The organism is Pseudomonas sp. VS40, from assembly GCF_018587885.1.
GTDB lineage: Bacteria > Pseudomonadota > Gammaproteobacteria > Pseudomonadales > Pseudomonadaceae > Aquipseudomonas > Aquipseudomonas pergaminensis.
The window spans coordinates 1-115,343 of sequence record NZ_JAGYWD010000010.1 but is presented as its reverse complement, the minus strand read 5'-3'; the positions used below and the strand labels follow the sequence as shown (position 1 = coordinate 115,343).

Below are 115,343 nucleotides of genomic sequence, written 5' to 3'. Positions count from 1 at the left end.
GCCATTTACACGCGAGTCGGCCATCGAAAAAGTCCGCTTGGCCGAAGACGGCTGGAACTCCCGCGACCCCGAGCGGGTGTCCCTGGCCTATACCCTGGATACAAAATGGCGTAACCGCGCCGAATTCGCCTACAACCGTGAAGACGCCAAGGGCTTTCTTACCCGCAAATGGGCCAAGGAGCTGGATTATCGGTTGATCAAAGAGTTGTGGGCATTTACCGATAACCGCATCGCGGTGCGTTATGCCTACGAGTGGCACGACGACTCGGGCAACTGGTTCCGTTCCTATGGCAACGAGAACTGGGAGTTCGACGAGAACGGCCTGATGGCCAATCGGTTTGCCTGCATCAACGATCTGCCGATCAAAGCGAGTGAACGCAAGTTCCATTGGCCGCTGGGGCGACGCCCGGATGATCATCCGGGGCTGTCTGAACTGGGCCTGTAAACCTTGGCGGCGATGGCGCTGATGAAATCGCCATCGCCGCCAAGCCGGTTGCCTACGGCGTGCATGGACCTTCAGTCCTGGTTCAGGCCGACCCGATACAGCACGCCATTGTCCTCGTCCGTCAGCACGTACAAGAAGCCATCCGGCCCCTGCCGCACGTCGCGAATCCGCGCTTTCAAACCACCGAGTAAACGCTCTTCGTGGATCACCTTGTCACCGTCGAACTGCAACCGGATCAGCTCCTGGTTGACCAGCGCGCCGATGAACACGTTGTGCTGCCAAGGCTTGAAGCGGTCTGCATCGTAAAACGCCATGCCGCTGATACCCGGTGATTTTTCCCAGACGTGATGCGGCGGCACCGTACCTTCTGCCGTCTTGCCCTTGGCTTCGGGAATCGGCGTCAGGGAATAGTTGATACCGTGGGTTGCCAGCGGCCAACCGTAGTTCTTGCCGCGCTCGATGATGTTGATCTCGTCACCGCCGCGCGGGCCGTGTTCGTTTTCCCAGATCGTGCCGCTCCAGGGATTCAACGCCAGGCCTTGGGGATTGCGCTGGCCGTAGGACCAGATTTCCGGGCGCACCCCTGGTTGGCCGACGAAGGGGTTGTCATCCGGCACGCGGCCATCCGGGTAGATGCGCACGACCTTGCCTTGCAACTTGTCCAGGTCCTGGGCCGTCGGGCGGTCGTTGTTTTCTCCCAGGGTCACGAACAGGTAGCCATCACGGTCGAAGGCCAGGCGTGAGCCGAAGTGATTGCCGGTAGACAGCTTGGGCTCCTGGCGCAGGATCACCTTGAAGTCGGTCAGGCCACTGAGGTCAGCGGCCAGACGGCCACGCCCCACGGCAGTACCGGCCTTGCCGCCCTCGCCACCGCCTTCGGCGTAGGACAGGTAGACCAGGCGGTCCTGCTTGAAGTCCGGCGACAGCACCACATCCAGCAGACCGCCCTGCCCTTTGGCCCACACCTCAGGCACGCCCTTCAGTGGCGCCGAAAGCTTGCCGTCCGGGCTGACAAAACGCAGGTGGCCAGGGCGTTCGGTGACCAGGAAGCCTTGCTTGTCCGGCAGAAAAGCCACCGCCCAAGGGTGGTCAAGCCCTTTGGCGATCGGGGTCGCGGTGATGCTGCCTTGTTCACTGGGGAACTGCTGGGCGTCGGCAGCGAAAGCGGCCGTCATCGGCAGCAGCGTGGTTGCACAAAAGGCGGCGAGAAGGGTTTTGCGTAGCAACATAGGGCGGGATCCTTACCGGCGATTGCCGTTGGCATCATAGGTGGGGGATTTGGTTTGAGTCGCTGGGCGACTGGGGGCGGCATCGCGCTTGGGGTAACTATTGCCAATGCCACCGTTCTCCAGGGTTGGGGTGCGTGTGGTCGGCCCGGTCTGAATACCGCGAACGGCGGGCGCATTGGGCTGCGTGCCCTGCATGCTGTTCGGGTTGGCCCGGTGAATCGGGCTGTTATTGGAGTTGTTGTTGCCGGGCAGGTTTTGCGCAAGGGCCAAAGGCGCAAGGGCCAGACCCAACACCAGCGCAGCAACGTGACGCACACAGCTATTCATGACAAAGCCTCTCTGGGGGCCAAGGAGTACGTGCTTTCGATAACACGCTACGCCTTGGGTTCGGCTTTCGACACTAAATACTTTCTCATCAGGTGTAACACGATCTGTCCGCGCATCTGCCTGGGGAAACTTTTCACGCGGCGTCCGAGTCACCAGAACACAGCCTCTACTTAAGGAATCGCACATATGCCACGGTCAATCTGGAAAGGCGCCATCAGTTTTGGCCTGGTGCATATCCCGGTGTCGCTGGTCTCGGCCACGTCATCACAGGGCGTAGACTTCGACTGGCTGGACAAGCGCAGCATGGACCCGGTGGGCTACAAGCGCATCAACAAGACCACCGGCAAGGAAGTCACCAAAGAAAACATCGTCAAGGGCGTGGCTTTCGAGAAAGGTCGCTATGTGGTGCTCAGCGAAGAAGAAATCCGCTCAGCCCACCCCAAGTCGACCCAGACCATCGAGATCATCGCGTTTGTCGCCAGCGACCAGATCCCATTGCAGAATATCGACACCCCCTACTTTCTCGCCCCGGACAAGCGTGGGGGTAAGGTCTATGCATTGCTAAGGGAAACCCTTAAAAAAACCGGCAAGGTTGCGCTGGCCAACGTGGTGCTGCACACCAAGCAGCACTTGGCGGCCTTGATGCCCCTGGACTCGGCGTTGGTACTGGTGATGCTGCGCTGGCCCGCCGAAGTGCGCAGCCTGGATGAACTGGAACTGGGCAGCGACGTGACCAAACCCACCCTCGCCAAGGGTGAGTTGGACATGGCCAAGCGTCTGGTGGAAGACATGAGCGCCGATTGGCAGCCCGATGATTACCGCGACAGCTTCCAGGAAAAAATCATGGCGCTGGTGGCCAAGAAGGCCAAGGCTGGCAAGATCGAAGACGTGGAAACCAGCAAAGACACTGAAGAGCGCAAGTCCGCCGACGTGATCGACCTGACGGAACTGCTTAAGCGCAGCCTTGCCGGCAAACCCGCCAAGAAGCCCGCGGCGAAGAAATCCACCAAGGCCTCTTAAGTCATGCCAAAGCCCCTTAGCGAGTACAACCGCAAGCGCGACTTCGGCGTTACCGGCGAGCCGGCAGGCAGTGCGCCCGCCGGCAAGCGCAAAGCATCGGCGCTGTCCTTTGTGATCCAGAAACATGACGCGCGCAACCTGCACTATGACTTTCGCCTGGAACTCGATGGCGTGTTGCTCAGTTGGGCGGTGCCCAAAGGCCCGAGCCTGGACCCGACGCAGAAGCGCCTGGCCGTACACGTGGAGGATCACCCCCTCAGCTACGGCAGCTTCGAAGGCAGTATTCCGGCCGGCCAATATGGCGCGGGCGATGTCATCGTGTGGGACCGTGGCGTATGGCAACCCCATGACGACCCGCGCAAGGCCTACGCCGCTGGAAAACTCAAATTCACCTTGGTCGGTGAGAAACTTTCCGGCGACTGGACACTGGTGCGCACCCGCCTTAAAGGCAGCGCCGACAAGGAGCAGTGGCTGCTGATCAAGGAGAAAGACCCGCAGGCACGCCCGGCCGACGACTACGATATTGTCCAGGCCCAGCCGAACAGCGTGGTCAGCAACGCGTCGGTCGGCGCGCCCAAAGCCAAGCCCCCGGCGAAAACCAAGGCCAAGCCCAAAAAAGCCGCGACGTCCGCCCTCCCTGAGCAATTCGCACCGCAATTGGCCACGTTGGTGGACCGCGCCCCCGAAGGCGACTGGCACTACGAGATCAAGTTCGACGGCTACCGCATGCTCGCACGCATACGCGATGGCGACGTGCGCCTGTTCACCCGCAACGGCCATGACTGGACCGAACGCCTGCCGCGCCAGGCCAAGGCCCTGCAAGCCCTGAAGCTCAAGGACAGTTGGCTCGACGGCGAGGTGGTCAGCCTCAACGGCGACGGCCTGCCGGACTTCCAGGCGCTGCAAAATGCTTTTGATATCGGCCGCAGCCTGGACATTGTCTATTACCTGTTCGATGCGCCCTTCCTCAATGGCCAGGATCAGCGCCAGGCACCGGTCGAAGATCGCCGTGCGGCACTCAAGGCAGCGTTGGCGGGCAGCAGAAGCAAGCTATTGCGGTTCTCGGAAGCGTTCACCGCCCACCATCGCGATATTTTTGAAAGTGCCTGTGACCTATCCCTGGAAGGCGTGATTGGCAAGCGCCTGGGCAGCCCTTACGTGTCCAGTCGCAGCGCCGATTGGATCAAGCTCAAATGCCGCCTGCGCCAGGAGTTCGTGATCGTCGGCTACACGCGGCCGCAGGGTTCGCGCAGTGGTTTCGGGGCGCTATTACTGGCGGTGAACGACAAGACAGGGCTGGTGTATGCCGGGCGTGTGGGCACAGGCTTTGATCAAGCGGCGCTGAAAGCCATCTATGCGCAACTCACGCCGCTGGAGCGCAAGGCATCGCCCCTGGAAAAACCATTGACCAGCGCCCAGGCCCGCGGTGTGCACTGGGTGGAGCCGACCTTGGTCGGCGAGGTGCAATTTGCCGAATGGACCCGCGAAGGCGTGGTGCGCCAGGCGGCATTCGTGGCGATGCGTACCGACAAACCCGCAGCCCAGATCATTCATGAGCAACCGCGTACGGCCAAATCCATGAAACCCGCAAAAAAACCCAGCGCCGGGGTGAACATCACACACCCCGATCGTGTGATCGACTCGCAAAGCGGCACGCAGAAGCAGCAACTGGCGCAGTTCTACGCGGGGATCAGCCGATGGATCCTGCCCTTCCTGCACCACCGCCCGGTTTCACTGCTCAGGGCGCCTGAAGGCATCGACGGCGAGCAGTTCTTCCAGAAACACTCGGAGCGCCTGGCCATTCCCAATATCAAGCAACTGGATCAGGCCCTCGACCCAGGGCATGCGCGCCTGATGGAAATCGACAGCGTCAAGGCGTTGATCGGCGCCGTGCAGATGGGCTCCGTGGAGTTTCACACCTGGGGCGCCACCTCGGACAAGATCGAAACCCCTGACTTGTTTGTGCTCGATCTCGACCCGGACCCGGCGCTGCCGTGGAAAGCCATGCTCGAAGCGGCGCAATTGACCCTCTCGGTATTGGATGAAATAGGCCTGCAAGCCTTCGTCAAGACCAGCGGCGGCAAGGGCTTGCACCTGGTCGTGCCACTGGCGCGCCGAGACAGCTGGGACACCGTCAAGGCCTTCGCCAAGGCCATCGCCCAGTTCATGACTGCACAATTGCCGGAGCGTTTTACCGCGACCTCAGGCCCCAAGAACCGGGTCGGCAAGATATTCATCGACTATTTGCGTAATGCGCGGGGTGCCAGCACGGTGGCCGCGTATTCGGTACGGGCGCGGCCGGGCTTGCCGGTCTCGGTGCCGATCAGTCGTGATGAATTAAAGGGGTTACGCAGTGCACAGCAGTGGACAGTCGCCAATCTGCAGCAGCGGTTGGACGGCCTGAAGGCTGATCCTTGGGACGGCTATGCCAATCGACAGAAAATCGGCAAGAAGATGTGGGAAAAACTGGGCGCCCATTCACCGGAGTGAAGGCGCCCGAAGCGGTCAGATCAGCAGGAAGATGGCCGCCAACACGGCGAAGATCGCCCACTTTTCCAGGTAGTAACGCGTGCGGTTGCGCTTTTTCAGCTCCTTGCCCCGCAAGCGGATCTTGTACAGGCGGGTAAAGGCACGATTGAGCCCGCCGGTCTTGTCGCCGGCATCGTTGGGCGAGCCGGCAGCTGCCATCACATTACGGCTGAACCAGCGATTGAAGGCCGCAGCCCAGCGGTACTTCATCGGGCGCTCGATGTCGCAGAACAGGATGATGCGGTTGTGCTGCGTGGTGTTCTCGGCGTAGTGGATGTAGGTCTCGTCGAACATCACCGGTTCGCCGTCACGCCAGTAATAGTTTTCGCCGTCCACGTTGATATAGCAGCCAGGATCGTTCGGGGTATCCAGGCCCAGGTGATAGCGGTATGAACCGGCATACGGGTCACGGTGGCGCACCAGCTTGGAGCCCGGTGGCAGCTCGGCAAACATCGCGGCCTTGATCGAACCGATGCCCTGCACCAGCTCCGTGGTGCGCGGGCACAGCTTCATCGCCGACGGGTGGCTGTCGCCGTACCATTTCAGGTAGAAGCGTTTCCAGCCCGACTTGAAGAACGAGTTGAAACCCACATCGTTGTATTGGTCCGAGCGTTTGATCTCGCCCGCACGCATCAGGTTCTGGCCTTCCTGGCGGATTTCTTCCCAGTGTTCTTGCAGCGGGCTGAGGTCGGGGAATTCGCTGGGCGACAGGTACGGTCGGCTGGGCAGCTTGGAGAAGAGGTAGAGAAAGCAGTTGACCGGTGCCAGGAAGGTGGAATGGTCACTGAGCTGGCGGCCCAGCTTGTGTCGCACCCGGCCACGCAGGTGTACATACGCAATCGAGGCAACGTAGAGAACAACAATGATGAGTTTCAAGGGATTTCGTCACACGTCAGAAGAGAACAGGCTGCTCCTGCGTGCCCACGACGGCCGAGGTTGGATAGCAGCACCTGAAATCACAATTCACACAGTCGGCACTACCCGTTAAGTCACTACGGGTTCATGGCCATTGGCAGTTATTTAGCCACAGGTTGTAACCAAAAGTTAACTAAGAATTGTGAAAAGCTGTCTTCTGAATGTGCTGAGCGGGCTTGCCTTGGGGCAGGCCCGCTAGGGGTTATTGCGGACTATCGGGCTGGCAACCGACGTTCATCAAGCACAGAAAAGGGTCCGTTTTGCCTACGCACTTGCACAAAATGTCGCGCCAGTGCCAGCAAAATACCGAACATCAGCCCTGCCACCAGGCTTAACGCGATGATCAGGGATTTTCTTGGTTTGATCGGACCCAGGGGTTCCTGCGCCTGCCGGTCGACGGTCACCAGTTTGAGCATGCTCATATCGATATTGAGGCCGCGCAGCCGGGCTTCCTCCGCCCAGAGTGGCTCAACGTCTTGCAGGAACATGTCCTCATCCTTGCGACCGTTGAGCACCTCCACCTCACGATTGACGTCAAGCATGCGCAATTCCTTGCCAATCTCCGCGATGCGGTCGCTGGTGAAGTCGTCGTTGGTGCGGCGTACCAGAGCCGCTCGCTCGGCCTCCAATGCCTGGGTGCCCAAGAAGTACAAGGGGATTTTCTGGTTGGTGACCTCAGTGCGCATCACCGGGCTGGAACCACTGAACGCATCAGCCCCCATGGCCGAAGGCGTAGTGGGATTCTTGATGCCGATCGACTTGGCGATCGAGATCGCCTCATCCAATTCTGCCAGACGGCTGCCGCGCTGCAATTTCATCTGCAGGCGCAAGGCGGTGAGTTCGTCCTGCAACTGTGCACGCTTAACCTTGTCCGCCTCCAGCAACCGGGCAATTTTCGACGCCTTGCCTGTTTCATAATTGGCACGCGCCGCATCGATCTTACCCTTGAGCTCGTTCAGGCGGTTATTGACGATTACCTCGAGGTCCGCCCCCACCTGCTTGCGTTGCCGCGCGATAGCGTAGGCTACGAACCCATTGAGAATTGCCACTCCGTCAATGCCCTCGGGGTACTGCATCTCCAGGCGCAAGTAGCTGTTGGGCGAATCGGATTTCTTGGGATCCGGGAGCACCAGGTTGATGGCGGAGCCATTAAACGCCTCGAAGCTCTGCTCCAGGCTGCGTCCGGGCTGCTGAAAGGCCTCGAACAGCGCAGGATTAGCCCTGAAGAAATCCATGCGGGCCTCATACGATTCGAGCTGAGAGCCAACTTTGGCCAGTGCATCGGCCGGTGGCAGCTTGTAGACTTCAGACCGGTTGAGGGCATCCAGCTCATTGATCGCCGCAGGCCGCAACACACTGCTGACTTGGTAAACCTTCGGCGACAGGTACGCGTAGCCTACTCCCAGAAGGCCCGCCAGAATCGTGCAACCGATGATCCATTTTTTTTGCTTCCAGATTGCATGAAACAGCTCAAAAAGATCGACTTCATCCGACGGTGAATATTGATGTAGCTGGGGAGTGTTATTCAAAGTTCATACACCCTGATGAATTGAAATTCAGCGCCCAAACAACTCAGACCTGAATAACAACCAAATAGACAGGGGGCAACGTGCGGACGCTCGAAATAAGCGGCCCTCTGTCGGCAAAGGGACCACCCAAATCACTGAAGCCTCATACCTAAGCAGCCAAAGGTTTCATTTCAGTTACACGGGAGCCCTTATTGACAGGCACCCACAGCATAGACGGTCCGTTACAAGACGTTACCCAGCGGCCAGGCAAAGTGACGCTAATTGCCTGTTGTTATAACGAAGAATCGCATAAAAAATTAAAAAATAACTTTTTTCCTACGCTTAATTAAGCATTAGGCGGACAACCCTTCAGCAAAAAGGAATTTGTATGCCCTCCATTTCCGACCCGGATCTTCAAACCCTTCAGGGCGTTTGGGAACAAACCTCACTCGAAGACAGCAGCGTGCTCAACCCCATCGATGCCCACAGTGCCCCTGGGGCACTTACCACTATTACCGGTGACCGCTTCGAAGTGAAGACCGTCAGCGGTGACGTGTTGCTGGCTGGCCGGTTTTTCCTGGACAGCAGCACCGTTCCCAAGAGCATCACCTGGATCGACGCCATAGGGGATGACGCAGGCAAGCAACTGCCCGCCAGTTATCACTTGGAAGGGGATGAATTTGTGTTCATTGCCGCAGATGAAAGTATGCCCAGGCCAATCGAGTTCAGTACTGGCCCAGGTCAAACCATGCGCACTTTCGTGCGGCGTACCTGATCGACGGCCCATCCGAATTTGCGACCGCATTTTCACAAACTCTTCACTTTCAGGTCTATAGGGTGAAGCCTACCTACTCCGGTGAATCCCTTAGCCCGCCTCTGCTCGCGGGCTTTTTTTGCCTTCAAGAAAGCCCTCAACACCGGCCCCTGAACCCAGTACCAGGCTCGTAGGAGCCGGCTTGCCGGCACTGGTCTCAACGACGACGCGCACTATCAGGAAAACGGCGGCGCTCCTGAGTTTTTTCGCCGGCAAGTCGGCGCCTACACAATCAGCGCGTCACTCTGCACGCTTGATGGCGGTCAAGGTAAAGCACATCGGCAATTGCGCCGACTGATGCTCGTACTGGTCGTACAGCTCTTCGCGGTTCGAATGGGCATATTCCTGTAGATGGCTGATCTGCAAGTGCGCGCAGATCGCAGCACTGACAACATCGCCCAAGGTGTGCACGTACCAATAGGAGGTCGGCCCGGCCACCTCGCCCTGGCCCTCGTAGACAATCGATTCCTGCAGCACAAAGGGCTCGCGCTGGAAGTACGAACTGGCCGGCAGGAAGGGGTTTTGCGCACGAGGATCGAACACTTCCAGGAACGGGTGGGTTTCATACATCACCAGCGTACCGCCGGGCTTCAAGGTGCTGGCCACGTGGCGCATGAACAACCCCACGTCCGGCATCCAGCCCAGCACGCCGATGGTCACCAGCGCGATGTCAAAGCGCTCATGCAACTGCGGCGGCAGGTGGTGGATATCACTTTCAATGAATTCAGGGCTGTGGGGCGAGACAGCCGCCAATTCGCGGGCCTGTTGGAGAAAAGCCCGGGATTGGTCCACCCCCACCACCGAGCGTGCGCCCAGGGCAAATAACGAGAGGCTTTCACGGCCATTGTTGCAACACAGTTGCACCACATCTTTACCGGCCACACCCACATCCTGCAGCAAGCCGGTCAGGGTCGGGTCCAGGCAGGAAAAATCAGCCGCACCCACGCCGTTGAGCAGCGCGTTCCAGGTGTCGGTGGTTTTGTGCAGGTTGGCGGATTGGTCCCAGGCGTCCTTGTTGCTGGCAACTGCCTGTTGAGCTGAGGGCATGTCCATTGCGTGTCCAGATATTCAATACAGCGGGGCTGAGAAAATAAGCCAAGTGTTCACGGATTAAAACCCCACAAGGCAGGCGAAACTTAACACAGGCCGCGTAGGTCATTAACGCATGCGTGTCCAGCCCTTGGACGCCGCCTGCGAAGCCTTTGCCGTGGCCAATCATTCCGACTTGCGCACTACCCTGTCCCTGGACAGCCTGAATTTCTTCCTGGCGGATGTGCGCGATGGCCTCGGCCCCTACCTCGCCATTTATTTGCTGGCCGTGCACAAATGGGACCCGGCCAGCATCGGCGTGGTCATGACGCTGGCCGGTATCGCCGCCTTGGTTACCCAGGGCCCGGCGGGCGCACTGATCGACCGCACTCGCAGCAAGCGCGCCGTGATCGCGCTGGCCGCCATCGTAGTGACCGGCAGTTGCCTGCTGCTGCCCTTTGTCAGCTCATTCAGCCTGGTGGCATTGACCCAGGCCGCCAGCGCCGTCGCCGCCTCGGTGTTTGCACCGGCGATCAGCGCAATCTCCCTGGGGATTACCGGACCGCGTGCGTTCACGCGCCGCACCGGACGCAACGAAACCTTCAACCACGCCGGCAATGCCGTGGCGGCGCTGTTGGCCGGTGGCCTGGCCTACCTGTTCGGGCCAGTGGTGGTGTTCTACCTGATGGCCTTCATGGCGGCGGCCAGTATCATCGCGGTCAGTTGCGTGTCGGCCTCCGCGATCGACCATGACGTCGCACGCGGGTTCGACCCGGCGCATCACAGCGATCAGGAACAACCTTCCGGCATGCGGCTACTGCTGGCCAACCGCCCGCTGCTGCTGTTCGCGATCTGCTGCGCCCTGTTCCACCTGGCCAATGCGGCGATGCTGCCGTTGGTCAGCCAGAAGCTGTCGCAGATCAACCTGCAGATGGCCACGCCACTGACCTCGGCGTGCATCGTCGCCGCGCAGTTGGTGATGGTGCCGATGGCATGGCTGGTCGGGCTGAAAGCCGACATCTGGGGGCGCAAGCCCCTGCTGATGGCGGGCTTCATGATCCTGCCGCTGCGCGGGGTGCTCTATACCTTGTCCAGCGACCCTTACTGGCTGGTGGCCGTGCAAATGCTCGACGGCGTCGGCGCAGGGATCTTTGGCGCGCTGTTCCCGGTGATCGTCAAGGACCTGACCCAAGGCACCGGACGCTTCAACGTCAGCCTGGGCGCCCTCTCTACCGTCTTTGGCCTGGGCGCGGCGCTGAGCAGCAGCCTGGCGGGGTTCGTGGTGCAACAGGCCGGCTACAACGCCGCCTTCCTGACCCTGGCCGGCGTGGCTGCCCTGGCCCTGGCACTGTTGTGGCTGGCGATGCCGGAGACCTTGGAGAAACCTTCCTTCGCTCGACATACAACTGTCGCCTGACATATGCGACAATGCGCGCCAAATTCCAACACACATCCCCAATTTTCTGCTCAGCGACCGGGTTTCGCGCCTTGATGTCGCTGTTGACGCATGCCTGATGGCTCCTGCCGTCACGCTCGCAACCCATTGATAGGTAAAGTAATTGATCTCCACAGCTAACATCACCATGCAGTTCGGCGCCAAGCCGCTCTTCGAGAATGTCTCGGTCAAGTTCGGCGCCGGCAACCGTTATGGTTTGATCGGTGCCAACGGTTGCGGCAAGTCGACCTTCATGAAAATCCTCGGCGGTGACCTCGACCCGTCCGGCGGCCAGGTCATGCTGGAGCCGAACGTGCGCCTGGGTAAACTGCGCCAGGACCAGTTCGCCTACGAAGAATTCACCGTGCTCGACACCGTGATCATGGGCCACGAAGAACTGTGGAAGGTCAAGGCCGAGCGCGACCGCATCTACTCGCTGCCGGAAATGAGCGAAGAAGACGGTATGGCCGTGGCCGAGCTGGAAACCGAATTCGCCGAAATGGACGGCTACACCGCTGAATCCCGTGCCGGTGAACTGCTGCTGGGCCTGGGCATTCCCCTGGAACAGCATTTCGGCCCGATGAGCGAAGTGTCCCCAGGCTGGAAACTGCGCGTGCTGCTGGCCCAGGCGCTGTTCTCCGATCCTGAAGTGCTGTTGCTCGACGAACCGACCAACCACTTGGACATCAACACCATTCGCTGGCTGGAAAACATCCTGACCCAGCGTTCCAGCCTGATGATCATCATCTCTCACGACCGTCACTTCCTGAACAGCGTGTGCACCCACATGGCTGACCTGGACTACGGCGAGCTGCGCCTGTTCCCGGGCAACTACGACGAGTACATGACCGTAGCGACCCAGTCCCGCGAGCAACTGCTGTCGGACAACGCCAAGAAGAAGGCACAGATCTCCGAACTGCAATCCTTCGTCAGCCGCTTCTCGGCCAACGCCTCCAAAGCCAAGCAGGCCACTTCCCGTGCCAAGGCGATCGACAAGATCCAGTTGGCCGAAGTCAAGCCATCGAGCCGCGTGAGCCCGTTCATCCGTTTCGAGCAGAACAAAAAGCTGCACCGTCAGGCAGTCATGGTCGAAAAAATGGCCAAAGGCTTCGACGGCAAGCCGCTGTTCAAAGACTTCAGCTTCCAGGTTGAAGCCGGCGAGCGCGTGGCGATCATCGGCCCGAACGGTATCGGCAAGACCACCCTGTTGCGCACCCTGGTCAACGAACTGACCCCGGACGCCGGCAGCATCAAGTGGACCGACGCGGCGGAACTGGGCTACTACGCCCAGGACCATGCGCACGACTTCGAAGACGACGTCACCCTGTTCGACTGGATGGGCCAGTGGACCCAAGGCGAGCAAATGATCCGTGGCACCCTGGGTCGCATGCTGTTCTCCAACGACGAGATCCAGAAGTCGGTCAAGGTGATTTCCGGTGGTGAGCAAGGCCGCATGCTGTTCGGCAAGCTGATCCTGCAAAAGCCGAACGTGCTGATCATGGACGAACCGACCAACCACTTGGACATGGAATCCATCGAAGCGCTGAACCTGGCGCTGGAGAACTACCCAGGCACGCTGATCTTCGTCAGCCACGACCGTGAGTTCGTATCGTCTTTGGCCACCCGCATCATCGAGTTGAGCGCTACTGGCGTGATCGACTTCAGCGGCACCTATGACGACTACCTGCGCAGCCAGGGCGTGGTGTTCTAAGCACCGCGCGCCGAATAAAAAACCCCGTCCTACGACGGGGTTTTTTATTGGGAATGCATGCCCTGTAGGAGCCCGCTTGCGGGCGATGGCGTCGTTGAAATCGCCATCGCCCGCAAGCGGGCTCCTACAGTTTCAGGTCCATCCGGGTTTATCGTTAGGCAGCTTCCTTTTCTCTCCTCCCCTTGCCATGATGCCCTCACCGCCCGCCCGCGAACGAGTGCCCATGTCTGCCGCCGCCCCCAGTTCACTGTCGATCACCCTGCAGATCGTCTCCATCGTCTTCTATACCTTCATCGCGTTTATCTGCATCGGCCTGCCGATTGCGGTCATCCCAGGCTATGTGCATGAGCAACTGGGTTTCAGCGCCGTGGTAGCCGGGCTCACGATCGGGTCGCAATACCTCGCCACCCTGCTCAGCCGTCCCATGGCCGGGCGCATGTCCGACACGGTGGGTACCAAGCGCGCGATCGTGCTGGGGTTGGCCGGGATTCTGCTGAGTGGCGTGCTGACGTTTATCGCCACGCTGATGGACAGCCTGCCGTCGTTGAGCCTTGGCATCCTGATCGTCGCCCGACTGTTGCTGGGCGTCGCCCAGGGGTTAATCGGCGTGGGCACCATCAGTTGGTGCATGGGCGCGGTCGGTGCCGAGCACACGGCGCGCTCGATTTCGTGGAACGGCATCGCCTCCTACGGCGCCATCGCCATTGGTGCGCCGCTGGGCGTGGTGATGGTGGCCGACTATGGCTACAACAGCCTGGGCATTGCGCTGTCGGTGTTGTCGGCATTGGGCCTGCTGCTGATCCGCAACAAGCCTTCGGTGCCGGTGGTGCGCGGGGAGCGCTTGCCGTTCTGGGCGGTGTTCGGGCGTATCGCGCCGTTCGGCGCCAGCCTATGCCTGGCGTCGATTGGCTACGGCACGCTCACCACCTTTATCACCCTGTACTACCTCAATCGCGGCTGGACCGGCGCGGCGTATTGCCTGACGGTGTTCGGCGTGTGCTTTATTCTGTCGCGGTTGGTGTTCATCTCCGCTATCAGCCGTTTCGGCGGCTTTCGCGCAGCGATTGCCTGCATGACCATCGAAACCCTGGGCCTGACCCTGCTGTGGCTGGCACCCTCGACGGGCGTGGCATTGATTGGCGCCGGGCTGACCGGCTTTGGCTTGTCGCTGGTGTACCCGGCCCTGGGTGTGGAGGCCATCAAGCAGGTGCCCAACAGCAGCCGTGGCGCAGGGCTCAGTGCGTATGCGGTGTTCTTTGACCTGGCCCTGGCGATTGCGGGACCTTTGATGGGCGCCGTGGCCCTGAACCTCGGCTACGGGTGGATCTTCTTCTGCGCAGCGCTGCTGTCGGTCACCGCCCTGGCCTTGACCCTGTCGCTCAAGCGTCGCGCTTACTGATCAGCCGTCTGCATACCGGCGCGGGTGGATTGGCCCAGGGTGTGGCTGAAAAAACGCCCCGCCTCGGAAATCAGATCACGGTGAATGCCTTCGCGGTCGACACCGTCAGCGTCGGTGCAGATCGCCGGCATCGCCGCCAACTGATCGCTGTCGCACGGCGCCATGAACACGAAGTGCCCTGCTCCGGCCAGCAGCTTGAAGTCCGGCGGTTCCGGCAGCTTGCGCGCCAGGGCCGCTGCGTTCTTGTCCACCGCCACCAGCTTGTCGCCGTCGCCGCTGTAGAGCAGCACCGGCACATGCACGTCGGCCAGGGTGTGGCGACCGAACATCAGGCTCAGTGGCGCCATCAACATCAAGGCATGAATACGCGGGTCGGATTGCGGTTGCAGGTCGTCACGGTCCACCACCAGTTCGCCCTTGGTGGTGCAGGCGTCGCGGTCTTCCGGGCGCTCCTGGCAGTAACGGCGCAAGCGGTCGAAATCCGGCTTGGCACCGGCCAGGATCAATGCTGTCTCGCCGCCGGCTGAATAGCCGATAACCCCCACCTGGTCGACATTGACGAACGGCGATAGCATCGGATCGCCCAACGTGGCGGTGATTGCTTCGGAAATCTGGATCGGCCGGCCATACAGGTTGCTCACCGTGCCCAGTCGGCTGTGGTCCTTATAGTTGTCGCCAGGGTGCAGCACCGCCACCACGACGAAACCCTTGCGCGCCAGCGATGTGGCCAAGTCGTGCAGGGCCAGGGGCGTGCCGGTGTTGCCGTGGGACAACATCAGCATTGGGAAGCGGCCGATGGCGATCTTCGAATCTTCGGTGGCGGCGACGTGGTACGCGCCCAGTTGTGTGGTGTGCTCAAGGCCGGTGGACGGGTAAAAGGCCACGGCTTTCATCGGCTGCAGGTCCAGCGGATCAAGAAACGTCATGCGATGGAAGCCCACACTCCAATGCGGGTGCGGCGCGGGTGCAGCGTGCACTGAAATCAGGCTGCCGAGCAGGGAAAGAACCATAACAGCACAAAGACGCATCATGGGGATGTCCACCTTTGCTGCGTGAGAACCGACATATCGAAGAAACGTCCAGGTTGTTAAACCCATGCTTGCACAACCTGGGCCAAAGTAATGACAGCGGGCAAACGAAAAAACTCCGCACTCCGGTCGTTTTGAGGCGAGCAGAATACAGAGTTTAGGCGCCCGGCTTCAGATTGAAACCGAGGAAAGGCGAAATTTACACAAGCCTTACGCGGCGGCGAACAATTGTTCGTTGATCAGTACGTTGGCGTCGTTCAGGGCCTTGCTGCGCACTTCGTCACCGTAGGCCAGGCCTTCGGCACGCACGATTTCAATGTCGGTGATACCGAGGAAGCCGAACAGCAGCTTCAGGTAGCCTTCATGGGCGGCACCGGACGCTTGACCGGCATGCAGGCCACCGGCCGTGGACACGATGATGACTTTCTTGTTGCCGCACAGGCCTTCGGGGCCGGCTTCGCTGTAGCGGAAGGTCTGGCCGGCGACGGCGATGCGATCGATCCAGGCTTTCAACTGGGTTGGAATAGTGAAGTTGTACATCGGCGCACCGACCACGACGGCATCGGCGGCGAGGAATTCAGCCAGCGACGATGCACTCAGTTCGGCTTCGTGTTTCTGCGCGGCATCACGCAGTTCGGCAGCGGTGCCCAGGGCGCCCAGGGTCGCGCCGGAGAAGTGGTTGATGCCTTCGCTGGCCAGGTCGCGGTAAGTCACTTCAAGGCCCGGCTCTGCCGCTTGCCAGGCCTTGACCACAGCTGCGCTGAGCTGACGGGAGGCCGAGTTGTCGCCGAGGATGCTGGAATCGATATGCAACAGTTTCATGGGTGAACTCCAAGTGAGGATCGCGACGTGGCGATCAAGTGGAGTTGATCCTACAGATGATCCGAATAAACGATTAGAGGGCTCAAATGCGACTGTTTGTCCCGCTGATGAGACAATCCAACCAGCTCTGGCTTTCAGTCGGCACCCGCTACTACAACAAGGCCAGGCTGGCGCTGAATGCGAGCACCTTCGGCGTTTCTACCGCCCATGTCGGGCACCCTGCTCAGTGGGACGACACGTAAATCGACGCCGACGTAGGCGCCGGCAATGCATAGGTGCGCTTCATCCACTGGATCTCCTCCTGGGGCGTGCGGCCAAAGAAGCGCTTGAACTCGCGACTGAACTGCGAAGCGCTTTCATAGCCGACCTTGGCACAGGCCGAAGCGGCGGTGATATCGCTGCGCAGCATCAGCAACCGTGCCTGGTGCAGGCGCGTGGACTTGAGGTACTGCATCGGCGAGGTGTCGGTGACCGTGCGAAAATGCGCGTGAAAACTCGGCACGCTCATCATCGCTTCCTTGGCCAGTTCCTCTACGTCCAGGTGCTGCTCATAGCACCCATGGATCTTGCGAATCGCCCGCGCCACCTTGCCGAACTGACCTTGGCGATTCAACGCGGCGCGCATCGAACCGCCCTGCTCGCCCGTAATGATTCGGTAGTAGATTTCGCGCATCAGCGCCGGGCCGAGAATGTGCGCATCCATCGGCACGCTCATGGCCTCCAGGAATCGCAACAACGACTCACTGAGCAAGTCATCCATGGGCGACGAATACATGCCCCGAGGCTTGGCTTCGACCAACGCCGGAAAGTCATCCAGCGCCACCATCAACTCTGCCGCAACGGTGAAGTCCAGGCGCAGGTACACCGCCAGCATCGGCTCGGCTTCGCTGGCGTCGGTCTCCATGGTGAAGGGCACCGGCACTGACACCACCAGATAGTGCTGGGCGTCATACAGGTAAATCTCATCCCCCAGGAAACCGCGCTTGCGCCCTTGGCAGACGATCACGATGCCTGGGTCGTACAGCACCGGCACGCGGTGCAGTGGGCGGTTGGACCGCAGGAAGCGCACGTCATCCAATGCGCTCAGGTTATAGCCTTCGACAGGCGCCAGGGTGCCCATCAGCTCGATGATTCTGTCTGTACGGTCCATGGTCGCGGGCCCTTGGGTAAAGCGCCACGGTACCGCGCGACCGGCACCGACGCTACGGACTTATAGGAATAGGCAATCAGCACATTGGAATGGATATTCGCTCGAACACCGCATGCCCGTAGCCTGAAACCGTACTTTCAGCCCTCGGAGATCCCCCATGCTTATCGTCTACAACCCTGCCACCGGTGAAGAAATCGGCCGTATCGCCAAAAACAGCGCAGACGAGGTCAAGGCCGCCGTCGACCGTGCCTGCGCCGCGTTCCCCGAATGGTCCTCCAGGCTCGCCAAGGAGCGCAGTGACCTCCTGCGCCGCTGGCACGACGCGGTGAAGGCTGACAAAGAAGCCTTCGCCGAACTGCTCTGCCGCGAAAACGGCAAATGCCTCAGTGAAGCCCGCGGCGAAATCGACTACGGCCTGGGCTTTATCGAGTGGTACGCCGAGGAAGCCAAGCGCGTCTACGGCGACACAATCCCCACCCACGACCGTAACGCGAATGTGGTGGTGACCAAGGAAGCCATCGGCCCGGTGGCCGCCATCACGCCCTGGAACTTCCCGTTCATGATGATCACCCGCAAGGTCGCCACTGCCCTGGCCGCCGGTTGCACCATGGTGATCAAACCCGCCGAAGACACCCCGCTCACCGCCCTCAAGCTGCTCGAATACGCCCGCCAGGCCGGCATCGCGGAAGGTGTGCTGGAGGTGGTGGTGGGCGATCCCAAGGAGATCGGCCTGATCCTCACGGGCGACCCGCGCATCCGCAAGATCTCGTTCACCGGCTCCACCGGCGTCGGCAAATTGCTGGCTGCACAATGCGCGGCGAGCATCAAGAAGATGACCCTGGAGCTGGGCGGCAACGCGCCGTTTATCGTGTTCCAGGACGCCAACCTGGATGAGGCGGTGAAGGGACTGGTCAGCGCCAAGCTGCGCAACTCCGGCCAAGTGTGCATCTCACCGAACCGGATCTTTGTGCAGCACAGCATCCTTGAAGACTTCATCCAGCGCGTGAAGCAAGCCGTGGCCGAGATCGAAGTGGACCAGGGCCTGCGCGAAGGCTTCGTGGTCGGCCCGCTGGTCAATCAACTGGGTTTTGACAAAGTCGTGCGCCTGGTGGAAAACGCCAAGGCCGCCGGCGCCAAGGTCTTGATGGGGGGCAAGCCTCACGCCAAAGGCGGCCTGTTCTACGAGCCGACGGTGTTGACCGGCTTGCAGGACGATTCTCCGCTCGCGACCGAGGAGATCTTTGGGCCGGTGTTTGCGATCTATTCCTTCAAGGACGAAGACGAAGTGATCGCCCGTGCCAACCAGACCGAATACGGCTTGGTCGCCTATGCCTACACCAGCGCGCTGGGACGGTCGTTGCGCCTGTCGCGTCAATTGGAAGCCGGCATGGTGATTCTCAACTCAGGGTCGGTGGGCACTGCGTCGGTGCCGTTTGGCGGGATCAAGCAATCGGGTTATGGCCGTGAAGGCAGCTATTACGGGATCGAAGAGTACGTGCATGTGAAGTATGTGTTGATGGCGGGCGCGCAGTTCTAGGCCGTCCCGTCGGAAAAAAGCCAGCGCCCACAAGGTGCTGGCTTTTTTTCTGGTGGATTTGCACACGCCAGGCGCGGATAGTTCGTCCCATTGACAGGACAATAGGTTGATCATGCAAGACCTTAACGACCTCTACTATTTCGCCAAAGTCGTCGAAGCCGGTGGCTTCGCTGCAGCCGGGCGCCTGCTGGGGATTCCCAAGTCGCGGCTGTCGCGGCGCATTGCCGAGCTCGAGGAACGTCTCGGTGCACGCCTGCTGCAACGCACCACCCGCCAGTTGACCCTCACCGCCGTCGGCGAGCGCTACCTGCGGCATTGCCAAGCGATGCTGCTGGAAGCGGAAATGGCCGATGAGGCGGTGGCCAGCATGTCCAGTGAACCCCGTGGACGACTGCGGGTGAGCTGCCCGGTGGGCATGGCCCAGCACATCCTGCCGGAGTTGGTCGCAGGTTTTCTCGCCGCCCACCCGCAGGTGCAGTTGGAGATGACCCTGGTCAACCGCCGTGTCGACCTGGTGGCCGAAGGCATTGACGTGGCGTTGCGGGTGCGCGAACTCGGCGATGAAGACCCGCTGCTGGTCACCAAACGCCTGCGTCAGGCACAGACCGTACTGGTGGCCAGCCCCGCGCTGATGCTCGGTCGCCAGGTGGCAACCCTGGACGACCTCAAGCAATTGCCGATCCTCGGCGCGCTGGAGGCGGACCGCTTGGTGCATCAACGCATTCTCGACCCCCAGGGCAACGCTCACGACTTGGCAATGGAGGCCCGGCTGGGGATTGACGACTTTATCGTGCGCAAGGCCAGCGCCATCATGGGCCTGGGCTTTACCGTCTTGCCGATGATGTACTGTGAAGAAGAACTGGCCAGCGGCCGGTTGGTGCAATTGCTGCCGGAATGGTCCTTGCCGGGTGGCTGGCTGCAAGCGGTGTACCCGCATCGCCGTGGCGTGTTGCCGGCCATTCGTGCCTGGATCGATTACCTGGAAGAAGGGTTCAAAGGGTGTGGAGACCGCCTGTTATGAAGATGACTGAAGCCCAAGTCGCGACGTTTTGCCTGAGCCTGCCGGGCGCGCGGGAAGACTACAAGTGGGGTGGTGTGCGGGTGTTTTCGATTGCGGGCAATAAGATGTTTGCCCTGCAGAATCTGCGCGGTGAGTCGTTGGCGTTCAAGGTGGACAAGGAGTTGTTCCTGGGGCATGTGGATCGCCCAGGTATTCACCCGGCGCCGTATCTGGCGCGGGCGCAGTGGGTGATTATGAATACGCCCTATCCATTGGGGGCTGAGGAGTTGCGGGGTTTGTTGCGGCGTTCACATCAGTTGGTGGTGAGTAAGTTGCCCAAGCGCACGCAGGTTGGGTTGTTGCTGGAGGCGTAGGTATTTGGGTATGGCGAGGGGCCTGACAGCCGACCACTCTCTAACTGTCACCCCGCGACTCAAAAATGTGGGAGCTGGCTTGCCTGCGAAGACGGCCTAACAGCCGACCACAATCTAACTGTCATCCCGCGATCCAAATGTGGGAGCTGGCTTGCCTGCGAAGGCGGCCTGATAGCCGACCTAGATGTTGGATTAGACCGAGTACATATCCGTTACTCGGGTAACGGCTGCTAATGGTTCCGCCCTTACGGCGGCTCACTTTGGAAAAGCCCCAAAGTAAGCAAAGGGCTCTTGCCCCAACACTCGGCACCTCGCCTAGGCTCGGTGTGCCCGTAATCCGACAGGTATTTGGGGGGCCGCTTGAGATCAAAAGCAGGATCAAGAGCAACATCAACATCAACATCAACAGCGGCTCGCTTCGCATCGTGGTTAGCGTTGGGTGTTGTTAAAGCGTTGTGTCGGCCTATAGGACTGACCACAGCGTGCCGCCCAGGAACAGTTGGTCCAACCAGAACACTTGATGCAACAGCACGATCACCCAGAACAGCACTTGATAAGACACCTTCCGCGTCTTGTGCCGGAATACTTGCTGGGCGATCAGCGCGCCTGGCCAGCCGCCCGCGAGTTCGACGGCGTGGAGGATGTTTTCAGGGGTGCGCCAGCTGTCGCTGCGTGCCTTGCGTTTGTCGCTCCAGTAGAGGAAAAACGCGATGACGCTGACTACGCCATAGGCCGCCAGTGGGATGACGGTTTCGCCGCGTTGCCACGCCAGTACCGAGCCCAGTAATGGCGCTGCGCATAGCAGCAGAAAGATCGCCGCTTTCAGGCGTGGGTGCTGGAGGGTCATGCCTTGGCGGCCGCCCAGTCGATCCAGCCGAACTGCCAGGTGGCCAGGATCAGCAGGCCGAATGCGATGCGGTACCAGGCAAACGCGGCGTAGCTGTGGCTGGCAATGAATTTGAGCAGGCCCTTGACGGCAATCATCGCGAAGATGAAGGAGGTCACGAAGCCGATGGCGAACACCGGCAGGTCCGCGGGCTGGAACAGGTCACGGTACTTGTAACCCGAATACACCGCCGCACCGACCATGGTCGGCATTGCCAGGAAGAACGAGAACTCGGTGGCGGTCTTGCGGGACAGGCCAAAGAGCAGGCCGCCGATGATGGTCGAGCCGGAGCGCGAGGTGCCCGGGATCATCGCCAGGCACTGGGCCAGGCCGACCTTGAGCGCGTCTTTCCAGGTGATGTCGTCGACGGTTTCGGCGTGTACTTCGTGCTGGCGGCGTTCGGCCCACAACATGATGATGCCGCCCACCACCAACGCCGTGGCCACGGTGATCGGGTTGAACAGGTAGTGGTGAATCAGGTCGGCGAATATCACCCCCAACACCACTGCCGGCAGGAAGGCGATCAACAGGTTGACGGTAAACCGCTGGGCCTTGCGCTGGGTCGGCAGCCCGCTGACCACTTCGAAAATCTTGCCGCGAAACTCCCACACCACCGCCAGGATCGCGCCCAGCTGGATGATGATGTTGAAGGCGTTGAAACGGTCGCCGGTAAAGTCGAGCAAGTCGGCAACGATGATCTGGTGGCCGGTACTGGAAATCGGCAAGAACTCGGTAAGCCCCTCCACAATGCCAAGAATCAATGCCTGAATGGCGGTCCAAAAATCCATGCTTCCCCCAAAGGTCATGCTCAACGGCATGCCTTATTAATCTTTTTTAGTGGTTCACTGACGACAGAGGCCGGTGCTGATTTTCAACGCCGGCCTGCAAAAATTTCGTGAAAAATCAGACGGTACTCAGGTTTTGCGATTACAGGCCGAAAGCCTATCAGACAAGTCGGAAAAGTCGATGCAGCCCCCACAATTATAAAAAGCACGGAGTGACAGGACGATGAACAGTTTGCGCAATATGTCGATCAGCCGGCGCCTGTGGCTGATCCTGATAGTCGCCGTGCTGATGCTGCTGGCCCTGGGTTTGCTGATGCTCAAGCAGATCCATGACGACCTGTACCAGGCCAAGCGCCAGCAGACCCAACACGTGGTCCAGACCGCCAGCGGGATCCTGACGTTTTATCACAGCCTCGAAACCACCGGCGTGATGACCCGCGACGCCGCCCAGAAGCAAGCCTTGAGCGCGGTACGCGGCTTGCGCTACGACCATGACGACTATTTCTGGATCAACGACCTCACGCCCGTGATGATCATGCATCCGGCCAACCCCAAGCTCGATGGCCAGAACCTCTCGGCCATTCGCGACCCGGACGGGTTTGCCGTGTTCAATGAGTTCGTGATCCTGGCCAAGGCCAAGGGCGCCGGCATCGTCAATTATCGCTGGCCCAAGCCCGGGGCCGACGCGCCAGTGGCCAAGACCTCGTATATCCAGCTGTTCGAACCCTGGGGCTGGATTATCGGCTCCGGCGTGTATGTGGATAACGTGCAGGCCGAGTTCAGCGGCCAGGTGTGGAAAGCTTCGTTCATCGGCCTGGGGATCGCGCTGGTCATGGCACTGCTGGTGTCACTGATCGCGCGCAGTATCGTGCGGCCTTTGCAGGATGCGGTGAACGCCATGGGCAACATTGCCAGCGGCGAAAGCGACCTGACCCGCAGCCTCGACACCCATGGCCGGGACGAAGTCACCCAGCTGTCACAACACTTCAACAGCTTCACCGCCAAGCTGCGCCAGGTGGTGAGCCAATTGCAGGTGTGCGCCAACGCCCTGGGCCAGTCCTCGCAGGAGCTGGGCAACAACGCCACCCAGGCTCACGACCGCAGCCAGCAACAATCGCAGCAGATGGAGCTGGTGGCCACCGCCATCAATGAAGTCACCTACGGCGTGCAGGACGTGGCCAAGAACGCCGAACACGCCGCCAGCGAAATGCGCGACGCTCAGGCCCAGGCGCAACAAGGCCAGGTCAATATCGACGGCAGCCTGCAGCAGATCGACCAGCTCTCCGGCACCATCAACCAGGCGGTGGAGGTGATCCGCACCCTGTCCGCCGAAAGCACCCAGATCGGCAGCGTACTCGAAGTGATCCGCTCCATTGCCGACCAAACCAACCTGCTGGCCCTCAACGCCGCGATTGAAGCTGCCCGCGCCGGTGAACAAGGCCGTGGCTTTGCCGTGGTGGCCGATGAAGTGCGGCTTTTGGCCCAGCGCACGCAAAAATCCACTGCCGAGATCCAGGGCATGATCGAACGCCTGCAAGGCCACTCGGAAGCGGCAGTCAAGGTCATCAGCGACAGCCACAGTGCCTCGCAACTGACCATCGAACAGGCCGGCCAGGCCGGTGCCAGCCTGACTGCCATCGGCCAGGCCCTGCGCAACCTCAACGGCCTCAACGCCTCGATTGCCAGCGCCACCCTGCAACAGGCCCATGTGGTCGAAGACATCAACCAGAACGTCACCCAAGCCGCCGGTCTGTCCCACAGCACCGCGTTGGCGGCGGAACAGTCGAGCGTGGCAAGTGCGCATTTGCGCGGCCTGAGCGACCAACTCGACGGGCTCTTGCGCCAATTCAAAGTCTGACACCCCACTTGTAGGAGCCGGCTTGCCGGCGATAAAGCCCTTGAGACCCGCGCAAGACTCAAGGCCGCCATCGCGGGTAAGCCGGCTCCTACAAAGGATCATCTTTGGTTACAATCCCCGCCCTCTCCCACGCTCCCAAGGAACCCTCATGTCCGGGTTTGAACTGTTCGCCGCCGCCCTTGGGGTGATCGCCGTCTGGCTGACGGTCAAGCAGAACCCATGGTGCTGGCCCATCGGGCTGGTGATGGTGTTGCTGTACACCTGGGTGTTCTTTGACGTGAAACTCTACTCCGACATGCTCTTGCAGGTGGTCTATGCCGCGTTGCAGGTCTACGGTTGGTGGCAGTGGACCCGCGCCGGCGCAGTCAAGCAGGGCCGACAGGTGACCAGTCTGGGCGTGCCGGCCATCCTCGCCAGCCTGGCGATGGGTGCCCTCGGCAGCCTGTTGCTTGGCGCCGCCATGGCGCACTGGACCGACGCCGCGCAACCCTGGCTCGACGCCGCCCTCACCGGTTTCAGCCTGGTGGCGCAAATGTGGATGGCGCAAAAGCGCGTTCAGTGCTGGCCGCTGTGGATTGCCGTGGATGTGATCTTCGTCGGGCTGTTCCTCTACAAAGGCCTCTACCTCACCGCCGCGCTCTACGCGCTGTTTACTGTGATTGCCGTGCAAGGTTGGCGTGAATGGCGCACTGACCCGGCGCTGCACGCATGAAGGTGGTGGTACTGGCCGGCCCGGAGTCCAGCGGTAAAAGCTGGCTGGCGGCGCAGCTGCAAGCGCAGTTCGGCGGGCTGATGGTGGGCGAATACGTGCGGTACTTCATTGATCACCATCAACGCGACACCACGCTGGCCGACATCCCGGACATCGCCCGTGGCCAACTGGCCTGGGAAGACGCCGCGCGCGCCAAGCAGCCGCAGTTGCTGATCCTCGACACGCACCTGCTGACCAACAGACTCTGGAGCCAAACCCTGTTCGGTGACTGCCCGGCCTGGCTCGACAGTGAACTGCTGGCACGTCACTACGACCTGCACCTGCTGCTCTCGCCGGAGGATGTGGAGTGGACCGCCGACGGCCAACGCTGCCAACCGGAACTGGCGGACCGCCAGGCGTTTTTCCAGGCCAGCCTGGACTGGATGCGGCAGCACCACCAACCGTTCGTGGTGATCGGTGGAGATTGGGCACAGCGCCGGGTCATGGCCTTCGCCGCCGTGACGAAGTTATTGGCGTAGCGACCGACCATCGGGCCGACGCAGTTCATGGCCCTGCCCGTCAGTCAACCTTCTAAAGGAGACTGACCCATGAATATGCGTATCGTTGCCCGCCTGATCAACCTGCCTGAAAACCGCGGTGTGCGTGTCGAGACCGCGACGCACCCCATGTTGTTGGTCCGCGTCGGCGACCAGGTCCGGGCCTTCCAGGCCGACTGCCCGCACGCGGGTGCACCGCTGGAAAAAGGCGTGATCTGCGCAGGCCGCATCGTGTGTCCCTGGCACAAGGCCGCGTTCGCCGTGGACAGCGGCGCCGTGCAGGAACCACCGGCGCTGGTCGGGCTCAGGCAATACCCGGTGCAGGTTCTCGATGGCGTAGTGAGTGTCGGTGACGAGCCCATCAGCGCCGAGCCCACGCAGCCCCGTGAGGACACGCGCTGTTTTGCCGTGATCGGTGCAGGCGCCGCCGGTGCCGCCGCCGTGGCCACCCTGAAACGCCACGGGTTTGCCGGGCGCTTGCTGTGGATCGACCGCGAACAGCAGCCCGCCTACGATCGCACCGCCCTGAGCAAATTCGTGATTGCCGGTGAAATGGCGGCCGAGGACACCCCGCCCCTGCTGGACGAGAGCGCGAACATTCATGGCGAAGTGCTGCGCCTGGACGCCATCGGCAAGCGCATCGAATTGGCTGATGGCCGCCAGTACGACTACGACGCCGCACTGGTCGCCACCGGTGGCAACGCACAACCCCTGGATATCCCCGGTGCCCAGCTCAATAACGTGTTCGTGCTGCGCAGCCGCGAAGACGCCGCGCGTATCAGCGCGGCGGCAGACCACGCCACCTGCGCGGTGATCATCGGTGACAGTTTTATCGGCCTGGAGGCGGCGTCGGCCCTGCGTCAACGCGGCCTGGTTGTGCAGGTGGTCAGCCGCCACACCATCCCGCTGGCAGCGCAACTGGGCAAGCGCATCGGCGGCGCCCTGCGCCAGTTGCACCAAGACCACGGCGTGATCTTTCACAGCAACACCGAGCCCGAACGCCTGGACGGGCATGGCGCCGTGAGTACGGTGCTGTTGAAAAACGGCAATCGCCTGGCGGCCGACCTGGTGTTGATGGGCGTCGGCGTAACACCCGCCACTGCCTTTATCGACGGCGTTACCAAAGCCGAGGACCAATCACTTGTCGTCGATGATCAACTGCAGGCTGCGCCGGGCCTCTGGGCCGCCGGCGACAACGTGACCTTCCCCTGGCAGCACCAACCCACGCGCATCGAACACTGGCGCCTGGCCCAACAGCTCGGCGTGCTGGCGGCGCGCACTATGCTCGGTGACACCCAGGTGTACGCCGACGTGCCGTTCTTCTGGACCTACCACTTCGACAAGACCTTCGAGGTGCTCGGCCACCCGCAGCACTGGAACCGACTGCACCTGGAGGGCGACCTGCAACGGCATGATTTCATCGCCCTGCTCTGCCATGACGATCAGGTGGAAGCGGTGATTGCCTGCGCACACCCGCAAGCGATGGCGCGCCTGTCACAACGCATGCAGCAGCCCCTGGGCAAGACCGAAGCCCTCGAACTGATCCGCAGCCATTAGCGTTTTTTACGTGTGCCCAGTTGAATCCACGTCGGCGCATGGTCGCTGGCGTGGGGCTCGTTGCGCACCCAGGCATCCACGCCGGCGTCTTTCAGATAAGGCGCGAGCGCCGGGTTGAGCAACAGGTGATCGATGCGCAGGCCTGAATTGGTTTGCCAGTGCTGACGGAAGTAATCCCAGAAGGTGTAGACGCGCGCCTCTGGGTAAAGGTGGCGCACCGAATCGGTCCACCCTTGGTCCAGCAGGCGCTGGTAAGCCTCGCGGCTTTGCGGTTGCAGCAAGGCATCCTTGAGCCAGGAACGCGGGTTGTAGATATCCCGGTCAGTGGGCACCACGTTAAAATCCCCGGCCAGGAGCACCGGATGCTCACTGGCTTGCAGCGCCTTTGCATAGGCAATCAAGCGTTCGAACCACGCCAACTTGTACTCAAACTTCGGCCCGGGTTGCGGGTTGCCGTTAGGCAAATACAGGCAGCCGACCAGTACGCCATGCACGGCAGCCTCGATATAGCGGCTTTGCGTGTCGCTGTCATCACCGGGCAAACCGCGCCGGCTTTCCAGCGGCTGGGCATCCCGCGCCAGGATCGCTACCCCGTTCCAGGACGCTTGCCCCAGGCAGATCCCGCCATAGCCGGCGGCTTCGAAGTCGGCATAGGGGAATAGGCTTTCGGCGGCCTTTAGCTCCTGCAGGCACACCACATCGGGCTGTTCCCGCGCCAGCCATTGCAGCAGGTTCGGCAGCCGGGCACGAATGCCGTTGATATTGAAGGTGGCGATTTTCAGGGCTTTCATGGGGTCCGGTCCTTCCAGGGCTCTTGGGGTAGAGCCCTGGAGAGGAACGGATGTTCAATCCGCACACCACAACTGTTGGAGCGGGCTTGCCCGCTCCCACCGCTTTTTACTGCGTCAGGCCTTAATAGCCGAGCGACAGCCCGGTGTTGCGACGCGGATCATTCGCCCCATAGAAACGGTTGTTACCCACCGGCTTGCCACCCAGGGAAGGTGCGCCGACCAGGATTGCCGCCAAGTGGTTGGCATCCTGTGGACCGGCGAACTTATGGCCCCAGCTTTCGAGGATCTTCTGGGTATCCGGGCTGACCGCGAAGGTCTCCAGGTTGGTGGTTTCCGGCATCCATTGCTGGTGGAAACGTGGCGCGTCCACGGCTTCCTGGATGTTCATCTTGTAGTCGATGACATTCAGGATCGTCAGCAAGGTAGCGGTGATGATGCGGCTGCCACCCGGCGTACCGACCACCATCACGGCCTTGCCGTCCTTGGTCACGATGGTCGGGCTCATCGACGACAGCGGCGCCTTGCCGGGTGCGATGGCATTGGCTTCACCCTGGACCAGGCCGTACATGTTCGGCACACCAACCTTGACGGTGAAGTCATCCATTTCATCGTTGAGGATCACCCCGGTCTTGCTCGCCATCACGCCCGCACCGAACCAGTCGTTGAGGGTGTAGGTGACCGACACCGCGTTGCCCCACTTGTCGACGATGGAATAGTGGGTGGTGTTATTGCCTTCATGGGGCGACACGCCCGGCTTGATCGCCTGGGAGTCACCGGCTTTTTGCGGTTCGATGGCATCGCGCAGTTTTGCCGCGTAGTTTTTATCCAGCAGGTGCTCGATCGGGTTCTTCACGAAGTCCGGGTCGCCGAGGTAGCTGTTGCGGTCCACGTAGGCGTGGCGCATGGCCTCGATCTGGTAGTGCAGGCCCTGGGCCGAGTGATAGCCGAGGTCGGCCATCGGGTAACCTTCGAGGATATTCATGATCTGGCAGATCACTACGCCGCCGGAGCTTGGAGGCGGTGCCGAGACCACGTGGTAGCCACGGTAATCGCACTCGATGGGCGCCAGTTCGCGGGTCTTGTACTTGTCGAGGTCAGCCTGGGTGATGATGCCCTTGCCGGCCTGGCTGGAGTCCACCAGGGCCTTGGCGACCCAGCCTTTATAGAAACCGTCGCTGCCCTTGGCCGAGATTTCCTTGAGGGTCTTGGCCAGGTCTTTCTGCACCAGCTTCTGGCCCACCTGCATTGGCTGGCCGTTGTGCAGGAAGATGCCGCGCATGTCCTTGTCTTTTTCGAACTCGCCGGTAGCGGTGTGCAACAGGTCGATATCGCCCTGCTCCAGGGCAAAGCCGTTTTCGGCCAGTTTGATCGCCGGGGCGATGACCTGGGCGCGCTTGAGGGTCCCGTATTTGCTCAGGGCCAGCTCCATGCCCGAGACGGTGCCCGGTACACCCACGGCCAGGTGGCCTTTGGCGCTGAGGCCTTCGATGACGTTACCGTCTTTATCCAGGTACATATTGGCGGTGGCCGCCAGCGGGGCTTTTTCGCGGAAATCGAGGAAGGTCTTGCGCCCGTCCGCCAGCTGCACGGTCATGAAACCGCCGCCGCCGAGGTTGCCCGCCGCCGGGTACACCACCGCCAGCGCATAGCCCACGGCCACGGCCGCATCGACCGCATTGCCGCCGGCCTTGAGCACATCCACGCCGACATGAGTTGCCAAATGCTGGGCCGTTACCACCATGCCATTTTCACCGGCCACCGGGGCCTGGGAAGCGGCTTGCACACCACTGACCGTCAACACCAGGGCTGTGGCAATCAAGGTACGGCTGAAGGGTTGGTATTTCATCCATGGCTACTCTAGTTATTAAGACGCACCAAAATAGCCCGACGCAGATTGAATCCCCAGCGCAATGGCGTTTTTATTACAGAACTTGTCGGTCACAGAACGGACCCGAAAAAGCCCATGCTATATTTCGCGCCCAGACTGTCTTGCAAGGCCCCTTTGACATGGCGATCAAGAAGACCGGCATCCGCGCCCAACAGGCCGACCAGACCCGCGCGCGAATCCTCCAGGCGGCGGTCAAAGTGTTCACCCGCGACGGTTATTCCGGCGGGCGCGTCGACACCATCTCCAAGGAAGCCGACTCCAACGACCGCATGCTTTATTACTATTTCGGCAGCAAGGAACACCTGTTCGTCTGCGTGCTGGAGCACACCTACGAGCAATTCAACAAAGCCGAAAGCAAGCTCAAGCTCAACCTCGACGCACCGGAGCAGGCCCTGCGTGACCTGGTGGCGTTTATCTGGAACTACTACGTCAAGCACCCGGAATTCGTGGCGATCCTGAGCATCGAGAACCTGCACCAGGGCAAACATGCCCAGCAGTCTGGGGAGATGCGCAGGTTGTCGGGGGAAGCCGTGGGCGTGCTTAAGCCGATCATCGAAGCCGGCCAGGCCCAGGGCGTGTTTCGCCAGGATGTGGACCTCAAGCACGTGTACTTGATGATTGCGTCTCTGTGCTACTTCTATAACTCCAACCGGCACACGCTGAGTTCGTTCCTTGGAGAAGACCTGGCGGACAAGGGGCAGCAGCAGGATTGGCTGGGGTTTATCAGTGATTTGGTGGTGCGTGGGGTATCTCCCATCCCCCTGTAGAAACGCAATCCAAATGTGGGAGCGGGCTTGCTCGCGAACGCGGAGTGTCAGTCGCTGCAGATGTTGACTGGACAACCGCATTCGCGAGCAAGCCCGCTCCCACAGTTTTTATCGCGCAGTGTCAGTGAGTACCGGGGTTGGCGCGCAGGTGGGCGACTTTCTGTTCCAAGCCACTCCACTGTGGCGCATTCGGCGCGAATTGCCCGCGCAGATACGCCGCCAAATCCGCCACCTGGCTATTGGACAAACTGTCCTTGAAGCCCGGCATATACCCCAGGTCCTTGGTCGCCGGGTTGCTGATGCCTTGCAGAATCACCTTGATCAAATTATCCGGCTGATCGCTGTGCACATTGGTATTGGTTGCCAACGACGGGCTTACCCCAAACAATTTCGGCCCCAGGCCGTCGGCATGGCAGGCCTTGCATGAGCCTTCGAATACCCGTCGGCCATTGGGATTTGGCACGGTGACGGCAGCGGCCACCTGAGCCTCGGCCGCCGCTTCGCCGTTAAGCGACGCCAGGTACACCGCCATGGCGCGGATATCCGCCTTGGGCAGTTTCGACAACTCGCTGACCACCGGCCCCATCGGGCCTGCCGCTACGCCGTGGGCATCGGAATAGCCGGTGCTCAGGTAAGTAAACAGTTGATCTTCGGTCCACGGCGTCGGCGCCTTCGACAGCCCCGTCAACGCCGGCGCCTCCCACCCATCGACTCTGCCGCCCGCCAAAAATGCCTTGCCGCCCTTCTCCGCGCCCAGCAGGTTGCGTGGCGAATGGCACGCGGCGCAGTGACCCAGGCCATTGACCAGGTAATTCCCACGGTTCCATTGCTCGCCGCGCTCAGGCTGCGGCGTGATTTCACCGCGCCGAAGATTCAGGGCGTTCCAGCCCGCCATCAACGGCCGGATATTGAACGGAAAGCGCATGGTATTTGGCGTCGGCGCCTGACTCACCGGCGCCTGGGACATCAGGTAGGCATACAGCGCCTGCATGTCCGCCTCATTGATATTGCGAAACGCCGTGTAGGGAAACGCCGGGTACAGGTTGCGCCCGTCACGGCCAATACCGTCGCGCATCGCCCGCTCGAAGGCCGGGTACGACCAGGCGCCGATCCCGGTCTTCACGTCCGGGGTGATGTTGCTGCTGTACAGCGTGCCGAACGGCGTTTCCATGGCCAGCCCACCGGCATTGGTCGCACCACCGGGCGCCGTGTGGCACACCGCGCAGTCCCCCGCCGCCGCCAGTAAACGCCCGCGCTCCAGGGTGGCCTTGGACCAAGTGCCGGCGCTGGGCGGAGCAATTGGAGCGATTTCAGGGTGGAGCGGCCAGGCTGTCGCCAGCACCGCGCCCAAGGTGGCGAACAGCGCGCCGAACCACCACTTCCTGCGTTTTTGCGGCGACTTGGCCGGTTCACCCAGGGTCGCGGCATTCAGTGCCGCCAGCACGCGCTCCGGGGTGATCGGCAATTCGCGAAACCGAATGCCGGTGGCGTCGTAGATGGCATTGGCGATTGCCGCCGCGCTGGGTACCGAGGCTGACTCACCGGCACCCATCGGCGGCTGGTCCTGACGCGGCATCATCATCACGTCGATCTTCGGCACTTCGGGGAAGGTCAGGATCGGATAGCCGCCCCACTCCTTGCTCGCCACCGTCGACTCTTCAAAGGTCACCCGCTCCTTCAGCACCCGGCTGGTGGACTGGATCACGTTGCCGTGGATCTGGTGCTGCACCCCGGCCGGGTTGATCATCATCCCCGAATCGTGGCCGATCACCACGCGCGTCACCGACACATCGCCGGTCTGCTTGTCGATGGCCACATCCGCCACCCACGCAGCCCAGGCCGCGCCGAACCCCGGGAACTTGCTGTGGATGTAGCGCGCGTAGGCAAAGCCACGGCCACGCAACAGATGGTCCTCGTTGGCGGTTTGCATCGGCGCGGTGCGCGGTGCCCAGTTGGCGCGTTCGGCGGTGGATTTCACCAGGTCGATGGCGCGTTCGTCCTTGAGGTAACGCAGGCGGTATTCCACCGGGTCGACGCCGGCGGCGAACGCCAGCTCGTCAATATAGGATTCGTGGGCAAAGGTGTTGGGCAGGGCCGATACGCCACGCATCCACGAGGCACGCACGATGGGTGCCATGTCGTTAATGGTCACGCGCAGGTTGTCGATGTCGTAGGGCGGGATGGACGTGCGGTCGCCCATCTCGAACATCGCCGCCACCGGCTCGACGCGGCCGGTCAGCAACAGCGCCAGGGTCGGCGCGCCGTTGGAAGGGTAACTGGTTTCAAAGTCATAGGCGGCGATGCTGCCGTCGGCGTTGAGGCCGCCGTCCACCTCCATCAATTGCGCGGTGCCCTTGGGCTCCCACAGATGCTCCTGCTCGCGGGTCAGCTGCACACGCACCGGCTTGCCGACCGCACGGGACAACAGCAAGGCATCGGCGCATACATCGTCGGCGCAATTGCGCCCATAACAGCCGGCAGCCTCCATGCGGATCACATCGATCAGGCCTTCTTCGCATTCCAGCAACCACGCCAGGTCGGCGCGCAACAGGTGCGGGTTCTGGCTGCCCGACCACACCCGGCTGCCGGCCGGCGAGTAATCCGCCACGCTGCAGGACGGACCGATCGAGCCATGCATCTGGTAGGGCCACAGGTAACTGCGGGGCATGCGCTGGGTGGCATTGGCCAGGGCTGCATCCACGTCGCCCTGGTCGAGGACGGTGCGGCGCACGCGGGGGTTGTCGCGGATGGCCTGCGCGACATCGCTCATGTCCGGCAAGGCGTTGTTCCAGGGTTTCCACTGCACCTGCAGGTCGGCGGCCGCCTTGATCGCCTGCTCTTCCCGCAACGCCACCACCCCGACGAAATCGCGGATCACCACCACTGCGACCACGCCAGGGATGTGTGCGATGGACGCCTCATCCACACTCAGCAAGCTATTGCCGACAAACTCCCCGCAATCAAGCCCGGCATACGGCGGGCGAACCACCCGGCCATGGAGCATGCCCGGCACACGCATGTCATGTACGTAGGTCAGCTCGCCGGTGGCCTTGCCGGGGATATCCACGCGTGCGGCGCCCTTGCCTACCAGGCGGTAGTCCTCGACGGATTTCAACGGGGCATCGCCGCTGATGCGCAGTTGGTCATGCTGGCCGCTGACCAGTTCGCTGTAGGTGGTGGTGCGCCCGTCAGCGGCCTGGATTACGCCGGCGTCGACCTTGAGACTGCCGGTGCTCACGCCCCAGCGCCCCGCCGCCCGCGCCAGTAGAAACCGCCGCGCCTCGGCTGCCGCATTGCGCAGGGGCACGGCGGATATCTGCAACGTGGCGCTGGCAATAGTCGCGCCCTGGTTGGGTACGCGTTCAGTGTCGCCGAGCGCCATCTTGACCTGGTCCATCGCCAGGTCCAGTTCTTCGGCGACGATCTGCGCCAACGCGGTGCGAATGCCGGTGCCCAGGTCCACATGGCCATTGAACGCATACACCAGGCCGTCGTCGTTCACCGCAATGAACAGCCCCAGTTCCTTGGGTTTCACGGTGGGTGTGCCGCCCTTGGCCACCGGCCCCGAGGGCGGCAGCACGTCATCGACGATCAACAGGACGCCGGCCTTGGCCAGCCACTGGTCACGGGAAAGCGGTGTGTCGGTCATGGTCATCAATCCACAGTCATCAGGCGGGCGGCACGCAGCACGGCGCGCAGGATTTCAATATGGGTGCCGCAGCGGCAGAGGTTGCCCGACAGCGCGTTGCGCACCTCGGCTTCGCTGGGGTTGGGGTTACGGTCGAGCAAGGCCTTGGTGGTCATGATCATGCCGTTGAGGCAGTAGCCACATTGCGCGGCCTGCTCGTCGATAAAGGCTTGTTGCACCAGGTGCGGCGCCTGGCGCGTGCCCAGACCTTCCAGGGTGACAATCTCGCGGCCTGCGGCACCCGACAACGGAAACACACAGGAACGGGCCGCCACCCCATCGATGATCACGGTGCACGCACCGCACTCCCCGAGGCCGCAGCCATATTTGGGGCCATTGAGTTCCAGGTCATTGCGCAGCACCAGCAACAGCGGCGTGTCCGCCATGGCGCTGACTTCGTTTTTTTGCCCGTTGACCTCAAGCGCTACCGTGATGTGCTGGCTGATCATTCGCTTCGCCCGTAACAGTTGGTGAAGTGGTCACTACATGAAACAGTCAAAAAAAAGCGTCGCGGACCTGGGGTCTCACGACACACTTGACGAATGAAGTGACTACTACATGAACTCAAAGCAAAAGCGGTGCCAGAAGGCGGATAGATACCCTGTGGTGAGCGGGCTTGCCCCGCGCTGGGTGGCGCAGCCGCCCCAATAATGCCACCGAGTTCTTCCAGATGAATGGCGGTGTCTGGTTTCAGGGCCGCTTCACGCCCCAGCGCGGGGCAAGCCCGCTCACCACAATTATTCCTGCGGGTCGTCGATCATCTTGCGCAGCAAGAACAGCACTGCCACCCGTTCGGCGGGGTTGAGGTTGCTCATGGTCAATTCGCTGATCTGCGCGGCGCGCGGCGCAGTCTGGGCGACCAGTTCGGCGCCTTCCGGGGACAAGTCCACCACCACTTTGCGCTTGTCCTGCGGGTCCGGTTCCAGGCTGATCAGTTCCTTGGCCTTGAGCCGTTCGACGATGCCGCGAATGGTCGCCTGGTCCACGGCCGTCGCCTTGACCAGCTCGGTCAGCGAACTTGCACCGTGATCGCGCAGCGCGCACAGGGTCACGAACTGCACGGCGGTGAGCTGGGAATCGCCGACATTCTGCTGAAAGATCGCCAAGTGGCGCTGGTAGGCCTTGCGCAGCAGGTGGCCAACTTGTTCAGAAAAGACGTAGGAATCAGGCACGGCGGAGCTCGAAAAATGGCTGGCGATGGGGAGGCATGATAACGGGATGTGCCGCAAACACCTACCGATGTAGGAGCCGGCGTGCCGGCTCCTAGAGGGGCGTTCAGCGGGCCAGGGAGGCTGCCGGGGCGACGACGTCACCGGCGATGACCACGGCTTCGTCATCCAGGTACACATCGCAATTGCGCAGCGGGATGTCCATGTGGCACGGCGTCTTGCGTGTCCCGCCCACTTCGGTATTCGGCCCGGTGGAGAACAGGAAGTTGCCATAGAACGCCCGCGCGTCCATGCACATGCCATCGTTCTTGTCGTGCAGGCCCATCGCCGTCCACTGCGCCCGAGGCTGCAGGCCCCAGCCGATATGGGAGATGCCGTACACCTCGGGGTCGTTGAAGTACTTCATGTAGTCACGCAGGTATTCGGCCTCGAACCCCCCGTGGATCTTGGTGATGAAGCCCTTTTCGATCTCCAGGGTGATCTTCTCGCGGGTGTAGGTCTTGAACGGCAGCAGGATGTCGCCGATGTCCAGCACCAGCACGCCTTCGGCGGTTTCTTCGTTGGGCCAGGAGAACAGGAAGCCGCTCGGCCAATGGTCCCAGCGCCCCGGCTCGTCGGCAAAGCCGTATTCGGTCACCGACGGGTATTGCCCCAGGGCAGCGCGGAAGTCACTGCCGGCGCGGGATTTCACGTGGATTGAGCGTGCCTTTTTCAGCAACTGCTCGGCCGCCAGCACGCGCACTTTGTCTTCTTCGGTGGGCAGCATGCGCGCCAGCACTTCGGGCGGCTCCACGGCCAGCAGGATGCGCGTGCCAGTCTTGAGGATCTGCTCCTGCTCCGGCGAGTGCAGCAGCATCATGGTGTCGACGATCAGGTCGGCGGCTTCCAGTGCGCGTTGCGCCGCGATATTGCCGGTAAGCGCGGTGTCGCCGCAGTAGGCGGTCATGTCGTTGCCCATCGCCCTGGGATGGTTGAACGACGGCAACTCCACCGCATACACCTTGGCCCCCAGGCGCTGCGCAGCATCCATCGCAGCACGCACGGTGCGCGGGTCGGAGTAATGGCTCTTGAGCACGGCAACGCTCTGGGTCGGGTCGACCTTGGACAGCGTCAACACGTGTTCAAACATCTGGGTCAGTTCGCAATCGCTTACCGGCATTTTCCTGTCTCCTGTGGGCCTGCACCAAGTTCAAGCACTGCGCTTCACTCTAGTGCATTTTTATAGCGTACACGCCATTTAATAACGATAAGACCCGAATTGCAGACAGACTGCAAGCGGCGCGCCAAAACGTTACCTATCGAAACAATCCCCGTATTTATTGACTACATCACGTTACACGGGATAACTATGACCAAAAAATAATTTTGCAGAGACAGGCTTCCCATTTCGAAAAATGAGCGTATACACTTTAAAAACCTTGCGGACAGACGCCGCCGAAAATCAAAAAGAGAGAGGAACACGCCCCATGGGAAGCACTCAGAAAATCGCCATCGTCGGCGCCGGCCTTGGCGGTGCCGCCGCTGCCACCCTGTTGCAGCAAGCTGGTTTCGACGTGGATGTGTATGAGCAGGCGCCGGAGTTTTCCCGCTTGGGTGCCGGGATCCACATGGGTCCCAACATCATGAAAATCTTCCGCCGCATGGGCATCGAAAAACAGCTGGACCTGATGGGCTCGCACCCCGAGCACTGGTTCAGCCGTTGCGGCGAAACCGGCGACTACCTCTCGCGCATCCCGCTCACCGGCTACGGCGCGTCCTACATCACCGTGCACCGTGGCGACCTGCATGCGCTGCAGATGTCTACCCTCAAGCCCGGCACCCTGCACTTCAACAAGCGCCTGGAAACTCTCGAGGAAACCGACACCCAGGTGCGCCTGACCTTCGCCGACGGCCAGGTGACCTACGCCGACATCGTGATCGGTGCCGACGGCATCAATTCCAAGATCCGCGAAGAACTGCTCGGCGTGGAAAAACCGCTGTACAGCGGCTGGGTCGCACACCGTGCGCTGATCCGTGGCGACCAGTTGGCCAAGTACGACCTGAAGTTCGAAGACTGCATCAAATGGTGGACCGAAGACCGCCACATGATGGTCTATTACACCACCGGCAAGCGCGACGAGTACTACTACGTGACCGGCGTTCCCCATGCCGAATGGGACTTCCAGGGCGCGTTCGTCGACAGCAGCCGCGAAGAGATGTTCGACGCCTTCAAGGGCTACCACCCCACCGTCCAGGCCCTGATCGAGTCCACCGAAAGCGTGACCACATGGCCGCTGCGCAACCGCAACCCGTTGCCACTGTGGAGCCGTGGGCGCCTGGTGCTGCTCGGCGACGCCTGCCACCCGATGAAGCCCCACATGGCCCAGGGTGCCGGCATGGCCATCGAAGACGCGGCGATGCTCACCCGCTGCCTGCAGGAAACCGGCATCAGCGACTACCGCACCGCGTTCCAGCTCTACGAAGCCAACCGCAAGGAACGTGCATCACGGGTACAAGCAGTGTCCAACGCCAACACCTGGCTGCGCACCCAGGAAGACCCGGCCTGGGTCTACGGTTATGACCTGTACGCCCAAGAACTCAAATCGGGGGTGGCCGCGTGAGCACCTTCCTCTACGGCGGCAACGTGCAGGCCAATGGCATTCGCCAGCACTACCTGCGTTACGGCGGCAAGGGCCCGGCGCTGATCCTGATCCCCGGCATCACCAGCCCGGCGATCACCTGGGGCTTCGTGGCCGAGCGCCTGGGCGCGCAGTTCGACACCTACGTGCTCGATGTGCGTGGTCGCGGCCTCTCGTCCACCGGCCCCGAGCTGGACTACAGCGCGGACACCTGCGCCGCAGACATCGGTGCCTTTGCCGATGCACTCAACCTGCACAGCTACCACTTGATGGGCCACTCCATGGGCGCGCGCTTTGCCGTGCGCAGCGCGGTGCTGCACCCCCAGGGCGTCAACCGCGTGGTGCTGATCGACCCGCCGGTGTCCGGCCCGGGCCGACGCGAATACCCGAGCAAGCTGCCGTGGTATGTCGATTCGATCCGCCAATCCCTGGTGGGCATGCACGCCGAGGCGATGCGCGCCTTCTGCGCCACCTGGACCGACGAACAACTGCAACTGCGCGCCGAATGGCTGCACACCTGCTATGAGCCCGCCATCGTGCGCGCCTTCAATGACTTCCACACGGTGGACTTCCACCACGACCTGCCCCACCTCAAGGTCCCTGCCCTGTTGATGGTGGCCGGGCGCGGCGGCGTGATCCTTGATGAAGACATTGCCGAAATCCAGGACCTGCAACCGGCCATCCAGGTGGCCCGCGTTCCGAATGCCGGGCACATGATTCCGTGGGATGACTTCGACGGTTTCTTCCACGCCCTTGGCGACTTCCTCGAACAATAACCATGGAGACCACCATGCAGAAGCCTTACCGCATCGGCCAGATCGTGCCCAGTTCCAACACCACCATGGAAACCGAGATCCCGGCGATGCTCACCGCACGCCAGGCGATCCGCCCCGAGCGTTTTACCTTTCACTCCAGCCGCATGCGCATGAAGCAAGTGCGCAAGGAAGAACTGGCGGCCATGGACGGCGAGTCCGACCGTTGTGCCGTCGAGCTGTCCGACGCCAAGGTCGATGTGCTGGGTTATGCGTGCCTGGTGGCGATCATGGCAATGGGCTTGGGCTACCACCGCAACTCCGAACAGCGCTTGCGCAAAGCCACCGCCGACAACGACGCCAACGCCCCGGTGATCACCAGCGCCGGCGCCTTGATCGAAGGCCTGAAAGTGATGGGCGCCAAGCGCATCGCGATTGTTGCGCCGTACATGAAACCGCTGACCGAACTGGTGGTGAACTACATCCGCGAAGAAGGCTTCGAGGTGGTGGACTGGCGTGCGCTGGAGATCCCGGACAACCTCGAAGTGGCCCGCCACGACCCGGCCAACCTGCCGGCTATCGTCGCCGGCATGAACCTGGAAGGTGTCGATGTGATCGTGCTGTCCGCCTGCGTGCAGATGCAATCGCTGCCAGTGGTGGCCAAGGTCGAGGCGCAAACCGGCAAACCGGTGCTCACCGCCGCCATCGCCACTACCTACGCGATGCTCAAGGCCCTGGACCTGGAACCCATCGTTCCCGGTGCTGGCGCCCTGCTTTCCGGCGCTTATTAACGGGAGCGGAAAGTTGCTTTGTGGTGAGCGGGCTTGCCACAAAAAAAGCGCGCTCACGTCAGACATGAATGAGGGGTTGAAAGATGAGTGAACAATCCGCCGACGCCAACTACCAAGGCGTATGGGGCAACCGCATCGGCTTCGGCAAGAAAGCCGCACTGCTGATGATCGACTTCATGCAGGGCTACACCACCGAAGGCGCGCCGCTGTTTGCGCCGGGTGTGGTCACGGCTGTAGCTGAAAGCGTCGAGCTGCTGGCCACCGCACGCAAGCACGGGATTGCGGTGGTGCACACCAATATCCGCTACCATCCCGGCCATTTCGTCGATGGCGGGATCTGGGTCAAGAAGGCCCCGGTGATGAAAGACATGGTCGAAGGCAACCCACTGGCGGCGTTCTGCGCCGACGTGTTGCCCCAGGCCGATGAAGTGGTGATCACCAAACAGTACGCCAGTGCGTTCTTCGGCAGCAGCCTGGCGCCGATGCTGCATGCCCAGGGCATCGACACCGTGGTACTGGCCGGTTGCTCCACCAGCGGCTGCATCCGCGCCACGGCGGTGGATGCGGTGCAACACGGGTTTCGCACCATCGTCGTGCGCGAATGCGTCGGCGACCGGCACCCGGCCCCCCATGAAGCCAACCTGTTCGATATCGACAGCAAATATGGCGACGTAGTGAGCAAGCAGGAGGCAATGCGCAAATTCAAGGAGCAATAAGACGGTACTGAGAACCGCGCCATAGAGTGCGGTCTTGAACAAACTGAGGCCCGGCCTTGGAACACATTCAAATGTGGAAACCGATCCCTGTGGGAGCCGGGCTTGCCCGCGATGCAGACGCTGCGGTGTAACAGTGACACCGCGCCGATGCCATCGCAGGCAAGCCAGCTCCCACATATGCCCGGCGTCCATATGGATCGTGTCCAGGCGCCGCCCTCAGTCTTCTGACACTGCCTTTGGAAGTCGCTTCTACAGCACTCCGAAGTGCTGGAACAAAAGCGGCTGTATAAAAACCATAAGTCACCGCCAGGAGACACCCAATGCCCATTGCGAATGCAGCGCCCGCGACCACGGTCGCCGACCCGGTCAACACGCTTTACCACAAGATCACTTGGAAACTGATTCCGTTCCTGTGCTTCTGCTACCTGGCCGCCTACCTCGACCGCATCAACATCGGCTTCGCCAAACTGCAGATGCTCGACCAACTGCAGTTCAGCGAAACCGCGTTCGGCCTCGGTGCCGGCTTGTTTTTTGTCGGCTACATCCTGTTCGAAGTGCCGAGCAACTTGGTGCTGGAACGGGTCGGCGCAAAAATCTGGATTGCGCGCATCATGATCACCTGGGGCCTGCTCTCGGCCTGCACCATGCTGGTCACCTCCACCACCCAGTTCTACATCCTGCGTTTTCTGCTCGGCGCGGCCGAGGCGGGCTTTCTGCCGGGCGTGCTGTACTACCTGACCACCTGGTTCCCCACCCATCGGCGCGGGCGCATCATCGCGCTGTTCATGATCGGCCTGCCGCTGTCCAGCGTGATCGGCGGCCCGCTGTCCGGCTGGATCATGGGCCACTTCGACCACATGGGCGGGCTGCGCGGCTGGCAGTGGCTGTTCCTGATCGAAGCGGTACCCAGCGTATTGCTGGGCGTGCTGACCTTCTGGGCACTGCCCAACACCTACCAGCAAGCCAAATGGTTGTCGGCTGAGGAAAAGGCCTTGCTGGAAACCGAACTGCGCAAGGATGACGCCGACGGCGCCGGCAGCAAGCACAGCTTCCGTGACGGGTTCTTCAACCTCAAAGTGTGGATGCTCGGCGGTATCGACTTCTCGATCCTGCTCAGCGCCTATGCCATGGGCTTCTGGATGCCGACCTTCATCCGCAACGCCGGGGTCACCGACACCTTCCATATCGGCGTGCTGACCGCATTGCCAAGCGTCGCCGCCCTGCTCGGCATGCTGCTGATCGGCGCCAGTTCCGACAAGCACCGCGAACGCCGCTGGCACATCATCGTGCCGTTTTTCATCGGTGCGGCGGCGATGGCCACCAGCACCTTCTTTACCCATAACGTAGCGGCCACCGTGGCGCTGTTCGCGATTGCCTCGGCGGCGATCATCGGCGCGGTGCCGGTGTTCTTCAGCCTGCCGGCGACCTTTCTCAAAGGCACCGCGGCGGCCACCGGCTTTGCCCTGGCCTGCTCGGTGGCGAATATCGCAGGCCTGGTGAGCAACTCGTTGATGGGCGTTGCGATCGACGTCACGGGCAGCAGTGCCGGTGCCTTGTGGTTTTTCGCTGGCTGCCTGATTCTCAGCAGCTTCCTGGTCATCGCCTTGCCGGCGAAACTGGTGAACCGTTGATAACAACAACTTTTTCGGATGAATCACCATGCAAGGCTTCTTGAAACGCTGTGCGTTGCTTGTGGCGGTCGGCCTGTGTGCCAGCACCGCGCAGGCCGCGGAAAAAGTCATCTTCGACACCGACTTCAATGTGCTCAACGATGACGGCCAAGCCTTCATCATGCTCGCCCAGTTGCACGCGCAAAAACGCATCGAGCTGCTGGGCATGACCCTGGTCAGTGGCAACGCCTGGGTCGACCAGGAACAGGTCGATGCCCTCAAGGCCGTGGAACGCATGGGCGTGGAGAAAGAGGTGGGCGTCTATTCCGGCGCCGCCTACCCGCTGCTGCACGACTACGCCACCTATGAGGCGGAAAAGGCCCTGTTCGGTTCCGGTTGGCCAGGGGCGTTCAAGAACCCGCGTCCTACCTCGCCCGCGCAGTTGGTCACGCCACCGGATGGCCTGGCCACGCACACGAAACTGCGCAGCGAGACGGCCGCGCAGTTCATTGTGCAAAGCGTGCGTGCCAATCCGCACCAGGTGACGATCCTTGCCGTCGGCCCGCTGACCAACGTCGCCCTGGCGATTCGCTCGGCGCCGGATATCGTGCCGCTGATCAAGCGCATCGTGTACATGGGCGGCGCGCTGGAGATTCCGGGCAACACCACGCCGGCGGCGGAATTCAATTGGTGGTTCGACCCGGAGGCCGCGAAGATCGTGTTGCGCGCGCCGATCGAACACGTGATTTTCCCCAACGATGTGTGCGAGAAAGTCACCTTCGACAAGGCGGTGTACCAACGCGTGATCGCCCAGAAAGGCCCGATTGCCGACCTGTACACGCATGAGTTCGGGCCGTTGTTCGACAAGGACCCTAGCTACCACAGCTTTACCTGGGACAGCTTGCCGGCGCTGTACCTGGTCAACCCAGAGATTGTCACGCAATCGCGCGATTTGTGGGTGGATGTAGACGCCACCTTCGGCGCCGACTACGGCCGCGCACTGGGCTACCAGAAAGGCGCCCCGGTAGGCACGCAGAAGGCCAAGGTGGTGTTCGGTGTGGACCAGAAGAAATTCTGGGATGGCTACGTCAACCTCGTGACCCTGCCGACGCCGGTCAAGCACTGACCGGCCGCGCGCTCCCACCTTGCGTGGGAGCGCATTCTTTTTCAGTTGCTCAGCGTTGAGTACATATCCGTTATTGGTCAACGGTTATGCACTTATCAATCACATCACGCAAAACCATGGCGACCACAACCGCGTCAGACGCCGAAGCCACATTGGTAAACCCCATCAACACCCCCTGCCCCCGCCCAGCCTCAAGCGTCCAGGAAGACAGTGCCTGCACCGCCAACCCCGCTCTACCAGCGGCCTCGGCCACGACAAGGTCCGGCACATCCACCACCAACCGCGCCAGCAAATTAATCCCCCCCGCCTGCTCATCCACCCGCAGATATCCCGCACAATGCACGCGCAACGCCTCCACCAGATATGCCCTGCGCTGCGCATACAACTGGCGCATCTTCTTCAAATGCCGGGTGAAGTGCCCCTGCTCGAGAAAATCCGCCGCCGTCAATTGCAACAACTGCGCCCCACGCTGCTGCAACGCCTCGGCCGCACGCTCAAACGCCGACACCAACGACACAGGCACCACCAGATACCCCAAGCGCAACCCCGGGAACAGCATCTTGCTGAAGCTTCCGGCATAGATCACTCGGTCATCCGTATCCTGGCTCTTGAGCGCCGCCAACGGCTGCCCGCGATAGCGAAATTCACTGTCATAGTCATCCTCTACCACCCAACTGCCCTGCTCTCGCGCCCATTCCAGCAAGGCCTGCCGCCGCAGCGGGCTCAACGCCACACCCAAGGGGCTCTGGTGCGCCGGGGTGACTATCGCCAGTCGCGCCCCACGCCCCCGTGCAATGCCCTGCGCGACATCCAGCCCATCGCGATCCACCGGCACCGGCACCAGTTCCACACCGCGATGCCTCAACAACTGCCGCGCATGCAAGTACCCGGGGTCTTCGAACCAGCAGCGCTGCCCCGCCATCGCCAGCGTTTCGCAGACCAGGGTGAGGCCGCCCGCATACCCGGCACACACAAACACCTGCTGGGGCGTGCACTCCACGCCGCGATACAACGCCAGGTAGCTGGCAATCGCCACACGCAGCGCCTGGGTGCCGCGCACGTCGCCCATCGCCAGGCTGTCCGCATCGGTGCGGCGCACTTGCTGGGTCACCAGGCGTGCCCACAATTTGCGCGGGAATGCATCCAGGGCGGGCAGGCCCATTTGCAACGGCCGAGGGCCTGAAGTCACCGGCAACGCAACCGGCATGGGTTTCACCGACACCTGCGGCAGCGCCTCGGCAATCACGGTCCCCGCTTGCCCGCGCGCCTCGAAGAAACCTTCGCTGACCAGCAGTTGATACGCCGCCTCCACCGTGCCCCGCGCCACCTTGAGCTCCTGGGCCAGCGCCCGCACCGAGGGCACGCGCTCACCGGCGCGCAATTGGCCCTGGTCGATGGCCTGGCGAAAACGCCGGTAGATTTCCTGGTATTTGGGCAGTGACGACATCGCAAGTGGCTCGGCGGGAACACAGGCCGAAGTCTGATCATGTCCCAACCCACTTGTCCAATCATGCCCCTGTCAGGCCACCCGGCCAGCCACGAAAATGGCGCATCTCTTCACCGCAATAAGGATCGCCCATGAAACACCGTCTCGACTACGCCCTGGCCGCCCCCGCCGGTTATAAAGCCCTGGGCTCGGTGCACAGTTATATCCACGGCTGCGGCCTGGAAAAAGAACTGATCGACCTGGTGTACCTGCGGGTCTCGCAACTCAACGGCTGCGCCTATTGCCTGGACAGCCATTCCCGCGACCTGTTCAAGCTGGGCGTGAGCCTGGAAAAAATTATGTTGCTGGCCGCATGGCGTGAGGGACTGCCACTGTACACCCCGCGTGAGCAGGCCGCCCTGGCCTGGGCCGAGGTGGTAACGCTGGTCGCGCAAACCCAGGTGCCAGATGCGGATTACGCACAGGTCGCGGCGGTGTTCAGCGACAAGGAAGTCGCCGACCTGACCCTGGCCATCGGCTTGATGAACGCCCTCAATCGTGTCGCCATCAGCTTTCGCAAAGTGCCGGCGGCAATCAAGGCTCACCTGGAGAACCACAGCCATGAATGAACACGTCGAGTTCGTCCAGATGGAAACCGAGGCCGATTGCGTCGCCAGCTTTACAGTGATGCAGCAGCTGCGCCCGCACCTCACCGACGCCAAGGCGTTCGCCGAGCAAGTCCAGCGCCAACGGCAAAACGGCTATCGCCTGCTCGCCGCGCGGGAACACGGCCAGGTGATCGGCCTGGCCGGCTACCGGTTGACCGAAAACACCCTGTATGGCCGCTTTATCTACATCGATGACCTGGTGGTAGACGCCACGTTGCAGCGGCGCCGCCTCGGTGAACGACTGCTTGACCACGTGCGTGACGAAACCCGCGCCCACGGCTATCGCTGGCTGGTGCTGGACACCGGCATGCACATGGCCCTGGCCCAACGCTTCTATTTCCGCCAGGGCCTGTTGCCCCTGGGCATGCACTTTTCCCAGGACCTCAGCCAATGACCCGCGCCCTGCTTCTCGGTTTCAGCCCCCACGGTAAAGCCGCGCAGACCTTCAAACTGGCCCGTGCCCTGCTGCGCGACCTTGTTCCGGACGCCGAGGTGACCGAGCGTGACTATGGCGGCCAGGCGCTCCCTCCGCTGACCCGTGAATATGCCAACGCACTCACCACAGCGGGGGGCTTGAGCGGCAAGGCGACGGCACTCTCGGAACAGTTGATCGTGGAACTGGAAGCCTGCGACCTGCTGATCCTGTGCACCCCGGTGCACAATTTCACCGTGCCGGCGGCGCTCAAGGCCTGGATCGACCACGTGGTGCGCATCCAGCGCAGCTTTACGGTGAATGCGCAATTGGCCAAGGTCGGCTTGCTGGAGGACCGGCGCACCTTTGTGCTGGTCAGCTCGGGTAACGCCCGCAAAGGCCATGAACCGGACTTCCTTACCCCGTACATGACCGCGATCCTGGCGACGGTGGGTATTGAGTCGGTAGATTTTGTGTACCTGCCGGCCATGGTGCGCGGTGAAGAAGCGGTGAATCGCGCGCTGGAACAGGCCCATCGGCAACTGTCGCTCGCAATCAGCTCTGGCCTATAAAAATAATGGCGCTAGAATCAGCGCCATTCCTGCGCCTGACGCCCTGATACGAGCCCCCCATGAGCTTTGATTTCGACACGATCCACCCACGCCTCGGCACCGGCAGCACCAAGTGGAACCGCTACCCGCAAGACGTTTTGCCGATGTGGATCGCCGACATGGACATCGCCGCCCCACCCGCCGTGCTGAAGGCCCTGCACGCACGCCTCGACCAACAGGTGCTGGGCTACAGCGTCGCGGGGCCGGATGTGCGCGAGGCGATCATTGCCGACCTGTGGAACAAGTACGCCTGGCGCGTGCAGCCGGATGAGTTGCTGTTCCTGCCGGGCGTAGAACCGGGCTTCAACATGGCGCTGCACGCGTTTGTGCAGCCGGGCCAGCCGGTGGTGTTGCAAACCCCTAACTACCGGCCAATCCGCCTGGCGCCGGCACACTGGAACCTGCCGCGCATCGAAGTGCCCTTCGAGCCGCTCAACGGTGAGTACGTCACGCCGATGCCGGCCCTGCGCCAGGCACTGAACGGCGCCGGCGCGCTGCTGCTGAGCAACCCGCACAACCCCGTGGGCAAAGTCTTCCCCCGTGAAGAACTGCTGGCCGTGGCCAATGCCTGCCTGGAACACGGTGCGTTGATCATTTCCGACGAAATCCACGCCGAGCTGTGCTTCGACGGCCGCCGTCATATCCCCACCGCCAGTCTCAGCCCCGAGATCGCCCAGCGCACCATCACGCTGATGTCGGCGAGCAAGGCCTATAACGTCGCCGGCCTGAAGACCTGCTTCGCCGTGGTGCAGAACGCCGAGATCCGCGAGCGCTTCAACCAGGCCCGGTGCGGCATGGTCGACAGCGTCAGCCCCCTGGGCCTGGAAGCCACCCGCGCCGCCTACAGCGAATGCACTGACTGGCTCGAGGCACTGGTGCAGTACCTGCAAGCCAACCGCGACTACCTGCTCGACGCCGTGCAAACCCGCCTGCCCGGCGTGGTCATGCATGCGCCGCAAGGCACCTACCTGGCTTGGCTGGACTGCAGCGCCCTGGGCCTGGATGACCCGCAGCAGTTTTTCCTCGAGCAGGCCAAGGTCGGCTTGAGCGCGGGTATCGAATTCGGCGACGACAGCCAACAGTTCGTGCGCCTGAACTTCGGCTGCCCACGGGCGATGCTGGAAGAAGGCCTGCAACGCATGGAGCGCAGTCTGCAAAAACGCTGAAATTGACTGGCACTGTGTCCCGGTGCCAGTCAATCCAGGCTGTTGCTACTACCCGGTGACTCAGGCTTGGAACTTGGGACCTTCGACTTTCACACTGCTGACCTGCGCAACACGTGTGCCTGAACCCGGCTGGCGTGGCGCGTTGATTGCCATCATCACACCGTCATTGGTGATAAATGCCAACCGTGCCTTGTCACTCGTTGAATCGTTGGAGAAAGCATTCTGGATCAGCAGTTGACGTTCGCTTCCAGGTTCATCCCCCTTCAAATTTACAGTCAGGTCCCCCGAGGGGGAAACGCGCCACCCCGACACCTGTGCCGCGCTGTAATCAAGCCTGATGATACTGTTGTTCGGGTCCTTGATGGTCACCCCCTTGTCGCCTTTATTGACGATGTAGGTATTGGGGCCACCCTCTCCGACAACGGTAGCGCCGCCATTGATCACGACAACGTTGGAGCCCTTGCCGGTCAGAACTACGTCTTTCTTGCCGTTCAGGGTAAACAGATTGCTATGGTCATCGCCCACGATATAACTTTCGCCATTTTCAACCGTGGCGGCATTTGAAAAATCATGAAAATAGGCGATGGGAGAAGTACCTTCTGTTTTCGAGTCTGGCGTACTGACTGAAATCATTCCGGTCTTGAAGTCAATGACATGCCCTGAATAGCTGGCGGTTTTAGTGTCGTTGCCTTCGGTGTAAGTGGTACTCAAACTGCCGGAAAATACCAATGTGTTACGGCCCCCGCCGCCCCAGAGCTCAGTGGCTTTTTTACTGAAACCTTTATTGTTCTGGGTAGCCCAGACCTGCTCTGCTTGCTGTCGGGTCTGACGGGCATCAGCGTTGAAGAGAAACGTATCATCAACCTCTCCCCCACTGATCAGTTTTTTCCCTCCCCCCAACAAAAAGTAGTTGGGTTTTCTGAATATTCCTGCCACCTCGTCATCGCCATCGCCCAAGTCCCAAAGCGTGGCCTTTCCTGACCCCTGTGCACCTTCCACAGGCTTGATCGACATGCCGTTCCAGGAATCGGCAGGTGCATTAATACGATCATTGCCACCCTTGATGCTGACGGACGGGACCTTCCCATCCACTTTGATCAGGTTCAGCAAATAGGTGATCGGCGCCCACCAGTGCTGGCCTGTCAAGCCCACCTTCCCCGGCACTTGCGTAACGACTACGTCTGCAGAGCCAAATACAACACGTTCAAAATGGTCTTTGCTCGGGCCGTCCAAGAATGCTTGATGGTATTCCCTCTTCTGCGTGTCGTACTCCTTGGCATATTTCGCTTCCAGATAAGGCTTTACGACATCAAATTCCGGGGCAAACCCCAGGAATGCCTTTAGGCCGACTTCGAACTTTTTCGAACCGGGCAACGGCGTGTACTCATTGATGTCCTCCACACTCCGCACGGCCGAGTAAATCGCTTGCACGCTCATCAATATTGCCGCCGCTGCAAGCCCCGCCGGCCCGGCAGCACTGGCGCCGGCCAGAAATGCGGCGCCCAAGCCTATCGAAGTCACCGCATTGGTGACAGCGAGTGCGCCGTTGACATAGTGATCCTGTGCTTCTTTACCGTTACTGCCAGCCGCTTTCTTAAACGATTCGACGGCATTGTAGATATCAAAAGGAACACTGATAGCGGTGCCGGCAATACCCGCGACCTTTCCAATCATCTTGCCTATAGTGGAGGACTGAAAGCCCATTATCGTCGGCGTCATCTTTGTGACTGCAGACTGCGCCATTTTGTTGAGGCCAACCTCGACCCCCATCCCGACATAGTCAGACGCTACAGCGCTCACGGCGATGCCCCCCGCCGTCGTATCGCCGCGTTGGAAACTCTCTATGGAACTGCGCAGCCCCTGAAATGTGCTGAACGCCTGGAAGCCGAGGCCAGCGACTTTGGTTTTACCCCCCGGAGTACTGGACGTTTGTGCCGTGGAGAAAAAATCTGCAGGCAGCGGTTTACCGCCGCGCTCCAATTCACGCATCGCAGCAGCCTGTTGCGATGTGTCACGCAGAGACTTCTGGAACGACTCAGGGACAAGACTGCCGTCGCCGCGGGTCGCCAAAGGCCCAGCGACGGGACTGCGTTGGGCCGCAATTGCACTGATGATCTGTGTCGCGCGCGCCCCGACCTCAGTCGATGAAGATTTCAAAAAAGTCAGGAGACGGTTGTAGTCGATCTCCACGTCGCCGCTGATACTTCCCTGGGCATCCGTGGGCACTGTGTCTATAAGTGCCTTGCCCTTGAGGTGCACGCCCATTTTGTAGAGTTCGACCCGACTGACGCTCATTTCCCCGATTCGCAAGGGGGCGCGGGCGTCATCGAGTGCTTGCAGGCGTTTTACTTCAGACTCGTCAATCGCCCCCACCGCTATGGTCGGTGATGTGCCCGTTTCGACCGGCAGATTCGGCTCGCTCGGTGGCTGCGTGGTGGCGGGGGGTGGGGCGTTACCCGCTGGAGCGAAAAGCCTGTTGAGTGCGGCATCGGTTTCGACATCGAGCTTTCCATCGTATAAGCGCGCAGTGAAAGACTCCTCGATAAAATCTCCTGGACTTCTGGTTGCGCGTGCGCTGACTTTGTCGCCGCCGTCGCGAAAGGGTTCCTTGTTGTTAACCACCTCAAGGAATCCTTGGGAGTCTGCTTTGTAATAGTCCAACATCCCCAGCTTTCCCGCGACCAGCGCAGCTTGTCTGGCTTGAACCTGGCCTTGCTGGCCAATTCGATCAGCAACCGCGTCGTCATTTGCAGAGGCTGGCGCAAAAAAATCATCGCCGATGATCAACGTCGGCGGGGTATTAAAGTACAGCCGTGTTTCCGGTTGGTCGCGAGGGTTGGCAATAATCACCCTGACTTTGTTCCCGATAGCCTGCGCTGTGGCCGGGGCCTTCTGCGAGAGTTTCCTCAACGCCTCGTCCACGGCATCTCTCACCCGTGCAGCCCTGTCTGGGTCCCCACCACCATTGCTCTTTATATCAACGGTCTTACCCTGAATAGTTTCACTTTGAAAATGCGTCGGCTGACCGACTTTATCCTCAGCCAACCAGGCACGGTCTTTTTCCATCCGCTCAAAGACGTAGGGGTACTCAACGGGTGCAGCCGCGTCATTGATCGCATTTGTCAGGCGCTGCGCCAGTGCTTCCATGACCGGTATGAGTTTTGACGTTGGGTGACTGGCGATGAATAGTTTGATCAATTCCAGCACGCTCATTGCCTGGTGATACTGCGGCATACCTTTGCTGGCCTGCATTTTTTCCAGCCCCGCTACCACCCGGTCATAATCTTCCATTGCGGTCTTTTCGGGGATATGAGTCTGAAGATGGGCGTCTTCTAACGTCGGCAACCTTGAAGCATTGAGCACCTTGACAGTGTCCAGCCCACTCAAAGGACGGTCGTACATGAACTTGATATCATTGGATGCGCCGGATATCTGCGGAATGTAATCACGATTAAACACACTGATAAGATATTTCGGCTCACCCGGGAAGCCTTTCAAGGGTTGAATGAAATGTTTCAGAGCGGGGTCGGTAAATATCTTCGCCAGTACATTTTTAAATAGTTGCTCAGACACCGACTCAGTAAAACCCGTATTAGGATCACTGAAGTAATACGTCCGCCCCCCCTTTGGGTCAACGATAACGCCAGCGGTCAGACGATGGCCCTCACTGCTGATCAAGAGCGTTTTTGTGGCAGGAGAATTGAGCAACTGGGGGGCGATATCTGTGTAGGGCGCAACCTTCACGGTGGCGGGATCATGCGCAATCCCACGATTTTTTACACGGGCCTGTACCTCGGTAATTCTCTGGAAAAACGCCTGGGACTCCGGCGTATCCGGATTGGCAACCGCGTAGTAGAGGTTACTCAGAAAAGTCTCGTGTTTCCCTTCTGCCACCGCCAGGGAAAATAAATGTGAAAACCCGGCACACTCTCCTTCCGCCAGCTGGTTGACCATGGACAGATAGTAACTTTGTGGCGCAGGAGTGACCTTTACTCCATGGGTTGAGATTACCTTCGTGAAGGTACTCAACAGGCTTTGAGTACGGTTGATAACCCGCTGCTCAGCCAAGCGCTGCAACGCGCCCATTTGCTCCGGGCTTAGTGTGTTATCCACCGCAAGCCTCATGAGCGCCACATCGCTCATTGATCTGGAATAACCCGGCAATGCCACTGAAGCAGGCGCGTTATAACCTCGCGAGTATTCAGCACGGGTAAACTCATGTTTAGCGAATGTAACTTTTGCTTGAAACAATTCGGGAACATCCGCATCCGGAATGCCGTTGGCGTGGGTATGTCGATCATCCCCGGAAGCACCCGACACATCCCGGCGCATGCGACTGTGGTCGGGTGTTTCTTTGTATAGGGCGCGGGGAACGTCACTATCAGGCAGATTGGCAGGCTGAGTAGTCGGCAAGGCGATGGAGGATGGTATTCGCACGGGAAGTCTCACGGTCGTGTTATGAGGTTTGCCATCCCTGTAGTAAATGTTCCTGACTCTGGCCAACCTATCGACCTGGCAACATTGCGCCCATCAGAATTTTCCGCTCACGCCTTACAGTGGTGTGTACATTTATGTCGCCGGCAGACTCAATTCACAACTTTTCGCAACGAGCGCCGAACCCCTGCTGTTACTGTTTTTGCCGACCGCCGCAATCGGCAACAGCAGGAGTTCCATGGCATGACGACCCAGCCCCTCGATCGCTCGTCCGACCCCAAAGCCCTTCCCCGCACGCCACCCAAGTCCGGCGCGCCGTTTCACGTGCTGCTCAAGAACAGCGCCAATAACAAAAAGGTCGAGGCCCACGACAAGACGCCGTCCGGGCTGGATGCGAGCAAAAAGGACGGCTATGAACTGGCCGCCAAGGATGCCGCCGCACCCCCTGCCCTGGCTGACTACAAGGCCATCGGCCCACCCGATGAGGTCGGCCCCGGGTTGATTCGCTATGAGACCCAGGACGGCAAGAAAGTTATCGTCAGCGAGCAGGACAGCCCCGAGCTGTTCAAGCAGGTCAGCCAGGACTTCAAGTCGCTCTCCGGCGTGGTCGCCAGCCAGAACGCTGGCTACCAGAGCCTCGGTGCCGACGGCAGCGCGCCGGCGAAACTCGCCGATTACAAATCCCTCGGCCCACCGGATGAAACCGGCCCGGGCGTGATCCGCTACGAAACCCAGGACGGCACCAAGGTCGTTATCAGCCAGCGCGACAACCCCGAGGCGTTCCAGAAGGCCAAGGAAGCCTATGAAAGCTTCACCGGCCTGGCGACCAGTGAAGACGCCGGCTACAAGCGCGCCAGTGACAATGAGGTGTGGCCACCCTACGGCGGCACCGCCGTTGGCCCTGTCGATGAAGTCGGCCCAGGCTTGATCCGCTTTGAAAGCAACGGCCAGAAGATGGTCGTGGCCCGCGATGACAACCCCAAGCTATTCGACTACCTGGCGGGCCTGCATGCGGTCTATACCGACCCCGGCAAGAAAGCCGTGGTGGAAGGCGAACTCAATAACGGCGCGGTGCTGGCGGATGCCAACACTCCGGTGCCGGGCCTGAACGACTACAAGAACTTCAGTTGGAACAACGACCAGAAAGACCACATCCTCACCTACGAACTGCATGACGGCACCAAGGTGGTGGTGTCGTCCGACGTCAGCCCCGAGCTGTTCAAACGCGTCGCCACCGCCAACGAAACCTGGGCAAAAATCCACACCAGCGAGGGCGAAGGCTACAAGCTGGCCGGGCCGAACGACTTCCTGAAGAACACCGACATCACCTTCGGCTCCCCGGATGAGCTGGGCGATGGCCTGATTCGCTACGAAACCAGCGAAGGCAAGGTGATCGTCTCCAAGGAACTCAGCCCGCAGCTCTACGACGATGTGGCCGCCAAGTGGGAAGCTTCCAGCGCCAGTTCGGTGGACGACACCCGCGCCAAGCACAACCTGCCCAAGTCCGATGAGCTGGATGTGCTGAACATGGACACCGGCGTGCACGCCGATGAAAAGGATGACAAGTCGCCGACCCTCAGCGTCAGCGAACTGGCCACCACCCAGTTGATCGACACCTACCGTGCGGGCGTGAAGGACGGCTCGATACCCAAGGACGACCCACGGGCCAAGCTGGTACGTGCCCTCGAAGCCCAAGCCGCATACCAGAACGGCCATGGCATCACCGGCTACGAGGAAGCCAAGCGCCCGTTCAACACCACCTGGCGTGAGTTCGATGACAAGCAGACCGAGCTGACCTCGGCCGACATGCACGACATCATCGACGGCAAGGCCGTGCAAAAGCAGATCGGTGAACTGTTCAACGACCCTACCGTGCAGGCCGACTACAAGTCGAAGATGGACGAGGCGATCAACAAACTGCCGAACAAGGACGAGATCAAGCAGAAGCTGCTGGACCTCACCTCCAACCCGGAATACGTGCTGTACCTCAAGGACCTGCAGAGCCAGGGCAAGACCTACGAGGCGCAGAAAGACCTGAGCGACACCCTCACCTCCTTGCAGCTGTTCGACCCGGAGGCGGCGAGCAAGGCGGCGCAGAATATCCAGGCCGACGGCCTGACCACTGACCTCAATGCGATCCTGGCGGACCCGAGCAAGATCTCCGACGAGAACAAGGAGTTGGCCACCAAGGACTTGTTCGGCCTGCTCAAAGGCGTGCTCAAGGGTAACGTCCTGGACTTGCCGCGTCGCACCCAGGAAACCCTGGAAAAATTCCTCAACGAAGGCCTGCAAGGCAAGGAAAAATCCGCCGCCGTCACCAAGGCCCTTGAAGAGCTGGGCGACGTGTACAAGAAAAACGGCGTGATCAGTGAAACCGACCTGAAAACCGCATTGAGCAAACCCTACATCCCCGTGGCGGATCGCGGCATGCTCGGCGAGGTGTTCAACACCCTCAACAGCAAGGGCATCCTCGGCTCGCTGGGTGCCGGTGTAAGCCTGTTTTCCGGGATTTACCAGCTGGTCGGCAAAGGCGGCAAGCTCGGTGAAACGCCAGCCCAGCGCATGACCATTGCCAAGGACTTCCTGAGTTTTGCCGGCGGCTCCAGCCACTTCGTGCGCCTGGGCGACAAAATTGGCGAGAGCCTGGGCAAAGGCGGCCTGGTGGACTTCCTTGGGCTGGACAAGACCCTGCCGGAAATCTGGGGCAAGACCGGCATGCAGGAGCCGAATTTCGAGTTCCGCGTCAGTGAATTGCCGTCTGAAGTCAAATCCAAGATCGCCACCGCGCTCGACGCCGTGCCGGACAGCCAATATGACGGCATCTCAACGCTGTTCGGCGACGGCGACAAGGCCGTCACTGAGGCCACCGAAGGCTTGGCCACGCACCTGGATGACGGCCTCGCTGCTGCGGGTGCGGCCAAGCTGGGCGCGTCCAAATCGGCGAAGATCGCCGGTTCCGTGATCAAGGTGCTCGGCCCGGCCACGGACATTGCCGGGGGGTTTGCCGACATCGTGTTGGGTGCGCTGGCGATCAAGAGCGGCGTGAAAGACAAGGACCCCTTGGCCCAGGCGGCCGGTGGCCTGCAAGTGGCCGGCGGCGCGTTCGGCGCCTCTGCCGGGGTGCTGGGGGCGGCAGCGCTGTTTGGCGCGGGCACGGCGGCGGCACTCACCGGGCCGTTGTTCCTGGTGGGCGTGGTGCTGGCGGTGGTGGGCGGGATCATCGGCTACTTTGTCGACCACAACAAAAAGCAGAAGGCCACCGAGAAGGAAAACGACTGGTACCGCGACCTGGCGGGCGACGGTCTGTTGCAGGACAACTGGGCCGACAAGGTTGAATACGCCCACTACGAGATCCACCATTACGGTGGCCGTGACGCGCCGACCGATGACAGCATCTTCCGCTTCCAGCAATCGGAGTGGGAACACTTTGACGAAACGCCGCAAAAAGGCGGCTCGTCGAGCAATCGCCTGGACGGGGGCTTGCACAAGGACTACAAGGATCCGAACGAGAAACCCAAGAACCTGCCCAGCGATGCCCCGCCGGAAAGACCGCAGCCCCATCCACCCGGCGGTTCAGGCCCGAAAATCGCCTGAGTGTACGCAAAGCAAAATGTGGGAGCGGGCTTGCTCGCGAAAGCGCCATATCAGTGATGAATGTATCGACTGACACTCCGCATTCGCGAGCAAGCCCGCTCCCACATTGGGATTGGGTTCACAGCTTGGCGATGGACACTTCGGTGGACTTCACAAAGGCAATCACTTCACTGCCCACTTTCAATTCCAGGTCACGCACCGAGCGGGTGGTGATCACCGAAGTAACGATGCCGGACGCGGTCTGTACGTCGATTTCCGACACCACTTCCCCCAGTAGGATCTCCTTGATCACGCCCTTGAACTGGTTGCGCACGTTGATCGCTTTAATGGTCATGTCGGCTTTCCTTTTGGCTGTTGGGTCAATCCGCACGAATGCGCAGGCCCTCAAAATGCGCCATCGACAAAGATATTAAAAGGAATATATAACTCTTTATTTATTCGATACAGATATATGCAAGCTGTTGCACCACCGACAGTTGATCAACAATTTGCCCGTTCCCGCTACAGCCTTATCCTCCGCAAGCCCAGCAAACACGCGTCCGATAGAGATGGCACAGAGACTGCATATTCCTGAAAAGCATGATGGAACATGCCGATTCATTTTTCTGAATATAAGAAAAACCTTCTCTCAACGCCTTGCCGGAGCTGTTCCATGAAACCCTTCACCCAACGCTTACTCGGCGCCTGCGCGCTCGCCCTGTGCCTGCAACCCCTGGCCCATGCCGCCGAAACCGATCCCGCCGAAGTCAATCTGGACTATGCCTACTACTCGCCCGTCAGCTTGGTGCTCAAGCATTTTGGCTGGCTGGAACAAGCCTTGCCGCAATCCAAGGTGGGCTGGGTATTGAGCCAGGGCAGCAACCGTTCCCTGGAATACCTCAACAGTGGCGGTGTGGATTTTGCCTCGTCCGCCAGCCTCTCCGCCGTACTGAGCCGCGCCAATGGCAGCCCGATCAAGTCGGTGTATGTCTACAGCCGCGCCGAATGGACCGCCCTGGTGGTGCGCAAGGACTCGCCGTTCAAGAGCGTCACCGACCTGAAAGACAAGAAGATCGCCGCCACCAAAGGCACCGACCCTTACCTGTTCACCCTGCGCAGCCTGCAAAAGGCCGGGCTGAAAAAGGACGATGTGGAACTGGTGCACCTGCAACACCCGGATGGCCGCACTGCCCTGGAGAAAGGTGACGTAGACGCCTGGGCCGGCCTCGACCCGCACATGGCCGCCAGCGAAATCCAGGCCGGTTCGCGCCTGCTGTACCGCAACAAGGATTTCAACAGCTACGGCGTGGTCAGCGTCACCGAGAAGTTCGCCAACGCGCATCCGCAGACCATCACCAAAGTGCTTGGCGCGTATGAAAAGGCTCGGGATTGGGCGGTGAAACACCCGGATGAATTCGCCAAGCTGCTGGCCGACGAGTCTGGCCTGCCGCTGGAAGTGGCCAAGCTGCAACTCTCGCGTACCGACCTGAGCACACCGTTCTTGAGCAGCAAGGATGTAGTGTCGTCCAAAGCGGCGGCACCGATCCTGGTGTCCGAAGAGTTAGTGCGCAAAGGCGTGAATGTGGACCAGGTGATCGACCAGTTGATCGACACCTCGTTCGGCCACTAAGGAGCGCGTGATGACCAGCAAAACCCAAGCATTGCCCCTGGCAACACCCGTGACGATCAACCGCAGTGCCTGGCCGAGGCGGCTCAAGGGCCTGGTGTTGCCGGTGCTGATCCTGCTGGTGCTGGAGGTGGTGGTTCGGGTGGGCTGGCTGCCGTCGTACCAGATGCCGGCGCCCAGTGAGATCGCCGTGACCCTCACGGATCTCGCTGAAGGGGCGTTGTGGAAACACATCAGTGCCAGTCTCGGCCGCGTGCTGCTGGGCTTCTCCATCGGCGCCAGCCTGGCGTTGGTATTTGCCGCCTGGGTCGGCTTGAGCCGTGAGGCCGAAGCCTATCTGGAACCGACCTTCGCCGGGCTGCGCTCGATTCCGAGCCTGGCCTGGGTGCCGCTGTTGCTGCTGTGGCTGGGCATCGACGAGACGTCGAAGATCGTGCTGATTGCCATCGGCGCGTTTTTCCCGGTGTACCTCAATGGTGTCGCCGCCATTCGTGATATCGACCGCAAGCTGGTGGAAGTCGGGCAAATGTACGGCTTCAGTCGCTGGCGCCTGGTGCGGCGCATCCTGTTGCCGGCCGCCCTGCCCGGCCTGTTTACCGGGTTGCGCAGCGGCTTGAGCCTGGCGTGGATGTTTCTGGTGGCGGCGGAGTTGATCGCGGCCACCAAGGGCCTGGGTTACTTGCTCAGCGATGGGCGTGAAACTTCACGACCGGACATCGTGCTGGCGGCGATCATCGTGTTGGCGCTGCTGGGCAAAGTCAGTGATGGCCTGCTCGCCGCGCTGGAGAAACGCTGCCTGGCCTGGCGAGACACGTTCCAGGGAGCAGCACAATGAGCACACGACCGCTGTTGGACATTCACGTCGCACGCAAAAGCTTCGCCAGCACCACCGTGCTGAAAGACGTGCGCCTGGCCTTGCAACCTCGGGAAACCGTGAGCCTGCTGGGCCCCAGTGGTTGTGGCAAAAGCACCTTGCTGCGCATCGTCGCCGGCCTGGAAAAAGACTTCCAGGGCGAACTGCGCAGCCCCGATGGCGAAGTCGCCTTTGTGTTCCAGGAACCCCGGCTGATGCCCTGGCTCACGGTGGAACAGAACATCGGTTTCAGCGATGACAAGCACTACGACAAAGCCTGGGTTACGCAACTGATCGACGAAGTCGGCCTCAAGGGGTTTGCCCAGGCGTTGCCCAAGGCGTTGTCCGGCGGCATGGCGCAACGGGTGGCCATCGCACGGGGCCTGTATTCACGCCCGCAGGTGTTGCTGCTGGATGAACCCTTCAGCGCGGTGGATGCCTTTACCCGCATGAAGCTGCAGGACCTGCTGCTGCAATTGGCCGAACACCATGCCATCGCCCTGCTGTTGGTGACCCATGATGTGGACGAGGCGCTGTACCTGAGTGACCGGGTGCTGGTGATGGACAACCGGCCGAGCAGTATTCGCCAGGCGCTTGCGGTGGATTTGCCCCACCCCAGGGACCGGCGTGATCCGCTGCTGGCGCAGCTCAAGGCACTGTCCTTGACCGAGCTGCAACGCGCCCACGTTATCTGACCCACTCCTTGCAGGAGCCCGGCTTGCCGGCGATGGCGATCTTGAGGACGCCATCGCCGGCAAGCCGGGCTCCTGCGTGGGTGTCAGGTCAGGGATTTGCGCGGTGTGAGGGTGACCCAATAACGCGTGCGTGCATGCAATTCCAGCCCTAGGGTCGAGGCCAGCAGGTTGAGGATGCGGTCAGTGTCGTCCAGGCGAAAACTGCCGGTAACCCGCAGGCTTTCCAGGCTCGGCTCCCAACGCAACACACCCGGCCGATAACGCTCCAGCTCCCGCAGGAAGTCACCCAGCGCCTGGTTCTGCGCGGTCAGCACCCCGTCGCGCCAGCCCAGTTGCAATACATCAAACGGCGCCCAGGCACCCAGGCCATCGGCTTTCAGCGGCGCTTGCTGCCCACCCTGCAGCGTTGCCCTGTGTCCGTTCAGGTCGCGCACCTGGACCGCGCCCTTGAGCACCGACACCAGGCAGCCGCTGGCCTGTTGGCGTACGCACACTTCGGCTTGGCTGACGCTCAACTCGCCATAGCGGGTCTGTACGGTCATGGCCGTGCCACCGGGTAGATTCAGCGCCAACTCACCGTCCACCAGGGTGATGCGCCGCTGCGCCAGGTCCATATCCACCGCTGTCGCCGTGTTGAGTTGCAGGCTACCGCCGTCGGCCAATGGCATGCGTTTGCGCTCGCCGGTGGCGGTGTGCAGGTCGGCGCGCCATGCCTCGATGGGCAATTGACGGCTGACCAGCCAGGCGGTAGGCACCAGTGCCGCGATACCCAAGGCACGCTTGAGCACGGCGCGGCGCCCAGGTTGCGGACGGTCGAGGCTGGCCATCGCCAGGGCCTGGGGCAAGTCGCTGAAACGCTGGCGCAAGGTCTGGGCTTTTTGCCAGGTCTGTTCATGCTGGGGATGGCTGTCGCGCCAGTGCTGCAACGCGGCGTGATCGCGCTCGGTGGCTGCGCCGGACTCCAGCAGCGCCAGCCACTGCGCGGCGGCACGGGCAACGTCGCGACTCACAGGTCCAACAGCAGGCAATGCTCGTAGGCCTGGGCCATGTAGCGTTTGACCGTGCGCTCGGACACGTCCAGGCGTTCGGCGATCTGCCGATAGCCCAGGCCTTCCAGTTGGCTCCACAGGAACGCGCGGCGCACCAGCACCGGCAGGCCATCGAGCAACTCGTCCAGGGCCTGCAGGGTTTCCAGCACCAGCCAGCGCTGCTCGGGCGACGGCACGCAGGCTTCCGGCAGGCTCGCCAAGGCATTCAGGTAGGCCTGCTCAAGGCTACGGCGCTGATGGAAATTCACCAGCAGGCGCTTGCCGACGGTCACCAGATAAGCGCGCGGCTCCTGCATCTGCGCGATCGGCTGGGCGCTGGCGAGCACCCGCAAGAATGTATCCTGGCTCAGGTCCGCAGCATCCCAGGCATTGCCCAGGCGCCGACGCAGCCAGCTCTCCAGCCAGCTACGGTGGTCTCGATACAGGCTCGACAGCGTGAGTTCGGGGGCGTGGGTCGGAACAACAGCATCATTCATGGCTAGCGACCTGCGCGGCGCGAGTGAGTCTCAAATGAGATTCATTCTATTTAATATCGTGCCGACACACCATGCCCTTTTCAACATTGCGTTTATACGCAGGCTTCTCCATCAAACACCTGCCCGCGTCCCACCACACTCCCCGGCTTGAGCACCGCCCCCGGCGCCAGTACCGCATTGGCGCCGATACGGCACTGGTCACCGAGCAACGCGCCAAATTTGTCGCAACCGGTGCGCTGCACGGTGCCGTCGACCCGCACTCGCACTTCCTTGTCATCGCGCTCATTGCGGTAGTTGGCGACGATGCTCCCCGCCTCCAGATTGATCCCGTGCCCCAGCACGGAATCACCGACAAAATTGAAGTGCGCCAGCTTGCTGCCGCTGAACATGAAGGAGGTTTTCAATTCGGCACCGGGGCCGATGATGCAATGCTCATCCAGCCAGCATCCGCCCCGCAACAGCGAACCGCTGGCGATAAAGCAATGCGCACCGATGATCAGGGGCGGCTTGAGCAACGCACCTGCCTCCACGGTGGCAGTACGGTGTATGGCGATTTCATCCTGGATGACGTACTCGTCGGCGGGCAGTTCAGCCAACAACTGGCGAACGACCGCAGGCGCCTGGGTGGCCAGTGCCCAGGGCGTCAGCGCAGCCCAGGGCGCCAGCACCGAATCGGAAAAATAGGCGATGTAGTCAGCAAGTCGGATCAACGTCGAACCCTCCAGCGGTCAGGGAAGTTCGAAAACCTAGCATTACTGGCCGTCGAGTAACACCGGCTTGCCCAGTTCGCCGATTTTTTCCAGGCGCGCACGCACGATATTGCGGCTGATATTCAGCAAGCGGCCGGTCTGCAGCTGATTGCCGTGGCAGTAGCGATAAGCCGCGCGAAAAATCGTCTCTTCGATGTGTTCGTAGAGGTCGGGAATGTTCTGCTCGAACAGAGCATTGAGCGCGCTTTCCAGGTCCACGGGCCCGCTCAGAGCCGGCAGCGCGTGGTTGGCTTCGTCCTGGCGAATGCCCGAGGAACGCATGTCCACCAGGTGCAAATCCGCCGGCTGCACGCGCTGGTTGCGGCACACCAGCAAGGCGTGGTGAATCGCGTTTTCCAGCTCACGGATGTTGCCCGGCCAACTGTGTTCGAGCATCTTGCGCTCGGCTTCCAGACTCAGGCTCGCACGGTTGTAGCCCAGGCGTTGGCAGTGTTCTTCGAGGAAGAACTCGGCCAGCGGCAGGATATCCCCCGGACGTTCACGCAGCGGTGGCAGGCGGATGGTGGCGACGTGCAAACGGTAGAACAAGTCCTCACGAAAATGCCCGGCCACCACCGCGTCGGCCAGGTTGACGTTGGTGGCCGCCACCAGCCGCACGTTGATCGGAATCGGCGTGCGCGAACCCAGGCGCACCACTTCACGTTCCTGCAGCACGCGCAGCAATTTGACCTGCATGTTCAGCGGCAAATCACCGATCTCATCAAGGAACAACGTGCCGCCATTGGCCGCTTCGAACCAACCAGCCTTGTGGGTGGTGGCGCCGGTAAACGCGCCCTTTTCATGGCCGAACAGTTCGCTTTCCACCAGGGTTTCGGCAAACGCACCGCAGTTGACTGCGACAAAGGGTTCACGGCCACGACGGCTCAGATTGTGGATATGCCGCGCGACCAATTCCTTGCCGGTGCCCGTCTCGCCGATGATCAAGGTGTTGGCTTCACTGGGCGCCAGGCGCTCGATGCGCGCGAGTAATTCCTGTGAGCGCGGGTCCTTGAAGACCAGCACGGTGGCACGCACCGACTTGGTCAATTCGCGGGCGTTGGGATGGGTGATCAGCGACATGGTGCATTCCTGGCAGTAAAAGCGCGTGCTCAATAGTGCATGAAGTTTTCTATACCATTTAATTATTAATTAATATTTATATATTCCCTGATCGAATATACCAACACCCCGTCCATGGACTGCTGCTGGAGCAGCAATCGGCCAGCACTTGCGTGTTTGCACATCAGCAGCCGGGGTGAGGCGGCATCCGCGCAGCTACCGCTGAAACCCTTGCAGCATGCGGCCTAGAGCGATTTTCCCAGCGACTGGCATGCAATCTGCTCTCTTCCTGCCAACACAATTCCCGTGTAGGAGCCGGCTTGCCGGCGAGAGCGTTTTTTCAGGCGCTGCAAGGCTTAACGGTCTCATCGCCGGCAAGCCGGCTCCTACAGGGGGGTTGTCCATTCAGGTAGGGAGAACGCCCATGAAAAACCTTTGGCGCAAGACCGTCGCGGCGCTGTTCGGGGTGCTGGCATTCAGCACGGTCCACGCTGAGCCGGCCTCGGTAAAAATCGCCATCGTCGCCTTTACCCAAGGCGGCAAGCCGGTATTCGGCGGCATCGCCGGGCGGGTGATCGAAGAGGGATGGCTGGAAGCGCAATTGCGCGAGCGCGGCGTAAAGCTTGAGTGGATCGCCCTGCCCCACGCCGGCGCCGGTCCGCAGATCAACGAAGGTTTCAGCAACAACAGCCTGGACTTCGCCGTACGCGGCGACTTGCCCTCGGTGATCGCCGGGGCCGGTGGCGTGCCGGGCAAGCTGATCGTGCCCGGCGGCAGCGGCAACAACATCTACCTGGTGGTGCCCGAAAGTTCCAGCGCCAAGACCATCGAAGACCTCAAGGGTAAGCGCCTGGCGCTGCACCGGGGGCGACCATGGGAGTTTGCGTTCAGTAACTTCCTGGCCAGCAAGGGCTTGAAGCTCGACGACTTCAAGATCGCCAACCTCAACCCGCAGGTCGGCGCGGCGGCGGTGTCGGCCGGCAAGGTCGATGCGGCCGTGCTGCTCAGCGAAGCCTATGCCCTGGAAGACAAAGGCGTGGGCAAGATCATCTGGTCGACCAAGCAAGGCAGCAATGACTGGCGCCTGGTCTCCGATTTATGGGGCACCGACACCTTCGTCCAGCAGCACCCGGACATCACTCAATTACTCGCAACCGCTTGGGTCAAGGCCGCCTGGTGGATTTCCCAAGCACAGAACCAGGATGCCTATTACCAGCTGTCCTCCCGCGCCGGTACCGCCGAAAGCGTGCTGCGCCGCGACGACCAGAACGACCCAGTGGCCTGGAAAGAACGCTGGGCGCCAAAAAGCGATGCGCAACTCAAGGCCCACTACCAGGCGCTGACCGCCTACGCCCTGGCCAACCACCTGATTCGCGATACCTACGACATCGGCCCGTCTCTGGCCACCGGCTTCACTAACCAGGCCCTGATCGACCTGAAACTCACCGACTACTGGCCGGCCCTGCGCGGCCAGGTCAGCACTAATCCTTGATAGGGAAATGATTGATGAAACTGCCACACTCCTTCGCGTTCGGTCTCAGCGTACTGGCCTTGTCCATGAGCGTCTTTGCCGCCGATGTGCATGCACCGAAACCCGACCCGCTGCAAGGTGACGGCCGCGTCTCGGCGTTCTACACCTGGGAAAAAGCCATCCCGGCCACACCCGGCAAACTGCTGCGCAGCGAGCCGCTGGACAAGACCCTGAGCCTGGCAAATGCCGCCAGCGCCCAACGCATCCTCTACACCTCCACCGATGGCATCGATAACAAGACGCCGATCGTGGTCTCCGGCGCGCTGTTCCTGCCCAAGGGCAAGGCGCCTGCGGGGGGTTGGCCGGTGGCGAGCTGGGGCCATGGCACCGTCGGCGTGGCGGACGTGTGCGCGCCGTCCTGGCAAGGCCGTTCCTACCGCGATGTGGCTTACCTCAATCGCTGGCTGGAAGAAGGCTTTGCGGTGGTCGCCACCGACTATCAAGGCCTTGGTGTCCCCGGCGGCCACCCATTGCTGAACAGCCGCATGGCCGCCTACGGCATTCTCGATGCCGCCAAGGCCGTGGTCGCGGGTGTCCCCGGCCTGGCCGACAAAGTGCTGATCGTCGGCCAGTCCCAGGGCGGTGCCGGTGCCTTTGCGGCAGCTGCCTATGCCGCTACCTACGCCCCCGACCTCGGCGTCAAGGGCAGCATCGGCACGGGCGTGATCTACACCCTCGACTACGCGAAAAACCCCAGCGAAGAGGTGCGCAACAAGGTCGACCCGACCCTGGCCTACGGTTTCTACACCCTGCTCGCGGCCCAGCAATACGACCCGAGCATCAACCCGGCGGACTTCTACACCGACAAGGCTCTGCCGATCTTCGAACAGGCTCGCACCAGTTGCCTGTTTGCCCTCGAAGGCGACGTCGAAGGCCTGGGCCTGAGCATCGCCAACACCAAGAAAGACTATAAGGGCAAGCAGCTCGCACCCTGGTTGGCGCAGGTTTCGTACCCGACCCTGAAGACCTCCAAGCCGATCTTCATCGGCACCGGCGCCGATGACACCACCCCCGCCGCCGCCACCCAGGTCAAGTTGATGCAGGACGCGTGCAACGCAGGTTCCGTGGTCGAAGGCCACCTGTACAAGGGCCTGGGCCACAGTGCCACGGTCAATGCGTCGCTCAAGGACTCGATACCGTTCGCCCACAAGGTCATCAACGACCAGCCGATCACCCCGGTCTGCGCCCCGACCGCCCAGTAAGCAGGAGGCTTCATGAGCATTGAATTCTTCACTCGCCTGCCATTGCACGGTGAAACCCAGTTCCTGCCCGGCGACCCACGCAACCGCGGCGACTGGCATCGCGGCGGCGCCAACAGCACCGGCGCGGTCTCCGGGTTCAGTGTGGGCGACCACTTCACCTACATCGACTACCTGGGCCAGATTGCCAAGGCGGCTGAGATCAACGGGTTTGGCGGTGCGTTGATGGTCAACGCGCCCACCGGCGAAGAGCCGTGGACGGTCTGCTCGCTGCTGGCCCGCGAGACACGCACCCTGCAGTTCGTCACCGCGTTCCAGCCCTACCACTACACCCCGTGGGTGTCGGTGCAACAAGCGGCCACCTACCAGCGCGCCACTGGTAATCGCCTGGTGTGGAACATCATCAACGGCGGTTCGGATGCGATCCAGCGCCAGGTCGGCGACTACAGCGACCATGACGAGCGCTATGCACGCGCCACCGAGTTCATGGACGTGGTCAAGGGCTATTGGCACAACGAGACCTTCCACTACGACGGCACCTTCTACAAAGCTGACGGCGGTGGCCTGCGTGGCCCGTTGAAAAAGGCCCAGTTGCCGCTGATCTGCACCGCCGGTTCCTCGATTGCCGCGCGGGAGTTTGCCGCCAAGCACGCGGACTTCTACCTGATGCGCGCCGAGCACCCGGATGAAATCGCCGCGCTGATCGCCGACCTGCGCCAACGCGCACTCAAATGGGGGCGGACCGACATCCGCTTCGGCCTGTCGATCGACGTGATCACCCGCGAAACCGAAGAACTGGCGCGCACCGAGGCCAAGCGTTTCTTCGACGAAGGCATCGCCCGTGGCGCGGTCAAGGCCGTGGCCGCCCATGCCGGGCTGCGCACTGCGCGCAAGCTGAGCTACGAGCATGGCTTTGCCGACAAGAACGAGGCCCAGGGGTTTGATGACTTCTTCATTCACCCGAATGTGTGGACCGGCTTCGGTTACATCGGCATCCCTCCGGGCTGTGCACTGGTGGGCAGCTACGAAAACGTGGTGGCGCGGATTCGCGAGTACAACAGCATCGGCATCGATCTGTTCTTCCTCGCCGGCTACCCGCACCTGGAAGAAGCCTATCGCCTCGGCGAGCACATCCTGCCGCACTTTCGCAGCGAGCGCGCCGAATTGAGCCGCGCACAGGAACCGCTGCGTGAACTGCACTCGGCCAACGGTGGAGCCTGATGCGATGACCCTACTCTTGAGCCGCCGGGACTTTCTCGGCTACAGCGCAACGGTCGGCGGCGGCCTGCTGCTGGCCGGTTGCGGCCCCAGCGACGCGCCTGCCGTGGTGGCCGGCGACGACCGACCACGTTATGGCGGGCGGCTACGCCTGGGCATTCTCGATGGCAACCAGAGCGGCAACCTGGACGCGCACAAACCGGTGGGCAGCGGCATCGTTCGCGGCTTTGCGCTGTACAGCAAATTATGGGAGTGGGACGAGCAGATGCAACCGCGCCTGGCCCTGGCTGAACTGGCCGAGCCGAACGCCGATGCGAGTGCCTGGACCTTGCGCTTGCGTCCGGGCCTGGAGTTCCACAATGGCAAGACCATCGACGCCGACGATTTGATCTTCTCGATCCGTCGCCTCACCGACCCGCAACTGGCCTCGCCCTATGCCGCGCTGTTGCACTGGGTCGACCGCGACAACCTGGTCAAGCTCGACAACCGCACCGTGCGCCTGAGCTTCCGAGAAGGTCGCAGCTACATGCCGCTGGCGGAAACCTGGGTCAACTTCGGCGGCATCGTGCCGGTGGACTACCACCCGGTCACCAACCCGGTGGGCGCCGGTCCCTATAAGTTGAAAAGCTTCACCCCCGGCCAGCGTTCGCTGTTCACCCGCTTCGAAAACTACTACAAGGACGGCAAGCCCTACGCCGATGAGCTGGAAATCATCGACTTCAAGGACCAGGTCTCGCGCCTCGCCGCCCTGCGTGCCGGGCAGATCGACATGGCCAATGTGCTGCCCACCGAGCAACTGCCGATCCTGCAAAAAGACCCGCGCCTGCAGGTGATCAAGTCCGTGACGGGCAACTGGCTGTCCTTCGACATGAACCTGGACAAGCCACCCTTCAACGACCCACGGGTGCGCGAAGCGTTTCGCCTGCTGGCCGACCGTGAGGAACTGGTGCGTCGTGCACTGAACGGCCAGGGCCGGGTCGCCAACGACTTGTATGCGCCAAGCGACCCGACGTTCAACCACAGCCTCGGCCCACGCCCCTACGACCCGCAACGCGCGGCGCAACTGTTGAAGGAAGCCGGCCAGGAAAACCTTGAGGTGGAACTGATCACCACCCCCGGCCCCGGCCTGAGTTCCGCGCTGGTGCTGGCCGAGCAAGCCAAGCGCATTGGTGTGACCCTGAAGGTCAAGCAAGTGGACCTGGCGACGTTCCAGGGGCCACTGAAAAACGACTGGACCCTGAGCACCGGCGGCAGCATCGGCGCGCCGTTCCTGGCCAGTGCGATCCACACCGATGCGCCCTTTGCGGTATCGAACAAGACCCACTTCAACGACCCGCAGTTCAGCGAGCTGTTCCTGGCGGCCATGGCCCAGCCCGACCTGGAAAAACGCAAGGTCCTGGTGCACCAGGTGCAGCAGATCCAGTACGAACGCGGCGGCATGTTGATCTGGGGCTACGCCGACCTGCTCGACAGCGTGTCCACCCGCGTCGGCGGTGCGCAGTCGGAAGCGTCATTGTTCAGCACCTGGCGCTTCGAGAAGCTCTGGCTCAAAGACACCGCCTGACCCAATGAAACCGCACCCCCCTCTGTAGGAGCCCGGCTTGCCGGCGATGGGGCCCTCAAGCCCTGCGCCGATCAAACGGACGCCATCGCCGGCAAGCCGGCCCCTACAAAAGATCGTGCGCCCTTCACTCATTTTTTATGGGGCATTTCTGCCATGCACGCTATCGCCTTGCGTTTACCCCTGCTGCTGGCCGCAACCCTGCCGCTGCAGGCTTTTGCCGCCGACACCCAACTGCAGACCGTTACCGTGCAGGCCAGCAGCAGCGAGTCGGATGACGACGCCCTGCCCACCCGTCCACCGACCTCGGTGTATGGCGGCACCGAGACCAAGGTGCTCGACACCCCGCGCTCAGTGGTACAGATCAACGCCGAACAGTTGGCCAACGGCTCGATCCACAGTGCCGACGACCTGGTCAAGTATGCACCGGGGATCACCCGTGGCGGCGGCCAGAATGCCGGGATCGCCCCGCAGTTCCGTGCCCAGGGGTCGGAAATTTTCCAGGACGGCCAGCGCGGTTATGCCGTACGTCACCCCGCCAACTTCAATGCCTATGAAGGCGCCGATATCGTTGCCGGGCCGTCCTCGGTGACCTACGGCTCGGTGTCCGGCAGCGGCGGCTACGTCAACTACCTGAGCAAAAAGCCCAACTTCAATGAGTTCAAGACCAAGCTCAGCGGCGAACTGGGCTCATGGGTACCGGACGGCACATCGCGCAACTCCAACAAGTTCAGTATCGACAACACCGGCCCCTTGACTGACAACCTGGCCTATCGCCTGAGCATCACCAAGCAGCGCCAGCAAGACTTCTACGACAACGTCGACAACAACTTCGACGCGTTCTACGGCGCCCTGGCCTGGCGCAACGACAATGTGCGCGTGGACTGGAACGCCAGCTACGACAACTACTACGACTACAACATCACCCACGGCTGGAACCGCGCCACCCAGGACCTGGTAGACCACGGCAAGTACTACGCCGGCCGTGCCACGCCGATCATCCAGAATGGCAACACCCTGTGGTCGCCGGTACTGGCCTCCGGCGCCGCCGATGCCCCCACCCTTGGCTGGGTGCAACGCCAGCGCAATGCCCAGGGCCAGTACAGCGTGGTCGACGGCAGCTTCCAGACCGCTTCCCCCAATACCCAGGCCAACCCCGGCAGCCTGCGCGGTTGGGTGTATGACCCGACGCTGGCAGGCAATGGCGAGCAGTCCTTGTCCTCCCAGGCCGGGCAGCGCAAGGAAGATGAAAGCAGCTCGCGGCGCTTTACCACGCAGCTGCGCATCGAAGCCGACCTGTCGCCCACCATCACCGTGGCCAACAGCACGTTCTATGAACGTTCCAAGGACATTACCGATGCCGTGGGTGCCTTCCAGGTGCAATCGAAGGACACGATTTTCGATAACCATTTCGAGTTCCGCTCGCGCAATGAAACCCGGCTGGGCGGCTGGACCCTGCGCGATGACAGCAACACCGGCCTGATCTACCGCCGCGAATTCAACCAGTCGATTGCCGCCAACAATAGCTTCGGTTCCACCATCAACGCCTACGACCTGACCCAGAATCCTTCCGGCAAAAACCCCGGCGACCTGTTGGGCCTCGACGGCAGCAACCCGGCCGGTGGCAACGGCGCGTGGATCGGCCAGCCCGGCGTGCCGCAATATTCCAACTACTACGGCTGGCTGAACCTGCCGCCGATGTACGCGGCCGGGCATGGGCTGTATGCCGAATCCCTGGCGCCCTACACCGCTGAAAGCACCTGGACCACCAAGACCCTGTTCAGCCAGCACAACCTCAAGTACGGCGATTATGTCGGCCTGAACATCGGCGCCAGTCGCAGCTGGATCGACGCCGAGATCCATAACCCTTTCACCCTCGCAGGCGGCAATCGGCGCCAGGACAGCGACAACTATCGGTTGTTTGCCTTCCAGGTCAGCCCCTACGTAAAACCCACTGAAAACACCACGCTGTACTACACCTTCGATCGCTCGCTGGCGGTCAATACCGGGTTCTTCTCCAACGGCCTGGGCTGGGGCAGTGGCGCCGGCGCCAACCAGCTCAACCCGCTGGCGTTCCAGAGCCTGAGCGTGTTGCATGAGGTCGGGGTTAAGGTCGAAGCGGTGCCCAACCAGCTGTTCATGACCTTGGCGGCGTTCAAGCAAGCCCGGGACCAGGCGCCCGACAGCAATAACAATATTGCGCGGCTGCAGATCAAGGGCGTGGAAGCCACCGTGCGCTATCAACCGGATGACCACCTGCGCAGCGGCCTCAACCTGTCCAGGCTCAGCGCCTACAACGAGTTCACCTCCCAGGCCGGGTTTGCGTCCGCCGGGTTCATCCCCGACAACGGCACGGTGTTTGGCGATAACAACAGCCTCAACCAGCGGCCTTCCGGACGCTATGACGCGGTGCAGATTCCCGAGTACACCGCCAGCGGCTATGTCGACTACCGCTTCGATTCCGGCTTTGGCGCCGAACTCTCCGGCTGGTGGACCAGCAGCTGGTACCTGAACCTGAGCAAGACGGTAAAGATCCCCAACGAGTACAACCTCGACCTCGCCCTGTACTACCGCCAGCCGCAGTGGAGCACCACGTTGCGGGTGCTCAACCTGACCAACGAACTCAACTTCGTCAGCGGCCTGGCCGGGTCCACCAACACCTTTTTGCAACCCATGCCTGGCCGCACCTTGCTGGCCCAGGTCGACTATCAATTCTGATCCACCCCAGGAGCGTCCCATGTCCATTGAATTTGTCGGCATGATTTTCCCCCGCCAGTGGTCTGAAACCCGTGGCATGCGCAGCCCGGATTTTGACCTCGACTTTATCTGCCATCATGCCCGCGCCCATGAGCATGCCGGCTTCGACCGCGTACTGATCGCCAGCGGCCCGGGCAGCGCCGACAGCCTGCAGATCGCGGCCTACGCGGCGGCGCATACCGAGCGCCTGGGGTTCATGATTGCCCACCGCCCTGGCCTCACCGCGCCCACCGTTGCCGCCCGAGCCTTCGCCACGCTGGACCACACCACCGGTGGCGGGCGCATCCGCCTGCACGCAATCACCGGGATTACCGCCGAGCCGCAGGAAGGCGACTTCCTGCTGGACAAGACCGAGCGCTACCAACGCACCGATGAGTACCTGGAGATCGTGCGGCGCACCTGGACCGCCGACGAGCCGTTCGATTTCGAGGGCAAGTACTTCAACATCAAAGGCGCATTTTCACCGGTCAAGCCGTTGCAACAGCCGCACATCCCGATTTCGTTTGGCGGGTCTTCGGACATCGCCTACCAGATCGCGGTCAAGCACGCGGATTTGTATGCGCTGTGGGGCGAGCCGTTGAGTGGCGTGGCGGAGCAGATTGCCAAGCTCAAGGCCGCCGCTGCGGCAGCGGGCGTTGAAGCGCCACGGGTGAGTTTGTCGGTGCGTTTGATCCTGGGCGCCACTGAGGAACTGGCCTGGCAACGTGCCGAACAGATCCTGGAACAGATCAAGGCCAACCCACAGTTTGCCGCCGGCAGCCCCTGGCAGAAACGCATCAAGGGCACCGGCTCGGAACGCCTGCTGGCCGCCGCAGCCTTGGGCGACCGGCACGACCGCGCGCTATGGATGCCCACCGCCACCGCCGTAGGCGCCTACGGCGACACCACCGCCCTGGTCGGCACCCCGGAAACCGTCGCGCAGGCGTTGTTGGATTATGTGGACCTGGGCGTGACCACGTTCTTGAACCGGGGGTATGACCCGTTGTACGACACGGTGGATTATGGACGGTGGATCATCCCGGCGGTGCGTGAAGAAGCGCGTCGCAGGCAGGCACGCGTTGCGTAGCGGCGCATGACGCCATCGCCGGCAAGCCGGCTCCTACAGTGGATCCTGTGTACCGATGTTTATGCGTACGACACACACCTGTAGGAGCCGGCTTGCCGGCGATAGCGTCCATCAGACACATCCAGCGCCAAAGTCTCACCTCAAATCCCCTGCCGCCGCACTATCCTTACCTGCCTGTATTCATATCAGGAGGACAAGGATTGTCCACACGCCCCCACGCTAAACACCTTCGCACTGGCCGTTACTCCGAAAGTGGTCAGATCTACATGCTCACCGCTGTCACCCAACACCGCGAGCCTGTCTTTGCAGACTGGCAAGTCGGTCGTTCAGTGGTCATCAATTTCGTCAGGCACAAATCGAAGGCCTTGCCGACTCGCTGGCCTGGGTGGTGATGCCGGATCATTTTCATTGGCTGGTCGAGCTCAAACAAAGCAGCTTGCCAGCGCTGATGCTGGCGACAAAGTCCCGTAGCGCCCGCGCCATCAATGCGCGCCTGGGGCGGTCGGGTCGTTTTTGGCAAAAGGGTTTTCATGACCGCGCCATCAGGCGGGAGGAAGATTTGCAGGCCGTTGCGCGCTATATCACCGCCAACCCATTGCGGGCCGGTATTGTAAGGCGCGTGCATGATTATCCGTTGTGGGATGCGATATGGGTGTGATTGCTGAGGACGCAAACGCCGGCAAGCCGGCTCCTACAGTCGATCGCGCGTACATGTGTACGACGCAGACCTGTAGGAGCCGGCTTGCCGGCGATCACCGCGCAGCGGTGCCCGTCACCCCAACGACGGCGAATGCTCCAGCAACGTGCGGGTATACGCCGCCTGCGGCTGGTCCAATACCTCATCCACCGCGCCCTGCTCCACTACCCTGCCCACCTTCAACACCAGCACTCGGTCCGCAATGGCGCGGACGACGCCGAGGTCGTGGGTCACGAACAACAAGGTCAGCCCTTCGCGCTGCAATTGGCGCAGCAGGTCGAGGAGCGATGCCTGCACCGACACGTCCAGTGCCGAGGTGATTTCATCGCAGATCAGCAGCCTGGGTTCGCACAGCAGCGCACGGGCGATGGCCACGCGCTGGCGTTCGCCACCCGATAGGCTGTGGGGGTAAAGATCGGCCACCGAGGCCGGCAGCGACACGCGCTTGAGCACCGCCTCGACCCGCTGCCGCGCCGCAACACCTTTGACCGCGAAGAAGTGTTCCAAGGGCGCGCTCAGCGTCTGGTACACGGTTTGACGAGGGTTCAACGCGCGATACGGGTTCTGGAAGATGTATTGGATCTGGTGACGCAACCCCGCATCGCGCTGGCGTGCCTGCAACGGCAGTGGGCGGCCAGCGTAGTGCAATTCACCCAGGGCATTTTCCCCCAGGCCGGCGATGGCCCGTGCCAGGCTGGTCTTGCCGGAGCCGGACTCGCCCACCAACGCCAGGCACTCCCCCGGCTGCACCTGCAATGCAATGTCGAACAGCACCTGCCGGTCGTAGGCTACGTTCAAGCCGCGGATGGACAGCAACGGTGCTTCGGCCTGCGCGGTAACAGCCGCAATCGGTGTCAACGCGATTGCCTGCAACGGCTGGTCATGGGGGACGAGACACGCCACCGCACGGCCCGGCTCCCGGGCCTGCAACGCCGGCTCCTGTAACGCGCACACTGAGGCAAACCGCTCGCAGCGTGGTCCGAAACTGCACCCCTGTGGCCGTTGCCCCGGTGCCGGCGCGTGCCCGGCAATCGCTTGCAACGCGCGACGTCCCGCCACATCCGGGATCGCCGCCAGCAACCCTCGGGTATAGGGATGGGACGGCCGGCTGAACAGCGCATCGCGGCTGGCAGTTTCCACAATGCGCCCGGCATACATCACCATCACCCGGTCCACCAGGTCCTTGATCACCGCCAGGTCGTGGGACACATACACCGCCGCCACACCCTGGCTTTTACACAGGCGCCGCAGCGTGGCGAGGATATGCGCCTGGGTGCTGACATCCAGCGCGGTGGTCGGCTCATCCAGCACAATCAGGCGCGGGCGCAGCACGAAGGCAAGCGCCAGCATCACCCGCTGTTGCTGGCCCCCGGAGAGTTGATGGGGAAAGCGCCGCAGGAACTCCGGATCGTCCGGCAGACCGACGTCTCGCAGCGTTTCATTGATACGTTGCTGCTGAGCCGCACGATCCAGGCCCGACGGATGCACCGCCAGGGTCTCGCGCAACAGGTGACCGATGCGCAGCGCCGGATTCAGCGCGGTGGCCGGGTCCTGGGCGACATAGCCGATCAGGCTGCCACGCGCCCGGCGCAAGGCTTCGCCCTCCAGGCTCAATAGCGCCTGGCCGTCGACCTGCACCTGGCCGCCAACAATCCGCGCGCCGCACCGCGCATGGGCGAGCAAGGCGGTGGCCAGCGTGGTCTTGCCCGACCCCGATTCGCCGACCAAACCGAGGATCTCCCCGGCCTGCAGGTTGAACGAGATGCCCGATACCACATCCACCTGCCCCGGCAACTCCACGCGCAGGTCATGCACCTGCAGGACCCCGGTGTCGATTTCGGTGATTGCGTTCATGGCTGCTTTTCTCCCATCCGTGCGCTGCGCCGGCCGATGCCTTCGGCAAGGATATTGGTGCCGTAGGCAAATACCCCGATCAGCACCGCCGGGGCCAGCACCGCCCAGGGCTGCACCAGCAGGCCGGCCTGGTTTTCATTGATCATCAGGCCCCAGTCCGCCGTGGGCGGCGCCACGCCATAACCGAGAAAACTCAAGCCCGACAGCATGCCCACGCCCCAGGTCAGCATGTTGCCGAAGTGCACCAGCAAGGGCGTGAGGATATTCGGCAGGATCTCCTTGAACAGGATGCGCCAGCGCGAGTAACCCATCATCTGCGCCGCCTCGACGAACTCCTGTCCCGCCACCGCCACCGCACTGGCACGCGCCAGGCGGATCACCCCGGGAATGAACGCGATGGACACGGTCAACACAATCAGCCATGGCGCGCGGCCCAGCATCGACACGATCAGCAGCACCAGAATCAGGTCGGGAAACGCCAGGGACACATCCGCCGACCAGGTAATCAACTGGTCCAGGCGCCGCCGCGACAAGCCCGCCAGCAGGCCCAACGTGCTGCCGACCGCCAGCGCGATACCCGCGGCGGCCACCGACATCCACAACACCGACAAGCCGCCATTAAGCAACCGCGACAGCACATCATGCCCAAGAAAATCAAACCCCAGCCAGGCAGCCCCGACAGGCGCGCCATACACCGGGCCGACCATGTCCGTTGAACCATGGGGTGCAAGCCAAGGGCCGAACAACGCGAAGGCAACCACCAGCAATGTGATCAGTGCGCCTTTACGGATTTGCGGCTCGTTCATGCATCACCTCGGGAACGGCGCCACCACGGCGTGATGCCCCGGCGGTTGCGTTGAATCAGCGTGACCCGGCGCGCGGTGCGCAGCTTGGATGTGAGCAATACAGTGAGCAGGTCGGCGAGCAGGTTGACCAGCACCACCGCCAGGGTGATCACCAGCACAATCGCCTGGATCATCGGCAGGTCGCGCATCTGGATCGCCGCGTTCAGCGCCGTGCCAATGCCGGGGTAACTGAAGATCACCTCGGCCAAGACCGCGCCGCCGATTAGCGTGCGCAGGGTCAGCGCCACACCCTGGATCGCCGGCACCAGCGCGTTGGGCAAGGTGTGCAGCCACACAATGCGCCGGTGCGGAATGCCGCGCAGGTGAGCGGCGATCACGTAATCGGATTCCAACGCCTCGATCATCGCCGCCCGCACCATCCGCGTTAGATAAGGCAATGCGGTGAGGCTCAGGGCCAACACCGGCAGGATCAGAAACTTGAGCTGGCGCAGCAGCGACTGGTCCGGGTCGAGGATCGACACCGCCGGCAAGAAGTCCATGTGCGGCATGGAAAACAGCAGCACCAGGCCTATCGCCAACAGAAATCCCGGCGTGGCCTTGAGAAAGATCAACAGCGACAGGCTCCAGCGATCCAGGCGACTGTCCCGGCGCAACGCCAACGCGACACCCAGCGCCAGCGCCACCGGCACCACCACCGCGATCACGCCGGCCAGCAATGCCAGGGTGTAGCCGAAGCGGCCCCACAGGATATGACTGACGGGCGCATTCGAATCCAGCGACACACCGAGGTCGCCACGCAAGACGGCGCCCAGCCAGCGCAGGTATTGCCACAGGATCGGCTGGTCCAGCCCCAATTGATGCTGCAGGGTAAGGATGCTGTCCAGCGGCGCATCCGGGCCGAGGATCACTCGCGCCGGGTCCGAAGGCAGTGCCTGGGTGGCGATGAATACCACCAGGCTGATGACCCAGGCGGTCAGCAGACCGTAGCCCAGGCGCCCGATAAACCACGACAGCCACGCCGGGGTGCGTGGGGTTTTGCATTGCGGCTCAGACATGGTTCAACCACAACTCGTCAAAACGCCAGGAGGCGAAGGTGGTCTGTTCAGGATTCAGGCCGCCGACCTTCACGGAAGCCGCGTCCAGGACATCGCTGAAACCCCAGATCAACAGGCCGCCGCGTTCGTGCTGGATCTGCTGGGCCTCATGCACCAGGCTTTTGCGCCGCTCAAGATCGGGTTGGGCCAGGGCCTGGCGATACAGGCTGTCGAAGCGCTCATCGTGGAAATTGCTGCGGTTGTAGATCGCCAGCGGCGCGTCGTTGTGCAGCGCCGAAGCCAGGAAGCCTCGGGCAGGTGTCGAGCCTGGCGACAGTTGCCATTGCTCTCGCTGCGGGCCATTGAACACGGCGCCGTCGACCTGGGTCACACGCACCTCCACACCGGCCTTTTTCGCCTGCTGCGCCAATACCAGCGCGGCATTCACACCTGGCCCGGGGGTGGTGGTCAGCTCCACGCGCAAATCGGTGTGCCCGGCCTGGCGCAACAACACGCGCGCCTGGTCCAGGTCGTACGGGCGCTGGGCGATGGCGTGGTTGTAGGTGGGGTCATGGGGCGAATACAGGTCGTTGGCGACGCGGCCAAAGCCATTCAGGCCACGGTCCACCAGTTCCTGCCGGTCGGCCAGCAGGCGGAAGGCCTGGCGCACGCGCACGTCATCGAACGGCGGCTTGGCCAGGTTGAGGTTGAAACCGGTAAACGAGGTGCTCGGCGAGACGCACAACGACAGGCGTGAATCGGCCTTGAGCAACGCGCTGTGCTCGGCCTGCACGCCGCTGGCCACGTCGATCTGCCCGGCGCGCAAGGCCGCCACGCGGGAGACCTGGTCCTTGAACTCGATGATTTCCAGCTCATCGGCATACGGCTGGCCAGGTTTGTAGTAGTTCTCGAACCGCGTGTACAGCGAGCGCTGGCCGGGTACAAAGCGCTTGAGCTTGTAGGGGCCGGCGCCCACCGGGTTGGTAATCGGGTCGTAGTCGGTGGGCACGATGCCGCCGAAGCTGATCAGGGTTTCATCCAGCGGGAAGAAACTCTGGCCTTGTTTGAAACGGATCTCGATGGTGCGTTCGTCCAGCTTGCGCAAGGCATTGCGGTCGATGGCGCCGACCAGCCCGGCAAAGGGCGAAGCCAGCTTGGGATCGGTGAGGCGCAAGAGTGAGAACAGCATGTCGTCGGCGCCGATGGTCTTGCCATGATGAAACTCCAGGCCCGGCTTGATGCGAATGGTCCAGGCGCTGGCGTCGGCGTTGGGCTCGGCAAACTCGGCCAGGGCCAGGCGCGTGCTGACGTCGGTGTTCCATTCCCAGAACTTGCTGTACAGCGCCCAGCCACGGATGATCCCGCCGCCCACCGGTTTGTGCGCGTCGAGGTTGCCAGACTGGTCGCCGTCGATAATGCCGATGCGCAGGCGCCCGCCCCTCACAGGTTTACCCGGCAAGGCCGTCGCGCCTTGGGTGGCCGCACCGCTGTCGCAGCCGCCCAGCAGCAAGCCGCCGCCGACCACCAGGCTGTTGCCGAGGAACACTCGGCGGGAAAATCCGTCACTCATCACTCAAGCCTCTTCGCGCTGTGCAGCCTTGTGGGTCACGCCCAGGCGCGGTACGTCGAAACCGTGGTCTAGGTCCAGCAGTGGGAACAGCATGTCGGCCACGCGGTGGGCTTCATCGATCAGCGGGAAGCCGGAGAGGATGAACGCCGAGGTGCCCTGGGCTTCATATTCGCGGATGCGCTCGGCGACCTGCTCGGCACTGCCCACCAGGTAGGTGCCAGCGGCCGGGCCGAGGATGTTGAAGCCGAACAGGCTCGGGCCGAGCCACACGTTGGGGTAGATCTCCAGTTCGCGCGCTGTGGGCAGGCGCCCGGCTCGAAGGGTCTCGACATTGCGCTGGGTTTGCGGGTCGTCGCTGTGGAAATCCTCGAAGCTCACTCCCGCTGGCAACTGGCGCTCAATGGCGTTGCGCGCGGTCTGCAGCGAAGTGCGTTGCAGCAGTTTCTCGGCGTGGGCCCAGGCTTCCTCCTCGGTCTCGCGCACGATGATCTGCAGGCGGGTGCCGAAGGTCAGTTCGCGGCCAATCTTGGCAGCTTCGGCGGCAACCTTGCGGAACTTGTCGCCAAGTTTCGGCGGGGTATTGGCGAAGCTCAGGTACACGTCCAGCAACTGCACCGAGTGCTCGACGCCAGGCCCCGATGTGCCGGCGCCCCACAAGGGAATCCCGGGTTTCTGGTAAGGCGGATGCCAACCGCCAAGGGGATGGCTGGCCGCGCCGGGCGAACGGGGGGCAAGCTTGACGTACTGGCCGTCATAACCGCGCGTGTCGCCGGCGTAGAAGCCCTGGAATGCGCGCCAGTATTCGAGGCTGAACGCATAACGTTCGTCATGCGGGTAATGCACCCCCAGGGTGGCCAGGCCGGCGTCGTTGCCGTTGACCACGTTGAACAGCAGGCGGCCGTTGGAGAACTGGTCAACCGTGAGTGCCCACTTGGCCAATACCGCCGGCGACAACTCGCCCGGGTGTTGCGCCACCAGGAAGCGCAGGCGCTCGGTGGCGTCGATCAGCGAAGCGGCTACGGCCAGGCTTTCATTCGGGCTGGAGCCGAGCAACGAGCCGTAGTAGCCGAGGCGATCGCTGGCGACCGCGAGTTGCTTGAGGTGTTGAAAGTCGGTTGTCCAGCGGCCTTCGGGTTCCCATGGATAAGGTCCGTCAGGCGTGGTGAGGTACCAGAGAATTTTTACAGCCATGACAAACATCCTTGAATATATCGCCATCCCTGTAGGAGCCGGCTTGCCGGCGATAGCGGTGCATCAGGCAACATCAATGTTGGATGTACCGCCGCCATCGCCGGCAAGCCGGCTCCTACAAGGGGTTCGCGGTGTGTTTAGTTTTTGCGGTCGATAGCGGGTACAAGGCCCAGCGCGGTGGCCTGCTCGAACAATCCGCTCATCTTCCACTGCTGGGTCAGTACGCCCGGTCCATAAGCGCGGGAGCCACCCAGCGCATCCGCGAGCAATTGCAGCTGTGCGCCCTCCTCCAGCAACAGGATGAATTCCGCGGTGGCGCGCAGCCCTTGCTTGCCCCATACAGTGGAGCCGCCGTTGGCTTCAAGGATTGCCAGGTTGAAGGGGTTCTCGGCGATCTTGTCGAGGATGAAGTCCACTTCCTGCTGGCGGCGGTCGATGTACACCGGCAGTTCCCGCGCCAACTGGTAGCGCTGCACCGGTACGTAGTGGAACGGCAAGGTGCGATGGGTCTGGGCCCAGGCGCCCAGGTACGGCGAGTGCACATGGGACACGGTGGTCACGTCGGCGTGCTGCTGGAACAGCTTGGTGTAGCGGCCCAGGCCCCCCTTGCCCTTGCCGAGGATGACGTTGCCGGCAAAGTCGGTCACCGTGGCTTGCAGCGGTTTGCGGTAGTTCCACGGGCCGCCGTAGTTCACCGACACCAGCAACTCCTGGCCGGGGACGCGCTCGATAAAGCCAACGGTGCCGTTGGCGGTAATGGTGTTGGTTTCACGGAATACGGTGAAAGCCTCTTCGGCCTCCAGCAGCACTTTGTCGACAAAGGCCTGCAGTTCGAGGCTGATGGGTTGAGCGTGGACAATGGCAGTCATGGGAGTTCTCCAGGTTCAGGCGCGGCGTTTGGCCAACAGTTCATGGGCGGCTTGCAGAGGGCGCGGATCGACCCAGTCGGCGATGGAAAAATCGCGCTCCAGGAAGCCGTGCAGGTAAAGAAATTCTTTTTGGGTGCCGAGAAAATCCAGGCGCTGGGCCGACAGGTCCGGCGCCAGGGTGGTGTGGAAATCCCCGCGATAGGCTTCGGCCACCCCGGCGCTGCCGGCGCGGGTTTCTTCTTCGAGGATGGCGTTGAGGCCGTCGCGATTGTTCGCCGCCCACTCGGCAGCACTGAGGGTTTGCGCGAGAAAGCGCACCACCAGGTCAAAGTGGTTGTCCAGCAGGCTCTGGTGCACGGTGATCGGCCGTGGCGTGCCGTTGTTGATGCGATAGCGCGGCTCGGCGATCAGGTCCAGGTCGATGCCCACCACCAGCCCTAGGCGCCGCGCGGCGTCCGCTGCCGACGCGCCCTTGACGTACACCGCGTCCACCTCGTCGCGCACCAGGTAATCCAGGCCCGACCACAGGCGTTGCAGGCCCTGTTGCGGGTCCGGGGCTTGGGACTGGTCCTGCAAGGCCACTTCCACCAGCTCGACATCGTCGAACCCAAGACCCGCCAGGCTCAGCGCGCCCTTGTAGCCGTGCAAACTCATGGCGCGAGCGATGCTGCCGGGGCGGCTGTCACCCCAGGCCGGCAGGGCCAGGCGCTTGCCTTTCAAGTCTTCGGGGCGGGTGATGCCGGAGTCCGGGCGCACAAGGATGGTTTGCCATTCTTCGATCCAGGTCAGGCCGATCAGCCGGCTTGGCGCACCGGCAGCACGTGCGGCCAGGGCGGGGACGTTGCCGCCTTCGCGAAACAGCCCAGGCAGGTCGTGATCGTAGTGATGACGGCCCAGCTGGCGGGCCTCCTGCAACGTCGACACGGGCAAGCCGTCCGGCGCGAACTCTTCGGTCAACCACCCCAGCTTGTAGGCGATGCCGGATGCCGTCGGCACCGGGCAGCGGGTAAACCAGATCTGCTCAAGCTCAGGCGTGGGCAGGACAGCGGATAGGGTCATGGGGAGCTCCATTGAATTGGGCAAGTCAGTGGAGGGAGGTATTGCAGAGGCCGTGCCAATCGGCGCGCCCCCCGGTTTACAAGGGTATTGGTGCTTGCTGGAGCAGGCGACTGCTGACCTGCCAACAGCACTGTTGCTGCGCCAGCAGCCACTTGCTCGAGCTGCTTCTCCAGCAGCACCCCAGACTGCGCAGCCCCTGTACAGCATGGCTTTTCACATTGGCTTGGAACTTGCTCAAGCCCATTCCAACACCGCAACCCCTTGTAGGAGCCCGGCTTGCCGGCGATGGCGTTCTTGAAAACGCCATCGCCGGCAAGCCGGGCTCCTACAGGATGCGAACCAAAACAGAAGGATGAATGCATGACTACGTTTGAACAGGCGCCTATACGCCAACTGCACAGTGAAGCCGATGCCATCGCCGCGGCCAAGGAGATCGCGGTGGAGATCGCCGCCATCGCCGCCGACCCGGAGCAAAACGGCCAGCTGCCGTGGCGCCAGGCACAGCTGTTATCCGAAAGCGGCATCACCGCTATCGGCGTGCCGAAAGCCTTTGGCGGGCTGGGAGCTTCAGTGCAGACCATCGTCGAGACCGTACGGATTATCTCGGTGGCCGATGGTGGCGTCGGCCAACTGCTGCAGATCCACAACGTGATGCTGCGTGGGATTTTCAACGGCTACCCAGACGCGGTGCGTGATCGACTGGTCAGTGATGTGCTGGCCGGCAAGCGCTTCGGCAACGCCCTGGCCGAAGTCGGCGGCAAGAATAAGTTCGCGCTCAAGACCCGCGTCGAACGCCGCGAGGACGGCGCGCTGGTGCTCAATGGCAGCAAGTTCTACTCCACCGGTTCTTACCTGGCCGAATGGATCTCGCTCACCGCTGCCTCGGACGACGGCGGTGCGGGTGTATTGCTCAACCGCGATACCCCAGGCCTCACGCTGGTGGATGACTGGGCCGCTTTCGGCCAGAAGAACTCGGTCAGCGGCACGGTGAATTTTGACAATATCGTGCTGGATGAAGACTACGTATCGCGTCGCAAAGGCCCAATGAAACGTACCGGGCTGACGTTCCCGCAGATCCTCCACGCCGCCATCGACACCGGCATCGCCGCCGGCGCCTTGGCCGCCGCCGTCGACTACCTCAAGCACAACGCACGGCCGTGGGTGGAAAGTGGCGTCGACCATGCCAACGAAGAGCCTCACATCATCAAGCAGATCGGCGAATACGCAGTGGCCCTGCGTGCTGCCGAATCGCTGCTGCGCGACGCCGCGCGGGTGTTTGATGCCCATGAGTTGGACCCGGAGAACAAAGAACTGCAGGACGCGTTGATCCTCTCGGTCGCCACCGCGCGTGCGCATTCCGACAGCGCTTCGCTGAAGATTTCCAGCGATATCTTCTCGTTGCTGGGGGCCAGTTCGTCGCTGAGCAAATGGAACCTGGACCGCTTCTGGCGCAATGCGCGGGTGCACACCACCCATGACCCGATCCGCTGGCGTTTGCACCACGTGGGCAACTACTACCTCAACGGGGTGGACCCAGGCGAATACACCGCGATCCTGAATGCCAAGGAAACCCAAGGCGCCACCCGCACATAAAACCCTAACGGTAGGAGCCCGGCGTGCCGGGCTCCTACCGGTTCGGCATCCTCCCGTTTATGCCTACGAGCTTTTCATGATTGAACAACACCCTCTTTTACGCAGCCTGGCGATCTACCGGGAAATGCCCTGGCGGTTCGCGCTGGTGGCGGCGCTGTACGTGGCGATCAACCTGGGGCTGGTCTGGCAGCAATGGCTGATCGGCCACGCCGTGAATGACATGAGTGCCGGCCGCGCAGTCGTCCATGCGCCTGACGGCAGCCTGGATGCCAGCCTCGGCTGGTACTGGCTGGCGCTGATGCTCGCCGTGGCGGTGGGACGCGGCGTACTGCAATACATCGCCAGTGTGCTGTCGCTGGTGATCAGCCAGGCGCTGCTGACGCGCCTGCGCGAACGCATTCTGGCCCAGGTGCAAAGCCTGCACCTGGGGTATCACTGGCAGCACGGCATGGGCGAGATGATCACGCGCACCACCCGCGACGCCGACAAGGTTCGCGACGCCTTGATCACCTTCTGGCGGCAACTGGTGGAAACCCCGCTGGTGGTGCTCGCCACCGTCGGCCTGTTGGGCTGGTATGACCCACTGCTGGGGCTGGTGCCCTTGCTGCTGACAGTCACCGGGCTGTGGATTTTCGTGCGCCAGACCGAGCGCCTGGTCAGCCTGGACCGTGCGGTCGGCAGCGCCTATGACCGCGTCAACCAAGACCTCAGCGAAGGCATCGGCGGCGTGCGTGTGATCAAGTCTTTTGGCCTGGAACAGCAGCGGATCCAGGGCTTTGCTGATCAGGTCACGGTATTCGCTTCGTTGGCCCGCCAGGCCCTGGCGTATTCCAGCTCGCGCATTCCGCTGCCTCAGGCCGTAGTTGCCCTGGGCCATGTGTGGATCCTGGTGTACGGCGCGCACCTGGTCGCCGCCGGGCAACTGGGGATTGGCGAACTGGTCACCTCGCTGCTGATCGCCACCACGCTGGTGTTTCGGATCGAAGGTATCGGCCGGGTCATGCAGACTTTTGCCGATGCGCGGGCGAGTGCCGAACGTATCTGGCAACTGCTCGATGCGCCCTCGGCGATCCTCAGCGGCAATGGCGCCCTGCCCGCTGGCCCGCTGGGGCTCAAGCTGGAGCATGTCAGCGTGACGGCTCCGGGGGGTGGCCGCGACATTCTGCATGACTGCTCGCTGACCTTGCAGCCCGGTGAAATCGTCGCACTGGTCGGCGCCACCGGCACTGGCAAAAGCCTGTTGGCCAGCCTGTTGCCGCGCCTCAGCGATGTGACCGCCGGGCGCTTGTTGCTGGGTTCGGATGCCAACGGCTGGCAGGACATCCGCGACCTGCAGCTCGGCCCGCTACGCCAACGCGTGCACGTGGTACCCCAGGAAAGTTTCCTGTTCGCCGGCACCCTCGCCGCCAACCTGCGCCTGACCGCCCCTGCAGCTACAGACGAACAGTTGCGTGCAGCCTTGCACCTGGCCGCTGCCGAAGACGTGTTGCAGCGCCTGCCCCAGGGCCTGGAAACCCCGTTGGGCGACCGTGGCGTGACCTTGTCCGGCGGCCAGCGCCAACGCCTGTGCCTGGCCCGCGCGCTGCTGGGCACCCCGGACATCCTGTGCCTGGATGACGCCACCAGCGCCCTTGACGCGATCAGCGAACGCCAGGTGCTGAATAACTTGCGGCAACTGCACGGCACCACAGTGTTGGTGATCTCCAGCAAGCTCTCGACCATTCTGTTGGCCGACCGCGTGCTAGTGCTGGACGACGGCAGGATCAACGCTCACGGCCGTCACACCGACCTGCAATCCACCCATGCGCATTACCGCGACCTGCTGGGGATCGACCATGGCTAACCCACTGCCAGGCAAAGCCTTGAGCGATATCGAAATCGAAGAAATGCTGGCCAAGAAAGCCCTGGACCGCAGCATGTTCAAGCGGCTGCTGCCCTTGCTACGGCCAATCCGTCGGCAGATTGTGGCGGTGATCGGCATCGAAATCCTGCTGGTCTTTACCGTGTTCCTGCGGCCGTGGTTCGTGCGTGAGCTGCTGGATCGGGGGCTGATTCAACAGGCCGACCACTGGCTGCTGGACGAGCGCCTGGTGCTGTGGCTGGGCCTCGGCCTCGCAGCGAGTTGGCTGGTGCGCTTCCTGCTGGCCGGCGTTTCGCAATTCGTGGCAGGCGGCGCGGCGATCCGCGTGCTGAACGCCCTGCGCGTGCAGGTGTTCGCCCATGTGCAAAGCCTGAGCGTGGGCTACTTCGACCAGACCCGCGCCGGGCGCATCATTTCCCGGGTCGACCGCGACGTTGACGCACTGGAACCGCTGGTGATCCAGGGCCCACCGGAACTGCTCGGCGCCCTGCTGCGCTGCGGCCTGGCCGCCGTGATGCTGTGGCGCATCGATCCACGGTTCTTCTTGAGCCTGGTAGCAACAGTGCCGCTGCTGGTGCTCGCCACCTGGAGCTTCAAGCGTATCTCCCAGCGCAACTGGGCCAAGGTCGCGGAAAACCGCAGTCGCTTTACCGCCCACCTGGTGGAAAGCGTCAGCGGCGCGCGCCTGCTGCAACAGTGCGCCCAGGAAGCACCGAACCTGCGGCGTTATCGCGTGCTGCTGGATGACTTCAACCAGGCGCTGATTCGCGGCAGCCTGCGCTCGTCGTGGTTTGCCCCGTTCACGGCACTGCTCAGCTCGGCGGGGATTGCAGTGTTGCTACTGGTGGGCGCGTACGGGCTGGCAGCGGGCGAAGTGAGTGTCGGCCAGGTCGCGGAAAGCCTGTTCTATGTGTTTCTGTTCCTGGGGCCGTTGCAGGAACTGTCGGACCTGTTCGAGCGCTACGCCACCGGCTCGGCGTCGGCGCAGCGGATTTTCCTGCTGCTCGATACCACCCCGCAGATTATCGACCGTCCCCAGCCACGTCTCTTGGAACGTGCACGGGGCGAGGTGCATTTTGACCACGTGGGCTTCAGCTACGGGCAAGCGCCGGTTATCAACGGCCTCAATCTGCATATTCCGGCGGGAGAAGTGCTGGCGATTGTCGGGCCCTCTGGCCATGGCAAAAGCACCCTGGTGCAGTTGCTCACGCGCTTCTACGAAGCCCAGTCCGGCGCGGTGCGACTTGACGGCATCGACGTGCGCGACCTGGCCCAGCACACCCTGCGCCGCCATGTTGGCGTGGTGTTGCAGGACAACGTGCTGTTCAGCGGCAGCATCCTCGACAACCTGCGCCTGGCCGCGCCGTTGGCCGACGACGCGACCTTGATCGCCGCTGCCCGTGAGTTGGGTGCGGATGAAGTGCTGGAGCGTTTGCCCCATCAGTACTGCACCGAAGTCGGTCCTTTGGGGGCGCATTTGAGCCACGGCCAGCGGCAACTGGTGTGCCTGGTGCGGGCGTACCTGGCGGACCCGGCGGTGCTGGTGCTGGATGAGGCGACATCGGCGGTGGATATTCATACCGAGCGCCGGATTCAGCGGGCGCTGCGACGGCTGTGCGAGGGGCGGACGGCGATCATCATCGCGCATCGATTGGCGACGATTCGCGATGCGGATCGGATTGCGGTGGTCAGGCATGGTCAGGTGGTGGAGCTTGGGCCGCATGCGGGGCTTATTGCTCAGGGGGGTGCGTATGCGGCGTTGTATCAGACGTATTTGCGCAGTGCCCATGTACGTGAGGGGGATGTGGTGGTTCTTTAGGTGATGGGGTGGATTGGAGTACATATCCGTTTTTTTGGTGATGGCGTCTTATGGTTCCGCTCTCACCCCGGCCAGCGTGTTTAACGGGGCGGCCTAGTAGCCGACCGATATTGAAAGCCGATCTCGGTCAACCTGTAGGAGCCGGCTTACCGGCGATGGCATCACCTGGGTGAGCCTGCTGTACCGAGTCGCCTGCATCGCCGGCAAGCCAGCTCCTACACGTATCTGCCTTTGATCCAACCACTCACTTTTGATCGTAGGCGCCCCGTTAAACACGCTGGGCGGAACCCATACCCGCCGTTACCCAGATAACGGATATGTGCCCCACCCCCTGCTGCCCCCCAAACACCCACTGCTGCAAAGGTGCTGCTACAGCAGCACCCTCCCTCCAGAACCACCACCAACCCCCTGCAACCATTGCCCCCAACCCCAATGGCATGCCCGTTGCACGCATCCCTTCAATCAGGTCCAAGCCCCCTGCACGACTCAAATCAGGAGCACCCATGAGCACTGAATTCTTCTGGCGCCTACCCCTGGGCACCGACGGCCCGCAGCTGACCACCGACAAACACAACCGCGGCAACCCCAACTACCGCCCCGGCCACATCGCCCCAGGTCGCCTGCCCAACGGTGAACCCGACGACTTCACCTACATCGATTACATCGCCCAAGTCGCCAAGGCCGCCGAACTCGCCGGTTTCGAAGGCGCCCTGCTGCCCACCGGCCCCGAGCCGTGGATCGCCGCCGCCGCGCTCGCCCGGGAAACCCGGCGCATCAAGTTCCTGATCGCCTTCCAGGCCACCTGGACCCTGCCCGCCTACGCCGCACAACAGGCCGCGATCCTGCAGAACCTCAGCCGTGGCCGCCTGGAGTGGAACATCATCACCGGCGGCAACCCCGCCAGCCAACGCGCCAATGGCGACTTTCTCGAACATGACCTGCGCTACAAGCGCACCGGCGAGTTCCTCGACATCATCCAGGGCCTCTGGGAAAACGAAAAATTCTCCTACGACGGCGATATCTACCAACTGGAAAACGGTGCCCTGCCCGTCGGCCTGCACAATGAGCGCAAGCCCGGCGTGTATTTCTCCGGTTTCTCCGAGGCCGCCCTGGGCGTGGCCGCCCGGCATGCCGATGTGTACCTGAATTGGGCCGAACCCATCGACAAGCTCAAGCCGCATATCGACCGGGTACGCGAACTGGCTGACAAGCAAGGCCGCACCGTGCGCTTCGGCCTGCGCGTCGACCTGTTCGCCCGCGAGACCGAAGAGCTGGCCTGGAAAGACCTGCGTCGCCAGTTCGACAAACTCGACGGCAAGACCAGCGCGGTCGCCAAGGGTTTTACCAATGGCTCGGATTCAGTGGGGGCTGCGCGGCAAACCGCTTATCACCAGAACGTCGACCGCTTTGATGACCTGATCATCGGCCCCAACCTGTGGGCCGGTTTTGCCAAGGCCAAGCCGGGTCCGACCGTCGGCCTGGTGGGCAGCCACGAAAACATCGCCGAGCGCCTGGTGGAATACCGCGACGCTGGTTTCTCGACCTTTATCCTCGCCGGTAACCCGCACCTGGAAGAAGCCCTGCGCATTGGCCAGGAAGTCTTGCCGCTGGTGCACCAACGCCCGGCGATCCAACCCTTGAAAGCCAGCGCCTGACTGCTGGGGAGACTCCTTGATGACACAACCTCTCGACACGCTCTGGTACACCCGCTGCCCCGTTCCCACTGGCCTGGGCATTGCCGTGCAGAAAGGCTGGCTGCAAGACACCGTCGGTGCCCTGGGTACCGAGGTGCAGTCGCTGCGCGAATCGAATGACAAGGCGGTGCGCGAGTCGCACTTCGACCACACCCTGCAGAACTCCGTGCGCCATGGCGGCAATATCCCGGCGATCTGGGCCCGCGCCCAGGGCCGTGAAACCCGCGTGATCGGCCTGTCCTGGGCGGATGAAGTGCAACTGATCCTGACCCGCCAGGACAGCGGCATCAGGACCGTCAAGGACCTGAAGGGCCGTACCTTCGGCCTGCCGGACTGGGCCGGCGCGCAGATCGATTTCACCCGCGCCCAGGCTTTGCGCGGCCTGGAGAATGCGCTGTCGCTGGAAGGCTTGAAAGTGGGCGATGTGAAACTCAAGAACTTCAGCTATGGCGGCACCTTCAGCGACAGCGCGGTGCGCAATGTGGCCGGCACACCGGTCAATGCACAGGTGACTGAACGCAACCTGGAGCTGATCGGCCTGCTGCGCGGCGAAGTCGATGCGATCTTCCTCAAGGGCGCCAGCGCGGCGCAGCACGCCCATGATTTCGGCCTGCACACGGTGATCGACACCGGCGCTCACCCCGACCCGCTGATCCGCAGCAACAATGGCACGCCGCGCACACTGGCAGTGGACCTGAACCTGCTGGACAAGCATTTCGACGTGGCCACCGGCATCCTCGATTCAGTGCTGCGCGCCGAGCAATGGGCCCACACCCACCCGGAAGACACCCGCCGCTACCTGGCCCGGGAAACCAACAGCAGCGAATACTGGGTGACCGCCGCCTATGGCGACGATGCACACCTGCGCCTGCGTACCGAACTGGATGAACAGGCGATCGTGGCATTGCAGGACTTCACCGACTTCCTGCACCGCTGGCGCTTTATCCCGCAAACCTTCGATGTGCGCGAATGGATCGATGCACGGCCGCTGAATGCGCTGCTCGACAACAAGACCGCACTCGCCGGCTAACCCGCCCCCTGTCGGAGCCGGCGTGCCGGCGATAGCGTGTTCAAGACCGCCATCGCCGGCACGCCGGGCGCCTACAGACGGCTTCATGGATTTGAACGAAGAATTTTATGAGCAAACCACTCGATACTCTCTGGTACACCCACAGCCCGGTCCCCACCGGGCTTGGCATCGCGGTGCAATCCGGGCGACTGGCCGAAGCCTTCCTGCCTTACGGCACCAATATCCAATCGCTGCGCGAATCCACCGAGCGGGAAGTACGCGAAGCCCACTATGACCATCACCTGCAGAATTCGGTGCGCCACGGCGGCAATATCCCGGCAATCTGGGCCTATGCCAGCGGTGTCGAAACCCGCGTGCTGGGGCTGTCGTGGAGCGATGAAGTGCAACTGATCCTGACCACCGCCGAAAGCGGTGTGAAGAGCGTGCGCGACCTGAAAAACCGGCGCTTCGGCCTGCCGAAATGGGCCAACGTGCAGATCGACTTCACCCGCGCCCAGGCCCTGCGCGGGCTGGAAAACGCGCTCAAGCTCGAAGGCCTGGAAGTCGCCGATGTGGAACTGGTGGACTACCCCTACGGCGGCACCTACAGCGACAACCAGACCTCCTACGTGTATGGCCCGGAGGTCAGCCTGGGCGTGAGCCGTTTCAGCCGGCGCAACAACGAACTGATCGGCCTGTTGCGCGGCGACATCGACGCGATCTTCCTCAAGGGTGCGCATGCCGTGCACCTGGCCAACGAGTTCGGCCTGCATGTGGTGGTCGACACCGGCTCCCACCCGGACCCGCTGATCCGCTCCAACAATGGCACGCCGCGCACCCTCACGGTGGACACCCACCTGCTGACGGAGCATTTCGACGCCAGCGTGAAGATCGTCGACACCGTGCTGCGCACCGAGCAATGGGCCTGGGCCAACCCGGACGAGACCCGGCGCTTCCTCGCCAAGGAACTCAATACCAGCGAGTACTGGGTCACGGCGGCGTATGGCGAAGATGCCCACAGGCGTCTGCGCACCACCCTCGACTCACGCTCGATTGATGCACTGCAGGATTTCACCGACTTCCTGTTCCGCTGGCACTTCATCCCCCGACGCTTCGATGTACGCGACTGGATCGACTTCAGCGTGCTGGAAAAAGTCATCGGCTCCACCTCCCGCGTTGCCGTTTAACCCTGGCATCACACACCCCCCCTTGTAGGAGCCCGGCTGGCCGGCGATGGCGTTTTCGAGACCGCCAACGCCGGCCAGCCGGGTGCCTGCCATGTTGGCCAGGCAACACCTCCCCTGCTGCTCCAGCAGCACCCTCCAAGCACTTTTTGCTGATTGCTCCACAGGCCTGTTCAAAGGCCTTTTGTCGGCGGGTTATTTTCGCCACAGCGTATTTTAAAATCATTTAGTTTCAATGGCTTGCAAGCTTGTATCAACCCTGAAATCCCGTTGGCACGATCTCTGCTCTACCGCCTTCAAGGACACATTTTCCGGGGGAGACTGCAATGCATAACATCAATCCAATCACCAAGGGCTTGTGGCTCGCTTTGCTGGTTGCCGGTGGCGCCCAAGCCGCTGACGAAGACACCAGCAAAACCGAGCCGTCACTCAAGACCGTGACCGTCACCGCACAACACCGCGAGCAAACCCTTCAAGAGGTTCCGGTGGCGGTTTCGGCGGTCCAGGGCACAAATATCGTCGCCGATGGCGTGCGCAACATGGGCGATATCACCACCTTCATTCCCAACGCCTCGGCCAAGAACCCTGACGGCGACGGCCGCCCGCGCTGGTACATCCGTGGCCTGGGCACCGGCGATACCGGCGCCGCCACGGTTTACCCAGTGGGCATCTATGCCGATGACGTGTACCTGAACGCGCCGATTGCCGGTGGCGGTCCGCTCTGGGACCTGGAGCGCATCGAAATCCTGCGCGGCCCGCAAGGCACGCTGTATGGCAAGAACACCACGGCTGGCGCGGTGAATATCATCTCGAAGAAGCCGACTTTCGACACCGACGGCTTCGGCACGATTGGCTTTGGCAGCAAGAACGAACGCATCCTCAGCGGCGCCTTGGGTGGCGCGCTGGTGGATGAAAAACTCGCGGCGCGAATCTCGCTGTATTCCGAGGAACGCGATGGTTTCCAGAAAAACCTGGTGGACGATCACACCTACGGCGATGTGAACAAGAAGGCCGTGCGCCTGCAGTTTTTTGCCCAGCTCAACGACGACCTGGATGCGCTGTGGAAGATCCACAGCCGCGAGTTCAAAGGTGATGGCGCCAATGGCGCGCTGACCCTGGGACGCTATTACAACGTGGGCTACCAGCGCCCGCTGGGCCGTAATATCGCGTTGAACGTCAAGGACGATTCCAAGCTCGACCACGACGGCACGTCGCTGACCCTCAATTGGCACCTGGGCGACTACACGCTGACGTCCATCAGTGCCTATGACTACATTCGCGGCCAGTCCAGCAGCGATGCCGACTACACGCCGTACGAGGTCAACGGCACCTCCACCGCCGACAACAAATACACCCAGTACTCCCAGGAAATCCGCCTGGCCTCGCCCCAGCAGGAAACCCTGCGCTGGCTGGCGGGTGCTCACTATTTCCACGAAGACCTGGACAGCACTGCCGGGCGCTTCATCCAGCCAGGCCCGACACCCAATGGCACCGGCTCCAACCAGATCAACGGCGCCACGGATTTCCGTGACCTGAGCTACGACCATAAGACCGACAGCTACGCGTTGTTCGGCAACCTGACCTACGACTTCACTGACAATTTCAGCGTCACCGGTGGCCTGCGCTGGACCCAGGAAAAGAAAGACATCGACCTCAGCCTCACCCAGCTGACCCGCGCCACCGCCAACGGCCCGTTGATCCCGCTGGGCGGCGTCGGTACCAACGGCAACCGTCAGGAAGACAAGACTTGGGAAGCCTGGACCTACGACCTGACCCCGGAATACCGTATCAACGACAACGTGCGTGTGTTCTTCCGCTACGCCCATGGCTTCCGTTCGGGCGGGTTCAACACCGGGCTGTCCACCAGCCTGTCGCAGTTGACCACGGTGGACCCGGAGCAACTCGATGCCTATGAGTTCGGGGTGAAATCCGAGTGGTTCAACCATCGCCTGACCGCCAACGCGAACATCTTCTACTACGATTATTCCGACATTCAGGTGAACCTGCTGACGGTCAACAACGGTGTGCTGACCACCGCGTTGACCAATGGCGCCAAGGGCAAGGTCAAGGGCGCCGAACTGGAGCTTGAAGGCCAGCCGACCGACTACCTGCACCTGCGCGCAGCGATCTCGTTCCTCGACACCGAATACACCGATTTCAAGAACACCAACCCCAGCACCGGTGCGGTTACCGGTGACTACAGCGGCAACAGCTTCGTGCGTTCGCCGCGCAACGTGGTGTCCCTGGGTGGCGACTACACCATCCCATTGGAAATCGGCGGCAAGCTGGTGGCCGGTGCGGACGTTAGCTTTCGCGACAAGGAATACTTCCTTGCCGACCGCCAGAGCAGCGCCGACAAGGACCTGAGCCAACCGCACTACACCTTGGCCAACAGTCGCCTGACCTGGTACAGCCCGGATGAAAAACTCAGCGTCACCGGTTTCGTCAATAACCTCACCGACCGCCGCTACCAGGTGCATGGCCGGCCAAACGGTGGCCTGGGCCAATACGTGATCACCTACGGCGACCCACGCACCGTGGGCCTGAGCGTGACCAGCCGCTTCTAACCTCTAATCCCCACCCACTGTAGGCGTCCGGCTTGCCGGCGATGAGGCACTGAATTCATACATCGCCCATCCGGACGCCATCGCCGGCAAACCGGGCGCCTGCACGTTTGGTGGTTTCTGAAAGGACCTAGTTATGTTCCAACGCACTCCGTTGGCCAGCGCTATCGCGCTGGTCTTGGGCAGCCTTGCCGTGCCTGCCTTTGGCGCAGACGACAACCAGCCCACCGCCAAAAACGATCACCTCGACACCGTGGTGGTCCTCGGCACCCGTCGCAGCGACCTGACCGCCTTGCAAAGCGCGGCACCGGTGGACGTGCTCTCCGGCGAGCAATTGCAGCAGACCGGCGCCACCGACCTGTCCGGCGCCCTCACCGCGCTGTCACCGTCGTTCAACTTCCCGCAGTCGCCCCAGGGAGCGTTTGCTGGCTCCATCGCCCAGGGCGCCTCGTTGCGCGGCCTGGCCTCTGACCAGGTGCTGGTGCTGGTCAACGGCAAGCGCCGCCACAGCAGCGCCAACATCACCCGCCAAAGCCTGGTGAACGGGCGTGGTGCCGCGGCGGTGGATTTAAGCTTGATCCCACTCAGCGCCATCCAGCGCGTCGAGATCCTGCGCGACGGCGCCGCCGCGCAATATGGCTCCGACGCCATCGCCGGGGTGATCAACATTGTGCTCAAGGAAAACGACGACGGCGGTAACCTCGGCTACCGCTTCGGCGGCTATGACAAAGGCGATGGCATCCAGCGCAAACTCAGCGGCTGGAAAGGTTTCGCGCTGCCCAACGACGGTTTCCTCACCCTCAGTTTCGATGCCGGCAGCCAGGACCCGGCCAGCGACACCAACCCCGACAACCGGATCTTTTACCCCGGCGACACCAGCGTGAACACGCCGCGCGAGCAGAACAACCGCTACCGCACCTGGCGCTGGGGCGCGGGCAATGTCTCGGACCAATACAACGTCGTGGCCAACAGCGAAATTGGCATTGGCGAGGGGCTGACCGCCTACGGGTTTGCCACCTACGCCCACAAGAACACCGACGCCGAAGGTTTCTTCGACCCGCCCACGACCCTGCGCAACAACTACGGCAGCAATGCGTTGGCGCGCTACCCGGACGGCCGCTTGCCGATCACCCGCTACGGGCTGGAAGACTATGCCGTCACCGGCGGCTTGCGCTTCGAGAACGAGCAACTGGGCAAATTCGACCTGGCGTTGAACCATGGCAACAACACGCTCAAGTCCAACGACCGCAACGCGATCAACCCCAGCTACGGCGCCAACAGCCCGTCGAGCATCTACACCGGCAAACGCGAAAATGACCAGACCAACCTGACCCTCGACTGGGTGCGCGACTTCCCCACCGACCTGCTGTTCAAGCCGCTGACCCTGTCAGCCGGCCTGGCCTGGCGCAAGGAGAACTACCAGTTGAGCGCGGGCGAAGCCGCCGGTTGGCAGAACGGGCCGCTGTTCAACACGGTTGACCCGATCACCGGACGACGTGTGCCCGGCTACTACTCGGGCATCACCCAGGTGGACGCGGCGTCCCTGGACCGCAAGGTGCTGGGCGCCTACATCGATGTGGAAGGCCAGATCACCGAGAAATTCCAGGCCGGCGTGGCCGTGCGCACCGAGCACTATTCGGACTTCGGCGACACCACCAACGGCAAGCTGTCGCTGCGTTATGACTTCACCCCGCAGATCGCCGCGCGGGCCACGGCCAGCACCGGCTATCGCGCGCCATCGCTGGTGCAGAGCGGCATGTCGTCGTTCAGTGTGCAGGTAGTGGAGCAGCCGCCAGGCAGCGGCAACTACGTCGAGGTGCAGCAACGCACGCTGCGCGCCAACAGCCCGGAAGCCCAGGCACTCGGTGGCAAGGCGCTCAAGCCGGAGGAATCGACCAACTATTCCCTGGGACTGGTGTGGCGCCCGCTGGAAAACGCCTCGGTGACGGTGGACGCCTATCGCATCAACATCGACAACCGCATCACCCTCTCTGACCAGTTGCCTGCCAGCGTGGTCACGCCGATCTTCGCCGGCACGCCCTACGCCAACATCCAAAGCGCGGCGTTCTACACCAACGTCGCCGACACCCGCACCGATGGCATCGAGTTGACCGGCAACTACCAGTGGGACCTGCAGCGCTGGGGCCGCCTGAACCTGAGCAGTGGCTTTGCCAAGAACAACACCACCATCACCGGCCTGCGGGATGTGGGCAACATCAAGGGCTCGCAAATTGTCGGGCGCAACACCCAGGGGCTGATCGAGGATGGCACGCCGGACTCCAAGCTGACCCTGAGCGCCAACTGGCTGTATGAAAACTGGGGCGTCACCGTGGCCCAGCGCCGGTATGGCGAATGGAAAAGCCTCAACGCCACCAACCCCAGCCTGGACCAGACCTACAGCCCGCAATGGGTCACCGACCTGGATGTGTCATACACCTTCTACAAGGGCGTGAAGGTGTCGGTGGGCGCGATCAACCTGTTCGACACGCATCCGGACAAGGCCGATGGCGCGCAGTTGTACGGCGTGCCGAAGTACTCGATCACCAGCCCGGAGGGTGCGCAGGGGGCGTTCTACTACACCAGTGTGAGCTACGACTTCTGAGGGGATTGCTGAATGGGTGCTGCTGTAGCAGCACCCATTCACCATTTCTGTGATTCCCCCCTGTAGGAGCCCGGCTTGCCGGCGATGGCGGACTCTGTTTATGCACCCGTCTCAAGGGCCTCATCGCCGGCAAGCCGGGCTCCTACGGTTTGTGGCACATGTCTTGCGATAGCTGCCAGGTACTCAGCCCAATTAAGACCTGCCATGCGCCTCCTTCGACTACTCTCCTGGCTTATCTCGCCCCTCGCCCTGCTCGCCACCTGGGCGCTGGTGGCCCATCTCGGCATCTTCCCGCGCAACCTGCTGGTGCCTCCGGCCCAGGTGTTGCAAACCTTTGAAGAGCTGCTCGCCAGCGGCGAACTGCTCGACCACCTGGGCAATAGCCTGTCGCGCCTCGGGCTGGGGTTTGGCATCGGCTCGTTGTGTGGCCTGGCGTTCGGCGTGCTGATGGCCACGTCAAAGAGCGTCGAGGTGTATTGCGGGCCGCTGTTCCATACCTTGCGGCAGATCCCCAGCATCGCGCTGATCCCGATGTTCGTGCTGCTGTTCGGCATCGATGAAACCTTCAAGATCATCATCGTCGCCAAGACCGCGTTCTTCCCGGTGGCCCTGGCGGCGGGTGAAGGTGTGCGTGGCATCCCGCGCAGTTATTTCGAAGTGGCCGACGTTTACCGCCTGCGCTGGCCGGCCTTTGTGCGCCTGGTGGCGCTACCCGCCGCCGCGCCACCGATCATCACCGGTTTTCGCATCAGCCTGACCCGCGCCTGGGTGGTGCTGGTCGCCACCGAGTTGCTGGCGGCCGACAGCGGCCTGGGCCAGATGATCGAGATGGCCCGGCAGATGCTGCGTATCGATGTGGTGATGGTTGGCGTGGTGGTCACGGGCGTGATCGGCTTTGCCCTCGACTACGGGTTTCGTCGCCTCGAACAACACCTCTTCCGCTGGCAGACCCGCTAGGAGCCTTGCGATGTTGTCTCTATTGAAGAACGCCCGGGGGCTGTTGCTGCCGTTGCTGCTGGTGCTTGCCTGGGAATACGCCTCGCGCCAGGACGCCGCCGGCGCTTACGCCTTTGTACCATTGTCGGCGATTGGCACCGCGTTGCTGGAAATGCTCGGCAACGGCGAACTGCTGGTCAACCTGCTCGCCAGCCTGGCGCGCACCAGCAGCGGCCTGGTGCTGGGCATTCTGTTCGGCGTGACGCTGGGGGTGCTGATGGCGCTGTCCAGCGTGGCGAACCGCCTGATCGGCCCACTGTTCCACTCGATTCGCCAGGTGCCGATGCTCGGCTGGATCCCGTTGATTGCCATGTGGTTCGGCAACGGCGAGTTTTCCAAGGTGTTGATCGTCACCCTTGCGGCGTTTTACCCGATGGTGCTCAACACCTACCAGGGCTTCAGCCATGTGGAGCGGCGCTACCGTGAAGTCGGCCAGGTGCTGGCGCTGACGCCCCTGCAGCAGTTCACCCAGGTACTGCTGCCGGCAGCGCTGCCGAGTATCGCCACCGGGGTGTTGCACGCGCTGGCATTTGCATGGGTCACGGCCATCGGCAGTGAACTGTTCCTGTCTTCCGGGGCGGGACTGGGCAACCTGATGATGAACGCCGAAGCCGGCTCGCGTATGGAGGTGATCGTGCTCAGCGTGCTGTGCATCGGTTTGCTCGGTTACCTGATGACCCTGTTGTTCACCCGTTTGAGCCGCCACTTGCTGCGCTGGCGCAACCTCCGTTGAAAGGCCCCGCTATGAATGCAATCGCTTACCCCACTCATGTGCACACCGGCGCCCTGCAGATCGGGGGCCTGAACAAGGCTTACCGGATCGAAGGCCGCGACCTGCCGGTATTGCAGAATATTCACCTGGATGTGCGCCCTGGCGAGTTTGTCAGCATCGTGGGCGCCAGCGGCTGCGGAAAATCCACCTTGCTGCGCCTGATTGTCGGGCTGGAGGCCGAGTACGAGGGCGACATTCTGCTGGACGGCAAACGCATCGCGGCCACCAGCCTGGAACGTGGCATCGTATTCCAGGACCATCGCCTGTTCCCCTGGATGACCGTCAGCCAGAACATCGCCCTGGCGCTTAAAAACCACACGCTGCCCCAGGCCGAGAAGGATCGCCAGGTGGTCGAACATATCGCATTGGTCAACCTCAGCGGCTTTGAGCATGCCTACCCGCACCAGCTCTCCGGCGGCATGGCACAACGCGCAGCCATTGCCAGGGCGCTGATCAACAAACCCAAGGTGCTGTTACTGGATGAGCCGCTGGGCGCCCTGGACGCCTTGACCCGCGTGCACCTACAACGCGAGCTGCAGCGCATCTGGGTGCAGCAGCGGTGCACGGTGATCATGGTCACTCACGATATCGAAGAGGCGCTGTACCTCGGTGACCGGGTGATTGTGATGGACGCGCACCCCGGGCGGATCAAGCATGAAATCCGCGTCGACCTGCCCCACCCCCGGGACCGCGCCTCGCCGGTACTGCAGGGCTACAAAGAGCAATTGCTTGAAGAACTGGTGGGTCACTGAACTCAGGCAGACCTTTACAACTTGTCTTGTTATGGATATTTTATCCAGAACAAGACAACGAGGTCCGCCCATGCCATCGCCCGTTTACCCAGACGTCATCGACGCCGCGCAACGCTTGGAAGGCATTGCCCACCCGACGCCGGTGTTCACGTCGCGCACCCTCGACGCGCTGACCGGCGCCCAGGTATTCATCAAATGTGAAAACCTGCAACGCACCGGTTCATTCAAATTCCGCGGTGCCTTCAACGCGCTGTCGCGGTTCGACGAGCAGCAGCGCAAGGCCGGGGTGGTAGCGTTTTCGTCCGGCAACCATGCCCAGGGTATTGCGCTGGCGGCGCAGTTGCTGGGCATACCGGCGACCATCGTGATGCCCACCGATGCGCCGGCTGCCAAAGTCGCCGCCACCCGTGACTATGGCGCCCGCGTGGTGCTGTATGACCGCTTTACCGAAGACCGCGAGCAGATCGGCCGCGACCTGGCCACTCAACAAGGCCTGACGCTGATCCCACCCTACGACCATCCACACATCCTCGCCGGGCAAGGCACGGCCGCCAAGGAGTTGCTGGAATTCACCGGTCCGCTGGATGCCTTGTTCGTCGGCCTGGGCGGTGGCGGCATGCTCTCGGGCACTGCGCTGAGCACCCGTGCCCTGGCACCCGACTGCCTGCTCTACGGCGTGGAGCCGCAAGCCGGCAATGACGGCCAGCGCTCCTTTCGCAGCGGCAGCATCGTGCACATCGACACACCCGCCACCATCGCCGACGGTGCCCAGACCCAACACTTGGGCAATTACACCTTCCCCATCATCCGCGACAAGGTGAACGACATCCTCACCGTGTCAGACGCCGAGTTGGTGGCGGCGATGAAGTTCTTCATGCAGCGCATGAAAATGGTGGTGGAACCCACCGGCTGCCTGGGCCTGGCGGGGCTGCTCAACGAAGGAGAACGGTTCAAGGGTCAGCGGGTGGGGATTATCGTCACCGGCGGCAACGTCGATATCGCCAAGTACGCCGCCCTGCTCTGCGAGGCCTCATGAACATCGTCCAGACTGCGGCTGCCGCACCACCTGCCGGGCACTATTCCCAGGCGATCGGCCACGCCGGCACGCTGTATATCTCCGGGCAATTGCCGGTGAGCCCGGATGGGCGGCATAACCTGGCGGCGCCGTTTGCCGAACAGGCCCAGGTCGCGCTGAATAATCTGCTGGAAATCCTGCGGGCCGCAGGCGGCAGGCCGGAAGACTTGGTGAAGGTCACGGTGTACGTCGCAGGCGTCGAGCACTGGCCCGCATTCGATGCGGTGTACGCCGCCGCACTGGGCAACCACCGCCCTGCCCGCGCGGTGGTGCCGGTGCCCGAGTTGCACCACGGCTATCGGGTGGAGATTGAGGCGGTGGCGCGCTACTTGGCGTAGGTGTAGACCGCCGCACGCGATACGCCCAGGTGCGAGGCCACGGTTTCCATGGCCCGGCGAATATCCAGGCAGCCGGAGTCTTTCAATTCCTGCATGAGCACACGCCGGTCCGCTGTTTTCAGGGCGCGCGGCGTGGTCGCCAGGCGTGCGGCGAACTGGTCGATACGGGCGCGGATCACGTCGGCGCCCGAGGGGTCCAGGGACTCGATGAGCTTGTCGCCGCTGACCGAGCCGAACTGCTCCAGCAGGCCCTGCAAGCCCCGGAACAATGAAAGATCGACGTTCATGCACAGCGCCGCGACGTACTCGCCGCCGGCGCCCTTGATGCCGATCGACGTGCTCTTGACCTGGCGACCGTCACTGAACTGGTTCTGGTAATTGGCGATGACTTGCGGGTAATCCGGGTCGGCAATCCGCGCCAGGCCCAGTTCGGTGGTCGGGTCACCCGCGGTGCGTCCGGACAGGTTGTTATGGATGGCCAGGATCGAGTGCTGGGGGTCGCGCAAGTCGTGCAGCACCACTTCGCAGAAGGGGCTGAAGGTCTTGCTCAGGCCCTCGGCGATCTGTTCGAGCTGGCTGATCAAATGAGTATCGTTGGGAGAGGTGTTTTTCATGCAAGACAACATATCCAGTCCTGGACAGGGCGTCAATTTCAGCACTGTCCCCTCTTGTGGAGCCGCAACCTTGGACACGCCTGCCGCACTGATTGATACCGTGAAAATGCAGCGCAATATCCAGCGCATGCAACAGCGTGCCAACGGCCTGGGCGTGCAGTTGCGCCCCCATGTCAAAACCCACAAGTGCGCCGAAGTGGTGGCCGCCCAAATCGCCGCGGGCGCCAGCGGCATCACGGTGTCGACGCTGAAAGAAGCCGAGTATTTTTTTGACCTGGGTATCACTGACATCCTCTATGCCGTGGCCATGGCCCCGCACAAACTGCCCCAGGCCCTGGCGCTGCGTCGCCGGGGTTGCGCCCTGACGCTGATCACCGACAGCCTCGCCGGCGCCCAGGCCATTGTCGATTTCGGTCGGGCGCATGGCGAAAGCTTTGCGGTGATGATCGAGATTGATTGCGACGGCCATCGGTCCGGGGTCAAGCCACAGGATCCACGCCTGCTGGAAATTGCCCGACTGCTGGGCGACAGCCTGGTCGGCGTGCTCACCCATGCCGGTGAGAGCTACGGGCTGGATACGCCAGAAGCCCTGCAAGCCATCGCCGAACTGGAGCGCGCACGCTGCGTTGAAGCCGCCGAGTGTATTCGCGCAGCCGGGATGGCGTGCGCCCAGGTCAGCGTCGGCTCCACGCCTACCGCGCTGTCGGCGGTGAGCCTGGAAGGCGTGACCGAGTTGCGTGCCGGCGTGTATGCGTTCTTCGATTTGGTGATGCACAACATCGGCGTATGCCGCCTCGACGAACTGGCCTTGAGCGTGCTGACTACCGTAATCGGCCATCAGCCGGAAAAAGGCTGGATCATCACGGACGCTGGCTGGATGGCCATGAGCCGGGATCGCGGTACGCAAGCGCAGAAAAAGGACTTCGGCTACGGCCAGCTCTGTGATGAGCGCGGAACGCCGATCCAGGGGTTGCTGTTGAACAGCGCCAATCAGGAGCATGGCGTGGCGCACGTCCAGGACCAGGATGTGGTCGCGCAATTTCCCTTGGGTACACGGCTGCGCATCCTGCCCAACCATGCGTGCGCCACCGGAACCCAGTTTGGGCATTACCACGCGTGTTTAGACAATGGCGATCTACAGGTATGGGAACGCCTGCGCGGCTGGTGACCCACTTTGACGTGGGGTATCAGGGCAAGCGCGGCGGTGTTGGGGTTTTTCGCCGGCAAGCCGGCTCCTACAGGGTGCGGGTTTCAGGTCTGAATGCGCGGGATCAGGCCCGGCAATTTCTGTAGGAGCGCGGCTTGCCGGCGATGGCGTGCGCAAGGTCAGCGCAGGAATCGAAGGCGCCATCGCCGGCAAGCCAGGCTTCTACAAGGGTCAGTGGGCATCCTCCAGGATCAGGTCGGCGCCCTTCTCTGCCACCATCAATACTGCCGCATGGGTATTGCCCGAGGTTACGTTGGGGAAGATCGATGCATCGACGATGCGCAGCCCCGCCAGCCCGTGCACCTTCAGGCGCTTGTCCACCACCGATACCTGCGGGTCCGAGCCCATGGCGCAGGAGCCGCACAGGTGGTAGATCGAGCCGCTGTTCTCGCGGAAGTATTGCAGCATCTGCTCATCGGTCTGCACCGCTTTGCCGGGCAATACCTCATCGACCGTGATGCTCTTGAGCGCCGGAGCCTGCATGATCTTGCGCATCAACCGGCTGCCCTGGATCACCTCGTCAATGTCCTTCTGGGTGCTCAGGTAGTTGGGGTCGATCAAGGCCGCGTCCCGTGGGTTCTTCGAGGCAATACGGATGGTGCCGCGGCTGGTCGGCCGGCATGGGTTAAAGCACAGCAGGAAGCCGGAATACGGCTCGGGCTTGAGGCTGGCCTTGTTGTTTTTCGGGATCTGGTACGACAGCGGGTTGAAGTACAGCTGCAGGTTCGGGTCCTTCTGCTCATCGTTGCCGCGAAAGAACCCACCGGCCTGGTTGACGCTCATCGCCAGCGCGCCCTTGCGGGTCAGCAGGTACTTGAGGCCGAGTTTCAGTTGGCCGAACAACGAACTGAGCTCGTCATTCAACGTCGGGATATTGGCCTTGTAGTAGTAACTGGCGCACAGGTGGTCCTGCAGGTTTTCACCCACGGCCGGCAAGTGCTTGACCAGCGGGATGTTGTGCTCGGCCAACAGCTTCTGGTCGGCCACACCGGACAGTTGCAGGATCTTCGGCGTGTCGACCGCGCCGGCACACAGGATCACTTCCTTGCGCGCGGTGAAGGTACGGGCCACGCCGTGTTGGGTGACGGCAATGCCGGTGGCACGCTGCTGGTCGTCGAACAGCACGCGGTCCACCAAGGCGTGCAGCGCCACCGTCAGGTTCGGGCGCCCCAGCGCCGGGTGCAGGTGCGCAAAGCTGCTGGAGCAGCGTTCGCCATTACGGGTGTTGACGTCATACAGGCCCGCGCCTTCGAAGTTCGGGCCGTTGAAGTCATCGCTGTGGGCATAGCCCAGTTGCTCGCAGCCCTTGAGGAACACGTCGCAGATCGGGTGGGTCTGGCCCTTCATCGGCGTAATGCTAATGGGGCCGCTGCCGCCGTGGTACTCGGTGTCGCCCAGCGGGTGGTTCTCCAGCTTGCGGAAGTACGGCAGCACGTCCTTGAAACCCCAGCCGTCGTTGCCATTGGCGGCCCAGTCATTGAAGTCATGGGCCTGGCCGCGTACGTAGATCATCGCGTTGATCGAGCCCGAGCCGCCCTGCACTTTTCCGCGTGGCGCGTAGATCTTGCGGCCCGCCAACTGTTTTTGCGGCTGGCTGTAGTACATCCAGTTGAAGGTCGGGTTGTAATACATCTTGGCGAAACCGACCGGGATCTTGAACCACCAGGAACTGTCCTTGCCACCGGCTTCCAGCAACAACACGGAGTGTTCGCCCGAGGCGGACAACCGGTTGGCGAGGATGCAGCCTGCGGCGCCAGCGCCGGCGATGATGTAGTCATATGTCATTCACGGTTACCGCATCAGTCGTTTTTTTTAGCCCTTGGCGGGCGAAGTGTCTTTCACGTCAGCCGGGGTCGGCGCCATTTGCAGGTGCAGGCGCTCACCGGTGTACGGCGTGTGCTTGCGCACCACGTCCATGTTCAGTTCCACGCCCAGGCCTGGCTCGGTGGACGGGATGATGTAGCCGTCCTCCCAGTGCAGCGGCTTGGTCAGGACTTCGGCATGGAAACCGCCCCAGGTCATGATGCTTTCCTGGATCAGGAAGTTCGGCGTGCAGGTGGCCAGCTGGAAACTCGCCGCCGCGCCAATCGGCCCGTTGTACAAGTGCGGCGCGATTTGCGCGTAGTAGGCCTCGGCCATGCTCGCGATCTTCTTGGCCTCCAGCAGCCCGCCACAGCGCGCCACGTTCATCTGCAGGATCGACGCACCGCCCGCCTGCAGCAGCTTGAAGAATTCATACTTGGTGGTCAGGCGTTCGCCGGTGGCAATCGGGATGCTGGTCTTGGCCGCGACCTGGGCCATGGCGTCTTCCTGGCCGGGCGGCACGGGCTCTTCGAACCACAGCGGGTCGTACTTCTCCAAGCGCTTGGCCAGGCGAATCGCGGACGACGGCACCATCTGCCCATGGGTGCCGAACAGCAGGTCGCACTTGTCGCCCACCGCTTCGCGGATCTTGCGGCAGAACGTCTCGCAGCGCTCCAGCACTTCCAGCGAGATCTGGTGGCCGGAATACGCGGTGTACGGGCCTGCCGGGTCGAACTTCACGGCGGTGAAGCCTTTGTTCATGTTCTCGATGGCGCACTCGGCGGCCAGGTCCGGGTCGTCGTAGTCGTACTCGCCCTTGCTGTTGACCGGGTACAAGTAGGTGTAGGAACGCAGGCGCTCGTTGACCTTGCCGCCGAGCAGCTCGTAGACGGGCTTGTTGGCGGCCTTGCCGATAATGTCCCAGCAGGCCATTTCCAGGCCGCTGACCACGCCCATCATGGTCAGGTCCGGACGTTGGGTGAAGCCGCTCGAATACGCCTGGCGAAAGAAGCGCTCGATATGGTGCGGGTCGTGGTTGAGCAGGTAACGCTCGAACACGTCCTCGATGATCGGCAGCATGGCCTTGGGGCCGAAGGTGGCAGCGTAGATCTCGCCAACGCCTTCGATGCCGCAGTCGGTCTTGAGTTTGACGAACAGCCAGTACATGCCACCGATATGGGGTGGCGGAACAGCGACGATATGGGTTTCAAGGGCGACGATTTTCATCTCAGGCACCTGTCTGGTTGAATTTTTTACGATTGATTCGGGCGCGCAGGGTCAAGGCCGCAAGGGTGCCGAGCACGCCGATAAAGGCGATGTAGCCGAAATACAGGTTGTAGCCGGCCTTGCCTGGGTAGGTGTCGGTCAGGTAGCCGTTGATCAGCGGGATAAAGGTGTCGGGCAGGTAACCCACCACCGAGACAATGCCGATGGCCAGGCCGGTGATACGCAGCGGGATGTCGCAGCTGTCGAGGATCGCCCAGTACAGGCCACGGATCGCGTAGGTCATCAGGCCGATGAAGATCACTGTGCCGATCAGCAGGCCCAGGCTGTTGAGTGCCGGGAACACGATCAGCCCGACCATGGCCAGGGTCACCAGCACCAGTGCGACGATCAGCACCGAGATGTTTGAGAACTTATCCCCCAGCCAGCCGCCGCCGATGCCGCCGATGGGGCGCATCCACAGCTTGATGGTGGTGATGGTGCCGGCCATCACGGCGGTCATGCCGCTGCCCTGCAGGTAATCGGAGAAGCTGTAGGTGGCCCAGAACATGTGGTAACCGCAGAACACGATGGCGGTCACCAGCCACAGCTCGGGGATTTTCACCAGGGTGGTCAGGTCGGCGACCAGGTTGAACTTGCCCTTCTCCACCACCGCCGTCTCGGCCATGGACTTGGGGTCCTTGAGCAGCACCAGCACGCAGCCGATGGCGATGCACACGAAGGAGTACAGGTAGACCACGTGCTTGAAGCCTTCGGCAGCCGTCTGGTTGCGGGTTTCGGTGGCGTAGGCGAACAGCCCCAGGGCCACGGTGGCCAACAGCGCCTCGACCAGCCCGCGACCGCCATCGAGGATGCCAAAGAAACGGCCTTGCTCGCTGTGGTGGGCGATCATCTTCACGCGCTTGAGCACCGAGGCCCAGAACGTCAGGCCGGTGGTCAGGCCCCAGCAGCCGAAGATAATCATCAGGCCGGTCATCGACGGCACGGTGGAATACCACAGGCCCAAGGCGCCGGTGGCAACCAGCGAGAAGAAGATCAGGAAGCGCGGCGGCAAGCGGTCCGCCAGCCAACCGCTGGGCAGGTAACTGAGCAGGAAGATCGTGCCGAGCATGGAGTACAGGTAGCCCAGCTCGCTGTGGTTGATGTGGAACACGTCGAGCATGGTGGTCTGGTAGACCTGGCGCAGATAGAGGATCGGGTAGATCGCCCCGGCGGCCAGCACCAGCAACATCAATTGGAAATAGCGACTGGCTGTGTCGCTGTTTGCCGCAGGCACGGCAGCGGGAACCTGGGCAACGGGTGCAGGCTTGGACATCATTCGGACCTCAGGCACCCGATGCACGGGTGCCCCGATAATTGTTTTTATTAAGGGTGTTGCGGGTATTCGTGGATCAGTACTTCATGACCACCAGGCGGGTCTGGGTGAACTCAAGCATCCCGTGCTTACCGTCGTCGCCGCCCAGCCCTGAGCGTTTCCAGCCGGCATGGAAGCCCTGGTAAGGGTCCGCCGGGGTGCGGTTGACGTACAACTCGCCAGCTTCGATGGCATTCGCCACTTTCATCGCCGTGCGGTAGTTCTCGGTGTAGAGCACCGACGACAGGCCGAACTGGTGGTCGTTGGCCATGGCCAGTGCTTCGTCGATGTCGCGGTACTTGAGCACCGGCAGCACCGGGCCAAAGATTTCTTCCTGGATGATTTCCATGTCCTGGCGGCAACCGCTCAGCAGGGTCGGCGGGTAGAAATGGCCCGGGCCTTCGGGCAGCACGCCACCTGCTTCCAGTACAGCACCGGCGGCCACGGCGCGCTCGACCATGGCATGGATATGCTGTTGCGCGCTGGCATTGACCAGGGGGCCCATCAGGCTTTCGTCGCTGGCGCGATCGCCGAACTTCACCGCGCTGATCTTGCTTTTCAGCAGCGCCAGGAACGGCGCGTAGACGCTTTCATGCACATACACCCGCTCCACCGCCGTGCACAGTTGGCCGCAGTGGGTGGTCTTGGAGGCGACGATGGCGCTGGCGGCCTGTTCCAGGTTGGCGTCCGCCTCAATGATCGCCGGGGTCTTGCCGCCTAATTCAAGCGACGGCTTGGCGATATTGGCCTTGCAGTAGTCCAGCACGATGCGCCCGGCATTCACGCTACCGGTGAGGGTAATCAGGCCGACGGCCTTGTGGGTGCAGACGCTGGCGGCGGTGGCGTGGTCCATGGTCAGGATGTTGATCACGCCGGCTGGCACCCCGGCCTGGACCACGGCCTTGGCAATTTCAAACGCCGACAGCGGCGTGTTGTTGCTCGGCCGCACCACCACCGTGTTACCTGCGATCAGCGCCGGGGCGATCTTGCGCAGCAGGGTGTAGACCGGGTAATTGAACGGGATCAGGCAGGCCACGACGCCAATCGGCTCGCGTTGCAGGAACAGGTTTTCGTCCGGAGTATCGCTGGGGATGATCTCGCCTTCGATCCGGCGCGCCCATTCGGCGTGGTAGCGGGTGATCTGTGCGGCGTAGCGCGCCTCGTTGCTGGCATCGCTGACACTCTTGCCGGATTCGCTGGCCAACGCGGTGCCAATGGCTTCGGCGCAGGCATCCAGCGCATCGGCGAATGCACGCAGGTGCTCGGCGCGTTCGATGCTGGTGAGTTTGCCCCAGGTTTTCTGGGCAATGGCGGCGGCGTCGACGGCGGCAACCGCTTCATCCGGCGTGGCAGCGCTGACGTGGCCCACCAAGGCTTCGGTGGCGGGGTTGTAGACCGCGATCAGTGCATCGCTGGCAGGTTCGACAAATTGACCGTTGAAAAAATTGCGCTCGAGTTGCATGTGGTTTGCCCAACGTTGTTGTTATCCGAGTGACCTGCAGTTTTGTCATCGGCCAGCCGTTGGACAAACGATTTATTGCGTGGGGTAACGTGCGAAAAACGCAGGTTAGTCGGCTTCAGCCCTCAACGACCGCGCTGGCGCAGCCACTGCAGGAAGCCCTTCTTCACCGGCACCACCGGTGCTTCCTGGGTCAACGCCTGCGCGGCGTGCAGGCGGAAATCCAGCAAACTCTTCATGGCTTCGCTGATGTCGTGCCGCGCATCCAGGCACGGCTTCAAGTATTCCTTCTCGATGCGGTACAGGGAACAGAACGTCTTCGCGGTGAAATCCGCCAGCGCCGCCTGGTCGGAGAGAATGCCCGCCTCGCCGATCACCTCTCCCGGCCCCATGCGCCCGGCCTCGAACGTGTGCCCGCCCTTGGTCAGCATCACCGAGACCACACCGGACTCAACAATGAACAAATGATCGCTGACCTCCCCCGCCGGCAGGATCATCTCGCCCGCACGGTAGGTGTGCAGGGTCATGTTCTGGCTGAAGGTGTCTTTTTCTTCCTGGCGCAGGGTAGAGAAAATCGACGACCGCTCCAGCAACGCGCGCGCGGCAGACATGCTCGGTGGCGCACTGCTTTCAGTCGCTGACAGCAAGCCGACGCCCGCCGCTTGCAGGTGACGGAAGGCCAGGTCGTACAGTTGGTTGCGCACCTCACGCTTGAGGGTCATGGCTGGCACGAATCCGCTGATTTCATACTCGACGCCGCCACTGGCCGAGGTCTTGAACGCCACGCTGGGTGCCGGCTTGGCCAGCAGCGGTCGACACCCTTGCATCGCCCGCTCCAAGGCCTCGATAACTGTCTGTGGCCGCGCGTGGGGGCTGACCTGCAGGCTGACCGTCAGGCCGAACATATCTGCCGGGCGCGAGAAGTTGACGATCTTGGCCTTGGCCGCCAGGGAATTGGGGATCACCGCCATGCTGCCCTGGGAGGTTTGCAGGCGCGTGGCGCGCCAGTCGATGTCCGTCACCCGGCCTTCGGTGCCATCGATGGAGATCCAGTCATCGAGCTGATAGGGCTTGGTGGTATTGAGCACGATCCCGGAAAATACGTCGCTCAGGGTGCTTTGCAGCGCCAGGCCGACGATGATCGCCACCGCACCGGAGGTGGCGAGCACGCCTTTGACCGGCAAGTCGAGCACATAGGCCATGGCGGCAATGATCGCGATCAGGAAGATCACCGCCCCCATCAGGTCCTGCAATAACCGCCCGGTGTGTCCGACCCGCTGCATCATTACCGCACCCAGCAATACCGTCAGCGTTCGCGCCGCGAACAGCCACCAGCCGATCTGCAACGCCGTCGCCGCCAGGTGCAAGGCGGTGTTGTCCGCATAGGGCGCGAGTTGCATGGGGTTCATGCCGTCGTTGAACAGCACGGCACTGAACACGGCAAAGATCACCAACCGCGCGGCCAGCTTCCAATTGGCGAGGTTGACGGAAATAAGACGCCACACGGCGATGTCGATAAAAATCAGCGCCAGGGCGCACAACATCGGGTGATCAGCGATAAGTGAGGGCATCCAGGCGACTCCAGGGGCAATGACGGGAAGATCGCATGAAATGAGAACGCTGGAAACAAAATGTGGGAGCTGGCTTGCCTGCGATGCAGGCGCCTCGGTGTATGCGTTACACCGCGCTGATGCTATCGCCGGCAAGCCAGCTCCCACAGGGTTTTGCAGCGGGTTGTCAGGCGTGCATCTGCCCGAACTTGCCCGAGTGGAAATCGGCAAACGCCTGATGAATCTCCTGCTCGGTGTTCATCACGAACGGCCCATGCCCAACGATAGGCTCGTCGATCGGCTCACCACTGAGCAGCAACACCTTGGCGTCATCATTGGCTTCCAGTGTGAGCTGGCGGCCATCACGCTCGAACAGCGCCAATTGGCCTTGGCGCGCGACTTCCTCGCCATTGACCAGCACCGTGCCGCGCAGGATCACCAGGGCGGTGTTGCGCCCCTCGTGCAGGTCCAGAGTGACGGGCTTGCCGGCGTTGAGGCGCAGGTCCCACACGTCGATGGGCGTAAACGTTCGGGCCGGGCCCCGGGTACCGGCGAACTCGCCGGCAATCAGCCGAAGTTGCCCGGCGTCGTTTGCCAAGGGCAATACCGGGATGTCGCCGTCGACGATCGTCTGGTAGCCGGCGTCGGCCATTTTGTCCTTGGCCGGCAGGTTGACCCACAGTTGCACCATCTCCAGCGCCCCACCGCTGCGGGCGAAGGCTGCGGAATGGAACTCCTCGTGGAGGATGCCCTTGGCGGCGGTCATCCATTGCACGTCGCCAGGACCGATGGTGCCGCCGGCGCCGGTGGAGTCGCGGTGTTCGACTTCACCGTCGTAGACGATGGTCACGGTTTCAAAGCCGCGATGAGGGTGTTGGCCAACGCCGCGACGTTGTTCGGTCGGGGTGAAATCCGCCGGGCCTGCGTGGTCCAGCAACAGGAATGGACTGATGTGCTTGCCCATGGCGTCGTAGGAAAACAGCGTGCGCACCGGGAAGCCATCGCCGACCCAGTGGGCGCGGGGGCTGGTGTAGATGCCGATAAGCTTTTTCATGGTGTACCTCCAAAGTGCGTACACCATAAGGCGGCCGACCGGTGAGCACTAGCCGGCAAAAGCAGCCTGGATCGTCCTACGTATAGGACAATCCCTTGACCTGACGCTGACGCAACAGGTGAAACGCCACAAACGCCGTCACCGCAAAGCAGGCCTGGATAATAATCATCGGCGCGGCGCTGCCATCGCGCAATTGGCTCAGCAACACACCGCTGCAAGTCGCACCGAACATCTGCGCAAAGCCCATCAACCCAGCCGCCAGACCGGCGCGGTGCGCATTGGGCATGACCCCGCCGGTGACCGAGCCGGGCAAGACCAGCCCGCCGCCGAGGGTGACCAGGGCGATCGGGATATCCAGGCCGAGTACCGACAGGCCGAACAGCTCAAAGATGACCACGGCGGACACCCCGCCAATGGCCACCATCGTCACGCCCATCGCCACAATCCGCTGCGGGCCCAGGCGCAGGATAGTGCGCCGGGTGTAGGTGGAACCGACGATCAGCATCGACACAATCAGGCCGAAATTGATGCCGTACTCAAGGCTGGTGAAGCCCAGCAGGTTGATGAACACCGCCGACGAACCGGCGATCACTGCAAACATGGCGCCATAGGTGCACGCCAGGGCCACGGCGAACGCGCGGTATTGGCGGCCCTTGAGCAGGTCCAGGTATTGGCCGCCAAGGGTGCGCCAGTGACCGGCCTTGGGATCGAGGTAATGGTTGCTCTCGCGAAAGAACAGCAACGCCAGCAGCAGCACCACACTGCCAATCGCCAGCGCCAGGAGGATCGGCGCACGCCAGCCCAGCAGTTTGATCAGCAAGCCGCCGACCATCGGCGCCACCACGATGGCGTAGAGCATGCCGATCATGGTCAGCGCCAGCGCCGGCCCCGCTTCGGCCTTCCACACGTCCCGTACCACCGTGCGCGCCAATACCAGCGCGGCGCAGGCGCCCAGGCCTTGCAACACGCGCGCTGCAATGAACTGGTGGATGTCCTGCACCAGCAGCATCGACAACGTCGCCAGCACATACAGCGCGAGGCCGCCGATGAGCACCGGGCGTCGGCCAACGCGATCCGACAGCGGGCCGAACAGCAACTGCCCGAGGCCGAACGCCGCCACAAACGCCGATAGCGCCATAAGGGCCGATCCCGCCGGCGCGGCCAGTGCCTGCTCGATGGCGCCGAGACCGGGGATGATCAATTGGGTCGAGACCTCACCCAGTGCCGTCAGGGCCACCAGTAAACACAACAGGCTTCGCGATGGGACCGGGGCGTTTGTCATGGGGAGCATCCGGGGGGCTGGATTAATTTATATTTCGACCATAATATGCGTAAAAAATTATGTCCATAATTTTTTGCCCAATGGTTACCCCCCGGAGCCCGCCATGCACCCTCTCCCCTTGCGTCTTCTCACGCCCCTGGCTTTGTTGATCATCCTCAATGGTTGCAACAGCAAGGCCGACACCGCCGCCGATGTGCCCCTGCCGCGCCCGGTCCTTGCCGCCAAAGTCGAAGCCGCCGGCACCCAGCAAAGTGCCTATACCGGCGTGGTCGCTGCGCGTACCGAAAGCGACCTGGGCTTCCGGGTCAGCGGCAAGGTCATCGAACGTAAAGTCGACCCCGGCCAGCACGTGTCCCGTGGCGACACCTTGCTGGTGCTCGACATCGGCGACTTCGAACTGGCACTGCGCTCAGCCAAGAACCGCGTCAACGCCGCCCAGGCGCAACTGCGCCAGCGCCGTGACGACGAAAATCGCTACCAGCGCCTGGCCAACACCGGCGCCGTGTCGCGGCAGATCTTCGACCAGTCGGCCACCAACCTGCGCGTCGCCGAAGCCGAACTGGCCTCGGCGCAATCCGACGCCAGCCAGATCGAAAACCGCCGCACCTATTCGATCCTCAAGGCCGATGGCGACGGCATCATCACCGACGTACGCGCAGACCGTGGCCAAGTGGTTGCCGAAGGGCAGATCGTCGCGCGCCTGGCCCATGACGGCGCCCGCGAAGCCATCGTCAACCTGCCGGAAAACCAACGCGACCTGGCGTCGCAAAAAGCCCTGGCCTTCCCCTTCGGCGCCCCGGACCAGGCGGTGGCCGCCACCCTGCGCGAGCTGTCCGCCAGCGCCGACCCGACCACCCGCACCTACCGCGCCCGCTACGTGTTGCATGGCGCGGTCGACCGTTTCGCCCTCGGCTCGACCATCACCGTGCGCCTGCAAGGCAACGGCCAGGCGCAGCAGACCCGAGTGCCCATCGGCGCCTTGCAGGATGCGGGACAAGGTACCGGCGTCTGGCTGATCGGCGCGGACGACAAGGTCAGTTTCGCCCCGGTGAAAGTCGCCAGCCTCGGCCAGGAAGACGCCTTGCTCGACAGCGGCGTAAGCCCCGGCCAGGTGATCGTGGCCCTCGGCGCACACCTGTTGCACAGCGGTGATGCGGTGCGCCTGCTGCCCGCGCAAGCACTGGCCCTCAACCGCAAACAGGACAATTGAGCATGCGCGGTATCAACCTCTCTGAACTGGCGGTCAAGCATCGCGCGGTCACGTTGTTCCTGATCATTGCGATCCTTGCCGCCGGGATCTTCTCGTTCGGCAAACTCGGGCGCGCCGAAGACCCGTCCTTTACCGTCAAGGTGATGACCATCACCGCCGCCTGGCCCGGCGCCACCGCCCAGGAAATGCAGGAACAGGTGGCCGACCGCCTGGAAAAACGCCTGCAGGAGCTGGACTACTACGACCGCGTCGAGACCATCGCCCAGCCGGGCTTCGTGTCGATGCGCATGACCTACAAGGAGTCCACGCGCCCCAGCGAAATCCAGGACCTGTTCTACCAGACCCGCAAAAAACTCAGCGACGAAGCCGCCAAACTGCCCAAGGGGGTGGTCGGGCCGTTCTTCAACGATGAATATTCCGATGTGTATTTCGCCCTGTACGCCCTGGAGGCCGAACACTTGCCGCATCGGCAACAAGTGCAGATGGCCGAAGCGCTGCGCCAGGACTTCCTCAACCTGCCGGGGGTGAAGAAGGTCAATATCCTTGGCGAGCAGGCCCAGCGCGTGTTTGTCGAGTTTTCCTATGAGCGCCTGGCGACCCTGGGTATCAAGCCGGACCAGATCTTTGCCGCCCTCGCCGCACAGAATGCCGTGGCGCCGTCGGGCTTTGTCGAGACCGCCGGAGCTCGCGCCTACATCCGTATCGACGGCGCGTTCGACAGCCTGTCGCTGATTGAGAACGTGCCGCTGGAAGTCAATGGCCGCGTGTTGCGCATCGCCGATGTGGCCACCGTCAGCCGGGGTTATGAAGACCCGCCCAGCTACCGCATCCGTCACCAGGGCGACCCGGCGTTGATGCTCGGCGTGATCATGGAGAAACACTGGAACGGCCTCGACCTGGACAAGAGCCTCAAGGCCCAGGAAGCCAGGATCCAGGCGGACCTGCCGCTGGGCGTGAACTTCGCCAAGGTCTCCGACCAGGCGAAAAACATCAGCCTGGCGGTGAACGAGTTCATGCTTAAGTTCTTCGTCGCCCTGGCGGTGGTGATGGTGATCAGCCTGTTGGCCCTGGGTTTTCGCGTCGGGCTGGTGGTGGCCGCTGCGGTGCCGCTGACCTTGTCGGTGGTGTTTGTAATCATGCTGCTCACCGGGCGTGAATTCGACCGCATTACCTTGGGCGCGCTGATCATATCCCTGGGCTTGCTGGTGGATGACGCGATTATCGCCATCGAGATGATGGTGGTGAAGCTGGAGGAAGGCTTCGACCGCATCCACGCGGCCACCTTCGCCTGGAGCTCCACGGCGGCGCCGATGCTCACCGGCACGCTGGTCACCATCATCGGCTTTCTGCCGGTGGGTTTTGCACGGTCCGGAGCGGGTGAATATGCCGGCAATATCTTCTGGATCGTCGGTTTTGCGCTGATTTCATCGTGGCTGGTGGCCGTGGTCTTCACGCCGTACCTGGGTGTGAAACTGCTGCCACAGATCAAGCCGGTCCCCGGCGGCCATGATGCGATCTACGCCGGGCGCTACTACCAGAAACTGCGCACGCTGGTCGAAGCTTGCGTGCGCAAGCGTTGGCTGGTGACCGGGTTGGTGGTGGCCGCGTTTGTACTGTGTGGGTTGGGCATGGGCGTGGTGAAGAAGCAGTTCTTCCCCAACTCCGACCGTTCCGAGCTGATTCTTGAGGTGTACATGCCGCCCGGCAGCGCCTTCAAAAGCACTGAGGCGGTGGCCGCACAACTGGAAAAAGCGCTGCTGCAGGAGCCGCAAACCACCCTGGTCGACACCTATGTGGGCGGCGGTGCGCCGCGCTTTTTCCTGTCGCTGAACCCCGAACTGCCAGACCCGGCGTTCGCCAAACTGATCGTGCAAACCCCGGACTCCCACGCTCGCGACGCGTTGAAACTGCGCATGCGTGAACGCATCGCCGCCGGTGAGTTTCCTTCGGCGCGGGTGCGCGTGACGCAACTGCTGTTCGGTCCGCCCGTGCCGTTCCCGGTGGTGTTCCGCGTTTCTGGCCCGAATGTGGATGTGCTGCGCAGCGTGTCCGAAGACGTGCGCAAAGTCGTCGCCGCCAACACGCTGACCAAGGATGCCTTCCTCGATTGGGGCGAGCGCACCAGCGCTTATCGCCTGGTGCTGGATCAAGATCGCCTGCGCTTGCTGGGCTTCACCCCCAATGAGGTGAAGTCGCAGCTGAATGCCCTGCTCAGCGGCAACCCGATCACCGAAGTGCGCGAGGGCAACCGTACCGTCTCTGTGGTCGCCCGCGCCCAGGGTAGCCAGCGCGAGGACCTCGGCAACCTCAATAACATGACCCTCACCAACAGTGCCGGCACCTCCGTGCCGCTGGCCCAGGTCGGGCATTTCCAGGCGGTGATGGAAGAACCGATCCTCAAGCGCCGCAATCGTGCGACCACCGTGGAAGTGCGCGCCGACATCATCGACGGCGTGCAACCACCCGACGTGGAGATGGCCGTGTTCAAGGACCTGCAACCGCTGATCGCCAAGCTGCCCGCCGGGTACCAGATCGACATCGGCGGCCCGGTGGAAGAAAGCGCCAAGGCCAACGTCGCCCTGGCGGCACTGTTCCCGATCATGATCTTGCTGACCCTGACGGTGATCATGTTCCAGGTGCGCTCGTTCGGCGTGATGTTCATGGTCTTTGCCACTGCACCGCTGGGGTTGATCGGCGCGGTGCCGACCTTGTTGCTGTTCAACCAGCCATTCGGGTTCAACGCGATCCTGGGCTTGATCGGCATTGGCGGAATACTGATGCGCAACACGCTGATCTTCACCGACCAGATCCGACAGAACCAGGACCACGGCATGGCGATCCGCGAGGCGATCATTGAAGCCACGGTGCGGCGTGCGCGGCCGGTGATCCTGACCGCGTTGGCGGCGGCACTGGCGTTCATTCCGTTGACGCTGTCGGTGTTCTGGTCGTCCCTGGCCTATGTGCTGATTGGCGGCGTGCTGGTGGGCACGGTGTTGACGCTGTTGTTCCTGCCCGCGCTGTGCAGCCTGGTGCTGGGGCGGGAGAAGACAAAAGTTGTCGAAACTTCCCACGTAGCGGCCGGATAAGCTCTACTCCCCTCCCCTGAAAAGGTCCGCAAAGTCCCTCGCCTGACTACACAGCGCGAGGGATTGCAGATGGATTTTCTGATTGGAGCGGGTTCTTGAACCCGGCCATTGGCAGGCTGGCCCTGACCCCAATGGATGTGAAGACGGTCGATGTCGAGAGCGTCTTTCGCGATTTCCGGGAATGCCTGAACACCTTTGATGACTGGGCGGAAAGCTTCTGGAGCTTTTCCGCGCTGGATATCGAACAGGTCTTCAAGGTGGGGGATGAAGTGGCGCTGGTAGCGCCGATCAACCGCTCCCTGTTCCCGAGCAGCACCGTCGCGACTTGCCAGGCCAACGGCAAGCTGACCCTGGTGCACATGTTCCAAAGCACGCAATTTGTACCCATCGGCAACACGCCGGTGGTGTTGCAGCGCGTCGACCTCAACGGCGGCCCACTGGGCGAGCCGATCCACAAGACCATCGGCCCGAGCGGCATTCTCGACATCGACGAGTGTGAGCGCGACCAGCGCTACCGGGTCAACTTCTACCCCAATGTTTCCAAGGACCACATCAAGGCGCTGTATGCCTCTTATCAATCGGTGATTGATGCATTGGAAGTGCGCCTGCGCGAAGAGTGGGAGAGCACCTTTAAGGCCCAGTGGAAGGACTACACAGACGCCAACCCGCTTGATCAGCGCAGGATGCTGGAGAAGGCGTTTCTTTACGGAATGGGTAAGGCGCTTTACAGCGTTTGGGACAATTTCACGCAATTGTTCGACCTGCTGGCGGATATCCAGACCCACAGTGAGACGTTGCTGCGGTACATCTCCCAGACCGAATTGGATGAACTGCTGAAACTCGGCAAAGACTCGATTGCCCGCGGCCTGCTGGTACTCAGCGATGAGCCGCTGATGTTTATTTATGTGTCGGCGATTTCCAGCTGGATACGGATGTTGCCGCCGCAAGAAATGAACGAGGTGATGGGGGAAATCACCGGCGAGGTGTTGATCGGCCTGTTGCTGATAAGGGCCATGGGGGCAATGGGTGTGACGGTGCGCCTGGGTGCCCAGGTGATGAGTCATATCAAGTCTGGCCGGGCACGCCAGTGGTTGGAGAAGCTGGCCGATCAACTGGCCGGACCTCGGTTGGAAGCGCATGTCGAAGCGGCCAAACCGTTGTTGCTGGGGAGCGCGGGGACACCGATCAAGGTGATTCCAGATGCGCCGTTGAAGGCTGGGGATCAGTTGGTTTCCAACCCGGTGTCGGTGGTCCGGGACAAGACCACGCAACGGACGGTGTTGGTGCGGCAAGAGCCTGTGGATGACGTGCCGGCTGTTGCGAAGAATCCGGCTGGGGATGCGGCCGCCTCTTCCGACAAGACAGCCACCAACGGCTGCCCAGTGTCGATGGTCACGGGCGAAGAACTGCTGACCCTCACCGACGGTGCACTGGACGGGATTTTGCCGTTTGAGTGGACCCGGTTGTACCGCACCAGTGCGGTGGAAATGGATTGCGGGTTGGGGTTTG

Annotated in this window: 91 protein-coding genes and 1 pseudogene (1 of these 92 running past the window's edge); 54 read left to right on the top strand and 38 right to left on the bottom strand. The window is 62.2% G+C overall.

Annotation, left to right across the window (positions count from 1 at the left end; genetic code table 11):
• Window positions 1-445, top strand: partial view of a nuclear transport factor 2 family protein gene (locus KHP07_RS25275; RefSeq protein WP_078048375.1) — the 3' portion only. Its footprint begins 35 nt before the window's first position; only the last 445 of its 480 coding nucleotides appear in the window; its start codon lies off the left edge, out of view; its stop codon occupies window positions 443-445.
• A gap of 71 nt (window positions 446-516) precedes the next feature.
• On the opposite strand, the gene KHP07_RS25270 is transcribed toward KHP07_RS25275, so the two are convergent.
• Both KHP07_RS25270 and KHP07_RS25265 read right to left on the bottom strand, forming a co-directional pair.
• Entirely contained in the window at window positions 517-1,674 is a 1,158-nt protein-coding gene (locus KHP07_RS25270; RefSeq protein ID WP_078048374.1) for a PQQ-dependent sugar dehydrogenase, read from the bottom strand.
• 12 nt (window positions 1,675-1,686) lie between these two features.
• Window positions 1,687-2,001, bottom strand: a complete 315-nt coding sequence (locus tag KHP07_RS25265) for a hypothetical protein (RefSeq protein WP_078048373.1) — start codon at window positions 1,999-2,001, stop codon at window positions 1,687-1,689.
• Window positions 2,002-2,187: 186 nt separating this feature from the next.
• Here KHP07_RS25265 and ku point away from each other — a divergent pair, with 186 nt between their 5' ends.
• Together ku and ligD are read left to right on the top strand one after the other, a co-directional pair.
• Window positions 2,188-3,021 carry a non-homologous end joining protein Ku gene (ku, locus tag KHP07_RS25260; RefSeq protein WP_099491154.1) on the top strand — a complete coding sequence of 278 codons (834 nt, stop codon included), beginning with the start codon at window positions 2,188-2,190 and terminating at the stop codon, window positions 3,019-3,021.
• 3 nt (window positions 3,022-3,024) lie between these two features.
• On the top strand, window positions 3,025-5,511 hold the full coding sequence (gene ligD / locus KHP07_RS25255) for a DNA ligase D (protein WP_214498219.1): 2,487 nt from the start codon (window positions 3,025-3,027) through the stop codon (window positions 5,509-5,511).
• A 15-nt stretch (window positions 5,512-5,526) separates the two neighbouring features.
• Here the strand turns inward: ligD and lpxO are convergent, their stop codons facing one another.
• Both lpxO and KHP07_RS25245 read right to left on the bottom strand, forming a co-directional pair.
• Window positions 5,527-6,426, bottom strand: a complete 900-nt coding sequence (gene lpxO, locus KHP07_RS25250; protein ID WP_078048370.1) for a lipid A hydroxylase LpxO — start codon at window positions 6,424-6,426, stop codon at window positions 5,527-5,529.
• Window positions 6,427-6,677: 251 nt separating this feature from the next.
• Complete coding sequence (locus KHP07_RS25245) at window positions 6,678-7,994, bottom strand: Wzz/FepE/Etk N-terminal domain-containing protein (RefSeq protein ID WP_214498218.1); 1,317 nt, start codon at window positions 7,992-7,994, stop codon at window positions 6,678-6,680.
• A 367-nt stretch (window positions 7,995-8,361) separates the two neighbouring features.
• Between KHP07_RS25245 and KHP07_RS25240 the strand changes: the two genes are divergently transcribed.
• A complete protein-coding gene (locus tag KHP07_RS25240) occupies window positions 8,362-8,748 on the top strand; it encodes a TIGR03067 domain-containing protein (RefSeq protein WP_214498217.1) in 387 nt (128 codons plus the stop codon).
• Window positions 8,749-9,027: 279 nt separating this feature from the next.
• On the opposite strand, the gene KHP07_RS25235 is transcribed toward KHP07_RS25240, so the two are convergent.
• Window positions 9,028-9,840: a class I SAM-dependent methyltransferase gene (locus KHP07_RS25235; RefSeq protein WP_214498216.1), complete on the bottom strand. Its 813-nt coding sequence runs from the start codon at window positions 9,838-9,840 to the stop codon at window positions 9,028-9,030.
• A 154-nt stretch (window positions 9,841-9,994) separates the two neighbouring features.
• On the opposite strand from KHP07_RS25235, the gene KHP07_RS25230 reads away from it, so the two are divergent.
• The 3 genes from KHP07_RS25230 to KHP07_RS25220 all read left to right on the top strand — a co-directional run bounded on the left by KHP07_RS25230 (window position 9,995) and on the right by KHP07_RS25220 (window position 14,361).
• Window positions 9,995-11,233, top strand: a complete 1,239-nt coding sequence (locus KHP07_RS25230) for an MFS transporter (RefSeq protein WP_214498264.1) — start codon at window positions 9,995-9,997, stop codon at window positions 11,231-11,233.
• Window positions 11,234-11,375: 142 nt separating this feature from the next.
• Entirely contained in the window at window positions 11,376-12,962 is a 1,587-nt protein-coding gene (locus KHP07_RS25225; protein WP_028616043.1) for an ABC-F family ATPase, read from the top strand.
• Window positions 12,963-13,185: 223 nt separating this feature from the next.
• Complete coding sequence (locus KHP07_RS25220; protein ID WP_078048296.1) at window positions 13,186-14,361, top strand: MFS transporter; 1,176 nt, start codon at window positions 13,186-13,188, stop codon at window positions 14,359-14,361.
• Here the strand turns inward: KHP07_RS25220 and KHP07_RS25215 are convergent.
• Window positions 14,355-15,392, bottom strand: a complete 1,038-nt coding sequence (locus KHP07_RS25215) for an alpha/beta hydrolase family protein (RefSeq protein ID WP_078048295.1) — start codon at window positions 15,390-15,392, stop codon at window positions 14,355-14,357. The two genes, KHP07_RS25220 and KHP07_RS25215, sit on opposite strands and share 7 nt — an antisense overlap.
• A 207-nt stretch (window positions 15,393-15,599) precedes the next feature.
• Window positions 15,600-16,211: an FMN-dependent NADH-azoreductase gene (locus KHP07_RS25210; RefSeq protein ID WP_078048294.1), complete on the bottom strand. Its 612-nt coding sequence runs from the start codon at window positions 16,209-16,211 to the stop codon at window positions 15,600-15,602.
• An 86-nt stretch (window positions 16,212-16,297) separates the two neighbouring features.
• On the opposite strand from KHP07_RS25210, the gene KHP07_RS25205 reads away from it, so the two are divergent.
• The gene (locus KHP07_RS25205) at window positions 16,298-16,453 is read left to right on the top strand and encodes a hypothetical protein (protein ID WP_157806785.1); all 156 of its coding nucleotides are present in this window, start codon (window positions 16,298-16,300) and stop codon (window positions 16,451-16,453) included.
• Here KHP07_RS25205 and KHP07_RS25200 read toward each other — a convergent pair.
• Window positions 16,435-17,361: an AraC family transcriptional regulator gene (locus KHP07_RS25200; RefSeq protein WP_078048293.1), complete on the bottom strand. Its 927-nt coding sequence runs from the start codon at window positions 17,359-17,361 to the stop codon at window positions 16,435-16,437. The genes KHP07_RS25205 and KHP07_RS25200 overlap by 19 nt on opposite strands.
• A gap of 157 nt (window positions 17,362-17,518) precedes the next feature.
• Here KHP07_RS25200 and KHP07_RS25195 point away from each other — a divergent pair, with 157 nt between their 5' ends.
• The 3 genes from KHP07_RS25195 (at window position 17,519) to KHP07_RS25185 (ending at window position 20,272) form a co-directional block, all read left to right on the top strand.
• Window positions 17,519-18,898, top strand: a complete 1,380-nt coding sequence (locus tag KHP07_RS25195) for an NAD-dependent succinate-semialdehyde dehydrogenase (RefSeq protein ID WP_214498215.1) — start codon at window positions 17,519-17,521, stop codon at window positions 18,896-18,898.
• Between the two features lie 112 nt (window positions 18,899-19,010).
• Window positions 19,011-19,919 (top strand): LysR substrate-binding domain-containing protein, encoded by a 909-nt coding sequence (locus KHP07_RS25190; protein ID WP_078050915.1) that lies wholly within the window; start codon window positions 19,011-19,013, stop codon window positions 19,917-19,919.
• Window positions 19,916-20,272: an MmcQ/YjbR family DNA-binding protein gene (locus KHP07_RS25185; protein WP_099491236.1), complete on the top strand. Its 357-nt coding sequence runs from the start codon at window positions 19,916-19,918 to the stop codon at window positions 20,270-20,272. The genes KHP07_RS25190 and KHP07_RS25185 overlap by 4 nt, the downstream gene beginning before the upstream one ends.
• Window positions 20,273-20,735: 463 nt before the next feature.
• Here KHP07_RS25185 and KHP07_RS25180 read toward each other — a convergent pair whose 3' ends face one another.
• Window positions 20,736-21,119, bottom strand: a complete 384-nt coding sequence (locus tag KHP07_RS25180; RefSeq protein ID WP_078048290.1) for a DUF1294 domain-containing protein — start codon at window positions 21,117-21,119, stop codon at window positions 20,736-20,738.
• Window positions 21,116-21,946, bottom strand: coding sequence for an undecaprenyl-diphosphate phosphatase (locus KHP07_RS25175; protein WP_078050914.1), 831 nt, complete (start codon window positions 21,944-21,946; stop codon window positions 21,116-21,118). Before KHP07_RS25175 ends, KHP07_RS25180 begins: the two co-directional genes overlap by 4 nt.
• A gap of 220 nt (window positions 21,947-22,166) precedes the next feature.
• Between KHP07_RS25175 and KHP07_RS25170 the strand changes: the two genes are divergently transcribed.
• The 4 genes from KHP07_RS25170 (at window position 22,167) to KHP07_RS25155 (ending at window position 26,606) form a co-directional block, all read left to right on the top strand.
• Complete coding sequence (locus KHP07_RS25170; RefSeq protein WP_099491238.1) at window positions 22,167-23,801, top strand: methyl-accepting chemotaxis protein; 1,635 nt, start codon at window positions 22,167-22,169, stop codon at window positions 23,799-23,801.
• 148 nt (window positions 23,802-23,949) lie between these two features.
• Entirely contained in the window at window positions 23,950-24,513 is a 564-nt protein-coding gene (gene pnuC / locus KHP07_RS25165; protein WP_214498214.1) for a nicotinamide riboside transporter PnuC, read from the top strand.
• Window positions 24,510-25,031 carry an AAA family ATPase gene (locus tag KHP07_RS25160; protein WP_078048287.1) on the top strand — a complete coding sequence of 174 codons (522 nt, stop codon included), beginning with the start codon at window positions 24,510-24,512 and terminating at the stop codon, window positions 25,029-25,031. The genes pnuC and KHP07_RS25160 overlap by 4 nt, the downstream gene beginning before the upstream one ends.
• Window positions 25,032-25,100: 69 nt before the next feature.
• Entirely contained in the window at window positions 25,101-26,606 is a 1,506-nt protein-coding gene (locus tag KHP07_RS25155) for an FAD-dependent oxidoreductase (RefSeq protein WP_099491241.1), read from the top strand.
• On the opposite strand, the gene KHP07_RS25150 is transcribed toward KHP07_RS25155, so the two are convergent.
• Window positions 26,603-27,397, bottom strand: a complete 795-nt coding sequence (locus KHP07_RS25150) for an exodeoxyribonuclease III (RefSeq protein ID WP_214498213.1) — start codon at window positions 27,395-27,397, stop codon at window positions 26,603-26,605. The genes KHP07_RS25155 and KHP07_RS25150 overlap by 4 nt on opposite strands.
• 121 nt (window positions 27,398-27,518) lie before the next feature.
• Complete coding sequence (gene ggt / locus KHP07_RS25145) at window positions 27,519-29,243, bottom strand: gamma-glutamyltransferase (RefSeq protein WP_100490835.1); 1,725 nt, start codon at window positions 29,241-29,243, stop codon at window positions 27,519-27,521.
• A gap of 161 nt (window positions 29,244-29,404) precedes the next feature.
• On the opposite strand from ggt, the gene KHP07_RS25140 reads away from it, so the two are divergent.
• Window positions 29,405-30,052, top strand: a complete 648-nt coding sequence (locus tag KHP07_RS25140) for a TetR/AcrR family transcriptional regulator (RefSeq protein WP_078048283.1) — start codon at window positions 29,405-29,407, stop codon at window positions 30,050-30,052.
• A 121-nt stretch (window positions 30,053-30,173) separates the two neighbouring features.
• On the opposite strand, the gene KHP07_RS25135 is transcribed toward KHP07_RS25140, so the two are convergent.
• The 4 genes from KHP07_RS25135 to KHP07_RS25120 all read right to left on the bottom strand — a co-directional run bounded on the left by KHP07_RS25135 (window position 30,174) and on the right by KHP07_RS25120 (window position 36,068).
• On the bottom strand, window positions 30,174-33,701 hold the full coding sequence (locus tag KHP07_RS25135; protein ID WP_214498212.1) for a molybdopterin cofactor-binding domain-containing protein: 3,528 nt from the start codon (window positions 33,699-33,701) through the stop codon (window positions 30,174-30,176).
• A gap of 5 nt (window positions 33,702-33,706) precedes the next feature.
• Window positions 33,707-34,189: a (2Fe-2S)-binding protein gene (locus tag KHP07_RS25130; RefSeq protein ID WP_078048282.1), complete on the bottom strand. Its 483-nt coding sequence runs from the start codon at window positions 34,187-34,189 to the stop codon at window positions 33,707-33,709.
• 288 nt (window positions 34,190-34,477) lie between these two features.
• A complete protein-coding gene (locus KHP07_RS25125; protein WP_034108832.1) occupies window positions 34,478-34,912 on the bottom strand; it encodes a MarR family winged helix-turn-helix transcriptional regulator in 435 nt (144 codons plus the stop codon).
• A gap of 103 nt (window positions 34,913-35,015) precedes the next feature.
• Window positions 35,016-36,068 carry a 2,5-dihydroxypyridine 5,6-dioxygenase gene (locus KHP07_RS25120; RefSeq protein ID WP_100490837.1) on the bottom strand — a complete coding sequence of 351 codons (1,053 nt, stop codon included), beginning with the start codon at window positions 36,066-36,068 and terminating at the stop codon, window positions 35,016-35,018.
• A gap of 307 nt (window positions 36,069-36,375) precedes the next feature.
• On the opposite strand from KHP07_RS25120, the gene KHP07_RS25115 reads away from it, so the two are divergent.
• From KHP07_RS25115 to KHP07_RS25090, 6 genes are all read left to right on the top strand, one after another.
• A complete protein-coding gene (locus tag KHP07_RS25115) occupies window positions 36,376-37,509 on the top strand; it encodes an FAD-dependent monooxygenase (RefSeq protein WP_214498211.1) in 1,134 nt (377 codons plus the stop codon).
• Entirely contained in the window at window positions 37,506-38,303 is a 798-nt protein-coding gene (locus tag KHP07_RS25110; RefSeq protein WP_214498210.1) for an alpha/beta fold hydrolase, read from the top strand. Before KHP07_RS25115 ends, KHP07_RS25110 begins: the two co-directional genes overlap by 4 nt.
• Window positions 38,304-38,317: 14 nt before the next feature.
• Window positions 38,318-39,070 (top strand): maleate cis-trans isomerase family protein, encoded by a 753-nt coding sequence (locus KHP07_RS25105; protein ID WP_010210656.1) that lies wholly within the window; start codon window positions 38,318-38,320, stop codon window positions 39,068-39,070.
• Window positions 39,071-39,153: 83 nt separating this feature from the next.
• Window positions 39,154-39,786 (top strand): N-carbamoylsarcosine amidohydrolase, encoded by a 633-nt coding sequence (locus tag KHP07_RS25100; RefSeq protein WP_078048279.1) that lies wholly within the window; start codon window positions 39,154-39,156, stop codon window positions 39,784-39,786.
• Between the two features lie 320 nt (window positions 39,787-40,106).
• Entirely contained in the window at window positions 40,107-41,417 is a 1,311-nt protein-coding gene (locus KHP07_RS25095; RefSeq protein WP_078048278.1) for an MFS transporter, read from the top strand.
• A 28-nt stretch (window positions 41,418-41,445) separates the two neighbouring features.
• Window positions 41,446-42,522, top strand: coding sequence for a nucleoside hydrolase (locus KHP07_RS25090; protein WP_214498209.1), 1,077 nt, complete (start codon window positions 41,446-41,448; stop codon window positions 42,520-42,522).
• 70 nt (window positions 42,523-42,592) lie between these two features.
• Here the strand turns inward: KHP07_RS25090 and pdxR are convergent, their stop codons facing one another.
• Window positions 42,593-43,969: a MocR-like pyridoxine biosynthesis transcription factor PdxR gene (gene pdxR, locus KHP07_RS25085; protein ID WP_214498208.1), complete on the bottom strand. Its 1,377-nt coding sequence runs from the start codon at window positions 43,967-43,969 to the stop codon at window positions 42,593-42,595.
• A 131-nt stretch (window positions 43,970-44,100) separates the two neighbouring features.
• Here pdxR and KHP07_RS25080 point away from each other — a divergent pair, with 131 nt between their 5' ends.
• From KHP07_RS25080 to KHP07_RS25065, 4 genes are read left to right on the top strand one after another with little or no spacing between them, the layout of a single operon-like run.
• The gene (locus KHP07_RS25080; protein WP_214498207.1) at window positions 44,101-44,577 is read left to right on the top strand and encodes a carboxymuconolactone decarboxylase family protein; all 477 of its coding nucleotides are present in this window, start codon (window positions 44,101-44,103) and stop codon (window positions 44,575-44,577) included.
• On the top strand, window positions 44,570-45,010 hold the full coding sequence (locus KHP07_RS25075) for a GNAT family N-acetyltransferase (protein WP_214498206.1): 441 nt from the start codon (window positions 44,570-44,572) through the stop codon (window positions 45,008-45,010). Before KHP07_RS25080 ends, KHP07_RS25075 begins: the two co-directional genes overlap by 8 nt.
• Complete coding sequence (locus KHP07_RS25070; RefSeq protein WP_078048273.1) at window positions 45,007-45,600, top strand: FMN-dependent NADH-azoreductase; 594 nt, start codon at window positions 45,007-45,009, stop codon at window positions 45,598-45,600. The genes KHP07_RS25075 and KHP07_RS25070 overlap by 4 nt, the downstream gene beginning before the upstream one ends.
• A 59-nt stretch (window positions 45,601-45,659) precedes the next feature.
• Window positions 45,660-46,805: a MalY/PatB family protein gene (locus tag KHP07_RS25065; RefSeq protein WP_214498205.1), complete on the top strand. Its 1,146-nt coding sequence runs from the start codon at window positions 45,660-45,662 to the stop codon at window positions 46,803-46,805.
• A gap of 60 nt (window positions 46,806-46,865) precedes the next feature.
• Here the strand turns inward: KHP07_RS25065 and KHP07_RS25060 are convergent, their stop codons facing one another.
• Window positions 46,866-51,137 carry an Mcf1 protease effector domain-containing protein gene (locus tag KHP07_RS25060; RefSeq protein ID WP_250883726.1) on the bottom strand — a complete coding sequence of 1,424 codons (4,272 nt, stop codon included), beginning with the start codon at window positions 51,135-51,137 and terminating at the stop codon, window positions 46,866-46,868.
• A 345-nt stretch (window positions 51,138-51,482) separates the two neighbouring features.
• Here KHP07_RS25060 and KHP07_RS25055 point away from each other — a divergent pair, with 345 nt between their 5' ends.
• Window positions 51,483-54,833, top strand: a complete 3,351-nt coding sequence (locus KHP07_RS25055; RefSeq protein WP_214498204.1) for a hypothetical protein — start codon at window positions 51,483-51,485, stop codon at window positions 54,831-54,833.
• 118 nt (window positions 54,834-54,951) lie between these two features.
• Here the strand turns inward: KHP07_RS25055 and KHP07_RS25050 are convergent, their stop codons facing one another.
• A complete protein-coding gene (locus tag KHP07_RS25050) occupies window positions 54,952-55,167 on the bottom strand; it encodes a TOBE domain-containing protein (RefSeq protein ID WP_003173733.1) in 216 nt (71 codons plus the stop codon).
• Between the two features lie 318 nt (window positions 55,168-55,485).
• Here KHP07_RS25050 and KHP07_RS25045 point away from each other — a divergent pair, with 318 nt between their 5' ends.
• The 3 genes from KHP07_RS25045 to KHP07_RS25035 are packed head-to-tail and all read left to right on the top strand — an operon-like array spanning window position 55,486 to window position 57,987.
• Window positions 55,486-56,442 (top strand): aliphatic sulfonate ABC transporter substrate-binding protein, encoded by a 957-nt coding sequence (locus KHP07_RS25045; RefSeq protein WP_214498203.1) that lies wholly within the window; start codon window positions 55,486-55,488, stop codon window positions 56,440-56,442.
• A gap of 10 nt (window positions 56,443-56,452) precedes the next feature.
• Complete coding sequence (locus tag KHP07_RS25040; RefSeq protein ID WP_214498202.1) at window positions 56,453-57,274, top strand: ABC transporter permease; 822 nt, start codon at window positions 56,453-56,455, stop codon at window positions 57,272-57,274.
• Window positions 57,271-57,987: an ABC transporter ATP-binding protein gene (locus KHP07_RS25035; protein WP_099491254.1), complete on the top strand. Its 717-nt coding sequence runs from the start codon at window positions 57,271-57,273 to the stop codon at window positions 57,985-57,987. The genes KHP07_RS25040 and KHP07_RS25035 overlap by 4 nt, the downstream gene beginning before the upstream one ends.
• Window positions 57,988-58,070: 83 nt before the next feature.
• Here KHP07_RS25035 and KHP07_RS25030 read toward each other — a convergent pair whose 3' ends face one another.
• The 4 genes from KHP07_RS25030 to KHP07_RS25015 form a co-directional block, all read right to left on the bottom strand.
• Window positions 58,071-58,997, bottom strand: a complete 927-nt coding sequence (locus tag KHP07_RS25030; protein ID WP_078048266.1) for a FecR domain-containing protein — start codon at window positions 58,995-58,997, stop codon at window positions 58,071-58,073.
• The gene (locus KHP07_RS25025) at window positions 58,994-59,512 is read right to left on the bottom strand and encodes a sigma-70 family RNA polymerase sigma factor (protein ID WP_214498201.1); all 519 of its coding nucleotides are present in this window, start codon (window positions 59,510-59,512) and stop codon (window positions 58,994-58,996) included. The genes KHP07_RS25030 and KHP07_RS25025 overlap by 4 nt, the downstream gene beginning before the upstream one ends.
• Before the next feature lie 92 nt (window positions 59,513-59,604).
• A complete protein-coding gene (locus KHP07_RS25020) occupies window positions 59,605-60,222 on the bottom strand; it encodes an LbetaH domain-containing protein (protein WP_214498200.1) in 618 nt (205 codons plus the stop codon).
• 42 nt (window positions 60,223-60,264) lie between these two features.
• On the bottom strand, window positions 60,265-61,341 hold the full coding sequence (locus tag KHP07_RS25015; protein ID WP_214498199.1) for a sigma-54 interaction domain-containing protein: 1,077 nt from the start codon (window positions 61,339-61,341) through the stop codon (window positions 60,265-60,267).
• A 403-nt stretch (window positions 61,342-61,744) separates the two neighbouring features.
• On the opposite strand from KHP07_RS25015, the gene KHP07_RS25010 reads away from it, so the two are divergent.
• From KHP07_RS25010 to KHP07_RS24980, 7 genes and pseudogenes are all read left to right on the top strand, one after another.
• Window positions 61,745-62,812, top strand: coding sequence for an ABC transporter substrate-binding protein (locus KHP07_RS25010; RefSeq protein ID WP_078048262.1), 1,068 nt, complete (start codon window positions 61,745-61,747; stop codon window positions 62,810-62,812).
• Window positions 62,813-62,826: 14 nt separating this feature from the next.
• Window positions 62,827-64,053 carry an alpha/beta hydrolase family protein gene (locus tag KHP07_RS25005; protein WP_100490854.1) on the top strand — a complete coding sequence of 409 codons (1,227 nt, stop codon included), beginning with the start codon at window positions 62,827-62,829 and terminating at the stop codon, window positions 64,051-64,053.
• Between the two features lie 12 nt (window positions 64,054-64,065).
• Window positions 64,066-65,271: an LLM class flavin-dependent oxidoreductase gene (locus tag KHP07_RS25000; protein ID WP_100490855.1), complete on the top strand. Its 1,206-nt coding sequence runs from the start codon at window positions 64,066-64,068 to the stop codon at window positions 65,269-65,271.
• A 4-nt stretch (window positions 65,272-65,275) separates the two neighbouring features.
• Window positions 65,276-66,832 (top strand): ABC transporter substrate-binding protein, encoded by a 1,557-nt coding sequence (locus KHP07_RS24995; RefSeq protein WP_100490856.1) that lies wholly within the window; start codon window positions 65,276-65,278, stop codon window positions 66,830-66,832.
• Window positions 66,833-66,985: 153 nt separating this feature from the next.
• Window positions 66,986-69,547 carry a TonB-dependent receptor plug domain-containing protein gene (locus tag KHP07_RS24990; protein WP_214498198.1) on the top strand — a complete coding sequence of 854 codons (2,562 nt, stop codon included), beginning with the start codon at window positions 66,986-66,988 and terminating at the stop codon, window positions 69,545-69,547.
• A 19-nt stretch (window positions 69,548-69,566) separates the two neighbouring features.
• On the top strand, window positions 69,567-70,652 hold the full coding sequence (locus KHP07_RS24985; RefSeq protein WP_214498197.1) for an LLM class flavin-dependent oxidoreductase: 1,086 nt from the start codon (window positions 69,567-69,569) through the stop codon (window positions 70,650-70,652).
• 200 nt (window positions 70,653-70,852) lie between these two features.
• Window positions 70,853-71,310, top strand: a pseudogene (locus tag KHP07_RS24980) (REP-associated tyrosine transposase).
• A 114-nt stretch (window positions 71,311-71,424) separates the two neighbouring features.
• On the opposite strand, the gene KHP07_RS24975 reads toward KHP07_RS24980, so the two are convergent.
• From KHP07_RS24975 to KHP07_RS24945, 7 genes are all read right to left on the bottom strand, one after another.
• Window positions 71,425-73,203, bottom strand: a complete 1,779-nt coding sequence (locus KHP07_RS24975; RefSeq protein ID WP_214498196.1) for a dipeptide ABC transporter ATP-binding protein — start codon at window positions 73,201-73,203, stop codon at window positions 71,425-71,427.
• Window positions 73,200-74,009, bottom strand: coding sequence for an ABC transporter permease (locus KHP07_RS24970; protein ID WP_214498195.1), 810 nt, complete (start codon window positions 74,007-74,009; stop codon window positions 73,200-73,202). The genes KHP07_RS24975 and KHP07_RS24970 overlap by 4 nt, the downstream gene beginning before the upstream one ends.
• Window positions 74,006-75,064, bottom strand: a complete 1,059-nt coding sequence (locus KHP07_RS24965; protein WP_214498194.1) for an ABC transporter permease — start codon at window positions 75,062-75,064, stop codon at window positions 74,006-74,008. The genes KHP07_RS24970 and KHP07_RS24965 overlap by 4 nt, the downstream gene beginning before the upstream one ends.
• Window positions 75,057-76,613: an ABC transporter substrate-binding protein gene (locus tag KHP07_RS24960; RefSeq protein ID WP_078048253.1), complete on the bottom strand. Its 1,557-nt coding sequence runs from the start codon at window positions 76,611-76,613 to the stop codon at window positions 75,057-75,059. Before KHP07_RS24960 ends, KHP07_RS24965 begins: the two co-directional genes overlap by 8 nt.
• Window positions 76,614-76,616: 3 nt before the next feature.
• Window positions 76,617-77,804, bottom strand: coding sequence for an LLM class flavin-dependent oxidoreductase (locus KHP07_RS24955; RefSeq protein WP_214498193.1), 1,188 nt, complete (start codon window positions 77,802-77,804; stop codon window positions 76,617-76,619).
• 137 nt (window positions 77,805-77,941) lie between these two features.
• Window positions 77,942-78,673, bottom strand: a complete 732-nt coding sequence (locus KHP07_RS24950) for a class II aldolase/adducin family protein (protein WP_078048251.1) — start codon at window positions 78,671-78,673, stop codon at window positions 77,942-77,944.
• 15 nt (window positions 78,674-78,688) lie between these two features.
• A complete protein-coding gene (locus tag KHP07_RS24945; RefSeq protein WP_078048250.1) occupies window positions 78,689-79,732 on the bottom strand; it encodes an ABC transporter substrate-binding protein in 1,044 nt (347 codons plus the stop codon).
• Between the two features lie 360 nt (window positions 79,733-80,092).
• Between KHP07_RS24945 and KHP07_RS24940 the strand changes: the two genes are divergently transcribed.
• The 13 genes from KHP07_RS24940 to KHP07_RS24880 all read left to right on the top strand — a co-directional run bounded on the left by KHP07_RS24940 (window position 80,093) and on the right by KHP07_RS24880 (window position 97,991).
• Complete coding sequence (locus KHP07_RS24940; protein WP_100490861.1) at window positions 80,093-81,325, top strand: acyl-CoA dehydrogenase family protein; 1,233 nt, start codon at window positions 80,093-80,095, stop codon at window positions 81,323-81,325.
• Between the two features lie 76 nt (window positions 81,326-81,401).
• Window positions 81,402-83,168, top strand: a complete 1,767-nt coding sequence (locus tag KHP07_RS24935; protein ID WP_214498192.1) for an ABC transporter ATP-binding protein — start codon at window positions 81,402-81,404, stop codon at window positions 83,166-83,168.
• The gene (locus KHP07_RS24930; RefSeq protein ID WP_078048247.1) at window positions 83,161-85,005 is read left to right on the top strand and encodes an ABC transporter ATP-binding protein; all 1,845 of its coding nucleotides are present in this window, start codon (window positions 83,161-83,163) and stop codon (window positions 85,003-85,005) included. The genes KHP07_RS24935 and KHP07_RS24930 overlap by 8 nt, the downstream gene beginning before the upstream one ends.
• A gap of 503 nt (window positions 85,006-85,508) precedes the next feature.
• Window positions 85,509-86,660 (top strand): LLM class flavin-dependent oxidoreductase, encoded by a 1,152-nt coding sequence (locus tag KHP07_RS24925; RefSeq protein ID WP_100490863.1) that lies wholly within the window; start codon window positions 85,509-85,511, stop codon window positions 86,658-86,660.
• A 19-nt stretch (window positions 86,661-86,679) separates the two neighbouring features.
• A complete protein-coding gene (locus KHP07_RS24920; RefSeq protein WP_078048244.1) occupies window positions 86,680-87,729 on the top strand; it encodes an ABC transporter substrate-binding protein in 1,050 nt (349 codons plus the stop codon).
• Between the two features lie 107 nt (window positions 87,730-87,836).
• Complete coding sequence (locus tag KHP07_RS24915) at window positions 87,837-88,895, top strand: ABC transporter substrate-binding protein (protein WP_078048243.1); 1,059 nt, start codon at window positions 87,837-87,839, stop codon at window positions 88,893-88,895.
• Window positions 88,896-89,218: 323 nt separating this feature from the next.
• The gene (locus tag KHP07_RS24910) at window positions 89,219-91,459 is read left to right on the top strand and encodes a TonB-dependent receptor (RefSeq protein ID WP_078048242.1); all 2,241 of its coding nucleotides are present in this window, start codon (window positions 89,219-89,221) and stop codon (window positions 91,457-91,459) included.
• 133 nt (window positions 91,460-91,592) lie between these two features.
• Window positions 91,593-94,058: a TonB-dependent receptor plug domain-containing protein gene (locus KHP07_RS24905; protein WP_214498191.1), complete on the top strand. Its 2,466-nt coding sequence runs from the start codon at window positions 91,593-91,595 to the stop codon at window positions 94,056-94,058.
• A gap of 204 nt (window positions 94,059-94,262) precedes the next feature.
• Window positions 94,263-95,015 carry an ABC transporter permease gene (locus KHP07_RS24900; RefSeq protein WP_078048240.1) on the top strand — a complete coding sequence of 251 codons (753 nt, stop codon included), beginning with the start codon at window positions 94,263-94,265 and terminating at the stop codon, window positions 95,013-95,015.
• A 10-nt stretch (window positions 95,016-95,025) separates the two neighbouring features.
• Window positions 95,026-95,787, top strand: a complete 762-nt coding sequence (locus KHP07_RS24895; RefSeq protein WP_078048239.1) for an ABC transporter permease — start codon at window positions 95,026-95,028, stop codon at window positions 95,785-95,787.
• A gap of 11 nt (window positions 95,788-95,798) precedes the next feature.
• Window positions 95,799-96,578 (top strand): ABC transporter ATP-binding protein, encoded by a 780-nt coding sequence (locus tag KHP07_RS24890; protein ID WP_214498190.1) that lies wholly within the window; start codon window positions 95,799-95,801, stop codon window positions 96,576-96,578.
• Window positions 96,579-96,648: 70 nt separating this feature from the next.
• A complete protein-coding gene (locus KHP07_RS24885; protein ID WP_214498189.1) occupies window positions 96,649-97,614 on the top strand; it encodes a threo-3-hydroxy-L-aspartate ammonia-lyase in 966 nt (321 codons plus the stop codon).
• The gene (locus tag KHP07_RS24880; protein WP_214498188.1) at window positions 97,611-97,991 is read left to right on the top strand and encodes a RidA family protein; all 381 of its coding nucleotides are present in this window, start codon (window positions 97,611-97,613) and stop codon (window positions 97,989-97,991) included. Before KHP07_RS24885 ends, KHP07_RS24880 begins: the two co-directional genes overlap by 4 nt.
• On the opposite strand, the gene KHP07_RS24875 is transcribed toward KHP07_RS24880, so the two are convergent.
• Complete coding sequence (locus KHP07_RS24875) at window positions 97,979-98,605, bottom strand: helix-turn-helix transcriptional regulator (protein WP_099491264.1); 627 nt, start codon at window positions 98,603-98,605, stop codon at window positions 97,979-97,981. The two genes, KHP07_RS24880 and KHP07_RS24875, sit on opposite strands and share 13 nt — an antisense overlap.
• Before the next feature lie 70 nt (window positions 98,606-98,675).
• Here KHP07_RS24875 and KHP07_RS24870 point away from each other — a divergent pair, with 70 nt between their 5' ends.
• The gene (locus KHP07_RS24870; RefSeq protein ID WP_214498187.1) at window positions 98,676-99,773 is read left to right on the top strand and encodes a DSD1 family PLP-dependent enzyme; all 1,098 of its coding nucleotides are present in this window, start codon (window positions 98,676-98,678) and stop codon (window positions 99,771-99,773) included.
• Window positions 99,774-99,983: 210 nt separating this feature from the next.
• Here KHP07_RS24870 and KHP07_RS24865 read toward each other — a convergent pair whose 3' ends face one another.
• The 7 genes from KHP07_RS24865 to KHP07_RS24835 form a co-directional block, all read right to left on the bottom strand.
• Window positions 99,984-101,597, bottom strand: coding sequence for a GMC family oxidoreductase (locus KHP07_RS24865; protein ID WP_078048233.1), 1,614 nt, complete (start codon window positions 101,595-101,597; stop codon window positions 99,984-99,986).
• Window positions 101,598-101,624: 27 nt separating this feature from the next.
• Complete coding sequence (locus tag KHP07_RS24860; RefSeq protein ID WP_078048232.1) at window positions 101,625-102,842, bottom strand: mandelate racemase/muconate lactonizing enzyme family protein; 1,218 nt, start codon at window positions 102,840-102,842, stop codon at window positions 101,625-101,627.
• Window position 102,843: 1 nt separating this feature from the next.
• Window positions 102,844-104,154, bottom strand: coding sequence for an MFS transporter (locus KHP07_RS24855; protein ID WP_214498186.1), 1,311 nt, complete (start codon window positions 104,152-104,154; stop codon window positions 102,844-102,846).
• A gap of 76 nt (window positions 104,155-104,230) precedes the next feature.
• The gene (gene aldA / locus KHP07_RS24850; protein ID WP_214498185.1) at window positions 104,231-105,655 is read right to left on the bottom strand and encodes an aldehyde dehydrogenase; all 1,425 of its coding nucleotides are present in this window, start codon (window positions 105,653-105,655) and stop codon (window positions 104,231-104,233) included.
• 122 nt (window positions 105,656-105,777) lie between these two features.
• Complete coding sequence (locus tag KHP07_RS24845; RefSeq protein ID WP_078048230.1) at window positions 105,778-107,223, bottom strand: mechanosensitive ion channel domain-containing protein; 1,446 nt, start codon at window positions 107,221-107,223, stop codon at window positions 105,778-105,780.
• Between the two features lie 166 nt (window positions 107,224-107,389).
• Window positions 107,390-108,256 carry a pirin family protein gene (locus tag KHP07_RS24840; RefSeq protein WP_078048229.1) on the bottom strand — a complete coding sequence of 289 codons (867 nt, stop codon included), beginning with the start codon at window positions 108,254-108,256 and terminating at the stop codon, window positions 107,390-107,392.
• A gap of 76 nt (window positions 108,257-108,332) precedes the next feature.
• Entirely contained in the window at window positions 108,333-109,538 is a 1,206-nt protein-coding gene (locus KHP07_RS24835) for a multidrug effflux MFS transporter (RefSeq protein WP_078048228.1), read from the bottom strand.
• A gap of 103 nt (window positions 109,539-109,641) precedes the next feature.
• Here KHP07_RS24835 and KHP07_RS24830 point away from each other — a divergent pair, with 103 nt between their 5' ends.
• The 3 genes from KHP07_RS24830 to KHP07_RS24820 form a co-directional block, all read left to right on the top strand.
• Window positions 109,642-110,748: an efflux RND transporter periplasmic adaptor subunit gene (locus KHP07_RS24830; RefSeq protein WP_214498184.1), complete on the top strand. Its 1,107-nt coding sequence runs from the start codon at window positions 109,642-109,644 to the stop codon at window positions 110,746-110,748.
• A gap of 2 nt (window positions 110,749-110,750) precedes the next feature.
• A complete protein-coding gene (locus KHP07_RS24825; protein ID WP_099491274.1) occupies window positions 110,751-113,834 on the top strand; it encodes an efflux RND transporter permease subunit in 3,084 nt (1,027 codons plus the stop codon).
• Window positions 113,835-113,965: 131 nt separating this feature from the next.
• Window positions 113,966-115,343 (top strand): DUF6531 domain-containing protein (locus KHP07_RS24820; protein ID WP_250883730.1); only part of this gene is annotated, 1,378 nt, incomplete at its 3' end.

What these genes read in the sequence shown, in the direction of transcription:
- KHP07_RS25090 (WP_214498209.1), top strand. Translation starts at nt 41,446, where the DNA reads ATGCAAGGCTTCTTGAAACGCTGTGCGTTGCTTGTGGCGGTCGGCCTG.
- KHP07_RS24875 (WP_099491264.1), bottom strand. Translation starts at nt 98,605, where the DNA reads ATGAAAAACACCTCTCCCAACGATACTCATTTGATCAGCCAGCTCGAA.
- KHP07_RS25265 (WP_078048373.1), bottom strand. Translation starts at nt 2,001, where the DNA reads ATGAATAGCTGTGTGCGTCACGTTGCTGCGCTGGTGTTGGGTCTGGCC.
- KHP07_RS25205 (WP_157806785.1), top strand. Translation starts at nt 16,298, where the DNA reads ATGCGACTGTTTGTCCCGCTGATGAGACAATCCAACCAGCTCTGGCTT.
- KHP07_RS24860 (WP_078048232.1), bottom strand. Translation starts at nt 102,842, where the DNA reads ATGAAAATCGTCGCCCTTGAAACCCATATCGTCGCTGTTCCGCCACCC.
- KHP07_RS24960 (WP_078048253.1), bottom strand. Translation starts at nt 76,613, where the DNA reads ATGAGTGACGGATTTTCCCGCCGAGTGTTCCTCGGCAACAGCCTGGTG.
- KHP07_RS25175 (WP_078050914.1), bottom strand. Translation starts at nt 21,946, where the DNA reads ATGGATTTTTGGACCGCCATTCAGGCATTGATTCTTGGCATTGTGGAG.
- KHP07_RS25105 (WP_010210656.1), top strand. Translation starts at nt 38,318, where the DNA reads ATGCAGAAGCCTTACCGCATCGGCCAGATCGTGCCCAGTTCCAACACC.
- KHP07_RS25070 (WP_078048273.1), top strand. Translation starts at nt 45,007, where the DNA reads ATGACCCGCGCCCTGCTTCTCGGTTTCAGCCCCCACGGTAAAGCCGCG.
- KHP07_RS25220 (WP_078048296.1), top strand. Translation starts at nt 13,186, where the DNA reads ATGTCTGCCGCCGCCCCCAGTTCACTGTCGATCACCCTGCAGATCGTC.
- KHP07_RS25045 (WP_214498203.1), top strand. Translation starts at nt 55,486, where the DNA reads ATGAAACCCTTCACCCAACGCTTACTCGGCGCCTGCGCGCTCGCCCTG.
- KHP07_RS24970 (WP_214498195.1), bottom strand. Translation starts at nt 74,009, where the DNA reads ATGAACGAGCCGCAAATCCGTAAAGGCGCACTGATCACATTGCTGGTG.
- KHP07_RS24880 (WP_214498188.1), top strand. Translation starts at nt 97,611, where the DNA reads ATGAACATCGTCCAGACTGCGGCTGCCGCACCACCTGCCGGGCACTAT.
- KHP07_RS25185 (WP_099491236.1), top strand. Translation starts at nt 19,916, where the DNA reads ATGAAGATGACTGAAGCCCAAGTCGCGACGTTTTGCCTGAGCCTGCCG.
- KHP07_RS25190 (WP_078050915.1), top strand. Translation starts at nt 19,011, where the DNA reads ATGCAAGACCTTAACGACCTCTACTATTTCGCCAAAGTCGTCGAAGCC.
- KHP07_RS24835 (WP_078048228.1), bottom strand. Translation starts at nt 109,538, where the DNA reads ATGACAAACGCCCCGGTCCCATCGCGAAGCCTGTTGTGTTTACTGGTG.
- KHP07_RS24890 (WP_214498190.1), top strand. Translation starts at nt 95,799, where the DNA reads ATGAATGCAATCGCTTACCCCACTCATGTGCACACCGGCGCCCTGCAG.
- KHP07_RS24950 (WP_078048251.1), bottom strand. Translation starts at nt 78,673, where the DNA reads ATGACTGCCATTGTCCACGCTCAACCCATCAGCCTCGAACTGCAGGCC.
- KHP07_RS24975 (WP_214498196.1), bottom strand. Translation starts at nt 73,203, where the DNA reads ATGAACGCAATCACCGAAATCGACACCGGGGTCCTGCAGGTGCATGAC.
- KHP07_RS25180 (WP_078048290.1), bottom strand. Translation starts at nt 21,119, where the DNA reads ATGACCCTCCAGCACCCACGCCTGAAAGCGGCGATCTTTCTGCTGCTA.
- KHP07_RS25130 (WP_078048282.1), bottom strand. Translation starts at nt 34,189, where the DNA reads ATGATCAGCCAGCACATCACGGTAGCGCTTGAGGTCAACGGGCAAAAA.
- KHP07_RS25140 (WP_078048283.1), top strand. Translation starts at nt 29,405, where the DNA reads ATGGCGATCAAGAAGACCGGCATCCGCGCCCAACAGGCCGACCAGACC.
- KHP07_RS25035 (WP_099491254.1), top strand. Translation starts at nt 57,271, where the DNA reads ATGAGCACACGACCGCTGTTGGACATTCACGTCGCACGCAAAAGCTTC.
- KHP07_RS25135 (WP_214498212.1), bottom strand. Translation starts at nt 33,701, where the DNA reads ATGACCGACACACCGCTTTCCCGTGACCAGTGGCTGGCCAAGGCCGGC.
- KHP07_RS25010 (WP_078048262.1), top strand. Translation starts at nt 61,745, where the DNA reads ATGAAAAACCTTTGGCGCAAGACCGTCGCGGCGCTGTTCGGGGTGCTG.
- KHP07_RS24825 (WP_099491274.1), top strand. Translation starts at nt 110,751, where the DNA reads ATGCGCGGTATCAACCTCTCTGAACTGGCGGTCAAGCATCGCGCGGTC.
- KHP07_RS24830 (WP_214498184.1), top strand. Translation starts at nt 109,642, where the DNA reads ATGCACCCTCTCCCCTTGCGTCTTCTCACGCCCCTGGCTTTGTTGATC.
- KHP07_RS24945 (WP_078048250.1), bottom strand. Translation starts at nt 79,732, where the DNA reads ATGACCCTATCCGCTGTCCTGCCCACGCCTGAGCTTGAGCAGATCTGG.
- KHP07_RS24915 (WP_078048243.1), top strand. Translation starts at nt 87,837, where the DNA reads ATGAGCAAACCACTCGATACTCTCTGGTACACCCACAGCCCGGTCCCC.
- KHP07_RS24845 (WP_078048230.1), bottom strand. Translation starts at nt 107,223, where the DNA reads ATGCCCTCACTTATCGCTGATCACCCGATGTTGTGCGCCCTGGCGCTG.
- KHP07_RS25080 (WP_214498207.1), top strand. Translation starts at nt 44,101, where the DNA reads ATGAAACACCGTCTCGACTACGCCCTGGCCGCCCCCGCCGGTTATAAA.
- KHP07_RS24885 (WP_214498189.1), top strand. Translation starts at nt 96,649, where the DNA reads ATGCCATCGCCCGTTTACCCAGACGTCATCGACGCCGCGCAACGCTTG.
- ku (WP_099491154.1), top strand. Translation starts at nt 2,188, where the DNA reads ATGCCACGGTCAATCTGGAAAGGCGCCATCAGTTTTGGCCTGGTGCAT.
- KHP07_RS24905 (WP_214498191.1), top strand. Translation starts at nt 91,593, where the DNA reads ATGTTCCAACGCACTCCGTTGGCCAGCGCTATCGCGCTGGTCTTGGGC.
- KHP07_RS24865 (WP_078048233.1), bottom strand. Translation starts at nt 101,597, where the DNA reads ATGACATATGACTACATCATCGCCGGCGCTGGCGCCGCAGGCTGCATC.
- KHP07_RS25075 (WP_214498206.1), top strand. Translation starts at nt 44,570, where the DNA reads ATGAATGAACACGTCGAGTTCGTCCAGATGGAAACCGAGGCCGATTGC.
- KHP07_RS24935 (WP_214498192.1), top strand. Translation starts at nt 81,402, where the DNA reads ATGATTGAACAACACCCTCTTTTACGCAGCCTGGCGATCTACCGGGAA.
- KHP07_RS24940 (WP_100490861.1), top strand. Translation starts at nt 80,093, where the DNA reads ATGACTACGTTTGAACAGGCGCCTATACGCCAACTGCACAGTGAAGCC.
- KHP07_RS25055 (WP_214498204.1), top strand. Translation starts at nt 51,483, where the DNA reads ATGACGACCCAGCCCCTCGATCGCTCGTCCGACCCCAAAGCCCTTCCC.
- pnuC (WP_214498214.1), top strand. Translation starts at nt 23,950, where the DNA reads ATGTCCGGGTTTGAACTGTTCGCCGCCGCCCTTGGGGTGATCGCCGTC.
- KHP07_RS25170 (WP_099491238.1), top strand. Translation starts at nt 22,167, where the DNA reads ATGAACAGTTTGCGCAATATGTCGATCAGCCGGCGCCTGTGGCTGATC.
- KHP07_RS25025 (WP_214498201.1), bottom strand. Translation starts at nt 59,512, where the DNA reads ATGAATGATGCTGTTGTTCCGACCCACGCCCCCGAACTCACGCTGTCG.
- ligD (WP_214498219.1), top strand. Translation starts at nt 3,025, where the DNA reads ATGCCAAAGCCCCTTAGCGAGTACAACCGCAAGCGCGACTTCGGCGTT.
- KHP07_RS25195 (WP_214498215.1), top strand. Translation starts at nt 17,519, where the DNA reads ATGCTTATCGTCTACAACCCTGCCACCGGTGAAGAAATCGGCCGTATC.
- KHP07_RS25160 (WP_078048287.1), top strand. Translation starts at nt 24,510, where the DNA reads ATGAAGGTGGTGGTACTGGCCGGCCCGGAGTCCAGCGGTAAAAGCTGG.
- KHP07_RS24840 (WP_078048229.1), bottom strand. Translation starts at nt 108,256, where the DNA reads ATGAAAAAGCTTATCGGCATCTACACCAGCCCCCGCGCCCACTGGGTC.
- KHP07_RS25100 (WP_078048279.1), top strand. Translation starts at nt 39,154, where the DNA reads ATGAGTGAACAATCCGCCGACGCCAACTACCAAGGCGTATGGGGCAAC.
- KHP07_RS24985 (WP_214498197.1), top strand. Translation starts at nt 69,567, where the DNA reads ATGTCCATTGAATTTGTCGGCATGATTTTCCCCCGCCAGTGGTCTGAA.
- KHP07_RS24990 (WP_214498198.1), top strand. Translation starts at nt 66,986, where the DNA reads ATGCACGCTATCGCCTTGCGTTTACCCCTGCTGCTGGCCGCAACCCTG.
- KHP07_RS25005 (WP_100490854.1), top strand. Translation starts at nt 62,827, where the DNA reads ATGAAACTGCCACACTCCTTCGCGTTCGGTCTCAGCGTACTGGCCTTG.
- KHP07_RS25235 (WP_214498216.1), bottom strand. Translation starts at nt 9,840, where the DNA reads ATGGACATGCCCTCAGCTCAACAGGCAGTTGCCAGCAACAAGGACGCC.
- KHP07_RS24895 (WP_078048239.1), top strand. Translation starts at nt 95,026, where the DNA reads ATGTTGTCTCTATTGAAGAACGCCCGGGGGCTGTTGCTGCCGTTGCTG.
- KHP07_RS25120 (WP_100490837.1), bottom strand. Translation starts at nt 36,068, where the DNA reads ATGCCGGTAAGCGATTGCGAACTGACCCAGATGTTTGAACACGTGTTG.
- KHP07_RS24930 (WP_078048247.1), top strand. Translation starts at nt 83,161, where the DNA reads ATGGCTAACCCACTGCCAGGCAAAGCCTTGAGCGATATCGAAATCGAA.
- KHP07_RS24900 (WP_078048240.1), top strand. Translation starts at nt 94,263, where the DNA reads ATGCGCCTCCTTCGACTACTCTCCTGGCTTATCTCGCCCCTCGCCCTG.
- ggt (WP_100490835.1), bottom strand. Translation starts at nt 29,243, where the DNA reads ATGAAATACCAACCCTTCAGCCGTACCTTGATTGCCACAGCCCTGGTG.
- KHP07_RS25200 (WP_078048293.1), bottom strand. Translation starts at nt 17,361, where the DNA reads ATGGACCGTACAGACAGAATCATCGAGCTGATGGGCACCCTGGCGCCT.
- KHP07_RS25215 (WP_078048295.1), bottom strand. Translation starts at nt 15,392, where the DNA reads ATGATGCGTCTTTGTGCTGTTATGGTTCTTTCCCTGCTCGGCAGCCTG.
- KHP07_RS25040 (WP_214498202.1), top strand. Translation starts at nt 56,453, where the DNA reads ATGACCAGCAAAACCCAAGCATTGCCCCTGGCAACACCCGTGACGATC.
- KHP07_RS24965 (WP_214498194.1), bottom strand. Translation starts at nt 75,064, where the DNA reads ATGTCTGAGCCGCAATGCAAAACCCCACGCACCCCGGCGTGGCTGTCG.
- KHP07_RS24920 (WP_078048244.1), top strand. Translation starts at nt 86,680, where the DNA reads ATGACACAACCTCTCGACACGCTCTGGTACACCCGCTGCCCCGTTCCC.
- aldA (WP_214498185.1), bottom strand. Translation starts at nt 105,655, where the DNA reads ATGCAACTCGAGCGCAATTTTTTCAACGGTCAATTTGTCGAACCTGCC.
- KHP07_RS25240 (WP_214498217.1), top strand. Translation starts at nt 8,362, where the DNA reads ATGCCCTCCATTTCCGACCCGGATCTTCAAACCCTTCAGGGCGTTTGG.
- KHP07_RS25095 (WP_078048278.1), top strand. Translation starts at nt 40,107, where the DNA reads ATGCCCATTGCGAATGCAGCGCCCGCGACCACGGTCGCCGACCCGGTC.
- KHP07_RS25270 (WP_078048374.1), bottom strand. Translation starts at nt 1,674, where the DNA reads ATGTTGCTACGCAAAACCCTTCTCGCCGCCTTTTGTGCAACCACGCTG.
- KHP07_RS24910 (WP_078048242.1), top strand. Translation starts at nt 89,219, where the DNA reads ATGCATAACATCAATCCAATCACCAAGGGCTTGTGGCTCGCTTTGCTG.
- KHP07_RS25060 (WP_250883726.1), bottom strand. Translation starts at nt 51,137, where the DNA reads ATGCGCCGGGATGTGTCGGGTGCTTCCGGGGATGATCGACATACCCAC.
- KHP07_RS25115 (WP_214498211.1), top strand. Translation starts at nt 36,376, where the DNA reads ATGGGAAGCACTCAGAAAATCGCCATCGTCGGCGCCGGCCTTGGCGGT.
- KHP07_RS24995 (WP_100490856.1), top strand. Translation starts at nt 65,276, where the DNA reads ATGACCCTACTCTTGAGCCGCCGGGACTTTCTCGGCTACAGCGCAACG.
- KHP07_RS24925 (WP_100490863.1), top strand. Translation starts at nt 85,509, where the DNA reads ATGAGCACTGAATTCTTCTGGCGCCTACCCCTGGGCACCGACGGCCCG.
- KHP07_RS24955 (WP_214498193.1), bottom strand. Translation starts at nt 77,804, where the DNA reads ATGGCTGTAAAAATTCTCTGGTACCTCACCACGCCTGACGGACCTTAT.
- KHP07_RS25150 (WP_214498213.1), bottom strand. Translation starts at nt 27,397, where the DNA reads ATGAAAGCCCTGAAAATCGCCACCTTCAATATCAACGGCATTCGTGCC.
- KHP07_RS25050 (WP_003173733.1), bottom strand. Translation starts at nt 55,167, where the DNA reads ATGACCATTAAAGCGATCAACGTGCGCAACCAGTTCAAGGGCGTGATC.
- KHP07_RS25065 (WP_214498205.1), top strand. Translation starts at nt 45,660, where the DNA reads ATGAGCTTTGATTTCGACACGATCCACCCACGCCTCGGCACCGGCAGC.
- pdxR (WP_214498208.1), bottom strand. Translation starts at nt 43,969, where the DNA reads ATGTCGTCACTGCCCAAATACCAGGAAATCTACCGGCGTTTTCGCCAG.
- KHP07_RS25210 (WP_078048294.1), bottom strand. Translation starts at nt 16,211, where the DNA reads ATGAAACTGTTGCATATCGATTCCAGCATCCTCGGCGACAACTCGGCC.
- KHP07_RS25155 (WP_099491241.1), top strand. Translation starts at nt 25,101, where the DNA reads ATGAATATGCGTATCGTTGCCCGCCTGATCAACCTGCCTGAAAACCGC.
- KHP07_RS24855 (WP_214498186.1), bottom strand. Translation starts at nt 104,154, where the DNA reads ATGTCCAAGCCTGCACCCGTTGCCCAGGTTCCCGCTGCCGTGCCTGCG.
- KHP07_RS25000 (WP_100490855.1), top strand. Translation starts at nt 64,066, where the DNA reads ATGAGCATTGAATTCTTCACTCGCCTGCCATTGCACGGTGAAACCCAG.
- KHP07_RS25015 (WP_214498199.1), bottom strand. Translation starts at nt 61,341, where the DNA reads ATGTCGCTGATCACCCATCCCAACGCCCGCGAATTGACCAAGTCGGTG.